Annotated in this window: 77 protein-coding genes and 23 pseudogenes (2 of these 100 cut by a window edge); 56 read left to right on the top strand and 44 right to left on the bottom strand. The window is 70.3% G+C overall.

Translation table 11 applies throughout. The features are described from left to right. A pseudogene (locus ACKTSN_RS03930) lies at nt 1-9 on the top strand (TerC/Alx family metal homeostasis membrane protein); it begins 961 nt to the left of the window's first position. A 7-nt stretch (nt 10-16) separates the two neighbouring features. Here the strand turns inward: ACKTSN_RS03930 and ACKTSN_RS03925 are convergent. Together ACKTSN_RS03925 and ACKTSN_RS03920 are read right to left on the bottom strand one after the other, a co-directional pair. Then, nucleotides 17-1024: an FkbM family methyltransferase gene (locus ACKTSN_RS03925; RefSeq protein ID WP_409467786.1), complete on the bottom strand. Its 1008-nt coding sequence runs from the start codon at nt 1022-1024 to the stop codon at nt 17-19. 175 nt (nt 1025-1199) lie between these two features. Next, the gene (locus ACKTSN_RS03920; RefSeq protein ID WP_409467785.1) at nt 1200-1763 is read right to left on the bottom strand and encodes an NAD(P)H-dependent oxidoreductase; all 564 of its coding nucleotides are present in this window, start codon (nt 1761-1763) and stop codon (nt 1200-1202) included. Nucleotides 1764-1876: 113 nt separating this feature from the next. Here ACKTSN_RS03920 and ACKTSN_RS03915 point away from each other — a divergent pair, with 113 nt between their 5' ends. The 3 genes from ACKTSN_RS03915 to ACKTSN_RS03905 all read left to right on the top strand — a co-directional run bounded on the left by ACKTSN_RS03915 (nt 1877) and on the right by ACKTSN_RS03905 (nt 5392). Continuing rightward, a complete protein-coding gene (locus tag ACKTSN_RS03915; RefSeq protein ID WP_409467784.1) occupies nt 1877-2539 on the top strand; it encodes a TetR/AcrR family transcriptional regulator in 663 nt (220 codons plus the stop codon). A 137-nt stretch (nt 2540-2676) separates the two neighbouring features. Then, on the top strand, nt 2677-3711 hold the full coding sequence (locus ACKTSN_RS03910) for a LacI family DNA-binding transcriptional regulator (protein WP_409467783.1): 1035 nt from the start codon (nt 2677-2679) through the stop codon (nt 3709-3711). A gap of 244 nt (nt 3712-3955) precedes the next feature. Next, nucleotides 3956-5392, top strand: coding sequence for a benzaldehyde dehydrogenase (locus tag ACKTSN_RS03905; protein ID WP_409467782.1), 1437 nt, complete (start codon nt 3956-3958; stop codon nt 5390-5392). Nucleotides 5393-5417: 25 nt separating this feature from the next. Here ACKTSN_RS03905 and trxA read toward each other — a convergent pair whose 3' ends face one another. Next, the gene (gene trxA / locus ACKTSN_RS03900) at nt 5418-5801 is read right to left on the bottom strand and encodes a thioredoxin (protein WP_409467781.1); all 384 of its coding nucleotides are present in this window, start codon (nt 5799-5801) and stop codon (nt 5418-5420) included. A 143-nt stretch (nt 5802-5944) separates the two neighbouring features. On the opposite strand from trxA, the gene ACKTSN_RS03895 reads away from it, so the two are divergent. After that, nucleotides 5945-7378, top strand: a complete 1434-nt coding sequence (locus ACKTSN_RS03895) for a dihydrolipoyl dehydrogenase family protein (protein WP_409467780.1) — start codon at nt 5945-5947, stop codon at nt 7376-7378. Between the two features lie 39 nt (nt 7379-7417). Here the strand turns inward: ACKTSN_RS03895 and ACKTSN_RS03890 are convergent, their stop codons facing one another. Next, complete coding sequence (locus ACKTSN_RS03890) at nt 7418-8065, bottom strand: peptide deformylase (RefSeq protein WP_409467779.1); 648 nt, start codon at nt 8063-8065, stop codon at nt 7418-7420. 132 nt (nt 8066-8197) lie between these two features. Here ACKTSN_RS03890 and ACKTSN_RS03885 point away from each other — a divergent pair, with 132 nt between their 5' ends. Beyond that, the gene (locus ACKTSN_RS03885; RefSeq protein ID WP_409467778.1) at nt 8198-9616 is read left to right on the top strand and encodes a PepSY-associated TM helix domain-containing protein; all 1419 of its coding nucleotides are present in this window, start codon (nt 8198-8200) and stop codon (nt 9614-9616) included. 89 nt (nt 9617-9705) lie between these two features. On the opposite strand, the gene ACKTSN_RS03880 is transcribed toward ACKTSN_RS03885, so the two are convergent. Further along, nucleotides 9706-10146, bottom strand: coding sequence for a MarR family winged helix-turn-helix transcriptional regulator (locus ACKTSN_RS03880; RefSeq protein ID WP_409467777.1), 441 nt, complete (start codon nt 10144-10146; stop codon nt 9706-9708). Then, nucleotides 10143-10637 carry a MarR family winged helix-turn-helix transcriptional regulator gene (locus ACKTSN_RS03875; protein WP_409467776.1) on the bottom strand — a complete coding sequence of 165 codons (495 nt, stop codon included), beginning with the start codon at nt 10635-10637 and terminating at the stop codon, nt 10143-10145. The genes ACKTSN_RS03880 and ACKTSN_RS03875 overlap by 4 nt, the downstream gene beginning before the upstream one ends. Before the next feature lie 132 nt (nt 10638-10769). Between ACKTSN_RS03875 and ACKTSN_RS03870 the strand changes: the two genes are divergently transcribed. After that, nucleotides 10770-11735 (top strand): pirin family protein, encoded by a 966-nt coding sequence (locus ACKTSN_RS03870; RefSeq protein WP_409467775.1) that lies wholly within the window; start codon nt 10770-10772, stop codon nt 11733-11735. Nucleotides 11736-12235: 500 nt separating this feature from the next. Further along, nucleotides 12236-12493 (top strand): annotated as a pseudogene (locus ACKTSN_RS03865) (putative PEP-binding protein); the annotation flags it as partial. Between the two features lie 141 nt (nt 12494-12634). Here ACKTSN_RS03865 and ACKTSN_RS03860 read toward each other — a convergent pair. Together ACKTSN_RS03860 and ACKTSN_RS03855 are read right to left on the bottom strand one after the other, a co-directional pair. After that, nucleotides 12635-12979: pseudogene (locus ACKTSN_RS03860) on the bottom strand (aldo/keto reductase); the annotation flags it as partial. A 248-nt stretch (nt 12980-13227) separates the two neighbouring features. Next, on the bottom strand, nt 13228-13458 hold the full coding sequence (locus ACKTSN_RS03855; RefSeq protein ID WP_409467774.1) for a hypothetical protein: 231 nt from the start codon (nt 13456-13458) through the stop codon (nt 13228-13230). A 290-nt stretch (nt 13459-13748) separates the two neighbouring features. On the opposite strand from ACKTSN_RS03855, the gene ACKTSN_RS03850 reads away from it, so the two are divergent. Beyond that, the gene (locus ACKTSN_RS03850; RefSeq protein ID WP_409467773.1) at nt 13749-13964 is read left to right on the top strand and encodes a hypothetical protein; all 216 of its coding nucleotides are present in this window, start codon (nt 13749-13751) and stop codon (nt 13962-13964) included. Between the two features lie 244 nt (nt 13965-14208). On the opposite strand, the pseudogene ACKTSN_RS03845 reads toward ACKTSN_RS03850, so the two are convergent. From ACKTSN_RS03845 to ACKTSN_RS03825, 5 genes and pseudogenes are all read right to left on the bottom strand, one after another. Then, nucleotides 14209-14631, bottom strand: a pseudogene (locus ACKTSN_RS03845) (MFS transporter); the annotation flags it as partial. A 725-nt stretch (nt 14632-15356) separates the two neighbouring features. Continuing rightward, nucleotides 15357-16364 (bottom strand): IS110 family transposase, encoded by a 1008-nt coding sequence (locus ACKTSN_RS03840; RefSeq protein ID WP_409467772.1) that lies wholly within the window; start codon nt 16362-16364, stop codon nt 15357-15359. Nucleotides 16365-16490: 126 nt separating this feature from the next. Beyond that, nucleotides 16491-17975 carry an RICIN domain-containing protein gene (locus ACKTSN_RS03835; protein WP_409474729.1) on the bottom strand — a complete coding sequence of 495 codons (1485 nt, stop codon included), beginning with the start codon at nt 17973-17975 and terminating at the stop codon, nt 16491-16493. 165 nt (nt 17976-18140) lie between these two features. Continuing rightward, nucleotides 18141-19133 (bottom strand): annotated as a pseudogene (locus ACKTSN_RS03830) (alpha-L-fucosidase); the annotation flags it as partial. 209 nt (nt 19134-19342) lie between these two features. After that, a complete protein-coding gene (locus ACKTSN_RS03825) occupies nt 19343-21112 on the bottom strand; it encodes a TIM-barrel domain-containing protein (protein ID WP_409467770.1) in 1770 nt (589 codons plus the stop codon). A 122-nt stretch (nt 21113-21234) separates the two neighbouring features. Here ACKTSN_RS03825 and ACKTSN_RS03820 point away from each other — a divergent pair, with 122 nt between their 5' ends. Further along, nucleotides 21235-21408 carry a hypothetical protein gene (locus tag ACKTSN_RS03820; RefSeq protein ID WP_409467769.1) on the top strand — a complete coding sequence of 58 codons (174 nt, stop codon included), beginning with the start codon at nt 21235-21237 and terminating at the stop codon, nt 21406-21408. 209 nt (nt 21409-21617) lie between these two features. On the opposite strand, the gene ACKTSN_RS03815 is transcribed toward ACKTSN_RS03820, so the two are convergent. From ACKTSN_RS03815 to ACKTSN_RS03795, 5 genes and pseudogenes are all read right to left on the bottom strand, one after another. Beyond that, the gene (locus ACKTSN_RS03815) at nt 21618-23387 is read right to left on the bottom strand and encodes a cellulase family glycosylhydrolase (protein WP_409467768.1); all 1770 of its coding nucleotides are present in this window, start codon (nt 23385-23387) and stop codon (nt 21618-21620) included. Nucleotides 23388-23460: 73 nt separating this feature from the next. After that, complete coding sequence (locus tag ACKTSN_RS03810; RefSeq protein ID WP_409467767.1) at nt 23461-24975, bottom strand: glycoside hydrolase family 43 protein; 1515 nt, start codon at nt 24973-24975, stop codon at nt 23461-23463. Nucleotides 24976-25016: 41 nt separating this feature from the next. After that, nucleotides 25017-27152 (bottom strand): alpha-galactosidase, encoded by a 2136-nt coding sequence (locus ACKTSN_RS03805; RefSeq protein ID WP_409467766.1) that lies wholly within the window; start codon nt 27150-27152, stop codon nt 25017-25019. Nucleotides 27153-27699: 547 nt separating this feature from the next. After that, nucleotides 27700-28805: pseudogene (locus ACKTSN_RS03800) on the bottom strand (ricin-type beta-trefoil lectin domain protein). 485 nt (nt 28806-29290) lie between these two features. Next, a pseudogene (locus ACKTSN_RS03795) lies at nt 29291-29654 on the bottom strand (IS110 family transposase); the annotation flags it as partial. 502 nt (nt 29655-30156) lie between these two features. Here ACKTSN_RS03795 and ACKTSN_RS03790 point away from each other — a divergent pair. From ACKTSN_RS03790 to ACKTSN_RS03755, 8 genes and pseudogenes are all read left to right on the top strand, one after another. Continuing rightward, nucleotides 30157-31680 carry an ABC transporter substrate-binding protein gene (locus ACKTSN_RS03790; protein ID WP_409467765.1) on the top strand — a complete coding sequence of 508 codons (1524 nt, stop codon included), beginning with the start codon at nt 30157-30159 and terminating at the stop codon, nt 31678-31680. Nucleotides 31681-31686: 6 nt separating this feature from the next. Further along, nucleotides 31687-33477 (top strand): ABC transporter permease subunit, encoded by a 1791-nt coding sequence (locus tag ACKTSN_RS03785; RefSeq protein ID WP_409467764.1) that lies wholly within the window; start codon nt 31687-31689, stop codon nt 33475-33477. A gap of 334 nt (nt 33478-33811) precedes the next feature. After that, nucleotides 33812-34858 (top strand): LacI family DNA-binding transcriptional regulator, encoded by a 1047-nt coding sequence (locus tag ACKTSN_RS03780; protein ID WP_409467763.1) that lies wholly within the window; start codon nt 33812-33814, stop codon nt 34856-34858. A gap of 127 nt (nt 34859-34985) precedes the next feature. Beyond that, nucleotides 34986-36233 carry a sugar ABC transporter substrate-binding protein gene (locus tag ACKTSN_RS03775; RefSeq protein ID WP_409467762.1) on the top strand — a complete coding sequence of 416 codons (1248 nt, stop codon included), beginning with the start codon at nt 34986-34988 and terminating at the stop codon, nt 36231-36233. 31 nt (nt 36234-36264) lie between these two features. Continuing rightward, nucleotides 36265-37191, top strand: a pseudogene (locus tag ACKTSN_RS03770) (carbohydrate ABC transporter permease); the annotation flags it as partial. After that, nucleotides 37168-37593, top strand: a pseudogene (locus ACKTSN_RS03765) (carbohydrate ABC transporter permease); the annotation flags it as partial. The pseudogenes ACKTSN_RS03770 and ACKTSN_RS03765, both read left to right, overlap by 24 nt. A 51-nt stretch (nt 37594-37644) precedes the next feature. Then, nucleotides 37645-39408, top strand: coding sequence for an amylo-alpha-1,6-glucosidase (locus tag ACKTSN_RS03760; RefSeq protein WP_409467761.1), 1764 nt, complete (start codon nt 37645-37647; stop codon nt 39406-39408). Nucleotides 39409-39465: 57 nt separating this feature from the next. Next, nucleotides 39466-41346, top strand: a complete 1881-nt coding sequence (locus ACKTSN_RS03755; RefSeq protein ID WP_409467760.1) for an RICIN domain-containing protein — start codon at nt 39466-39468, stop codon at nt 41344-41346. 67 nt (nt 41347-41413) lie between these two features. Here the strand turns inward: ACKTSN_RS03755 and ACKTSN_RS03750 are convergent. Further along, nucleotides 41414-42143 (bottom strand): annotated as a pseudogene (locus tag ACKTSN_RS03750) (FadR/GntR family transcriptional regulator). A 400-nt stretch (nt 42144-42543) separates the two neighbouring features. Next, nucleotides 42544-44685 (bottom strand): beta-galactosidase, encoded by a 2142-nt coding sequence (locus ACKTSN_RS03745; protein WP_409467759.1) that lies wholly within the window; start codon nt 44683-44685, stop codon nt 42544-42546. Between the two features lie 394 nt (nt 44686-45079). Here ACKTSN_RS03745 and ACKTSN_RS03740 point away from each other — a divergent pair, with 394 nt between their 5' ends. Continuing rightward, the gene (locus ACKTSN_RS03740) at nt 45080-47935 is read left to right on the top strand and encodes a glycoside hydrolase family 3 protein (protein ID WP_409467758.1); all 2856 of its coding nucleotides are present in this window, start codon (nt 45080-45082) and stop codon (nt 47933-47935) included. 243 nt (nt 47936-48178) lie between these two features. Further along, nucleotides 48179-50833: pseudogene (locus ACKTSN_RS03735) on the top strand (RICIN domain-containing protein). Nucleotides 50834-51160: 327 nt separating this feature from the next. Here ACKTSN_RS03735 and ACKTSN_RS03730 read toward each other — a convergent pair. Beyond that, nucleotides 51161-52051, bottom strand: a pseudogene (locus ACKTSN_RS03730) (IS701 family transposase); the annotation flags it as partial. A 1093-nt stretch (nt 52052-53144) separates the two neighbouring features. Here ACKTSN_RS03730 and ACKTSN_RS03725 point away from each other — a divergent pair. Both ACKTSN_RS03725 and ACKTSN_RS03720 read left to right on the top strand, forming a co-directional pair. Continuing rightward, on the top strand, nt 53145-55478 hold the full coding sequence (locus ACKTSN_RS03725; protein WP_409467757.1) for a xyloglucanase: 2334 nt from the start codon (nt 53145-53147) through the stop codon (nt 55476-55478). A 507-nt stretch (nt 55479-55985) separates the two neighbouring features. Continuing rightward, nucleotides 55986-56490: pseudogene (locus ACKTSN_RS03720) on the top strand (universal stress protein). Nucleotides 56491-56560: 70 nt separating this feature from the next. Here ACKTSN_RS03720 and ACKTSN_RS03715 read toward each other — a convergent pair. Continuing rightward, nucleotides 56561-58093 carry a non-reducing end alpha-L-arabinofuranosidase family hydrolase gene (locus ACKTSN_RS03715; protein WP_409467756.1) on the bottom strand — a complete coding sequence of 511 codons (1533 nt, stop codon included), beginning with the start codon at nt 58091-58093 and terminating at the stop codon, nt 56561-56563. Nucleotides 58094-58382: 289 nt separating this feature from the next. Here ACKTSN_RS03715 and ACKTSN_RS03710 point away from each other — a divergent pair, with 289 nt between their 5' ends. Then, on the top strand, nt 58383-58946 hold the full coding sequence (locus ACKTSN_RS03710; RefSeq protein ID WP_409474728.1) for a substrate-binding domain-containing protein: 564 nt from the start codon (nt 58383-58385) through the stop codon (nt 58944-58946). Nucleotides 58947-58963: 17 nt separating this feature from the next. Here ACKTSN_RS03710 and ACKTSN_RS03705 read toward each other — a convergent pair whose 3' ends face one another. Both ACKTSN_RS03705 and ACKTSN_RS03700 read right to left on the bottom strand, forming a co-directional pair. Further along, complete coding sequence (locus ACKTSN_RS03705; protein ID WP_409467755.1) at nt 58964-60250, bottom strand: cellulose binding domain-containing protein; 1287 nt, start codon at nt 60248-60250, stop codon at nt 58964-58966. 28 nt (nt 60251-60278) lie between these two features. Further along, nucleotides 60279-61925, bottom strand: a complete 1647-nt coding sequence (locus ACKTSN_RS03700) for a glycoside hydrolase family 27 protein (protein ID WP_409467754.1) — start codon at nt 61923-61925, stop codon at nt 60279-60281. 302 nt (nt 61926-62227) lie between these two features. Between ACKTSN_RS03700 and ACKTSN_RS03695 the strand changes: the two genes are divergently transcribed. Further along, nucleotides 62228-63838: a glycoside hydrolase family 43 protein gene (locus ACKTSN_RS03695; RefSeq protein WP_409467753.1), complete on the top strand. Its 1611-nt coding sequence runs from the start codon at nt 62228-62230 to the stop codon at nt 63836-63838. 52 nt (nt 63839-63890) lie between these two features. Continuing rightward, a pseudogene (locus tag ACKTSN_RS03690) lies at nt 63891-64311 on the top strand (endo-1,4-beta-xylanase); the annotation flags it as partial. Nucleotides 64312-64329: 18 nt separating this feature from the next. Here ACKTSN_RS03690 and ACKTSN_RS03685 read toward each other — a convergent pair. Beyond that, nucleotides 64330-65343 carry a LacI family DNA-binding transcriptional regulator gene (locus tag ACKTSN_RS03685; protein ID WP_409467752.1) on the bottom strand — a complete coding sequence of 338 codons (1014 nt, stop codon included), beginning with the start codon at nt 65341-65343 and terminating at the stop codon, nt 64330-64332. Nucleotides 65344-65555: 212 nt separating this feature from the next. On the opposite strand from ACKTSN_RS03685, the gene ACKTSN_RS03680 reads away from it, so the two are divergent. The 4 genes and pseudogenes from ACKTSN_RS03680 to ACKTSN_RS03665 form a co-directional block, all read left to right on the top strand. After that, nucleotides 65556-66521: a glycoside hydrolase family 6 protein gene (locus tag ACKTSN_RS03680; protein WP_409467751.1), complete on the top strand. Its 966-nt coding sequence runs from the start codon at nt 65556-65558 to the stop codon at nt 66519-66521. 219 nt (nt 66522-66740) lie between these two features. Further along, entirely contained in the window at nt 66741-67568 is an 828-nt protein-coding gene (locus ACKTSN_RS03675) for a glycoside hydrolase family 6 protein (protein ID WP_409467750.1), read from the top strand. Then, nucleotides 67529-67714 carry a glycoside hydrolase family 6 protein gene (locus ACKTSN_RS03670; RefSeq protein WP_409467749.1) on the top strand — a complete coding sequence of 62 codons (186 nt, stop codon included), beginning with the start codon at nt 67529-67531 and terminating at the stop codon, nt 67712-67714. The genes ACKTSN_RS03675 and ACKTSN_RS03670 overlap by 40 nt, the downstream gene beginning before the upstream one ends. 169 nt (nt 67715-67883) lie before the next feature. Then, nucleotides 67884-68036: pseudogene (locus ACKTSN_RS03665) on the top strand (glycoside hydrolase family 6 protein); the annotation flags it as partial. A gap of 4 nt (nt 68037-68040) precedes the next feature. Here the strand turns inward: ACKTSN_RS03665 and ACKTSN_RS03660 are convergent. Further along, nucleotides 68041-68316 carry a hypothetical protein gene (locus ACKTSN_RS03660; protein ID WP_409467748.1) on the bottom strand — a complete coding sequence of 92 codons (276 nt, stop codon included), beginning with the start codon at nt 68314-68316 and terminating at the stop codon, nt 68041-68043. Beyond that, entirely contained in the window at nt 68313-69131 is an 819-nt protein-coding gene (locus ACKTSN_RS03655) for a phytanoyl-CoA dioxygenase family protein (protein ID WP_409467747.1), read from the bottom strand. The genes ACKTSN_RS03660 and ACKTSN_RS03655 overlap by 4 nt, the downstream gene beginning before the upstream one ends. A gap of 73 nt (nt 69132-69204) precedes the next feature. Here ACKTSN_RS03655 and ACKTSN_RS03650 point away from each other — a divergent pair, with 73 nt between their 5' ends. The 4 genes and pseudogenes from ACKTSN_RS03650 to ACKTSN_RS03635 all read left to right on the top strand — a co-directional run bounded on the left by ACKTSN_RS03650 (nt 69205) and on the right by ACKTSN_RS03635 (nt 71469). Further along, a complete protein-coding gene (locus tag ACKTSN_RS03650; RefSeq protein ID WP_409467746.1) occupies nt 69205-69984 on the top strand; it encodes an AraC family transcriptional regulator in 780 nt (259 codons plus the stop codon). A 224-nt stretch (nt 69985-70208) separates the two neighbouring features. Beyond that, nucleotides 70209-70565, top strand: a pseudogene (locus ACKTSN_RS03645) (glycoside hydrolase family 36 N-terminal domain-containing protein); the annotation flags it as partial. Beyond that, nucleotides 70562-70927, top strand: a pseudogene (locus ACKTSN_RS03640) (alpha-galactosidase); the annotation flags it as partial. The pseudogenes ACKTSN_RS03645 and ACKTSN_RS03640, both read left to right, overlap by 4 nt. A gap of 116 nt (nt 70928-71043) precedes the next feature. Beyond that, nucleotides 71044-71469: a hypothetical protein gene (locus ACKTSN_RS03635; protein ID WP_409467745.1), complete on the top strand. Its 426-nt coding sequence runs from the start codon at nt 71044-71046 to the stop codon at nt 71467-71469. A gap of 188 nt (nt 71470-71657) precedes the next feature. Here ACKTSN_RS03635 and ACKTSN_RS03630 read toward each other — a convergent pair whose 3' ends face one another. Continuing rightward, nucleotides 71658-73082 (bottom strand): endo-1,4-beta-xylanase, encoded by a 1425-nt coding sequence (locus tag ACKTSN_RS03630; RefSeq protein WP_409467744.1) that lies wholly within the window; start codon nt 73080-73082, stop codon nt 71658-71660. Between the two features lie 672 nt (nt 73083-73754). Here ACKTSN_RS03630 and ACKTSN_RS03625 point away from each other — a divergent pair. The 8 genes and pseudogenes from ACKTSN_RS03625 to ACKTSN_RS03590 form a co-directional block, all read left to right on the top strand. Next, complete coding sequence (locus tag ACKTSN_RS03625) at nt 73755-74816, top strand: LacI family DNA-binding transcriptional regulator (RefSeq protein WP_409467743.1); 1062 nt, start codon at nt 73755-73757, stop codon at nt 74814-74816. Between the two features lie 125 nt (nt 74817-74941). Further along, a complete protein-coding gene (locus ACKTSN_RS03620; RefSeq protein WP_409467742.1) occupies nt 74942-76276 on the top strand; it encodes an extracellular solute-binding protein in 1335 nt (444 codons plus the stop codon). 5 nt (nt 76277-76281) lie between these two features. Beyond that, nucleotides 76282-77271, top strand: a complete 990-nt coding sequence (locus ACKTSN_RS03615; protein WP_409467741.1) for a carbohydrate ABC transporter permease — start codon at nt 76282-76284, stop codon at nt 77269-77271. After that, nucleotides 77268-78104 (top strand): carbohydrate ABC transporter permease, encoded by an 837-nt coding sequence (locus ACKTSN_RS03610; protein ID WP_409467740.1) that lies wholly within the window; start codon nt 77268-77270, stop codon nt 78102-78104. The genes ACKTSN_RS03615 and ACKTSN_RS03610 overlap by 4 nt, the downstream gene beginning before the upstream one ends. 47 nt (nt 78105-78151) lie before the next feature. Then, complete coding sequence (locus tag ACKTSN_RS03605; protein ID WP_409467739.1) at nt 78152-80374, top strand: glycoside hydrolase family 3 N-terminal domain-containing protein; 2223 nt, start codon at nt 78152-78154, stop codon at nt 80372-80374. A gap of 64 nt (nt 80375-80438) precedes the next feature. Continuing rightward, nucleotides 80439-81518: an endo-1,4-beta-xylanase gene (locus ACKTSN_RS03600; RefSeq protein ID WP_409467738.1), complete on the top strand. Its 1080-nt coding sequence runs from the start codon at nt 80439-80441 to the stop codon at nt 81516-81518. 85 nt (nt 81519-81603) lie between these two features. Next, a pseudogene (locus tag ACKTSN_RS03595) lies at nt 81604-82110 on the top strand (IS256 family transposase); the annotation flags it as partial. Beyond that, nucleotides 82106-83257: pseudogene (locus ACKTSN_RS03590) on the top strand (cellulose binding domain-containing protein); the annotation flags it as partial. The pseudogenes ACKTSN_RS03595 and ACKTSN_RS03590, both read left to right, overlap by 5 nt. 48 nt (nt 83258-83305) lie before the next feature. Here ACKTSN_RS03590 and ACKTSN_RS03585 read toward each other — a convergent pair. Both ACKTSN_RS03585 and ACKTSN_RS03580 read right to left on the bottom strand, forming a co-directional pair. Then, a complete protein-coding gene (locus ACKTSN_RS03585) occupies nt 83306-83530 on the bottom strand; it encodes a hypothetical protein (RefSeq protein ID WP_409467737.1) in 225 nt (74 codons plus the stop codon). A gap of 110 nt (nt 83531-83640) precedes the next feature. Further along, nucleotides 83641-84336, bottom strand: a pseudogene (locus ACKTSN_RS03580) (MMPL family transporter); the annotation flags it as partial. 1 nt (nt 84337) lies between these two features. Between ACKTSN_RS03580 and ACKTSN_RS03575 the strand changes: the two are divergent. The 3 genes and pseudogenes from ACKTSN_RS03575 to ACKTSN_RS03565 all read left to right on the top strand — a co-directional run. Beyond that, a pseudogene (locus tag ACKTSN_RS03575) lies at nt 84338-84502 on the top strand (LuxR C-terminal-related transcriptional regulator); the annotation flags it as partial. A 240-nt stretch (nt 84503-84742) separates the two neighbouring features. Beyond that, a pseudogene (locus tag ACKTSN_RS03570) lies at nt 84743-84904 on the top strand (pirin family protein); the annotation flags it as partial. A 426-nt stretch (nt 84905-85330) separates the two neighbouring features. After that, on the top strand, nt 85331-85687 hold the full coding sequence (locus ACKTSN_RS03565; RefSeq protein ID WP_385515751.1) for a PRC-barrel domain-containing protein: 357 nt from the start codon (nt 85331-85333) through the stop codon (nt 85685-85687). Between the two features lie 61 nt (nt 85688-85748). On the opposite strand, the gene ACKTSN_RS03560 is transcribed toward ACKTSN_RS03565, so the two are convergent. Further along, nucleotides 85749-86450 (bottom strand): TetR/AcrR family transcriptional regulator, encoded by a 702-nt coding sequence (locus ACKTSN_RS03560; protein WP_409467736.1) that lies wholly within the window; start codon nt 86448-86450, stop codon nt 85749-85751. A 110-nt stretch (nt 86451-86560) separates the two neighbouring features. Here ACKTSN_RS03560 and ACKTSN_RS03555 point away from each other — a divergent pair, with 110 nt between their 5' ends. Further along, on the top strand, nt 86561-87769 hold the full coding sequence (locus tag ACKTSN_RS03555; protein ID WP_409467735.1) for an FAD-dependent monooxygenase: 1209 nt from the start codon (nt 86561-86563) through the stop codon (nt 87767-87769). A 15-nt stretch (nt 87770-87784) separates the two neighbouring features. Here ACKTSN_RS03555 and ACKTSN_RS03550 read toward each other — a convergent pair whose 3' ends face one another. The 4 genes from ACKTSN_RS03550 to ACKTSN_RS03535 form a co-directional block, all read right to left on the bottom strand. Next, complete coding sequence (locus tag ACKTSN_RS03550; RefSeq protein WP_409467734.1) at nt 87785-89995, bottom strand: xanthine dehydrogenase family protein molybdopterin-binding subunit; 2211 nt, start codon at nt 89993-89995, stop codon at nt 87785-87787. Next, nucleotides 89992-90981, bottom strand: coding sequence for an FAD binding domain-containing protein (locus ACKTSN_RS03545; protein ID WP_409467733.1), 990 nt, complete (start codon nt 90979-90981; stop codon nt 89992-89994). Before ACKTSN_RS03545 ends, ACKTSN_RS03550 begins: the two co-directional genes overlap by 4 nt. A gap of 3 nt (nt 90982-90984) precedes the next feature. Continuing rightward, nucleotides 90985-91494, bottom strand: a complete 510-nt coding sequence (locus tag ACKTSN_RS03540) for a (2Fe-2S)-binding protein (RefSeq protein WP_409474727.1) — start codon at nt 91492-91494, stop codon at nt 90985-90987. Nucleotides 91495-91756: 262 nt separating this feature from the next. Further along, nucleotides 91757-92572, bottom strand: coding sequence for an SAM-dependent methyltransferase (locus tag ACKTSN_RS03535; protein WP_409467732.1), 816 nt, complete (start codon nt 92570-92572; stop codon nt 91757-91759). A 193-nt stretch (nt 92573-92765) separates the two neighbouring features. On the opposite strand from ACKTSN_RS03535, the gene ACKTSN_RS03530 reads away from it, so the two are divergent. From ACKTSN_RS03530 to ACKTSN_RS03515, 4 genes are all read left to right on the top strand, one after another. After that, nucleotides 92766-93452, top strand: a complete 687-nt coding sequence (locus ACKTSN_RS03530) for a helix-turn-helix transcriptional regulator (protein WP_409467731.1) — start codon at nt 92766-92768, stop codon at nt 93450-93452. Continuing rightward, nucleotides 93449-94426 (top strand): pyridoxal-phosphate dependent enzyme, encoded by a 978-nt coding sequence (locus ACKTSN_RS03525; protein ID WP_409467730.1) that lies wholly within the window; start codon nt 93449-93451, stop codon nt 94424-94426. Before ACKTSN_RS03530 ends, ACKTSN_RS03525 begins: the two co-directional genes overlap by 4 nt. A gap of 140 nt (nt 94427-94566) precedes the next feature. Then, nucleotides 94567-94932 (top strand): cupin domain-containing protein, encoded by a 366-nt coding sequence (locus ACKTSN_RS03520; RefSeq protein ID WP_409467729.1) that lies wholly within the window; start codon nt 94567-94569, stop codon nt 94930-94932. Nucleotides 94933-95088: 156 nt separating this feature from the next. Next, a complete protein-coding gene (locus ACKTSN_RS03515) occupies nt 95089-95790 on the top strand; it encodes an SDR family oxidoreductase (protein ID WP_409467728.1) in 702 nt (233 codons plus the stop codon). On the opposite strand, the gene ACKTSN_RS03510 is transcribed toward ACKTSN_RS03515, so the two are convergent. Next, nucleotides 95791-97152, bottom strand: a complete 1362-nt coding sequence (locus tag ACKTSN_RS03510) for a VWA domain-containing protein (protein ID WP_409467727.1) — start codon at nt 97150-97152, stop codon at nt 95791-95793. Continuing rightward, on the bottom strand, nt 97149-98006 hold the full coding sequence (locus tag ACKTSN_RS03505) for an AAA family ATPase (protein WP_409474726.1): 858 nt from the start codon (nt 98004-98006) through the stop codon (nt 97149-97151). The genes ACKTSN_RS03510 and ACKTSN_RS03505 overlap by 4 nt, the downstream gene beginning before the upstream one ends. 130 nt (nt 98007-98136) lie before the next feature. Between ACKTSN_RS03505 and ACKTSN_RS03500 the strand changes: the two are divergent. The 4 genes and pseudogenes from ACKTSN_RS03500 (at nt 98137) to ACKTSN_RS03485 (ending at nt 101166) form a co-directional block, all read left to right on the top strand. Next, nucleotides 98137-98715: pseudogene (locus ACKTSN_RS03500) on the top strand (TetR/AcrR family transcriptional regulator). Nucleotides 98716-98882: 167 nt separating this feature from the next. Then, on the top strand, nt 98883-99560 hold the full coding sequence (locus tag ACKTSN_RS03495) for an ABC transporter permease (RefSeq protein WP_409467726.1): 678 nt from the start codon (nt 98883-98885) through the stop codon (nt 99558-99560). Further along, nucleotides 99557-100228, top strand: coding sequence for an ABC transporter permease (locus tag ACKTSN_RS03490; protein ID WP_409467725.1), 672 nt, complete (start codon nt 99557-99559; stop codon nt 100226-100228). The genes ACKTSN_RS03495 and ACKTSN_RS03490 overlap by 4 nt, the downstream gene beginning before the upstream one ends. After that, a complete protein-coding gene (locus ACKTSN_RS03485; protein WP_409467724.1) occupies nt 100225-101166 on the top strand; it encodes an ABC transporter substrate-binding protein in 942 nt (313 codons plus the stop codon). The genes ACKTSN_RS03490 and ACKTSN_RS03485 overlap by 4 nt, the downstream gene beginning before the upstream one ends. Before the next feature lie 19 nt (nt 101167-101185). Here the strand turns inward: ACKTSN_RS03485 and ACKTSN_RS03480 are convergent, their stop codons facing one another. Beyond that, entirely contained in the window at nt 101186-102340 is a 1155-nt protein-coding gene (locus ACKTSN_RS03480; RefSeq protein ID WP_409467723.1) for an ATP-binding cassette domain-containing protein, read from the bottom strand. 246 nt (nt 102341-102586) lie between these two features. Here ACKTSN_RS03480 and ACKTSN_RS03475 point away from each other — a divergent pair, with 246 nt between their 5' ends. Continuing rightward, the gene (locus tag ACKTSN_RS03475; RefSeq protein ID WP_409467722.1) at nt 102587-105712 is read left to right on the top strand and encodes a family 78 glycoside hydrolase catalytic domain; all 3126 of its coding nucleotides are present in this window, start codon (nt 102587-102589) and stop codon (nt 105710-105712) included. On the opposite strand, the gene ACKTSN_RS03470 is transcribed toward ACKTSN_RS03475, so the two are convergent. The 6 genes from ACKTSN_RS03470 to rhaI form a co-directional block, all read right to left on the bottom strand. Beyond that, on the bottom strand, nt 105685-106353 hold the full coding sequence (locus ACKTSN_RS03470) for a LutC/YkgG family protein (RefSeq protein WP_409467721.1): 669 nt from the start codon (nt 106351-106353) through the stop codon (nt 105685-105687). The two genes, ACKTSN_RS03475 and ACKTSN_RS03470, sit on opposite strands and share 28 nt — an antisense overlap. Then, a complete protein-coding gene (locus ACKTSN_RS03465; protein ID WP_409467720.1) occupies nt 106350-107837 on the bottom strand; it encodes a LutB/LldF family L-lactate oxidation iron-sulfur protein in 1488 nt (495 codons plus the stop codon). Before ACKTSN_RS03465 ends, ACKTSN_RS03470 begins: the two co-directional genes overlap by 4 nt. Beyond that, complete coding sequence (locus ACKTSN_RS03460; protein WP_409467719.1) at nt 107834-108589, bottom strand: (Fe-S)-binding protein; 756 nt, start codon at nt 108587-108589, stop codon at nt 107834-107836. Before ACKTSN_RS03460 ends, ACKTSN_RS03465 begins: the two co-directional genes overlap by 4 nt. A gap of 71 nt (nt 108590-108660) precedes the next feature. Then, nucleotides 108661-110097, bottom strand: a complete 1437-nt coding sequence (locus tag ACKTSN_RS03455; RefSeq protein WP_409474725.1) for a rhamnulokinase — start codon at nt 110095-110097, stop codon at nt 108661-108663. 8 nt (nt 110098-110105) lie between these two features. Next, nucleotides 110106-112145 (bottom strand): bifunctional aldolase/short-chain dehydrogenase, encoded by a 2040-nt coding sequence (locus ACKTSN_RS03450; protein ID WP_409467718.1) that lies wholly within the window; start codon nt 112143-112145, stop codon nt 110106-110108. A 139-nt stretch (nt 112146-112284) separates the two neighbouring features. After that, on the bottom strand, nt 112285-113445 hold the full coding sequence (gene rhaI / locus ACKTSN_RS03445; protein ID WP_409467717.1) for an L-rhamnose isomerase: 1161 nt from the start codon (nt 113443-113445) through the stop codon (nt 112285-112287). A 274-nt stretch (nt 113446-113719) separates the two neighbouring features. Between rhaI and ACKTSN_RS03440 the strand changes: the two genes are divergently transcribed. Both ACKTSN_RS03440 and ACKTSN_RS03435 read left to right on the top strand, forming a co-directional pair. Next, nucleotides 113720-115237: a sugar ABC transporter ATP-binding protein gene (locus ACKTSN_RS03440; protein WP_409467716.1), complete on the top strand. Its 1518-nt coding sequence runs from the start codon at nt 113720-113722 to the stop codon at nt 115235-115237. After that, a protein-coding gene (locus tag ACKTSN_RS03435) for an ABC transporter permease (protein WP_409467715.1) crosses the window boundary here: on the top strand, nt 115234-115343 show its 5' end (the start). Its footprint extends 931 nt past the window's final position; only the first 110 of its 1041 coding nucleotides appear in the window; it begins with the start codon at nt 115234-115236; its stop codon lies beyond the right edge, outside the window. The genes ACKTSN_RS03440 and ACKTSN_RS03435 overlap by 4 nt, the downstream gene beginning before the upstream one ends.

Raw genomic sequence — 115343 nt, 5'->3', positions numbered from 1 at the left:
GGCGCCTAGAGCGGGGTCAGTCGGTGGCGGGGGCCGCCTTCGCGCGCATCATCACACAGTCGAACTCGACCACCCGCCCCGTGGCCGCCTCGCGGGTCACCGGGTACATGCCGGTGATCTCGAAGCCCTCGGCCTCGTACGCGGCGACCGCCTCGCTCATCGGTGGGCTGCCCTCGTACAGCCGCAGCACCGCGACCTCCGACTGCAGGCCCACGAAGTCGGCGATGCGGGCGCCGGCGCCGGCGAAGACCTCCAGGTCATATCCCTGGGTGTCCATCTTCAGATAGGGGCGCGGCTCCTCGATGCCGGCGAGGGCCTGCTCCATCACGCCGTCCAGCCGCCGGATCTCGATCTCTTCCGTACGGGTCGTGGCGAACCGGCGGTAGCGGTCGCGGCCGTAATCGCTGGGCGGGAGCAGCGAGTTCATGGTCTTCCAGCCGGTATGGATGGACGTGACGGTGTCCTCGCGGCCGAGACCGCAGTGGTGGACCTGCCAGTCGGGGTCGTTCCGGGCGGCCTTGCTGAGCCGGGCGAAGGCGTCCGCGGTGGGCTCGAAGGAGACGATGCGCCCGGTGTAGCCGAGCCGGCGCAGACGCCGGGCGTACTGCCCGGTGTTGGCGCCGACGTCGAAGACGCAGTTCACGCCGTACAGTTCGAGCATCGCGGCCACGTGCTGGGCGCACAGGTACTCGGCCGCCGCCAGCTGGATCCTGCGCTCGTCCGCGTCGGCCCGCCGGTCGAGAAGGAGTCGCGCGCCGGTGTCGCCGAGGGGGACGCCGGTCCATTCCGGGGCGGGACCGGCTGCCGTACGGGCCTTGCCGCCCAGCACGAGCCAGGTGTCCTTGCCGGCGTCCGACACCGAGTACCGGCCGTCGTCCCTGACCAGCAGATCCGCCCCCGGGCCGAGCGGGATCCGGGCCCGCCGTCCGCGCCGGGAGACCACCGCGGTCCCCGGCCCGAGGTCGGTCACCTGCACTCCCAGCCGGGGCATCAACCTGAGCAGTCGTCGGTAAAGGGTCTGCATCCGCCCACCCTGGCAGAGATGTTGTCAGGGCGTCGTACGGTTGAACGTTTTTCGTCTTCCTGGAGGCCGGCGAGTGTCCCGTGCCGCGTCGCCGGGCCTCATCGGACGGCCTGGGCGCGCGGCCGGCCGACGGGGTGGGACGGCGAGGGGGCCGGTTTCCGGCCCCCTCGGCGGGTCAGGCCGCGGCCTGCTCGCTGCCGTGGCCGTGCAGCCGGGCGACGACCTCGGTGAGCTGGGCGGCGACCTCGGTGTCGTCGGCCGGGTGGGTCTCGGCGAAGCGGGTCACGGAACCGGGGATGGAGAGCTTGATGTCCTCCAGCACCTTGCCGCCGGCGATTCCCACGGCCTTGCGGGTCTCGTCGTGCGCCCAGACACCGCCGTACTGGCCGAAGGCGGTGCCGACCACGGCGACCGGCTTGTCGATGATCGCGGCGGCGCCGTACGGGCGGGACAGCCAGTCGATGGCGTTCTTCAGGACGGCCGGGATGGTGCCGTTGTACTCGGGAGTGAAGAACAGCAGCGCATCGGCGGTGGCCGCGGCCTCGCGCAGGCGGGCGGCGGGCGCCGGGACGCTGCCCTCGATGTCGATGTCCTCGTTGTAGAAGGGGATGTCGGCCAGGCCCTCGAAGAGCTGGACGTCGGCGCCCTCGGGAGCGACCTTGACGGCCGCCTCGGCGAGCTGGCGGTTGTGCGAACCGGCGCGGAGGCTGCCGACGAGCGCGAGGATGCGTACGGACATGGGGAACTCCAGAGGTGAATCGCGACTGAGATATCCGGACCGAGGTCCGGTTCTGTTGTAACACTCTAACCGGACCGTGGTCCAGTTTCTTCCCGGTGCTTTACTCTGTCTTCATGTCCGCCTCCCTGCCGCCCATCCCGGAGCAACAGGAACCCATCGACGCACCCGAGTTGCTCGAACTCGGCACGCCCGGAGAGGAGCCGTGTCTGCGTGCCGACGCCGCGCGCAACCGCGCACGGCTGCTGGAGGCAGCCGGCCGGCTGGTCGCCGAGCACGGCGCGTCCGCGGTGACGATGGAGGCGGTGGCCGCAGCCGCGGCCGTGGGCAAGGGGACGGTCTTCCGTCGCTTCGGGGACCGTGTCGGCCTGCTCACGGCACTGCTCGACCACTCCGAGAAGCAGTTCCAGGCCGCCTTCCTCAGCGGACCCCCGCCTCTGGGGCCCGGGGCGTCGCCGGTCGAGCGGCTGCGCGCGTTCGGCTGCGCCGCGCTGCGCCGGGCGGTGGAGCAGCTGGAGCTGCAGCTCGCGGCCGAACGCGGCCCCGACCGCCGCTTCACCCCACCGGCCCGGCGTCTGCTGCACGGGCACGTCGTCCTGCTGCTGCGGCAGGCGGTCCCGGACGCGGACTGCGAACTGCTCGCGCAGACGCTCATGGGGTATCTCGATCCCGCGGCGATCCATCACCTGACGAAGCAGTGCGGGATGCCCCTGGAGCGACTCGAGGCCGGATGGATCGATCTGGTCGCCCGGGTGACGCGGACCGAACCGCCCGGCTGAGGTTCAGGGCCGGTCCGGCGGATCATGCCGCAGACGCGGAGGCCGGCACGCCGTCTGCGGCTACAAGTTCGTTCAATGAGGGACGACGTCCCCCCGCCCGTGGCCCCGGCTGCCGCCTCTGCCAAGATGCGTACGCAATGGTGCAGATACCGAACACTCCCGCGTCCGCGCTGCCCGCCCAGCGCTCCGTGCCCACGAGCGCCGACGTGGCCCGGCTGGCCGGCGTCTCGCGCGCGACTGTCTCCTATGTCCTGAACAACACCAGCGCCGTGCGGATCAGCGAGCCCACGCGTCGTCGCGTGCACGCGGCCGCGAAGGAACTCGGATACGTACCGCACGCGGCGGCCCGCAGTCTGCGCGCCGGGCACAGCCGGATGGTCCTCATGCCGTCCCCGACCATCCCCGTCGGCCCGCTGTACAGCCAGTTCATCAACGAACTCCAATGGGCCCTCAGCCGACTCGACTACACGGTCGTCCAGCACGGCACTCTGGGCCTGCACGGTGACGAAGCGGCCCGCGCCTGGGCCGAGCTACGGCCGGTCGCCGTCCTGGTACCCGGCTCGAGCCCCGGTCCACAGGGCGTGGCGGTGCTCAAGCGCTCCGGCGCTCGCGCCGTGGTGACCCTCGGCCCCGAGGCCGTCGAGGGTGCACACGCCCTGCTCATGGACCACGCGACCGTCGGCCAGGTCGCCGCCGCCCATCTGTACGCAGGCGGCCGGCGCCGTATCGGCGTCGTCGTCCCCGAGGAGCCCGGCCTCGAGATCTACTCAAGGCCCCGCCTCGACGGAGCACGCCGGGCCCTGCACGGCACGGACGCCGTCCTGACCGAGCTGCCCCTCGCCCACGAGGAGGAGGCCGCCGCCCGCCTCGCCGCGCGCTGGCACACCCTGGGCCTCGACGCGGTCTTCGCCTACAACGACGAATACGCGATGCTGCTGATGCGCGCCCTGCAGGACGAGGGCGTGCGCATCCCCGAGGACACGGCGGTGATCGGGGCCGACGACCTGATGCTCGGCCGGCTGCTGCGGCCCCGGCTGAGCACGGTCCACATCGAGCTGCCGTCCGGCCGGGAACTCGCCGAGCTGGTCGACCGCGCGGTACGCAACCCGGGCGCCGAGCCGGAGCGGCACGAGGTACTGGGGGCCGCGGTGGTGCACCGCGACTCCAGCTGACGGGCGCGCGGCCAGGCGTCACCCGCACAGGTTGACTAGTGCCGCGGCAGGCAACGTTTGCCCGTCAAGGAGCGGCGTCCGGTGCGTGCTCTCGGCGTGCCGGCCGGAAGTCCTCGTACTGGACGTACTTGGGCTTTCGGCCGGTGCGGCGAGAGGGCGTGCCGGGCGTCGCGACGGGGCGAACGTTGCCTGCCGCGGCACTAGCATGCCGACGGGGGCGCCGGTGACCGAACGGAGAGCCGTCATGCCGTTGCTCGACCCCGGGACCTGGCAGTCCCGCACCCTGTCGGGACCCGAGTACGCCGTCATCGAGCCGGCCACCGGCGACCCGCTCGGCACCCTAGCTCTCGCGACCGAGCAGGACGTCTCAGCCGCCGCCGAGGCCGCCCGCGACGCCCAGCGGGAGTGGGGGCGCCTCCCGCACCTCGTGCGCGCCAGAGCGCTCCGCCAGGCCGGTGATCTGCTCACCGAGCACGCCGACGAACTGCGCGAGTGGATCGTCCGCGAGTCCGGCTCCGTCCCCGGCAAGGCCGACTTCGAACTCCACGTCGCCGCCCAGGAGTGCTACGAGGCCGCCGCGCTCGCCTCCCGGCCGACCGGTCAGGTCCTGCCCAGCGAGGCGCCCCGACTGTCGTACACACGGCGGGTCCCGGTGGGCGTCGTGGGCGTGATCGCCCCGTTCAACGCGCCGCTGATCCTGGCCATCCGCTCCGTCGCACCGGCCCTCGCGCTCGGCAACGCCGTCGTCCTGAAACCGGACCCGCGCACCGCCGTGTGCGGCGGAGTCGCCCTCGCCGCGGTCCTCGCCGAGGCGGGTCTGCCCGAGGGGCTGCTGCATGTGCTGCCGGGTGGCCCGGACACGGGACGGGCCCTGGTCGCCGATCCGCGGGTGCCGGTCATCTCCTTCACCGGCTCGACCGAGGCGGGCCGGGCGGTCGGCGAGGCCGCCGGACGCCACCTCAAGCGGGCCCACCTGGAACTGGGCGGCAACTCCGCCCTCATCGTGCTCGACGACGCCGACCTCGACACGGTGATCCCCACGGCCGCGTGGGGCTCGTTCTTCCACCAGGGTCAGATCTGCATGACGACCGGCCGCCACCTGGTGCACGAGTCGCTGTACGAGGAGTACGTCGAGCGCCTCGCCGCCAAGGCGGACTCACTCGCGGTCGGCGATCCGCTCCGCGAGCAGGTGCACCTCGGCCCGGTCATCGACGCCACCCAGCTGGCCAAGGTGCACGGCCTGGTCGAGTCGAGCACCACGGACGGAGCCCGGCTGGCCGCGGGCGGCACGTACGAGCGCCTCTTCTACCGGCCGACCGTCCTCGCCGGCGTCCACGACGACACCCCCGCCTACACGGAGGAGGTGTTCGGCCCGGTCGCGCCCGTGCGGTCCTTCAGGACCGCCGAGGAGGCGGCCGCCCTCGCCGGGCGCAGCCCGTACGGCCTCTGTCTCGGGATCGTCACCCGCGACGCGGCCCGCGGCCTCGAACTGGCCGAGCGGATCCCGACCGGCATCGTCCACATCAACGACCAGACCGTGAACGACGAGGCCGTGGCGCCCTTCGGCGGGGTTGCCGCGTCCGGCACCGGCGCCCGCTTCGGCGGCGAGGCCAACCTGGAGGCCTTCACCGACGTGCGCTGGACGACGGTGCGCGGTGACGTACCGGAGTACCCGTTCTAGGCACGGCCGACGGGATGTGTGTGCCCTACTGGTCGCCGCCCTGCTGGGCCTGCTGCTCGGCCACGGCCTTGCGGACCTCGTCCATGTCGAGCTTGCGGGCCTGCCCGATGACGTCGGTCAGGGCCGCCTCGGGAAGCGCACCCGGCTGCGCGAAGACCGCGACCCGGTCCCGGACGATCATCAGCGTCGGAATGGACTGGATACCGAACGCTGCGGCAAGTTCCGGCTGCGCCTCGGTGTCCACCTTGCCGAAGACCAGGTCGGGATTGTCCTGTGCCGCCTTCTCGTAGACCGGGGCGAACTGCCAGCACGGCCCGCACCAGGACGCCCAGAAATCGATCAGGACGAACTCGTTGTCCGTGACCGTCTGGTCGAAGTTCTCCTTGGTGAGCTCCACGGTGTGGCTCATGGCGTGAATCCCTCTTCCTGGGGTGGGGGCAAAGCCGTCGGCACAACACGGCCGGACCGTGACGTATTCCGTACGCCCGGCGGGCACGTATCGGCGTGCGTACCCATGTGGCCTCACGCCACACCACCCACCAGACTGACCCCATGACGGAAACGGAATCCATCGCTTATGACGTCGTGGTGCTCGGTGCCGGGCCCGTGGGGGAGAACGTCGCCGACCGCACCCGCGCGGCCGGGCTGTCCACCGCGGTCGTGGAGGGCGAACTCGTCGGCGGCGAATGCTCGTACTGGGCCTGCATGCCCAGCAAGGCGCTGCTGCGCCCGGTCCTCGCCCGCGCCGACGCCCGCCGCCTCCCGGGCCTGCGACAGGCGGTGCAGGGCCCCCTCGACGCGCCCGCGGTGCTCGCCCGCCGGGACTACTTCACCTCCCACTGGAAGGACGACGGTCAGGTCGGGTGGCTCGACGGCATCGGGGCCGACCTCTACCGGGGGCACGGACGGCTCGCCGGGCCGCGCACGGTCGTGGTGACCGGCACCGACGGGGTGCGGCACACCCTCACCGCCCGGCACGCCGTCGCCGTCTGCACCGGCAGCCGCGCCCAGCTGCCCGGGCTGCCGGGCCTCGCGGACGTCGGACCGTGGACCAGCCGGGAGGCGACGAGCTCCCAGGTCGTCCCCGGCCGGCTGATCGTCGTGGGCGGAGGTGTCGTCGCCACCGAGATGGCCACCGCCTGGCAGGCCCTCGGCTCCCAGGTGACCGTCCTCGTCCGCGGCAAGGGCCTGCTGTCCCGCATGGAGCCGTTCGCCGGCGAGCTCGTCGCCGAGGCGCTCACCGAGGCGGGCGCCGACGTCCGCACCGGCACCTCCGTCACGTCGGTGACCCGCGAGAACGGCACCGTCGTCGCCGTCACCGACAGCGGCGACCGCCTCGAGGCCGACGAGATTCTCTTCGCCACCGGCCGCGCCCCGCGCACCGACGACATCGGTCTCGACACCGTCGGCCTGGAACCCGGCTCCTGGCTGCCGGTCGACGACAGCCTCCGGGTGACCGGCACGGACTGGCTGTACGCGGTCGGCGACGTCAACCACCGGGCCCTCCTCACCCACCAGGGCAAGTACCAGGCCCGCATAGCGGGCGCAGCCATCGCCGCCCGCGCCTCCGGCGGGTCCGTCCTGGAATCCGAACCCTGGGGCGCGCACACCGCCACCGCCGACCACGGCGCCGTCCCGCAGGTCGTGTTCACCGACCCGGAGGCCGCGTCCGTCGGACTCTCGCTGGCGGAGGCGGAACAGGCCGGCCACCGCGTCCGCGCCGTCGACGTCGAGTTCTCCTCGGTCGCCGGAGCGGGCCTGTACGCCGACGGCTACCGCGGCCGCGCCCGGATGGTGGTCGACCTGGAGCGCGAGATCCTCCGCGGTGTCACCTTCGTCGGCCCCGGCGTCGGCGAACTCATCCACTCGGCGAGCATCGCGGTCGCCGGAGAGGTACCGGTGAGCAGGCTCTGGCATGCGGTGCCGTCGTATCCGACGGTCAGCGAGGTGTGGCTGCGGCTGCTGGAGGGATACCGGGACAGCTGACGTGCTGCGGTGGCGGGAGCGTGCGACGAACTCCCGGGCTCAGTCCGGGAGTTCGAAGCCCAGCTCCCGCGCCGCCTCGTCCGGTGTCGGCCGCGCCCAGCGCTCCGCCACCGCCGTGTTCGACGACAGCGAGCGCAGCTCGGCCCGGTCGAGGTACAGCACGCCGTCCAGATGATCCGTCTCGTGCTGCACGATCCGCGCGGGCCAGCCCTCGAACAGCTCGTCCACCGCGCGGCCTTGCTCGTCCGCGCCCGTCAGCCGCACCTGAGCGTGCCGGGCCACCACCGCCTGCCAGCCCGGCACGCTCAGACAGCCCTCGAAGAACGCGGCACGCCCGGCGCCGACGGGCTCGTACGACGGATTCACCAGCACCCGGAACGGCTGCGGCACCCGCCCTCGCGCCAGCCGCACCTCCTCCGGCACCGGCGCAGGATCCTCGATCACCGCGATCCGCAGGGGCACGCCCACCTGCGGCGCCGCGAGGCCGACACCCGGAGCGGCGTGCATCGTACGGCGCAGGGCCTCGACGAACCGGGCCAGCAGCGCGGGCTCCAGCTGGCCGTCGAACGGCGCGGCGCCGCGCCGCAGTACGGGATCGCCGACCACCACGATGGGCAACGGGCCGTCCACGGCGAGGAGTTGCTCGACCTGCTCGGCGAGCGGCAGGCGATCACGGGGGGCAGCCATGCATGCAGCATGCCATGACACCCCGTCATGTGACACAGACCACTTGGTCCTTCGGGAACTCGACGGCTCCGCAGCCCGACTCATGCACCACCTGGCTGAAAATCGTCCCCACTCCCCGGAGAACACCCACCGATGACCATCACCTCCTCGACCGACACGGACGAGGCCCCGCAGTCGGCCGAGTCGGCGCCGTCCCCCGGCAGATGGGCGCCTCTGCGCCCGCTGATCCTGCGACTGCACTTCTACGCCGGTCTGCTCGTCGCGCCGTTCCTCCTCGTCGCGGCCACCACCGGCTTCCTGTACGCCGGTTCCTTCCAGGCCGAGAAGATCCTGTACGCCGACGAGATGACCGTCCCCGATGTCGGCGACACCAAGCTTCCGATATCCGAGCAGGTGGCGGCCGCGCGCGAGGCCCACCCCGAGGGCACGGTCTCGGCTGTGCGGCCCTCCCCGGAGGCCGACGCGACCACGCGCGTCCTGCTGTCCGGCGTGCCGGGCGTCCACGCGGACCACACACTCGCCGTGTCCGTCGACCCGTACACCGCCGAGGTGCGCGGGTCCCTGGAGCAGTACGGCTCCACGGGGGCGCTGCCGCTGCGCACCTGGATCGACGAGTTCCACCGCGACCTCCACCTGGGCGACACCGGCCGCCTGTACAGCGAGCTCGCCGCGAGCTGGCTGTGGGTGATCGCGGCCGGTGGCCTGGTGCTGTGGTTCTCCCGCCGTCGCGCCCTGCGCAAGCTGCGCGGCACCAGCGGGCGGCGCCGCACGCTGGGCCTGCACGGCACCGTCGGCGTCTGGGCCGCCACCGGGTTCTTCTTCCTGTCGGCGACCGGCCTGACCTGGTCGCAGTACGCCGGAGCGAACATCGACGAACTGCGCACCTCCCTCGGCCACGCCACCCCGTCGGTCTCGGCGACGTCGGGCGGCGACCACGGGGGCCATGGCGCGGCGGCGGGCTCCGGGGGGACCGCCGAGCACGGTGTCGGCCTCGACAAGGTGCTGGCCGCCGCCCGGGCCGAGGGCCTGGGCGACCCGGTGGAGATCGTCCCGCCCGCCGACGCGAGCTCGGCGTACGTGGTCAAGCAGGTGCAGCGCAGCTGGCCCGAGAAGCAGGACTCGGTCGCGATCGACCCGGCCACCGGTGAGGTCACCGACGTGCTGCGGTTCGCCGACTACCCGGTACTCGCGAAGCTGACCCGCTGGGGCATCGACCTGCACACCGGCGTGCTGTTCGGACTCGTCAACCAGATCGCCCTGATGCTCCTGGCGCTGTCCCTGATCCTGCTGATCGTGCTGGGCTACCGCATGTGGTGGCAGCGCGGCCGCGGTTCCGCCTTCGGCCGGCCCGTTCCGCGGGGTGCCTGGGCCCAGGTGCCGCCGCAGATCCTCGTCCCGCTGCTGGCCGTGGTCGCCGTCGTCGGCTACTTCGTTCCGCTGCTCGGTATCCCGCTGGCCGCGTTCCTCGTCGTGGACGTGATCCTCGGCGAGATCGCGCACCGGCGGGGGCGGCGGACGTACGGCAGCCGCAGCGGGACCGCTGCCCGGTAGGCCCGCGCCGGGACGGACGGCGGGCCCGGCTTCCGGGGGGATGCCGGGCCCGCATCGATGTCCGCCGGAACAGTTGCTTTGCAGGCTGCCTACGCCGTCATGGCGGCCAGCTCCGCGTCTGCCCGCTCCGTGACCAGGGCCAGCACCCGGCCGGCCACCGCCAGGTCCTCCGCCGGGATCCCGGCGTAGATCCGGGCGGAGATCTCCCCGGTCTCGGCGGCGGACGTTTCGTACACCTTCTGTCCGGCGTCCGTGATCCGCAGCTGGTTCGCCGCCGGTTCGAGCAGCCCCTTGTCGATGAGTGCGTCGACGACGCCGTGCACGTCGGCCGGATCGGCCTTCAGTGCCCCGACGACCTCGGCGACCAGGGTGTCGCGCTCGACCGGGCCCTCGGCGACAGCGACCAGCCGGAGGGTCACCGACTGCTGGAAGGTGGCGCCGTAGCGGGCGAGCACGGTCTCGAGGACGGCGCGACCGGCGTAGTGGGCCAGGCCTATGACCCGGCCGTTGACGGTGGGTGTGGTGGTCATGACTGCTCCTGCTGGTGCTCGTCGTGGTCGATGAACGGATCAAGCGGTGCGTCGAGCAAGGTGGCGAGATCGCGCGTGAACTCCCGGGCGCGCGGGCTGTCGAGACCGCCGAGCGGTTCCAGAAGCTGTCCCAACAGTCGGTGTACGACGGTGATGGCCCGGCGTGTGACGTCCCGGCCCTGGTCGGTGAGCGCCAACTGGACGGCCCGCGGGTCCTGCGGATCGCGGGTGCGCTCCAGCAGACCGGCGCTCTCCAGGGCGCGAGCGAGCTTCGACACGTAGAGCGGTTCGAGCCCGGTGTGGTCGGCGAGGCGTCGCTGGCTGGGCCGCAGTCCGGAGCGCTGCATGCCGTACAGCGATGCGACCAACGAGTACTGCGCATGGGTCAGCCCGAGCGGCGCGACCGCGCGGTCGACCGCCACGCGCCACTTCATGGACAGCCGCCAGACCAGGAAACCGGGCGTCGGGCCGCCCTCGGGTGCCTCACTCATGACAGATACAGTACATGGCTACTATATCCATGGCTACTATTTTCTCGCGTTGAGGTGAAGCCACCGGCGCCGCCCGGCGGACGGCGCCGTAACCGACTGACGAGAGGTCCCCGGCGGGACTAGGTTGTCGCCATGAGCAATCTTGATCGCGAGGCGGTTCCCGCCGTGTGCGGCGGCCGTGGATTCGTGGTGGCCGAGCCCGTACGCGAACTCCTCAGCCCCCGCCGCGTCAAGCTCGGGGAGTCCAGCGAAGTCCGCCGACTGCTGCCCAACCTGGGCCGCCGCATGGTCGGCGCCTGGTGCTTCGTCGACCACTACGGCCCCGACGACATCGCGGACGAGCCCGGCATGCAGGTGCCGCCCCATCCGCACATGGGACTGCAGACGGTGAGCTGGCTGCACGAGGGTGAGGTGCTGCACCGCGACTCCACCGGCAGCCTCCAGACGATCCGCCCGCGCGAACTGGGACTCATGACCTCCGGCCGGGCGATCAGCCACTCCGAGGAGAGCCCCAGGTCGCACGCCCGCTTCCTGCACGGCGCCCAGCTCTGGGTCTCGCTGCCGGACGGTCACCGCCACACCGACCCCCGCTTCGAGCGCCACGCCGACCTGCCGGTCGTCACAGCACCGGGCTTGCAGGCCACGCTCATCCTCGGCGACCTTGACGGCGCCACCTCGCCCGGCACGACGTACACCCCGATTGTCGGCGCCGACCTCGCCCTGGCCCGCGGCACGGACGTACGCCTGCCGCTGGAGCCGGACTTCGAGTACGCCGTCCTGTCCATGTCCGGCGAGGCCCACGTGGACGGGGTGCCGGTGCTGCCGGGCTCGATGCTCTACCTCGGCTGCGGACGCAGCGAACTGCCTCTGCGCGCCGAGTCGGACGCGGGGCTGATGCTCCTGGGCGGTGAGCCGTTCGAGGAGGAGCTCATCATGTTCTGGAACTGGATCGGGCGGTCTCAGGAAGAGATCGTACAGGCGCGCCAGGACTGGATGGAAGGGACACGGTTCGGGGAGGTGAAGGGGTACGACGGCGCTCCGCTGCCTGCCCCGGAACTGCCGGTGACGCCGCTGAAACCGCGCGGACGGGTGCGTTGACCTGCGGGAATGCCTGATTTCTCTTGGTTGATGGGCGAGAGGCGGACGAATGCTGCCTCTCGCTCGTTGGTCGCTCACGGACGCTGGGCGAGTGGGCCATGGGCCAGTGTTACGGCAGTGGGCGATTCCACGGTGTGGCCGTCTGTGGGCTGGTGTGGCAGAGCTTTTGCTGACCTAATGCCGACTTTGCTGACGCCTTGTCAGGTGTGGTCGAGGCGCTCTTTGCGCAGCCCAGTGGTGCATGGCGGTCTTTGTGGATTCGGTGGCGGCCAGACCAATGCTGACCTCAAGGGCAGATGGGCCGCGCGTCGGTGGGGGAGTTGGTGGTCTATCCGGAGCCTTGTGGGGAACTGACAAGGCGCGAGCGGCCGTGGTGGCTATAGCTGGACCGGTGCGTCCAGGGAGCGGAACCCGCACTCACCAGTCGCGGCCGTCCGGAGGGAGTTCGTCCGCTGCCCGCTGGATAGGGGCCAGGGCGGACAGGGCGCGCCGGAAGGGCCGCGCACAAGCCCGTGGGCATGTGCGGCGAGTCGGCAGCGGATCCGCTCATGGCGCTGGTCCTGACCGGCATGGGCGTCACCAGCCTCTCGATGTCCGCTCCGGCACTGCCCGCGGTACGCCACGCACTGCGACGCCACAGCCTCGCGCGCTGCGATTCGATCGCCGAAGCGGTGCTCTGCACTCCAAGCGCCGAGGAGGCCCGAAAGGCCGCCAGGGCCCTGGCCGACACGGAGGGGGTGGCCCAGCTGGGTCTCTGACATTCCGTGTGCAGGATGCGGTCGTGAGGCTGGGCGGTTCACAGTCTCACCGTGACCACGAGCAGACGCCGGCGGCGCCTGTGGCCAGGCCGGGCTGTGCCTGCGACCTGGCGAACGGGTGCCTACTCGGGCGGTGTGGTGTCAGGTGTCGAAGCGGCGGTTGCCCAGCCAGCTGACGGACTCGGGGTCACGGTGGTCGAAGATGCTGCTGGCGCCGGTGTCCAGCGTGGCGATGCGGTTCATCTCGTCCTCGGTGAGCTGGAAGTCGAAGACGTCGATGTTCTCGGCCATGCGCTCGGGGCGGACGGACTTCGGGATGACCACGATGCCGCGCTGGATGAGCCAGCGCAGGACCACCTGGGCGACGGTCTTGCCATGGGCGGTGGCGATCTCGCTCAGCACCGGGTTGGTGAACAGATCGTCCCGGCCCTGGGCGAGAGGGCCTCAGGATTCGATCTGGACGCCGCGCTTGCGCATGAGGTCCTGGTATTACAGCCGGAGATCTTGAGGGTCGGTGATCGGTGGGATCGGTCGGTGCTGTGCCCAGGTGTGGAGTCGGGGCGGGAGGGGGTCGCCGCGGCGTCGGTAGTGGCTGACCAGCGCGCGGGTCTGGTGGAGACGGCGCCACAACTCGCAGGTCAGGATGGTGTCGACGGGATGGTGGGGGTTGAGCCGGGTGGCGGCCAGGCAGTGCCGGATGGTGTGGACCGAGGGCCGCGGCAGCGGTCCGGGGATCAGCCAGCGGCCTCGCTCTCGTCGGGGTTCGCGCGGTCGCCCGCGAGCTGGCCGTCCTGTGGTGGTGTCCTTGTGCTACAGGTGGGCCAGATCCCACCGCAGCTCGCCGAAGCGGAGACGTCCTCGGCGTGGATACCCGGCCGGAGCCGGTGCGACGGCACTACCGGGACGTCGGGCCCCGGGGCGACGAGGGAGACGTCGGCTCGGACCGCGGCGTCGATCGTGCTCATGGGTCGAGTCTCCTTTCCAGCAGACGGTCGATGAGATCGCGTTCCTTCCTGGTGAGTTGCGCCAGCAGCGCCGGGTGCTGACCCGGATCGGGGTGCTGGTCGAGCAGGTCGTCCACCCGCCGGTGGGTGGGCCTCCCAGTCCGCCATCCACACGGCGGCCGGCACCGCCGGCCGCAGGGCGTGAAGGGACTGGAACAGGTAGACGATCCGCGGCAGATGGCGCGCGGTCGCCAGCGCATTGGGGGACGCGAAGCACAGCAGGAACGACACCCGGCACCGCTGAGCGGGCTGTGCTCGACATCCTCGCACGCGCCCACCGCCGTATCCAGGTCCCCGGCGGCCACCTGCCGGACGGCGTCCAGTGGCAGACCGGCCTGCTCAGCGATGTCCTGCGCGTCCGTCCGCCCGAGCCGCCGGCAGCGATCACACGCATCTGCACGGTGGCGCGGGCGTGCCGCACCGCATCCTCCAGCCAGGCCGCCACGGCGTCCCGGTCCTGGCCGTGATGCTGGCTTCGCCGACCGAGACCTCTGGCGTCGAGTCGGTCTGACACCCTGAGGAATTCCGCGACCGTGAGACTGACCGACTGGGTCACCGACTTGAGACAGAGTAAGAGCCGCCGGTCAGCACGGACGACCTGTGCCCCGAGCCGCGAGAACCTACACGGCTGTTGTAGGGTCTCAGATTTCGTGGCCCCCTCACCGTAGACACTGAGAGTCCGGCCCGCTCCCATAACCGTGGCTCCGGACTTCACGAGCGTTCGGGGGGACGCGTGCGCCGGCGGACTGTGGTCGACGTGAATGCGCCCGTCGCGGCCGCTGTTATGGCCAGGAGCAGGTAGCCCCAGGTGTAGTCCTTGACGGCCCCGTAGACGGCGCCCATGACGAGTGGGGGGAAGAAGCCGCCCAGTCCTCCGGCGGCGCCGACGATGCCGGTGACCGTGCCGACCCGGTCCGCGGGTACGAGCCGGGCGACGAGGGCGAAGACGGCGCCCGAGCCGGCGCCGAGGGCCGTGGCCATGCCGAGGAAGGCGGCAGTTCCCAGAGGGATCAACGGGGGTTCGACGGCGGCGAGGACGGCGAGTGCGGCGACGGCCGCGTACGCCCAGATGAGTACCGGGGCCGGGTCGATGCGGTCGGAGAGCCATCCGCCCACTGGTCGCGCCGCGACGGCGTCTTGCTCGGCTGGGCATGTTCGCCGGTACGGGGCTCCGGCGCGCACGGTGCGACTTGACTCGACTCGGCCCAGTCCTGACCGCGGGGGTGCGCCAAGCCCCTGGGCGGACCGGCGGCGATCGGGGCGCAGGCGCCCCTGACCGCGAGGTGAGTGGTTCCGGTACCGGTACGACGGTCCCCAGAACGGCAACACCGTCAAGATCATTAAGTGCACCGGCACCGACGTCCTGGCGACGAAAGAAGATCCTCCGTGGGGGAGAACACCACCCATGAGGGCCGGGCCTGTCAAGGGGGCGTAGACGGCCCCCGCCTGCGGCTTTTCGGTGGGATGCCGGGGCGTTTTTCCTTGCGGACCTTCCTCGCGGTCTTTGTGGGGGGCCGCCGCGTGGGAGGGGTCCAGTTGGAGCGCCCGGAGCCCCGCGAGGGACGAGCGGGGCGAGGACGAACGAGCTGGACGCCGACGAGCGGCGGCCGAGAATGGAGGCCGAGGAAGCGTCACGGATGTTGGCAGAAACGGTCGTTGTCATCCCCGGTACCGGCTGGTCGGCGGAGTGGTCTCACACACACCCATTCGGCGTCCGGCCGCAGGCCGGCGCCATGACCATGGTGCGGGGATCCGGGTTGCTCAGTCAGGTCATCGAGCGCGGCCACAGGGCCGTCTCATGGTGTTTGCGAGCTCGCCCGGGGTTTGCGACCGCCTGTGGCGGTTGTCGTGTGCTGCTGTCATCGCGCCCCCCGGTGGTCCTGCCGGGCCGGGACGGCGCGCAGCAGGTGGTAGGCGTGGGTGAGCAGTTTTCGGGCGATCGCGGTGGTGGCGATCTTCTTGCCGCGGCGGCGGGCCAGGCGCTGGTAGGCGGGGGCGAACTGCGGGGACCGCTTGGCGCTCTGTGCGGCCTCGCACAGGATCCATCGCAGCCAGTTGGAGCCCTGCTTGGAGATGTGTCCGTGCCGCACGGTCAGGTCCGAGGCGCGGACGGTGGGGGTCAGTCCGGCCCAGGCGGCGAGCTTGCGGGCGGAGGGGAAGCGGGTGACGTCACCGATCTCGGTGACCATGACCTGCGCGGTGAGTACGCCCACCCCCGGCAGCCGGGTGAGCGCTTTGATGCGGGGGTCGCCCCGTGCGGTGGCGAGCAGCTGCCGGTCCACCGTGTCGATCGGCTCCTTGAGGGCGTCCATCAGGACCAGGAGGTCGTCGACCACGCGGCGCGAGGCGTCGGGCAGATCAAGGCTGTCGAGCCAGATGCGGCCCGGAGCGGTGAAACAGCTGCCGGGACGGTCGCAGCCGTAGTCCGCCAGGACGGCGTGGACCCGGTTGCGCAGCAGGGTGCGCAACCGCACCAGCTGGCAGCGGTGCCGCACCAACGCGCGCTGCTGCCGCACATCCAGCGGGGCGATCCACGCCTCCGGCAGCAGATCGGCGCGCAGCAGCTGGGCCAGGGTGGCCGCGTCGACCTTGTCGTTCTTCAGCCGCGCGGAGGCGATCGCCTTGCAGCGCAGCGGGTGGACCAGATGCGGCTCGAAGCCGTAGTCCTCCAGCAGCTGAACCAGCCAGCCCCAGCCGTAGGCGGCCTCGAAGGCGACCGGGGCGCCGATCGGCAGATCCCCGATCACCGACAGGACCGGTTCGACCCCGTTGGGCACGTTGCGGTTGGCCCGCACCGCACCGTCGTCCTCGACCACCGCGATCTGTGACCGCTTGCGGTGCACGTCGATACCGACGTAGACAGACATCGAGGGCCTCCTTCCTGAGCCCGTACATACCCGGACGATAGGTATCGCCGGGCTGAGCAGGGAAGGGGGCCCGGCCCTCATAGGGTCAGGTCAGCGGCGTGAGGTGCTCCTGGGCAGTCGGTGTCGTCACCAGCCCATCGGCAGGCCCGCGATGAACGACGTCAGCCGGTCGGCGATGAGCTGGTCGTCGTGCGCCGAGTAGTGCCAGTGGCAGCCCTGGAAGTCCAGCCCGGAGTCGTCGAGGAACCAGTAGCGGACCCGGCTGTCGCCGGTGTCGTTGCGGGCCTTGACCACCTGCTGGACATGGGCGGCGTACGGACCGGCGCCGACTGCCACGATGGTGGTCGTGGCCCCGTAGCGTGTCCGCAGCTTCTGGAGGAAGTCGCCGTAGGCGGTGCGGTAGGCGGCCGCGAGGCTGTCGGGCGTCCACGGCTCGCCAGGATTGACGGCGGTCGAGAAGTCGTTGGTGCCGAGGTTGACCACCACGAGCTGAGGGCGCCAGGTGCCCGGGTTCTGCCAGACGTCGCCGGACACGTTCAGCAGGGCGCGGTCGTAGTAGGTACGGTACGTGACGTCCGGCGAGCCTCCGTTGTAGTTGCGTACCATGCCGAGGCCCGAGTAGCCGTTGATCTGGTAGTCGGCGTTCAGTCGCCGGGCGGTGAGGGCGCCGTAGCTCAGGTCGGTGTTGGTGGTCCGCCTGACCTGCTCCCAGGTGCAGTCGCGGGAGGTCGAGAGGTTGCCGTAGCCCACGGTGAGGGAGTCTCCGATGAACTCGATCTGGCGGTCGCGGGCCCTCGGTTTGCTCAGTACGGCTCCGCCTGACGCGGCCACGAAGCCTCCGAACGTGCTGGTGTCCCCCGGGCTGTCGTTGCGCTTGACGAGCCGGACGGTGTGCTCACGGTTCTGCAGGCCGTTGATCCAGTGCGTGGTGTCGCCGGGCGTGACGAGTGTGGCGACGGTGGTTTCGTCGATCTGGACGTCGTAGTCGGCGGCCGAGTCGTTGAGCACGATGCCCACGCCGGTGCCGCTGACGCGGCCCTCGAAGTACACGCCCGGCCAGCTGTACTGCACGGTGTTGCCGGCGTCCTTGACCTGCCCCGCGGTGTGCACCTGTGCCAGTACTACCGTCGCACGGACCAGTTGCCACTGCTGGTTGGCTCCGCCCCAGTCGGTGAACTGCACGACTTTGGCGCCGTCCGCGCTGGAGGCGTTCTGGACCTCCAGCGCCTTGCCGCTGTTGCGGTTGATCAGCCGGACGTGGCCGTCCGGTGCATCGGCCAGCCGGAACTGCTGGTTGGTGCCGTTCGCATCGCCCCACTGCACGATGTCCGCATGGTCGGCGGTGGAGTGGTTCATGACGTCCAGCACCTTGCCCGAGTGCTGCGCCTTGAGCCGGTAGTAGCCGCCGCCGGAGTCGACGAACTGGAAGCGCTGGTTGGCGCCGTCGTGGCGGGTCCACTGCGTAAGGCCCGCCCCGTCGGCGGTGCTCGCACCGGACACGTCGAGCGCCTTGCCGCTGCCCCGGTTGACCAGCACGTACCAGCCGTTGGGATCCACGATGGCCGCCTGCGCCGTCCCGGCAGCACTGATCCCGGTCAGCAGCGCCGCCATCAGGGCGGTCACCGCGGCGAGCACCGCCGGTCGCCTTCCGTGCCTCCACCACGATCCTCTGAATGTCAGATACATGCCATCCCTTCGCATTCGTGTCCTTTCCAGTGAGCGTGGCCGACCCGTCCTCCGTACGCCCGAGGCAACGCGGCCTCAGCCGACAGGGGAATCGCCGATGCAGTCGACGTCCGTGAAGGCGCCGGCGTCGGCGAGTGGCCGCAGGCCCGGGATCGCGCCGGAGAAGGCGAGCTTCAGGACGTAGGCGCCCGCGCTGTAGGGAGCCGAGGAGGGCAGAGTGACGGTGAGGCCGGAGGAGTTCAGGGTCGGTGTGGGCAGGTCGATGTAGGTGCCGACCGTGTTGCCGAGGAGCTTCACCGAGGTCAGCGACGAAAGGTTGATCCGGTCCGAGCTGAGGGTCTTGATCGTCAGGGAGCTGCCGGGCCAGCCCAGGACGGTGGCGTACAGGGCATCGTTGGCCTTGTTGCGGGTGAAGCGGATGTCCTGCGCGGTGCCGGCATGCGGAGTGGTGAACGAGCCGCCGCCCATCTTCGTCGGGCCCTCGCCGTACGCCGTCCAGGCACGGGTCGCGTACACCGACTCGCCGAAGCGCTTCAGATGGTCTCCGATGCCGAGCAGGATGTCCTTCTGCGCCTGGGGGATGGTGCCGTCGGCCATCGGCGCGATGTTCAGCAGCACGTTGCCGTTCTTGCTGACCCGGTCGATGAACGAGTGCAGCATCTGCTCGATGGTGTAGTAGCCGATGCCCTGGGTGTAGCACCAGCTGCTGCTGGAGATGCTGTCGTCGGTCAGCCAGTACGGGGTGGTGAGGCCGGCCGGGCCGCCGCGCTCGTAGTCGAAGACCTCGCCCTTCCCGTTCATGCCGTCCTTGTAGGTGGCGACGACCTCACGGCCCCAGGTGCCCGCCTGGTTGTAGAAGTACGCCAGGAAGTTCAGCCGTTGGGTTTCGTCGACAGCGTCCAGATTGAAGTCCTGCCACAGGATGTCGGGCTGGGCGCGGTCGATGACCTCCTTCGTGGGGACGCTGAAGGCTCCCCAGTGGAAGTAGATCCCGAACTTCGCGTCCTGGAACCACTCCGGCGCCGGCGGGTGCTGGTCGACGGAGTTCCAGTCAGGCGTGTACGTGCTGGGCGCCGCTTCGGCGATACCGGAGCGAGACATGGACACATCCCTGATGTGGACGAGGACAGGGGGAATGCAGGGCCACGTATGAAGGTCGGTCATGTCGGCCTGGAGTGTCAACCAGCGTGCAGGGATGAAAGCGAATGCTGCAGCGGGCTATTTGCGTGGTTTACATCTCTCTGGCGTGTATTGCGACCGCGTAAACATGGCATGTCTTGCAAGTGCCGGCGTCAGCCGAGCACAGCCGCGATGTCAGCCCCCTCGCGGACGAAGACGGGGATGCGCTCGAGCGGGGCGTCCGCTTCGAGGGTCGTACCTCCCTCCGCCACGCGTCCGGTGACCGGGTCGAGCCAGCGCGCTCCGGACGGCAGGTACACCCGGCGGGTCCGCGCGCCCGCCTCGTACACGGGCGCCACCAGCACATCGGGGCCGAGCAGGAACTGGTCGTCCACGTCCCAGGCGTGCTCGTCGTCGGGGAAGTCGAAGAACAGCGGGCGCATCACCGGGGCGCCGGTGCGGTGGGCGGCCTCGGACAGCCGCGTCAGGTACGGGCGCAGGCGCTCGCGCAGCACCAGGTGGTCGCGGAGGATGCCGTACGCCTCTTCGCCGTAGGACCAGACCTCGTTCGGCCCGCCGGTCATGTCCGTGGAGAACGTGGGGTGGTTGGGCTTACGGTCCCCGTGCAGCCGCATGACGGGGCTGAAGGTGCCGTACTGGAACCACCGGATCAGCAGCTCACGGTAGGCGGGGTTGTCCGGGTCGCCGCCGACGAAGCCGCCGATGTCGGTGTTCCACCAGGGAATGCCGCTCATCGCGACGCTCAGCCCGGCCCTGATCTGGCGTGCGAGGGAGTCGAAGGTGGTGGGGATGTCGCCGGACCACAACAGGGCCCCGTACCTCTGGCTGCCCGCCCACGCGGACCGGACCAGCGACAACGGCCGGTCCTCACCCGCCGCGCGCAGCCCATCGGCCACCGCGCGGGTGTGCAGCACGGGGTAGAGGTTCGCGGCCTCGGCTGCCGGCCCGGCCGCGTAGACGGCGCGGGCCGCGAGGTCGGGCGGCAGGTCCGGTTCGCAGGCGTCCAGCCAGAAGCAGGCCACGCCCAGCGAACGGTAGTTGTCGTTGAGCCGCTGCCACAGCGCGGCGCGTGCGCCGGGGTGGGTGGCGTCGTAGTACGCCATCGGGCGAATCAGCGCATCCCCGCTGTACCGGGACGGCCACGGGAAGGTGAGCAGGCCGCCGTGCGCGTCCCGCACGAGGTGCCCGGCCGAGCGCAGTCGGTCGTGCGTGTCACTGTCGGCTTCGACGGTCGGCCACACGGAGACGGCGAGCTTCACCCCGAGGTCTGTCAGCTCCTTGACCATGGCGGCGGGGTCGGGCCACTCGCTCTCCTCGAAACGCCAGTCGCCCATCCTCGGCCAGTGGAAGAAGTCGCAGACGATGACGGACAGCGGCAGTCCGCGCTCCTTGTACTGCCGTGCCACCGCGAGGAGTTCGTCCTGCGTGCGGTAGCGCAGTTTCGACTGCCAGAAACCGGACGCCCACTCGGGAAGGAGGGGTGGGCGTCCCGTGGCCCCGGTGTACGCGTCGATGATCTGGGCCGGGGAGTCGCCGGCCGTGATCCAGTAGTCGACGCGGCCGCCGGCGTCGGCGGTCCACCGGGTGGTGTCGGCGCCCAGTTCGACGCGGCCGGTGGCGGGGTTGTTCCACAGCAGTCCGTAGCCGCGTGAGGAGGTGTCGGTGGGGGACGGTCGTGCTGACGTGGTGGTCGCGGCACTCGTCGGGTTGGGGGAGCCGGTCGGGCTCGGGGTGGGGGAGCCGGTCGGTCTCGCCGTCGCGGTCGGGGTGCCTGTCTCGCCGGCGGCGGTGGCTCTCACTTGGGTGGTGGCTGGGGGTGTGGCCGCGGCAGTCCCTGGATCGGCGTTGCGATCGGGGGGCGACGCCATGACCAGGTAGGCGAGAACGCCCGCGGCGATCAGCGCCGATGTGGCGCCCAGCATGAGCCTGCGTCTGCTTCTATGTCTGCGCTGCCGGGCGGCCTGCCTCGGTAGTGGTCATTTCCTGTCCGTTCGCAAGATCGAGCCGATGGGGCACCCCTGAGTGACCGCAGGAAGCGCAAAGGTTGCCGACGATTTCTCAGCTGGGCATCGGCCAGCGCGAGACGCTGCGCAAGCGGGGCGATGAAGCGGAGATCGCCGAATTGAAGCAGGCCAACGAGATCCTGCAGGCTGCGGCGAGCTTCTGTGGCCGGCCGAGCTCGACCGGCCACACCTGCGCTCGTAGCGCCAACGCCTGATGCGCGACATCGGCATCGCCGGCGCGGTACGCGGCAGGAAGGTCATCACCACGCGCGTGGCGGCCTGGGCGGGTGTCGTCTTGCCTATGCCGCTTCGTCGTGGACACCTTCTCCCGCCGTATCGTCGGCTGGTCCGCGTCGATGGGGGCCGAAGACGCCGGTGCCCTGGTTGACCGGGACGTGGGCAACCAGGGCGAGGGGCCGGTCGGTCAGGATGCCTTGACAGTCGTACCGGTGACTGAGTCTCCGGACTTCTTGACGTGGTACATGAGCTTTTCGCCGCTGTAGAAGTGGAAGGTCAGTGTGACCAGTTCGCCGTCGCGCAGCGCGTCCAGGAACTCGGTGGTCAGGATGATCGTGTCGTTCGGGTAGTCCGGCTTGAAGGACTTGTTGAACTCCTGGTACGGGGTCCAGTCCGTCTGGCCGGCGTTGCTGCCGTCGCCGTACCTGGCCTCCATGGTGGCCAGCACGTCACCGCGGTACTGCGTGGGGATGGTGAACGCGTCGGTCTTGCCCGTGGCGTCGGACAGCACCGGGGCGTCGTGGGTGACCACCTCGATCCTCCAGGGCAGCCCGCGGGAGAACCGGGCCTCAAGCGTGGCGTTCACCCCGTACTCGCGGTCGCCCGTCAGCCGGGTCAGCGCGCCGGCCGTGAGGACGAGCCGCGTCTTGTCGAAGAGGGTGTAGTCGCGTCCCTCGACGAGCTTGGTGTTGCCGTGCCACAGGCCCCGGAACTTGGTCCCATTCAAGTTCAGGGTGAGGCCCTTGGCCGTGATCGGTTCCGACTTCGGCACGAAGACCTTGTCGAAGGAGGCCGTTCCCGAACGGGTGGTCCAGCTGGACTTGATCCACGCGATCAGGGCGGGGTCGGTCCACTTCAGGGTCTCCCGGTTCAGGTAGGCCCACGTTCCGGGGTCCCACAGCGCGGTGGTGACACCAACGAGGCGCGCCGCGTGTCCGAAGTGCTCGTAGTACTTCAGCGCCTCGCCCCGCTCGACACGGGAGGGATGGTTGTGGTCGGGCCAGCCGAGCAGGCCGTACTCACCGAGGTAGACGGGGATGCCCCGGGCGATGAAGGTGTCGCGCATGCGGGCGAAGGCGTCGTTGAGGTCGTTCTGGGCGACATCGTCGTAGTGGGTGCCGCCCGCGATGTTGATGCTGAACGGATACCAGCTGTAGTAGTGCACGGTGGCGATCAGATGGGGGTCGTTCAGCGACTTGATCGTGGTGTACAGGTCGTCCATGAATTTCTGGCCGGGCGTGCATCCGTCCGTGGGCAGCATCAGCAGGCGGTCGGTGTTCCCCCCGCCCGAGGAGCGGACGATCTTGTGGAAGGAGGTGTTCAGCTCGTGCAGGAGCTTGGCCTTCTGCTCGGCCGTGGCGTTCTCGAACTGCGGCTCGTTGACGCTCTCGAAGATCAGGGTGCGCGGCTCGTCGCGGAATGTCTGGGAGATCTGGGTCCAGGTCGAGTTGAAGCGGGCCAGCACTCCGTCGTGGTCGGCGGGCATCTTCTTGATCCACTGCCACGAGTCGTGGTGGACGTTCAGCACGACGTACAGGCCCTCGTCGAGCGCCCAGTCGACGACCTCCTTGACGCGGCTCATGAACGCGGCGTCGACCGTGTAGGGGGCGGTGGCCGACTGGTGGTCGGTCCAGGTCACCGGGATCCGGACGCTGCGGAAGCCTTCCGCGCGGATGGTGGTGAACAGGTCCTTGGTGACCTTCGGGTTGCCCCAGTTCGTCTCGTCGGGAATGGCGTCGAGGGTGTTGCCCAGGTTCCAGCTGGGCTGCATCGCCGCGACGGCGTCCATGGCACGGGCCGGAACCCGGACCGTCGACCTCGTGGGTGCCGCCTTGTCGTCCGGTGCGGCCGATGCCGTACCGCCCGCCAGTCCGACCATGACGGCGAGCGCCATCAGGATGCCGGTCAGTCGTCCTGGGCCGCGGCCGCGGTGACGTCTGAAGAGCGAGGTGCGCATGTGGTGTCCCTCTCTCGATCGGTCGTACGGGTCGGTGCGATCGGTGGTCCGGAAGCGGGGCAGGAGCGCCCGCTCAGGGTGCGAGCGGTTCGTAGTCGAACCAGTCGAAGTGGACGGTGCCTTCGGCTGCGTACATGCCGATGACCCGGCCGGTGAAGCCGCCGGCCACCTCGGTCGACAGGTAGCGGCCGTCGAGCGTCGCCAGAGCGGTGAAGGTGCCGTCCGGCTCCTCGACGCCGAGGGAGACGACGTCGGGGCCGGTGCGCGCGTCGTGCGGAGCCGGCGGTTCGGTGACCCTGACGCAGAGGACCACGACCGGGTCGGTGGACAGCGGCTGCGAGGCCACGACGGTGCTCAGCGAGCCGACACGGGCGATCACCCTGACCTCCCTGGCGGATGCCTCGATCTCGTAGTGATGCTGCTCGTCGAGGCGGACGGCGAGGCCGCCGCGTCCCGCTGCCGCGTCGACCAGGGTGCGGGCCTGGCACGACAGATGCTGCTGTCGGCGGCCGGCGAACACGACGTCCGGCTCGTCCAGGGAGCCGCCGCGAGCCCGCAGCGTCAGCCAGCCGGGGCGCTCCTTCGTGCTGTAGTGCTCGGCGGGGCGGTCACGGAGGGAGATCCAGGACGGCCGCAGCTCGTGGACGTCGAAGTCGTCCCGTCGCTCCTCGGCGGGGCCGGGCAGGAGCGGCCAGCCGGGCGCGGGCGCCTCCAGCGACACCTCGCCGACGACCGGCCACCCGTCCACCCAGGTCACGGGCGCCAGGAACGTCTCGCGGCCCAGCACGTGCCAGCCCGGGGTGCCACCGCCCGGTCGTACGCCGAGCAGCACCATCCACCACGAGCCGTCGGGAGCCTGCACGAGATCGGCGTGGCCGGTGTTCTGGACGGGGTGGTCGGTGCCGCGGTGGGTCAGGATCGGGTTGGTCGGGCACGGCTCGAACGGGCCGGTGGGCGCAGGTCCGCGGGCGATCGACACGCCGTGGCCGCGCTCGGTGCCGCCCTCGGCGATGAGCAGGTACCAGTAGTCGCCGATCCGGTACAGGTGCGGCGCCTCCGGGGCCTTGGCGCCGGGTCCGCCGGACCAGAGCCTGTGCGGTGTTCCGTACGTCTGCCCGGTGGAGGGGTCGAAACGGACCTGCAAGATCCCGGCGACCGTGCACCAGCAGGTGCCGTCCTCGTCCCAGACCAGGTCGGGGTCGATGCCGGGGACCTCCGGCGCCCAGACGGGATCCGACCACGGTCCGGCCGGGTCGGTCGCCGTGACGATCAGGTTGCCGCCGCCCTTGCTGCAGTTGGTGACGATCAGCCAGAAGCGGCCGTCGTGGTGCCGCAGGGTGGGGGCGTAGATCCCGCCGGAGGACCACGCGTCCGACAGACGCAGCTGCTCAGGCCGGTCCAGGGCGTTGCCAATCTGCGTCCAGTGCACCAGGTCACGGCTGTGGAAGAGGGGAACCCCGGGGAAGTACTCGAAGCTGGAGCAGGCCAGGTAGTAGTCGCCGCCGACGCGGCAGACGCTGGGGTCCGGGTGGAGGCCGGGGATCACGGGGTTGGCCAAGCGTCCGTCCGGCTGGTGCAGAGGAGGCACCCGATAGTTCCTCTCATCGGTTCGTGATGCGGGTGTGGGGTTCAGGGAGCGTCGGGGGCCGTGGGAGTGATGCGCAGGAGGACGGCGGACGGCGCGGTGGGCAGGGTCAGGCTCAGTTCGGCCGTGTCGGGCATCCAGGCGGAAACGGCCCGGCTGACCGAGGGGTAGAGCACGTCGACACGGGCGGCGGTGGCCCGAAGGTGGGGCAGGTGAAGCGTCGCCGTGGCGTCGGTTCCGGGGCGGCGCCAGGCCGTGAGGTAGGTGGTGGCGGGAGTGCGCAGGGCCAGCGCGACCCAGGGGTCGTCCCAGGCGGGAAGGCCCAGCGGCCAGGACGGCACCGCTTGCGGCAGGTCGGCGCGGATGCCCTTGTACGCCGCTACCGCCTCGTGGACCAGAGCGCGGGCCTCCGGCCCTAGTTCGGGAATGCGGCCGGAGAGATGGATCCGGCCGAGGAGCGCGTTGGCCATGGTGAAGGCCACCTCGTCGAGGGAGTCCTCCGGCTGGGGGTACGCCCAGACAGCGCCCTGTTCAGGGGTGACGGCGGTGGGTGCGGAGGCCGCGATGGGCGCGTACAGCTGGAGGTTCTGCTGGTCGCTGGTGGACTGCAGCTGCATCCGGGACAGCAGGGCGTCGTCCCAGCGCATGCCGCCGGAGGCGCAGTTCTCCACCACCAGATGCGGATAGCGGTCCAGGATGCCGTCGAGCCAGTCGAGATGCGCCCGGTTGTGGCCGAGCAGTCCAGCGCCTGGGGTCTCGCCGGGGTGGGCGCTGGTGCCGGAGCCGGGGTCGATGTTGTGGTCGAGCTTGAGGTAGCCGACGCCCCACTCGCCGACCAGGCGGTCCACGACCTGGTCCAGGTGGGCGCGGGCGGCCGGGTGGCGCAGGTCCAGGTGGTGCCGGCCGTTCTCCGTGACGCGGACGCCGTCGCGGCGGAAGAACGCCTCGTCGGGAAGGGACTTGGCCATGGGGCTGCGGACGCCGACCACCTCCGGCTCCAGCCAAAGCCCGGGCACCATGCCGCGCTCCCGGATCCGGTCCAGCACCTCGTGGAGCCCGCGTTCCCCGGGGAAGCGGGAGGCAGAGGCCTCCCAGGCGCCGACGCTGTCCCACCAGCCGTCGTTCTCGCCGTCGTACCAGCCGGCGTCGATGACGAAGTACTCCGCGCCCGCGTCGGCCGCCGCGTCGATGTGCGGCAGCAGCTTCTCGGTCGTGGGGTCGCCCATCAGGCAGTTCATGTAGTCGTTGAAGATGACGGGCAGGCCCTGGTGGTCGGTGTGCGGCCGGCGCTGGGCGCGGCGGTAGCGGGTCAGCGCGGCGAATGCGGCGTCGGGGCCGCCGTCGTCGCTGAAGGCGAGCGCGGCGGGTACGGTGCGGAAGGCGGCGCCGGGTTCAAGGGAGTGCCGCCAGCTGTGGTGGGTGTCGGTGGGTCCGAACAGTGCCGCGTAGGCCGCCCTGTCGTGCTCCTCGCATTCCCAGCGCCAGCCCCCGCCGTTGTGCTCGATCTGCCACACCCACGTACGGCCGGTACGCCGGTCCGTCAGGCCGCCCATGGGGAGGTGTCCGCAGCTGGACCAGGTGCGCTGTCCGTTCAGGGCGAGGCCGGCTTTGCCGTGCCCGTTGCTCACGCGTCCGCTGTGGACCGGTGTGGTCCGGCGCATCGGCTGTCGTTGCCAGCGGCATTCGGTGAGCCAGTCGTTCTCCGCCCACAGCAGGTCCGTGGCGTCGATGGCCGCCGGGTCCTGCGGGGTGAGGCAGCCCACCACGAGCGAGCTGATCGACTCCAGATGCAGCGTGCTCTGCCCTTCGTTGCGCAGGGTCACCTCGCTGCGGAGCACGGGGATGCCGTCCGGTGATCGGTAGGTCACCTCCGCGGCCAGCCCGGTTTCGGGATCGTGGAGATGCACGGTCAGGGTGTGCCAGTCGCCGTCGCGGGTCACGTGGTGGCTCCGGTGGCGCAGACGCCCGCCGAGATCGGTGCCCACGAGTCGGTTGCCCGACCAGCCACGACCGTGACCCGCGGCCGTCACCTCCACCAGGGGCAGGGACGCACCGGGGATGCGCTGCGCCTCGCCGGGCAGCCCGAGGTGCGTCAGGCGCGGGCTGCCCTCGTCATCGAGGACCATCTCGAGCTGGAGGGTCTCGTGCCCCCAGTGGAAGTTCCCTTGTTCCTTGGTCATGGCGGACCTTTCGAGGAGGTCAGTGCCCGCGCAGAACCGCGTAGCCACCGGGCGGGACTTCGGCATCGGTGCCGTGGGTCGACGGCCGCCCCATGCGCGGCGGCGGCTGCTACAGCAGCTGTCGAAGCGCTTCGCTTGACGGCAAAGCTAACGGACAAGTTTCCTGAGAAACAAGGGTCTTCACACCAAGTTACTTTCCCTTGCTGGGTCGATTGACCGGCGCACTGAGAGGGAATGTTCGTCGAAGCGCTTCGACGCTCAGGGGCTTCAGAGCCAGCTCCACATTCAGCTTCCGACTGGTGCCGTGGGCTCGGCGCCCTCCCGTGGCAGGGCCAGGTGGATCAGCTGCGCGGTGGCGGCTTGGAGCACGCCGGGCGGCACGACGTCCGTCGTACGACCACACGCCGACTTTCACACGCACAGAGTGTCGCCGTCGGCGACCGGACCACTGACCCCGGCCACGCCGGGCGCCGCGCCCGGCGGCGCCCGGCACCGATGTTCTCCCGGGGGCCCGAGCCCGGAAGGGCTCAGGTCCCGGGAGTGGGGTTCATCCGGCGGTGAGGGTGGTCCACTTCTGGTTGGCGCCGCCGTGGCAGTCCCACAGGTGGAGCTGTGTGCCGTCGGCCGTGGAGGAGCCCGGGACGTCGAGGCAGCGGCCGGAGGCGGGGTTGCGGTAGCCGCCGTTGTAGGGCTGCCAGACCTGGTTGGCGCCGCCGTGGCAGGACCAGAGCTGCACCTTGGTGCCGTTGGCCGTGGCCCAGCCGGCGGCGTCGAGGCACTTGCCCGTGGAGCGCAGGGTGCCGTCGGTGTAGGCGGACCAGAGCTGGTTGACGCTGCCGCTGCAGCTCCACGTCTGGACGGCGGTCCCGTCGGCGGTGCCCGCGCCGTTGACGTCCAGGCACTTGCCGGCGATGCCGGACCGCACACTCGCGGCGGCGGGCGCGGGGTTCTTCAGCCACCCGGCGCTGTCCGCGGACTGGATGCCGCGGTGGAAGGCGTCGGCCATCTTCTGGTAGCCCGCGTCGTTGGGATGCAGGGGGTCGGCCAGGGCGGCCGTGGTCAGGCTGCTCATGTCCACGAACGCGACGTGCTTGCCCGCGGCCTGCGCGTCGCCGACGATTCGGGGGATGGCCTGGTTGTACGCGCCCCGGAACCGCTCCTCCGAGGCGCTGGTGGACACGACCAGGGAGGCCACGAGGACGGTTGCGTCGGGGGCGGCGGCGGTGACCTGGTCGACCAGCGACCTCAGCCGGGCGATGGCGGTGTCGGCCTCGGAGGCCCCTTGGAGGTCGTTGGTTCCGATATGCAGCGTCACGACGTTGGGCCGGTAGCGGGTCAGAGAGGCGTCGGCGAGTGCGGCGATCTGGTCGATGCGGTATCCGGAGTGGCCCTCGTCGTCGGGGTCGGACATCGAGCCGCTCCGCCCGTGCCTACGAAGTCCAGCGGATATCCGTCTGCGGCAAGCTTGTTCCACAACGGCCCCCGGTAGCCGTTGCCCGTACTGCTTCCCACCCCCCAGGTGATCGAGTCGCCCAACGGCATGACTCGTAAAGGTGTGGTGGAGGCGGCGGCGGCAGGCGTCACACCTGCCGCCGTCACCCCGAGCGCGGCAGCGACAAGCGTGACCAGGGGAAGAATCCATGACCTTCTCATGCAGGCGTCCTCTTCGGTGAGTGAGTGCTGAATCGACGGGGCTGATCGCCGTTCGTGTCAGCAACTCGGCCGCCCTGCCTTCCCATCGGTGTCGGGCGGTCGACTGACGTAACTGTCAGAACGGCGTGATGGGGAGCCTCTTGCGCTCGGAGCGTTGCCTGGCGGGTTCGGCCCTGACTTTCGGCTCCTCGAGCGCCCTCGTACAGATATCACGCAGATCCCCGCCGGGACATCCCATGGATGCGAGAATTTTGGGATCGGTGGCACGCGGTTGAGGTCTGCGTCGTTCGTCCTACCGCCGCTGCTCCCATGGCCTGTTCGCCGCTCTACCCCTTCCGGCGCCGACCCACTGACATCCCATGTCTGTTGCTGGTGTTCGCATCACGCCCGGCCCAGGATCGGGCTCCCCGTCGTGCTGGATCAGCACACTGAACCCGCCGTACAGCACCGCGAGCAGTTCCCGCGTTCGGGGGTGTCTCTATGTCGCTGATGCGGTGGCGGGCGAGGCGGAGGAGGGCCTGGGTGTGGGTTTTGCCTCGGGCTCGGCAGCGGTCGTAGTAGCTGCGGGATGTGGGATCGTGCAGGGCGGCGAACGCGGAGAGGAACGTCGCGCGTTTGAGCTGCCGGTTCCCGCCTCTGGGGGCGTACTGCGGCGGTCCTGACGCTGATGCCGGGCATCGACGTCAGGACCTTGGCAAGAGGGTGAGCCTCCAGCAGGGCCTCGATCTGGGCTTCAAGGGCCCGGCGTTGTTCGTGGACAGCGGCCAGCGACCTGGCCAGGGACGGCACGCTCACATCCAGGGTGCCGGTGCCAGGGACCATGACCGTCTGTTCGTCGAGGGCGTCGAAGTATCACGGCCACGGGCTGACCCCGGCCGGCACCGAGCCTGGCCCCGCAAAGCGGGTGGGCTGGATGAGGCGGGTCCGGTCAGCCGCCGCTGCCGCATGTGGGGCACGGTCATCTCCAGCATGGTGATGTCTTCCGGGCCGAAGGTCGGTCCGCCGTCGGTGCGCGTGAGGAGCATGGCCACACGGCCCCAGCGTTCGCCCTGGTACTCGACGGGCGTCGTGAGCCAGCCCTCCGGGCCGCAGATCGCCGTATGGTCGCCGGGCCCGGTGGCTCTGGAGCGCTCTTCTTCATCGATGAACGCCCTCCGCCGCCGCACCCCGGACGGTTCGCAGATCAGCAGAGGGTGCCGCATGGCATTACGAGTCGATCTCATTGGTTGAGAATTGATCTATCGAGATAGATCAAGTAAGGCTTACCTTATATGCTGGCCCGGCCCCCTTCGCCCCCATCTGGCGTGCAAGAAGGGATCAGACCATCCTCTCTCGCATCACAGGACCCCCCATGCGCACGACCTCCCGCGGTCTCTTCTTGACGCTTGCCCTCACCCCGCTGCTGGCCGGATGCTTCGTGTCCGGCGAACAGGGCTCCGGTTCGGACGCGGAAGGCGGGTCGGCCGGGCGGCTGAGGGTCGCTCTCGCAGTGCCGCCGGTACAAGCGCTGTCGCCCTACAGCAACGACGCCACCGTGCTGAGCAAGCTTTCCGTGGCCGAGGGGCTCACCGCTCTGGACAAGAACGGCGCCGCCGCGCCCTCGCTGGCGAAGTCCTGGACCCAGACCGGCCCCACCACCTGGACCTTCGAGCTGCGCAAGGCCACCTTCCAGGACGGCACGCCCTTCACCGCGGAGTCCGTGGTCAACGCGCTCGCCCACGCGGATGCCGCCGAGACCAAGCCCCGCGTCCTTAGCGACGTCACCCTCACCGCGAAGGCCGAGGACGCCGACACGGTCACGATCAGCACCAAGGCCGCCGACCCGGTGCTCCCGCTGCGGCTGGCCAGCCCGGCGCTGGCCATCCTCTCGGGCAAGGCGTACGGCAAGGACGGCACGGTCAGCCCGGTCGGCACCGGGACGGGCCCGTTCGAGATCACGAAGCTGACCGGCAAGTCCAAGGCCGCACTCGACCGTTACGACGGCTACTGGGGCGGCAAGGCCAAGGCGTCCGGCATCGACGTCACTTGGATAGCCGACGGCACCGCCCGCGCCAACGCCCTCCGCGGCGGTGACGTCGACATCGCCGAGTGGATCCCCACCGCACAGGCGAAGCTGCTGGACGACAAGACCCGTCACGAAGTGCCGTCCGTACGGACCGACAGCCTCGTCCTCAACACCGGCAGCGGCCTCTTCACCGACCCGGCGCTGCGCGCGGCCGCCCGGGAGGCCGTCAACGGCTCGGTGCTCGTCGACTCGGTCTTCGGTGGCTACGCCGACCCCGCGCAGGGCCTGTTCGGGCCCGCCGTGTCCTGGGCGGCCGGCAAGCGCGTCGAGGTCACCGGCCGCGCCGAGGCCGCGACCACCGCGCAGGTGAAGGCCCGAACGAAGGGCAAGACCCTGCGCCTGGCCACCTACACCAACCGCGCCGAGCTCCCCGAGGCCGCCACCGTCCTCCAGCAGCAGCTGGAGAAGGCCGGGTTCACGGTGAAGCAGGACGTGCGCGAGTACACGCAGATGGAGGCCGACCTCCTCGCGGGCAAGTACGACGGGCTCGTCTTCTCCCGGGTGACGCTCCTCGACACCGGCGACGCGGTCGCGTACCTGGCGAGCGACTTCACGAGCGACGGCGTGTACAACATCGCCGGTCTCAAGGACTCCAAGGTGGACCGGGCCGTCAAGTCCGCGGCCGAGGAGGGCGACATGCCGAAGCGACAGCAGAAGATCATGGAGGCCGAGGCGGAGATCCTGCGCACCGACGCCGTCGTGCCGCTGGTCCACGAGAAGGTCGTCCAGGGCATCGCCACCGATGTCGACGGCGTGCTCCTCGATCCTCGCGAGCGCTCCCTGATCGACGTCGACACACGCCTGAAGTAGCAGCCGATGAGCTTCCTGTCGGTCCGTACCGAGGCCCGCCCGTCCCGGTGGCGCGCGGGCCTCGGCCGCCTCACCGCCGGGGCCGCGCTGCTGACGGCCGTGGCCCTGCTGCCCTGGCTGTCCGGCAACGACCCCGCGTTGACCGTCCTGCGGGCCCGTTCCGCCGACCAGGACCCGAGTCCGGCGCGACTGGCCGCCGTCAGGGAGCAACTGGGTCTGGACGAGGGGCCGTTCGCGCATCTCGCGCACTGGCTGGGCGGGCTGCCGCGTGGCGAGGCGGGCACCTCCTGGGTGTCCGGTGAGGCGGTGCTGCCCCAGGTGACGGGCGCCTTCGCGGTCTCCCTCACGCTGATGCTCGGGGCGCTCGTGGTCACGATCGCGGTCGCCGCGCTGGTCAGTGCCCACACTCTGTATCTCGGCTCCCGGCGACGGCTGCACCGGGGGAGCGGAGCCATCCTGGTCGCCGTCCTCGCCGCGCTGCCCAAGTTCCTGCTCGCCTCGCTCCTCGCCACCGTGTGCGGGGTGTGGCTGGGCTGGTTCCCGTCCAGTGGGTGGGAGGGGCCGGCGTCGATGGTGCTGCCCGCGCTCGCCCTCGGTGTCCCGTCCGGAGCGATGATCGGCGGGCTGCTGGACCAGTCGCTGCCCGCCGCCTTCAACGAGCCCTGGGCCCGGACCTGGCAGGCCTACGGGTTCGCGCCCGGCCACGTCGCCCGGCACGCGCTGCGCCGCACCCTGGCCGGTGTGCTTCCGCAGCTCCTGCCGACCGTCGTGGGCCTGGTCGGTGGCGCTGTAGCGGTGGAGAAGATCTTCAACATTCCGGGACTCGGCCGCCTCGCCCTGGACTCCGTCATCGCCCAGGATCTCCCGCCCCTGCAGACCGCGACACTCGCCCTCATCCTGCTCGGCGTCGTCGCCGGCCTCCTCATCCAGGCGCTGCGCCGCGCACTGCTCGGCCCGGCCCTGCGGGACGGGGCCCTGCCCGCCCTGCACGCACCCGCCCTCTCCCGCGGGCGCCTCACCCGCTGGGCCGCCGCGGCGTGTGGCCTCGCCCTGCTCACCCTGGTCACCGCCGGACTGCTCCGCGATCCCCTCCACGTCGACACGGCGGCCCGACTGCTCCCGCCCTCAGCCGCACACCCGTTGGGCACGGACGCGCTCGGCCGTGATCTGCTGGCCCGGTTGGGCCACGGGGCGCTGCGCACGGTGGGCGTGGCGCTCGTGGTGACCGCGGTGTGCACGCTCACCGGGCTGGTGCTCGGCATGGCGGCGCAGGTCGGCGCGGGGCTCACGGAAGTGGTGTCGACGATGCCGGCGGTCCTCGCCGGACTGCTGACCACCGCGGTGACCGGCCCGTCCGCCTGGGGTGCCGCGCTCGCGGTCTGCCTGGTCGGATGGACCCCCTACGCCGCCCAGGCCGCGGCCTTGCTGGAACAGGAGCGGGCCAGCGGCCACATGCTCGCGTCCGTCTCCTTCGGCGCGGACCCGGGCTATCTCCTCCGGTACCACCTGCTGCCCGCCGTACTGCCGTCCGTACTGCGCAACGCCCTCCTGCGCCTGCCCACCACCGTCCTCGTGCTGGCCTCTCTGGGCTTCCTCGGTCTGGGTGAGCAGCCACCCACGGCGGAATGGGGCCGTCTTCTGTCGGAGAACCAGCCGTACGTGGAACTGGCGCCCTGGACCGTACTCGGCCCGGCCTGCGCACTCGTCCTGCTCTCCGTTCTCGCCGTCTCCGGCACGGACGCCGTGGCTGCGCGCCGGCCGGCGTCCGCCCTGACTTCTGGTGCGAGAGGTGCATAAAGGAGAGCGGGATCAGAGCCGGGCGAACTGAACCCGAGTCGGTTGCACGCCCCCCCAGCTGCGGCCGGAACAGTCCGACACAGGCGGCGGCCGCAGGCGGGCGCTCCTTGACGAACGTCACTGGAGAGACGCGCACCTCGCACGGCTCGCATCATCGAATCGGAGAAGTTTCGCCGCAGGCGTTGACAGCCCTCTGAGTCGTTCCTGTCTTCGCCTCATCGAACCGGTTCGACGACCGGTGTCGTGACTTTCACCGAAGTACCCAGGTCCAGTGCCCACGCGACCGGACGTCCCGTTTCACGGGACATCGAACCGGTTCGAGCAAGGAGTCGCCGTGAACATCGGTGAGATCGCCCGGCGAGTCGGTGTCTCGCGCTCCACCGTCTCGTACGCGCTGAGCGGCAAGCGCCCGGTGTCGGACGACACGCGCCGGAAGATCCAGCAGGTCATCGACGAGCTGGGCTACCGCCCGAACGCCAGCGCCCGCGCCCTGGCCAACGGTCGGACCAGCACGATCGGCCTGGTGTTTCCGCCGGCCGGGAACCACTACACGGGCATGCAGCTGGACTTCATCGGCAGTGTGGTGGAGGCCGCCGCGGTCTACGACTACGACGTACTGCTCTCCCCGAGCGGCGTGGACAGCGACCGCTCTTTCCAGCGGCTGCTGGGGGAGCGGCGGGTCGACGGCGCGATCCTGATGGAGATCAGACTGGAGGACGACCGGGTCGACCACCTGGCCGCCCTGGACTTCCCCTCCGTCGCCATCGGCCGTACCGCCCATCCGGAAGGCGGCTGGTGGGTCGGCCTGGACCACACCGCACTCGCGGCGGCGTGCGTCCACCATCTCGCGGACCTCGGCCACAGCCGGATCGCCCTCGTCAACCGGCCCGAGCAGTTGCTGCGGGCCGGGTACGAGTCCGCCCACCGCGGGCTGGAGGGCTTCACCAAGGCCGCGGCCGAGCGCGGGCTGACGGTGCGGACGTACTGCTGCGGGGACGATGCCGCGTCCGGTCAGGCATGTCTGGAACAGATCCTGCACGACGATCCGGCCACCACAGCCCTTGTCACGCTGAACGAGGCCGCGCTCGGTGGCCTCTACCGGGGGCTCGCCGAGGCGGGCCGCCATGTGCCGCGCGACTTCTCCGTGACGGGAGTCGTGGCGAGCCGGTGGGCGGAGACGGTGACCCCGCAGCTCACCGCGGCCGACGTACCGGCGGAGGAGATGGGCCGACGCGCCGTCGACCTGCTGGTGGAGCGGCTCGGCCATCCCGGCGCGCCGCCCCGGCACCATCTCCTGGCGCCGCCGATCTCTCTGCGGGCGAGTACAGGGCCCGCGCATGCCACGCCCACCGCGGGCGACAGGCCCGCCACCACCCTCTGACCCCGTCCACGCACACCGCCCCACACCCCGCGCCGCCCGAACTGCTCAGCGGCGCCGTTCTCCGCGCCCGCCTCCCCTCCCCACCCCGTGCCCTCGGCACCCGCATGTCCAGAACAAGGGAACCTCAATGAACCGCTTCGCCAGACACCGCCGTCTGACCGCCGCAGCCCTGACCGTCCTGACCGTGGCCGCCGGTGCCACCGCCTGCTCCTCCGGCTCGGGCACCGCCGACACCAAGGGCGCGGACAGCGGCACGTACACCATCTGGGACCCGTACCCGCAGTTCGACAAGACCTCGGCCTGGGCGAAGCTGCTGGACGACTGCGGCACCAAGGCCGGCGTGAAGATCAAGCGGACCGCCTTCGACACCAGCGACCTGGCGAACAAGGCATTGCTGGCGGCACAGCAGGACAACTCCGCCGACGTCCTCATCGTCGACAACCCGGTGGTGTCGACCCTGGCCGAGGCGGGCGTGCTCACCACCACCGACGACAACAAGCTCGACACCTCGAAGGTCGACCCCAACCTGCTCGCGGCCGGCCAGTCGGGCGGCAAGACCTATGGCACCCCGATCGGCGCCAACACCCTCGCCCTCTACTACAACAAGAAGGTCCTGAAGGACGCCGGGGTGGACGTCTCCTCGGTCAAGGACTGGAAGTCGCTGACGGCGGCCCTCGCGAAGGTCGAGAAGGCCGGCAAGAAGGGCATCACCTTCTCGGCGATCGGCACGGAGGAAGGCAGCTTCCAGTTCCTGCCCTGGTTCTGGGGTTCGGGCGCGAAGCTGACCGAACTCGACTCGCCCGAGGGCGCCTCGGCGCTGAAGCTCTGGACCGACTGGCTGAAGGAGGGGTACGCCCCCAACTCGGTCCTCAACAACACCCAGACGACCAGCTGGCAGGAGTTCGCCAGCGGCGACTACGCCTTCGCCGAGAACGGCACATGGCAGCTCGCAGGCGTCAAGAAGCTCGGCTTCGACTACGGCGTCCTGCCCATCCCCGGCGCGTCGGGCGGGAACGCCGCGGCCCCGACGGGTGGTGAGTTCGTCACCGTCCCGGTCCAGGGCGACACGGGCCGCTACGCCACTTCCCAGAAGCTGGTGTCCTGCCTGACCAGCAGCGAGAACCTGTACGACACCGACGCCACCCTGTCGTACGTGGCGCCGACCAGCGAGGTCCAGGACAAGCAGGTGGCGGCGAACGCCGAGCTGAAGCCCTGGGTCGACGCGGTCAAGGCCGCCAAGGGGCGCACCAGTGACGACCTCGGCACCAAGTACCCGAAGATCTCCGAGCAGTTGTGGAAGGCCGTCCAGTCCGCCCTCAGCGGCTCCAAGTCGCCCGAGGACGCGCTCACCGCGGCACAGGACGCCGTCAAGTAAACCGTCAGGCAACCGCGACCCAGGGCTTTCGATGAAGCGCACGACACAACTGCCGGACCGCCGGCCGGTGCGTGACCGGAACGGGGCGGCGGCCATAGCCGCCCCGCCCCCGGCCCCCACCGCCCCACGGCGCCGTCGCCCCACCTCCCAGCAGTGGGCCGCCTGGGCCTTCCTCGCCCCGGTCACCCTCTACTTGGTCCTCTTCTACGCCTATCCGCTCTACCGCAACCTCGACCTGAGCCTGCGCAACTACACCGTCCGCTCCTTCGTCCAGGGCGACGCTCCGTTCACCGGCCTCGCGAACTACCGGACGGTCTTCGACGCCCCGGCCTTCGGCCCGGCCCTGACCCACACGGTGGTGTTCACCGCCGTGTGCCTGTTCTTCCAGTACGCCATCGGCCTGGCCCTCGCGGTCTTCTTCAACCAGCACTTCAAGCTCTCCGCGACCCTGCGGGCACTGTTTCTGGTGCCGTGGCTGCTGCCGCTGATCGTGTCGGCCTCCACCTGGTCGTGGATGCTGAACAGCGACTCCGGTGTCGTCAACGCGGCTCTGCACGCCGTCGGCATCGGTCCGGTGAACTGGCTGACCTCCCCGGACTGGTCGCTGACCTCGGTGATCATCGCGAACGTCTGGATCGGCGTTCCGTTCAACCTGGTCGTGCTCTACAGCGGCCTGCAGTCCATCCCGCACAGCCTCTACGAAGCGGCCGCCCTCGACGGCGCGAACGCCTGGCGGCGCTTCTGGAGCATCACCTTCCCGCTGCTGCGCCCGGTCTCCGCGATCACCCTGCTGCTGGGGCTGGTCTACACGCTCAAGGTCTTCGACATCATCTGGATCATGACCAAGGGCGGCCCGGCGGACTCGTCCACCACCTTCGCCACCTGGTCCTACCAGCTCGGCTTCGGCAACCTGCTGCCCGCCTTCGGCCCCGGCGCGGCCGTCCCCGGCCTGATCGTCGCCGACTCCACCCTGGCCGTCCCCTTCGCGGTACTGATCTTCACCGCGTTCATGTCCGGCATCCCCGGCGAACTGCTTCAGGCCGCGCAGATGGACGGAGCCGGGCCGCTGCGTACCTTCCGGTCCGTGGTGCTGCCGATGAGCCGCAACTCGGTCGTCACCGTGTCGCTGTTCGCGTTCCTGTGGTCGTGGTCCGACTTCGTCTTCGCCAGCACCCTGGCGGGTGGCGGCGCCCACGAGCCGATCACTCTCGGCATCTACCACTACATCGGCAACAACAACCAGGAGTGGAACGCCATCATGGCCACCGCCGTCGTGGCCTCGCTGCCCGCCACGGTGATCCTCGTCCTCGCCCAGCGCTATGTAGCCGCCGGCGTGACGGCCGGAGCCGTCAAGGACTGACCACCACACGACCCCCGTCGGTCACCCTGCTGAAGAAACGAGTCACACCACATGACCGCCGCCCGATCCGGCCCGGCCTTCTCCCTCCACGACATCCCGTTCAGCACGCACGGATCCTGGTTCGGCATCTCTCCCGTGCTCTCGGAGAAGACCCGGGCCGAGGACCTCCACCTCGTCTCGCACCAGAACGGCATGCACGCGGTCCTGCGGTTCACGCCCCTCGACGCGACGACGGGCGAGCGTGCGAGAACCCGCGTCGAGGCGACTCCGGGCCTGCTCAGCTGGACCGGTGAGCAAGGGCGTATAGCCCTCGCCTACGCCGCACCGGACATCGTCCGGCTGCGCGGCGAAGGACTCGGCCTGCGCATCGACGCGGCGGCGGACACCCTGACCCCCTTCACGGGCACCTACTTCTACCGCGACCCGGTGGACGGGGCGTACGTGTTCACCTCGTACGAGACCGGGCGCCGTTACCGGGTCACCGTGCTGTCGGGTTCCGTCGCCGAGGTGTCCGGCAGTCAGGCCCTCGGTACCGGCGAACGAGGCGTCACCGTCACCGCGGACCCCGGCGGAGTCTGGGAAGCGGCGATCGAGGAACTGGACAGCGCACGTCTGCCCTACACGTCCTCGGAGACGTTCGACGCCGTCGTGGCTACCGCGGAGCAGGCCTTCGCCGGGTTCGTCGACGCGGTGGCCCCCTGGCGCTCGTCCGCCACGCCGGCCGCCGAACTCGCCGCGTATGTCATGTGGTCGGCGACGGTGCGTCCGGCGGGGCTGGTCACCCGGCCCGCGGTGCTGATGTCCAAGCACTGGATGGACAAGGTCTGGAGCTGGGACCACTGCTTCAACGCCCTCGCCCTGGCGCCCGGTGCCCCGGCCCTGGCCTGGGACCAGTTCCGCCTGCCCTTCGACCACCAGGACGAGACCGGCGCCCTGCCCGACTCGGTGACCCACTCCGAGGTCCTCTACAACTTCGTCAAACCGCCCATCCACGGCTGGACTCTGTCCCACCTGCGCAGACGGCTTCCCGAGCCCCTCAGCCGGACCGAACTGGCCGAGATCTACCGCAGGTTGGCACGGTGGACGGACTTCTGGCTCACCGCCCGCCGCGCGCCCGGCGCCGCCCTGCCCCACTACCAGCACGGCAACGACAGCGGCTGGGACAACGCCACGACCTTCGACCCCGAGCGCGTGGTCGCCACCGCCGACCTGGCGGCCTTCCTCGTACTCCAGCTGCGCGAACTCGCCCGACTGGCCACCGAACTGGGCCTTCCCGACGAGGCCCGGCGCTGGACCCGTACCGCCGACGCGACCCAAGCCGCGATGCTCGACGAGCTGTGGACGGGAGAGCGGTTCGTGGCCCGCGGCGTCGACACCGCCGCGACCTGGGACAGCTCCAGCCTGCTGGACCTGATGCCGATGGCACTGGGCGAGCACCTGCCCGAGAACATCGGCAAGGCCCTGGCCGCCCGGATCGAGACCCACCTGACCTCGTACGGCCTGGCCACCGAACTGCCCACCTCACCCCACTACCTCTCCGACGGTTACTGGCGCGGCCCGATCTGGGCCCCCGCCACCGTCCTCATCGAGGACGGCCTGCGCCGCGCCGGCCACCACCGCCTCGCGGACGAGATCAGCGCCCGCTTCCGCGCCCTGTGCGAAACCCACGGCTTCGCCGAGAACTTCGACGCCCTCACCGGCACGGGTCTGCGCGACCGCGCCTACACCTGGACCGCCAGCAGCTACCTCCTCCTCGCCGAAGCCCACACACTCCGGCACACCGCACCCGCACCGGCCGTGCACACCGGCGGCTGAGAGACCCCCTGGGCGCCCCGCCCCGCCCAGTCAGCACCCACCCCCTCGGGAGAACACATGAACACGTATCGCGCTCTTCCTCCGCCCAGAGGCACTGCGGCGCCCGGCTCCGCAGGAGGCCGCCGCCTGCGCAGGACCACCGCGCTTGCCGCGCTGTTCGCATCGGTTGCGGCCGTCGCCCTTCCCGGCACATCGGCGCAGGCCGCCGACACGACCGTGGCCGTGGACTTCGCCACCGCCGGGGGCGCCCCCACGTACCGGGCCTCGGGCACGATCTACGGGATGTCCGAGAACGGCTCGCTGCCCCAGGAGCACTTCTACAAGGACATCAAGTGGCAGTTCATGCGGGCCGGCGGCGCCCAGCTCGACAACCCCGGCGGCTGGGTCGCCGGCAAGTACGACCGCCGCTGGAACTCCACCCTCGCCCAGTACAAGCGCACCAAGGCGCTCGGCGGCACCTTCGCCATCCTGCCGCACGACCTGTGGGGCGCGGACGGGACCACCGATCCCACGTACCCCGGTGACAACGGCGACTGGACCCTCTTCGACTCCTTCTACGACCGCCTCCTCGCCGACGCGAAGGCGGCCGGCATGACCGACATCCAGTGGGACATCTGGAACGAACCCGACTGGCATCCCTTCTGGGACCGGCCGCAGGCCCAGTACCTGGAGATGTGGAAGCGTGCCTACCAGAGGATCCGCGCGGTCTTCCCGAACGCGGTCGTCGTCGGCCCCAGCACCGCCGGCAAGCCCGGGTCGGGCGGCTCGTCCTGGTGGAACACGTATCTGGACTACGTCAAGGCCAACAACGTCGAGCCGGACATCTACAGCTGGCACAACCTCCCCGGTGACCCTGTCGAGGACGCGAACGCGGTAAAGGCGAAGCTGGCGGCGCGGTCGATGACGACGAGCCGTCCGTTCCAGGTCAACGAGTACGCCTCCCCCACCGAGCAGAACCCGGGCCGCGGCGGCTGGTACATCTCCCGCCTCGAGCGGGCCGGGGCCGACGGCCTGCGCGCCAACTGGGCGTCTGCGAACAACCTGCACGACTTCCAGGCCAAACTGCTCACCAGGAACAGCTCCGGCCAGTACCTGCCGCTCGGCGAGTGGTTCATGTACCGCTACTACGGCTCGCAGACCGGCAACGTCGTCAACTTCATCCCCGGCACCAACACCGACGGCCTCGCCACCAAGGACAACACCGCCAGGAACGCCAAGATCCTGATCGGCAGCAACGGCAACACCGGCAACGTCACTGTCAACCTCACCGGCCTCAACACCACCTCCATCGTGGAGAACGGCCGCGTCCGCGCCGTCGTCCAGCGCATCCCGTACAACAGCGGCGCCGCCGTGACCGGCCCGACGACCATTTCCGACACCACCCTGACGGTCGCCGACAACGCCGCTTCGGTGACCGTCCCCTACACCGACGCCCAGGACGGCTACACCATCACCCTGCTCCCGCCGTCCAACACCACCGTCTCCACGGTCGCCGTCAGCGAGAACAGCGGGCAGTGCCTGGACGACACCGACCTCAGCCAAGCCGACGGCACGCAGTACCAGCAGTACTACTGTGAGGGCGGCTACCAGCAGATGTTCGACTTCAAGCCGGTCGCCGGACGCCCCAACACCTACACGGTGGTCAACCAGCACAGCGGCAAGTGCCTGGACGTCTCCGGCGCCTCCACCGCCGACGGCGCCGCCGTCATCCAGTGGACCTGCAGCGGTACCACCAACCAGATGTTCACCCTCAGCCCCGTCAGCGCGCTCGGCAACAGCCAGGACTACCAGCTCGTCGCCGTCCACAGCGGCAAGTGCGTCGACGTCTCCGGCGTCTCCACCCAGCCGCGAGCCCCGATCCACCAGTGGACCTGCGACTCCGGCAGCACCCTCAGCACCAAGAAGAACCAGATCTGGCGCCTCCAGGGCATGCGCTGACCCGTCCCTCGAGCACGGGGGCTCCCAGCAGGGCAGGGAGCCTCCGCCTGCGCAGAGCCCAGCCCTATCAGTGTGCACCGGTTGCCGAAGGAGCACCCTGCCGCAGGTCGGTGTTCCTCAGATGCTCTCGCAGCCACTGCTCGGTGTTGTTCACGTGCATCAGCGCGGCGGCCTGGCTCAGGACAGCGTCACGGGCGGACAGGGCATCGTAGATCGCCTCGTGTTCCGCGAGGGTCCTCCCCGCGGCCTGGTCGTCGACGAGGCCGCGCCAGATGCGGGCGCGCAGGGTACGGCCCGAAATGCCTTCCAGCAGGGTGAGCAGTGTTTCGTTGCCCGTGGCCGAGACCACGGCGCGGTGGAACGCCGCGTCGTGCGCGTTGAGCCGTTCGACGTCGTCGCGCGCCGCTCGCATGGCGTCCAGGTGCTGCTTCACCTCTGCCAGCTGTGCGTCGGAGATCCGGGTGGCGGCCGAGTGCGGTGGCGACCGGTTCGAGGAGCCGTCGCACCTCCATCAGGTCCAGAATCGCCGCCGAGTCGCTCTGCAACAGCTCCACCGCGCCGCCGAGGCCTTCGAGCAGCAGGCTCGGCTGGAGGCTGGTCACGTAGGTGCCGTCGCCCCTTCGCACTTCGAGAACGCGGGCGACGGCGAGTGCTTTGACCGCCTCGCGGGCCAGGTTGCGGGACAGGCCCAGCTGGACCGCCAGCTCCGGCTCCGGTGGCAACTTCGAGCCCGGTGCCAGCGCCCCGGTCCGGATCAGCTCACGGATCTGCTCGATCGCCTTGTCCGTCAGAGACAACGCCCACCCCTTCCGTCTCCCGGAGTGTTCTCCGCGCTGTTCGGCGTGGGTACGTCCGGCCTGATCAAATCCTGCGTCCGAAGGTCGTCCCAGATGCGTTCCGGCAGGTGCCCCAGAGTGGCACTGATGATAATGGGGTGGCTGAAAGGGAAGGCGATCGCGGCCGCGGGCAGGTTCGTGCCGTGACGTCGGCTGGATCTCGCCATGGCCCCCGGCGTCGGGCGGTCGCGGGAGCCTGGCCGACTGGTTCGTGCCGACGCCGATCGCGCCGGTCACTCCTGGGTCGCGTAGGTCCCCGAGGGTGGGCAGGGCCTCGTTGGTGGCTTGCTGTCAGTGGCAGGCCCGGGACCCGCTCTGGAGTCGCCGGCATGCGAGAACCCCCGGGCCGCAGTGGCCGATGTCACCGGTCCCTCGGGGGAGACCCCGGCGCGGCGGCGAGGACGCGGACGTCCCAGGCGCCGAGCCGCACGGGCGTACCGGCCGGGACCACGCCGCCGTCCAGGGCGTCGGTCAGGTCCACCGGGGCCTGGGCGGTGACCGGCTGCCAGCTCCAGTTGTGGACGACGTGGACGCGGCGGCCGTCGGGGGCGGTGCCGGTGGCGACGGTGACCGAGTCCGGCAGGCCCTGCCAGCCGCTGCACGGCGAGGGCACGAGCCAGGCGGCGAGCGCGCGGGCCAGCTCGCGGCCGGGCACGGTGCCGACACAGGTGACGCGGCCCGCGCCATGGCGGCGGGTGGTGACGGCGGGCCAGCGCCCGAAGTGCGGGTGATCGTACTTGGCCAGGACGTCGGCGTCCTCAACGGCCAGGCCCTCCACCCAGCGGGTGGCCACCGCGTCGCCCGGGAGCTGGAGCGGGCTGTCCGGCGTGATGCGCAGCGGCAGGTCGGCGTGGAGGTTGCTGAACTCGTCGTACCGGACGCCCGCGGCCTGAACCAGCCGCGCCGGGGTCACCTCATGGCGCGCCCGCGCCTCGTGGTCGCCGTAACCGGTCCGGGGGCCCAGGACCAGGTGTCCGCCGGCCTCCGCGTAGGCGCCGAGCCAGTCGAGCATCCCGTCGTCCACCACGTACAGCGCGGGGGCGATGAGTACGGGGTGCAGCTCGGCCGCCGACTGCGGTGTGAATCCCGGGCGTTCGCCGCGCGGGTCGTGCAACTGGCGGGCGTGCAGGATCCGTACCTGGCGCCCCGCCTCGAACGCGCCCCGGTAGAACGGGTCGAAGATGCCCTCGTACGCACCCGCGTCCGGGCCGCCGTCGGGACCGGCGAGCGGTGGGTGCCTGCGCATCAGCCACTTGCTCGGCGCCGAGTACACCATCGCGATGTCGGCGTCTGGGACGATTCCGGCGACCAGGTCTCCGGCTCGCTCGAACTCGGCTCCCAGTCGGGCGAGTTCACCGTAGACACGTCCCGGTCGTCCGCTGTGCGGGAGGATTCCGCCCCAGTACGTCTCGGCGCCGAAGTGCAGTGTGTGCCAGTGCCAGTACTCGATCATGCGGGCCCCGCGCGCGACCAGCGCCCACGCGGCCTGCCGCCACTGACCGTCGAAGGCCGGTCGATTGTCCGAAGTGCCGCCGATGGCCTGGGCGTTGGTCTCCGTGATCAGGAACGGCTCCTGGCGCGAGGAGTAGATCCGGTCGGCACTCTGATGCAGCGCCCACGCCCCGTACGCCATCCACTGCTGCGGCAGCTTCTCGCGCGGCGGCTCGGGCATCGTGAGGCTGTCCTGCATGTCGTAGTACGGGTTGCCCGCGGTGATGTCGAGGCTGTCGGTGAGCTCGTCGTCCTCCAGGCCGGGGGAGCCGTAGGCGAGGCAGGTGGTGACGAACTGGCCGGGCCGCGCGTACTCGCGCACGATGCCGGCCTGCCAGGCGATGAACTCGGTGGTCTGGCGTGCCTGGAACGCCTGCCAGGCCAGGTCGTACTGGGGCTGCGCGTTGCCCTCCGGGGTCCACAGGTCGGCCCAGGTGGACAGCCGGTGCGACCAGTACACCAGCCCCCACTCGCGGTTGAGGGTCTCGACGTCGCCGTATCGCTGCCGCAGGTCGTCGACGAAGCGCTGGAAGACACCGTGGTTGTGTGGCAGTCGCGGGCCGGGCTCGTTGTCGACCTGGAAGCCGATGACCGCGGGGTGGGCGGCGTAGCGGTCCAGGATCGCGCGGATCACCCGTTCCGCGTGGAAACGGAAGGCCGGGTGGGTGAAGTCGACCTCCTGCCGGGCGCCCCACCCGGCAGGCTTGCCGGCGGCGTCCTCGGCGGCGATCTCCGGGTACTGCCGGGCCAGCCACGGCGGCACCGCGTAGGTGGGAGTGCCGAGCACGAGCGAGATGCCGCGCTCGTGGGCGCCGTCGAGGACGGGTTGCAGCCAGTCGAGTTCGAAGCGGCCGTTCTCCGGCTCCCAGGTGGACCACACCGACTCGCCGACGCGGATGACGGTGAACTTCGCCTCCGCCATGAGATCGAGGTCGGTCTTGAGCCGCTCGTACGGCTGGTACTCGTGGTAGTAGGCGGCGCCGAACAGGACGCGCGCGGGCAGAGGAGTCATGCGAAGTCCTCGAGGAGACGGCCGGGTCGGGGAGGAGGTGGGTGGCCCTCGCACGTCCGGTGCGGCGCGTCGTCGGGCAGGCCGACGGTGCTCGTCGAGACGCCGCGCGCCGGGCCACGTCCGCGATGGTCACCATGGTGGTGTCTCGGCGTTCTCCCTGTCGGCTGGTTGGGCAACTCATGACTCTGGCCCTTCGCTCCGAGACGGTTCCGAGACGGCGAGTGTCGAAGCGCTTCACCTAGGAGGCAAGGTTATGACAGATTTCCAGCGAAACAAGTGCTCCCAGTAAAAGAAACATTTCTCTACCACGGGCATTGACACCCGATCAGTGGCGATGCCAGCGTCGAAGCGCTTCAACGACTGTGTCTCTCCCGCTCGTCGAGGAGTTCCTCCCGTGGGTTTTGCATTCCCGTCCGAAGCCGACCGGCTGCCGTTCCGTGATCCCGCGCTCCCGTTGGACAAGCGCGTCGACGACCTGCTGCAACGGCTCACGCTCGACGAGCGGATCGCGCTGCTGCACCAGTACGCGCCGTCCGTCGAGCGCCTGGGCGTCGCCTCCTTCCGTACCGGCACAGAGGCACTGCACGGCGTGTCCTGGCTCGGCGAGGCCACCGTCTTCCCGCAAGCGGTGGGGCTCGGCGCCACCTGGGACGAGGACCTCGTGCACGAGGTCGCCACGGCCGTGTCGGTGGAGATGCGCGCCTTCCACCGGCACCGCCCGACGGCGACCGGCTCCGGCACCAACAGCCTTCAGGCGTGGGCCCCAGTGGTGAACCTGCTGCGCGATCCGCGCTGGGGCCGCAACGAGGAAGGTTACTCCGAGGACCCGCTGCACACCGGGCGGCTGGCGACGGCCTACTGCCGGGGCCTGGCCGGGGACCACCCCGACTATCTGCGCGCCGCTCCGGTGCTCAAGCACTTCCTCGCCTACAACAACGAGGACGACCGCTGTGTCACCTCCTCCGGCCTCCGGCCCCGCGTGCTGCAGGAGTACGACCTGGCGGCGTTCCGCCCGGCCGTCGCCGACGGCTCGGCCACCGGTGCGATGGCGGCGTACAACCTCGTCAACGGCCGTCCCTGCCACGTCAGCCCGCTCATCGAGACGGAACTGCGGCGCTGGGCGCAGCCGACCGGCCACGAGCTGTTCGTGGTCAGCGACGCCGAGGCACCCTCCAACCTGGTCGACCCCGAGCACTACTTCGACGACCACGCCGCGGGCCACGCCGCCGCCCTGAAGGCCGGGATCGACAGCTTCACCGACCAGAACGAGGACAGCACGACCGTGACCGGCCGGCTGCGCGAGGCGCTGGACCGCGGCCTGATCGACGAGGACGACATCAACCGCGCAGCCCGCCGCCACCTGCAACTGCGCTTCCGGCTGGGGGAATTCGACCCCGACCTCGACCCGTACGCGAGCATCGGTGCCGAGGTGATCGACAGCCCCGAGCACCGCGCCCTCGCGCGGCGCGCCGCGACCGAGTCGGTGGTGCTGCTCAAGAACGAGGGACTGCTGCCCCTGGCCACGCGCGACGCACCCCGCGTCGCGGTCATCGGCCCCCTCGCCGACATGCTCTGCGAGGACTGGTACAGCGGCACACTCCCTTACGGTGTCACCGTCGCGGCCGGGTTGCGCGCAGCCCTGGCGGAGCACGGCGGCGAGGTGGTGTGCGTCGAGGGCGTCGACCGTATCGGACTGCGCTCGCGCACCAACGGCCGTCTGCTGTGCGGGACTTCCTTCGACGTGGCCGACTGGGGTCGCGGTGCGCTCACCCTCCGGGACGCCGACACCGGCCGCTACCTCAGCCTCAAGGACGACGGCTCACTCGCGGCGGACCAGGAACGGATCAAGAGCTGGTTCGTGCACGAAGCCTTCTTCCTGGAGTCCCTCCCCGGTGGCGATCCGGACACCGTGCTGCTGCGCAACCGCCACACCGGCCGCTACGCCGCCGTCGACCCCGCCGATGGCCGGGTGACGATGACGGCCGAAAGCCCCGAAACCGCCGAGCACTGGCGACGCGAGCTGGTGCGCGACGGCTTGGCCGAGGCCCGTGCCGCCGCCGAACAGGCCGACACCGCGATCGTCGTCCTCGGCAACCACCCGCTGATCAACGGCCGCGAGACCGAGGACCGCGCGGACACCGCCCTGCCCCAGGCGCAGGAGGCGCTGCTTCGCACGGTTTTCGCGGTCCGCCCGCAGACGGCGCTGGTGGTGATGAGCAGCTACCCGTACGCCGTCGACTGGGCCGATGAGCACCTGCCCGCCGTGGTGTGGACCTCCCACGGCGGGCAGGAGACAGGCCACGCGCTGGCAGATGTGCTGCTCGGCGAGGCCGAGCCCGCCGGCCGTCTGCCGCAGACCTGGTACCGGGGCGACGACCCGCTGCCGAACCCGCTGGACTACGACATCATCAAGGTCGGCTGGACCTACCAGTACCATCGGGCTGCACCGCTCTACCCCTTCGGCCACGGGCTGTCCTACACCGACTTCGCCCACCGCGACCTGCGGCTGTCCGACTCGTCGATCGCCCAGGACGGCGAGGTCGAGGTCACGGTGACGGTGGCCAACACCGGCGCACGGGCCGGCAGCGAACTGGTCCAGCTCTACGTCCGTGCCCTGGACGCCCGTTACGAGGCACCCCGGCAGCGCCTCGCCGACTTCCGCAAGATCCGCCTGGAGCCGGGCGAGAGCCGGGAGCTGACCTTCCGGCTGCCGGCCGAACGGCTCGCCCACTGGGACGTCGTCACCGGCGCCTTCACCGTCGACCCCGGCGACTACGAGATCACCATCGCTCGCTCCGCCGAGCACCCGGTCCTCACCGCGCCGCTCACCGTGACCGGGCCGGCCCCCGCGCCCCGCACGGTCCTGGACCGGCGCACCCTGGCCGTCGACTTCGACGATCACACGGACATCGAGATCGTCGACGCCACCCGTACCAGCGGTGACGCCGTCACCACGGCCGACCCGGCCCGGCCCGCGACGCTGCTCTTCCGCAGCGTCGATCTCACCGGCGCCGTGCGGGTGGAGGCCGAGACCGCCCGCGAGGACGCGGAGGCCGGTGAGGCCCGGCTGGAACTGCGGGCCGGCGAGCGGCTGCTGGCCGAGACCGGCGTACCCGTCACCGGCGACCGCCACATCTGGACGACCATCGCGGCCGAGCTCGCCGCCCCGCTCGACGGCGTCCACGACCTCACCCTGACGCTGCATGGCGGTTTCCGGCTGGCCGCCTTCAGCCTCGTCACGTCCGACTGAGACCGCACCAGCACGCGTACCCGCGGGTCACCTCCCAGTATCTGCTGTGCACCGTCGAGGCCGACGACGTGCGCTGGTGGCCGCCTGGCTGCTGCGCTCGCGTGACGCGGCCGGAGGTGGCCTGAAAGATTTTCTGGCTCGCGGCAACCCTTTGCGAAGGCTGTGACCACAAGGAAGCGGATCCGCGCCTCCGGTGTCCGGATCCACTCTCTCGTGAACAGTTCGCAAGGAGAACTACCCCCCATGAGCAACCCCACGAACCGCGGGCGCCGCGGGCGTCATCGCCGTCGCTGGACCGCCACCGGTGTGCTGGTCGGCGTGCCCGCCATCGTCGTGCCGTACTTCCTGTACATGCAGGAGGACTCGCAGGCCGCGACGGTCGACGGCGATGCCTACTACCAGCTGGTTTCCGTGCGCAGCGGCAAGGTGCTGGACGTCAACGGCTTCTCCACCGCCGACGGCACCCGTATCCAGCAGTGGACCGACCAGGACACCGCCAACCAGCAGTGGAAGCTGAAGCCCACCGGGGACGGCTACTACCAGCTCGTGAACCGCAACAGCGGCAAAGTGCTGGGCATAGCGGGCGATTCGACCGTCCAGGCCGCCGCCGCGGAGCAGCAGACCGACAGCTCCTCCACCTCCCAGGAGTGGCGGATCGACGAGGTGAGCGGTTCCGGCGCCGTCACCCTCACCTCCCGCAGGAGCGGCCAGGTCCTGGACGTCTCCGGGGGCTCCACGGCTGACGGCGCGGCAGTCGTCCAGTATCCGAGCACGGGCAGCACCAACCAGCAGTGGAAGCTGGTGAAGACGGCCGAGGCCCCGGCGGCCGGGACCGGCGAGGCGCAGACCACGGCCGCGGCCGGACCGTACCGGTGGAAGAACGCCCGGGTGGTGGGCGGCGGTTACGTCACCGGGCTGGTGTTCAACCCGCGGGAGAAGGGCCTGCTGTACGCGCGCACCGACATGGGCGGCGCCTACCGCTGGGACACGGGGGCCGAGCAGTGGATCCCGCTGACCGACTGGGTCGGCGAGAAGGACTGGAACCTGCTGGGCATCGACTCGGTGGCCACCGACCCCGTCGACCCGCGCCGGCTCTACCTCGGGGCGGGCACCTACACCAACGAGTAGGCGGGCAACGGCGCGATCCTGCGCTCCACCGACCGGGGCCGCACCTTCAAGCGCACCAATCTGCCCTTCAAGCTGGGCGCCAACGAGGACGGCCGCGGGGCGGGCGAGCGGCTGGTGGTCGACCCCGCGAACAACAGGAACCTGCTGCTGGGTACCCGCAAGAACGGCCTGTGGCGCAGCACCGACCACGGTGTGACATGGAGCCAGGTCTCCTCGTTCCCCGTCAAGGACGGGGCGAGCAGCGGCGGGGGCATCTCCTTCGTGACGTACGGCCCGGCCGGAAGCAAGACGATCTACGTCGGCGTCGGCGACAAGTCCACCTCCCTGTACCGCTCCACCGACGGCGGCAGCACCTGGCATGCCGTCTCCGGGCAGCCCACCGGCCAGCTGCCGCAGCACGGAGTGCTCTCCGGTGACGGCTCGCTGTACCTGACGTACACCGACAACCTCGGACCCAACGGCGTGACGGCGGGCTCGGTGTGGAAGTACACGCCGGGCAGCGGGACGTGGAAGAACATCTCCCCGTCCCAGGGCAATTACGGCTTCTCCGGGCTGGCCGTCGACCCGCGGAAGCCGTCAACGGTGATGGTCACCACCCTCGGCCGCTGGTGGCCTGAGGATGAGATCTACCGGAGCACCGACGGCGGCGCGACCTGGAAGGCACTGGCCGACAAGTCGGTGCGGAACACCTCCGCCGCTCCTTACGTCGGTACCGGCACCGGACACTGGATGACCGCCCTGGCCATCGATCCCTTCAACTCCGGGCACGTGCTGTACGGCACCGGCAACGGCATCTGGCGCAGCAAGGACGCCACCGCCACCGACAGCGGCGGCACCAGCCACTGGACCGCGGGGGCCCGCGGCCTTGAGGAGACCGCGCTGATGGACGCGATCGCCCCGCCCGGCGGCGCCACCGTCATCACCTCAATGGGCGACCAAGGCGGCTTCCGCCACGGCTCCCTGACCAAGGTGCCCGCCGGGCGACTGAAGAACCCGATGATGACCAACAGCACCGACATCGACTTCGCCCAGTCCAACCCCTCGATGATGGTCCGCGTCGGCCGTGGCGGCGCGCAGGACGGCGCCTACTCCACCGACGGCGGCAGCAGCTGGAGCGGCTTCAAGACAGAGCCGGTGGCCGGTGCCGAGGACGGCCATGTCGCGCTCGCGGCGGACGGCTCCACCATCGTCTGGACCGAGGCCGGCCAGGTCCCGTACCGCTCGACCGACAAGGGGACGAGCTGGTCGCGGGTCGGCGGTCTGGGCACCGACGCCGTGGTGGTCGCCGACCGTTCCTCGGCCAAGACCTTCTACTCGCTGTCCGGCGGCACGCTCTACGCCAGCACCGACTGCGGCGCGACGTTCACCGCCCGCGCCACCAACCTGCCCGCCGACGGCCGGCTCAAGGCCGTCCCCGGCATCGCCGGGGACCTGTGGATCGCCGGCGGCGGCAAGGGGCTGCTGCACTCCACCGACGGCGGCCGCACGTTCACCACGCTCAGCACGGTGAAGTCCGCCTCCGCCCTCGGCTTCGGCAAGGCCGCGCCGGGCGCCTCCTACCAGGCCCTGTACCTGATCGGCACCGTCAAGGACGTCACCGGAGTCCTCCGCTCCACCAACAAGGGCGCCACCTGGCTCCGCGTCAACGACGACGCCCACCAGTGGGGGAGCATCGGCGGCGTGGGCGTCATCACCGGCGACCCCGACACCTTCGGCCGCGTCTACGTCGGCACCAATGGACGCGGCCTCCAGTACGGCGACCCGTCCTGATCCTGACGCCGGAGCGGGGCCGCGGGCACGTCGGCCTGTGGCCCCGCCTGGCTGGGGGACCTCACGAAGGCGTGGGCCGCGTCACTTCGCCGGCCGGCCGTTCGACACGGACCGCTCCCACCCACCACCGCGTGCGCGAGGGCATGCGCGCAAGCCGGATTGTCTCGCGCGATCGAAGCACCGCTGTCCTCCTGGTGACGGCTCAGTGCCGCAGTTTCCGTCCCACTAGTACTGCACGGTGCTTGCGGTGACTGATGGCCAGGTCAGGGGCTGTGTCCGCGTCGTTTGTAGTGGCTGGTGCGGGCCGGCGGTTGGTGAGGCGGGTGATCAGCCGTCGTATCTCGGCGAGGCTGAGGTGGATGAGCTGGGAGGATCCGTTTCTGCTTTGCTGGCATCCAGCTGCCGGGCTCGCAGGACGGTCAGGCAGGCGTGGGCGGCCATGGCGAGGGTCATGTGGCGGTGCCATCCGGGATAGCGGCGGACTTGGTAGTCGTCCAGGCCGCATTTCTGCTTGACGCTTTGGAAGCATTCCTCGATGGCCCATCGGCTGTCCGCGATGCGGATCAGGTCATCAAGCGTGGTCTGGGCGTGGCAGTAAGCAATGTAGTAGGAGATCTCCTGCGGGCCGGCAACGCTGCGGCGGGCGATCACCCAGTGGCGGCGGTCGGGCCGGTGCCAGGGCTGCACCTCGACCCGGGCCCAGTCGTAGATCCGCAGGCCGTGAGCCCCGCTGCCGCAGGAACGACACTTCCATTTCTGCCGGACAAGACCGCTGAACAAGTCGTGGACGGGATGGTCGATCGCCCAGCGGGTGACCACGGTGTCGTGGCGGGTGGTGGCCATGACGTGGAAGACGCCCGCCCGCTCCAGCTCCGACCGCCAGCCCTTGCTGAACCCGTAGGCGGCATCCGCGGTCACCCACCGAAACGGGATCTTGTCCACGATGGCGCGGCGGACCATCGCCTTGGCCATGGCCACCTTGGTCTCGAAGGCGACCTCGTCGTCAATGCCGGCCCGGCGGCACCTTTCGCGGTCGTCGGTCCAGGAGGTGGGCAGATGCAGACGCCGGTCGATCAGCGTCCGCCGGCGGTCGGTGGCATAGGCGAGGAAGACGCCGATCCGGCAGTTCTCCGTCCGCCCGGCGGTGCCGGAGTACTGCCGCTGCACCCCGGCCGACCGTGTCCCCTTCGTCAAGAAGCCCGTGTCGTCCACGACCATCGAGCGCACCATGTCGTCGCTCTTCGGCTACCGCGGACTCAGCCCGCGCTACGAGTGTCATCCCCGCAACCACCACAAGCGTGCCCCTCAGGTTACGCATCGAGTTGAAGCGCTTCGACATTCATCACGCCTGTCGCGAATCAGTCATGGATCGCGCGGCTGCCGCAACCCTTGTTCGCCGGCGTCGGCACTCACTTCCGAGATTCCGCTGAAGCCCAGCTCACCCGGGGTGAAGCTGCGTCGAGGGGCGGAGTTCAGTCACCCTCGACCGCAACTATTGCTGAAAAGATGCCCGTACGACCCATTGTCTTCCTTGAAAACGCATCGTTAGTGTCGCACAGCATCGAAGCGCATCGACACGGTCTATCTCCAGCCCTCCCCACCTCGCGCCACCGAACGACTCAGGGCCGGCCCGCCCCGCCGGTCGGATCCACGAACACGAAGGGCCGCACCGAGATATGAGCATCGAGACCAGCCGCCGAGCCGTCCTGCGAACGGCCGGGGGAGTAGCAGGCGCCGCCTCGTCCCCGCCACTGCCGGCAGCCTGCGGCGCCGGCAAAGGTGACGCCGGCAGCAAGGATGCCTTGGCCGTTGCGCTGGTGAAGACGACCACGACCGGTGGGCGGCCGCGTTCTGTGCTGTTGTCCGGCTCGATCAGTAACCAGGTCTTCACCGCCCCGAACGAGCGGGCGCGGCCCGCGCCGAAGGCGGTTCGGCGGCGTCGATGTGCCCTTGGTGGCCCTCACCTCGGTGACGCCCTCGCGCTCTCCGGCGGCGACACGTCGCACCCGGCAGACGAGCGGGACGGCGCCGAGTGCCACAGCCCGGTGACGCCCACGAGGGCCGCAGCCGGCTTTTCCTCCCGACCGCTGGGACACCGGCCGGCGCCTACCCGTCACCGGCCACGACCCGCTCACGGACGAACCGGTCGGTCGGCGCGGGGTGATGCGCGGGGTGACATCACCCACCCGTGGCGCGGGCGGTGCTGCGCCCACGGCTGACACCGTCCGATCCTCTCCGGCCCCCAGAGCCGCTGGAACCGCTGCACCTGCACACGACCAGTGCAGGCCCACACCAGAAAGGCAGGCCCCACATGCCCCCTACGCCGAACCTCTCCCGGCGAGGACTGCTGGCCGCCGGCACGGCCGCGGCCGCGCTTCCGGTGCTCGCCCCCTCCGCCCACGCGACCGGAAAGGCAAGACGTACGCCGTACAGCTTCCGCAACGCGGAGATAGTCGGCGGCGGCTTCGTCACCGGCATCGTCTTCAACCAGCGCGAACCCGGACTGGTGTACGCCCGTACCGACATCGGCGGCGCCTACCGCCTCGACACGGCGTCCCGGCGGTGGATTCCCCTCAACGACTGGATCGGCTGGGACGAGTACGGACACACCGGCATCATCAGCATCGCCACCGACGAGGTCGACCCCGACCGCGTCTATCTGGCGGCGGGCACCTACACCCTTCCCGACTGGGATCCGAACATGGCGGCGATCCTGCGCTCGACCGACCGCGGCCGCACCTGGAAGAGCACCTCCCTGCCGTTCCGGCTGGGCGGCAACATGCCCGGCCGGGGCATCGGCGAACGGCTGGTGATCGACCCCAACCGCAACAGGATCCTCTACCTGGGAGTGCGCGGGGGGCACGGGCTGTGGCGTAGCACCGACTACGGCAAGACCTTCGCGAAGGTGACCAGCTTCCCCAACGCGGGCAACTTCGTCCCCGACCCCACCGACCCCAACGGCTACAACGGCGACAACCTGGGCGTGCTGCAAGTCGTCTTCGACAAGCGCACCGGCAGAGCGGGGAAGGCCACCCGGACCCTCTACGTCACCGTCGCCGACAAGGACAACATCCTGTACCGATCCACCGACGCGGGAGCGACCTGGGAACGCGTCCCCGGCCAGCCCACCGGCTACATCCCGCACCACGCGGTCTTCGACCACGTCGGCGGCTACCTGTACCTGGCGACCAGCAACACCGCCGGCCCCTACGACGGCTCCAAGGGCGATGTGTGGAAGCTGGACACCGCCACCGACACCTGGACCCGCATCAGCCCGGTCCCGTCCACCAGCGACGACGACACCTACGGCTACAGCGGCCTGACCATCGACCGGCAGAACCCGGATACCCTGATGGTGTCCACCCAGGTCAGCTGGTACCCCGACTGCATCCTCTTCCGCTCCACCGACGGCGGTGCGAGCTGGACCCGGGCGTGGGACTGGGCCACCTATCCCGAACGCACGCTGCGCTACGACATGGACATCTCCGCCGCTCCCTGGCTGACCTGGAACGCCTCGCCGTCGCTGCCCGAGATGGCCCCCAAGCTGGGCTGGATGATGGAGTCCGTCCAGATCGACCCCTTCGACTCCGACCACTTCATGTACGGAACCGGAGCGACGATCTACGGCGCCAACAACCTGACGGACTGGGACAGCGGCGGCACGGTGCACCTGTCCGTGCGGGCCCACGGCCTCGAGGAGACCGCGGTCCTCTGCTTGATCAGCCCGCCCGCCGGTCGCGCGCACCTCTTCTCCGGCGTGGGCGATGTCGGCGGCTTCCGGCACACGGATTTCCACAAGGCGCCGAAGATGTACGACAGCCCGACCTTCGGCATCACCCCTGCCCTGGACTACGCGGAGCTGGCGCCCCACACCATCGTGCGAGTCGGCAACCCCACCAGCGGCTGGACGCAGCACTTCGCCATCTCCACCGACAGCGGCGACACCTGGACGCCGTCGGGCAGTGAGCCGTCCGGCGTCACCGGGCCCGGAGTCGAGGACCAGGCCGTCGCCATCAGCGCCGACGGCAAGCGGATCGTCTGGTCACCGGCCGGTGCGCCGGTCAGCTGGTCCGACGACCACGGAGCGACCTGGACGGCTTCGAAGGGGCTGCCGACCGGGGTTCCGGTGCGCTCCGACCGGGTGAACCCGGCGAAGTTCTACGCCTACGCCTCCGGCGTCTTCTACGCCAGCACGGACGGCGGCAAGAGCTTCAAGGCCACGGCGGCTACCGGTCTGCCCACCGCGGGGAACGTACGGTTCAAGGCGGTACCGGGCCACGAGGGCGACATCTGGCTGGCCGGCGGCACCAACAAGCCTGCCACCCCCACGCCGTACGGGATGTGGCGGTCGACCGATTCCGGGAGATCCTTCACCAGATTCCAGGCGGTGGACGAGGGCGACGCCGTCGGGTTCGGCAAGGCAGCACCGGGCGCCACGTACCCCGCCGTCTACACCAGTTCCAAGATCGGCGGCGTGCGCGGCATCTTCCGGTCCGACGACGCGGGCCGGACCTGGATCCGCATCAACGACGACCGGCACCAGTACGCCTGGACGGGCGGCACCATCACCGGAGACCCCCGGGTCTACGGCCGCGTCTACTTCGGGACCAACGGACGGGGAGTCATCTACGGCGACCAGAAGTGAGGCCGACTCGCTGTGATCTCCGGTCAGGCCGACCAGCGGCAGTGACCGCGGAGGCTCCACCCCGAGGACCGGGGTGGAGCCTCCGGCTTGAAGGGCGACGATGACGCCCTCGCAGTCGCCGGTGCGCGGCTGTACCAGCGGCGCGGTCAGCGGCGACAGCCCGACGCCGAGGTGCTCCCGGGCGCCGGGGCGCAGGCCCCCGCCGCCGTGGAGTCGCCGCGGTTGCCGATGTTCGCCCTGGTGACCGTGGGGTGCACGCTGGCCGGGTTCGTGCTGACCTCGGCGGTCGGTATCGACCCGGCGTGGGCGGCCCTGGCGGGCGCACTGGCCCTCGCCGTCCGGGCCCTGTTCCAGCAGCGCACCAACCCTCGGGCCCTGCTGGTGGCCGCCTCCGTGCCCTTCCTCGGCTTCGTGCCGGCCCTGGGGATCGTGGTCCGGGCGGTCGTGGACAACGGTCTCGACGAGGCGCTGGGGCATCTGATCCCGGACGGCACAGGGCCGCCGGAGCTGCTCGTTCTCGCCGCGCCGGCCGCCGTACTCGCGGTCGAGGGCACCTGGCCGGCCTGCGTGGACGCCGCCCGCGCCCACGCCCCGGCGGACACCGACGTCGTCCTGCTGCACGTCACCCCGGCCGACGTCCCCGGCGCGGCCCACGGTGCCTTCGCCGGTCTTCTCGGCCGCGGCCACCCCGAGCGCGACCCCGGCACGCGGCTGGAACAACTCGCTGCCGCGTCCGCGCAGGAGTTGCTGCAGGCCGCCGCCGACCGGCTGGGGCGCCCCTGTACGCGCACCGAGCGCACCGGTCGCGTGGAGCGCGAGGTCGTCGCCGCGGCCGCGGGGCTGCGACCTGCTGATCCTGGCCCGCGACGGCGACCGCACCCACCTCGGCCCGCACAGCCTCGGCCCGGCCAGCCGCTTCGTCGTCGACCACGCCCCCTGCCCGGTGCTGCTGGTCTGGCCGGAGTCGCCGCCGGGGCTGCCCACCATGCCGTCCCCGCCGCCGCATCCCTGACGGGTGACGGCACCCCGCCGGCGTGGCTCCTCCGGCGGGGTGCGTCGCTGCCCGGTGACGAACCAAGCGCTCAGCAGGTGGAGTTGGTCTGGGTGAGCAGGCCCATCCGCCAGGGCAGGCGGAGGTAGTCGCCGCCCGCGCCGGGGTCCATGCCCTGGTACACGTACTGCAGTCGGCACGGGTTGATGGTCAGGGTCTGGTCGTTGCTCGCGCGGACCAGTTCGCCGTGGCTGATGTCCTGGGTCCAGGCGCCGCCGGGGAAGGTGACGTTGTTGCGGCCGGCGAAGGGTTCGTTCTCCGTGGCGGCGAGAGGGGTCCAGCTGCCGGTGAGGCTGGTGGAGGTGTAGGAGCGGAAGTAGCGCCGGCCGGTGGAGCCGATGGCCTCCTGGATGAGCAGGTACTGGTTGCTGCCGGCCACCTTGTAGACGTTGGTCGCCTCGAAGAGGTTGAACTTGGTGTCCGACAGCACTATTTGCGTGTTGCCGAAGCCGTTGGGGAAGTTCGCGAGGCTGGTTTGAGCGCGGTAGATGTGGCCGTTGTCGTCGCTGAAGAACAGGTGGCAGTTGGCCGTGTCGCAGATGACCCAGAAGTCGATCCAGGTGCCGTCGCCCTTGTTCTGGGTGACGATCGGCGGCTCCTGGGAGATGAAGGTGCGCGGCGCGGACCAGGAGCGCGGGTCGGCGGGGTTGGTGCTGGTGGAGTAGGTGGGCGGGCCGGTCTGGTAGACCATGTACCAGAGGTTCTGCGGCGCGAAGTAGAACACCTGCGGGGCGGCCCGGTAGCCGGGGCCGATGGCCGAGGCGGTGTCGAGGTAGGTGTGCGGTGCGGAGGCGGCCTGGGACCAGTCGGCGAAGTTGAACTGCACCAGGCCCCAGCCGGCGGGGCTGGCGGTGGTCGCGTAGGTCAGCCACTGGTTGTTGTGCCGCACGATGGAGAAGTCCTTGATCGCCAGCGCCTGGGGGTGCTGGGCGTCGGGCTTCGGGCCGGCCAGGACACCGCTGGAGGACCAGCGGAACGTCGACGGCAGCGAGCCGCTGCCCCCACCGCTTGCGACGCGGACCAGTTGCCACTGCTGGTTGGCCCCGCCCCAGTCGGCGTACTGCACGACCTTGCCGCCGTCCGCGGTGGACGCGCCCTGCACCTCGACGGCCTTCCCGCTGTTGCGGTTGATCAGCCGGACGTGGCCGTCCGGGGAGTCGGCGAGCCGGAACTGCTGGTTGGTGCCGTTCAGATCGCTCCACTGCACGATATCCGCCCCGTCGGCGGTGGAGTAGTTGTAGACGTCCAGCACCTTGCCGGAGTGCTGCGCCTTCAGCCGGTAGTAGCCGCCGCCCGAGTCGACGAACTGGAACCGCTGGTTCGCGCTGTCGGTACGGGTCCACTGCTGGACGGCCGCGCCGTTGCCGGTGTCCGCACCCGACACGTCGAGCGCCTTGCCGCTGCCGCGGTTGACCAGCACGTACCAGGCGTTCGGATCCACCGTGGCCGCCTGCGCCGGCCCGGCCGCGCCGAGCGTGGACAGGAGCGCCGCCAGCAGGGCGGTCACCGCGGTGAACACCGCCGTTCGCCTGCTGCGCCTCCACGGCGGAGCTGTGTATGCCATGCGCATGCCAATCATCTGTCGACTCTCCCTTACTGTGTGCGGCTCCCGCCGGGGCGCCTGCCGGCCCGCCGTCTTCGAGCGATGCGGATTGGTAGCGCTTCCAGCGACGAAATATCGAACATAGGTCGGCATGTCGGAGATCTGAGCGCACAGTACTGACGCGTCCGGTGGGCGTCAACGGAACGGTGCGAGAATGACGGCGGCAGCGACCGAGGGGATGAGGAACGGCGACCGCGCCGGAGTACGGTTATCGCAAGCCTCCCAAGAGCCGCAGCAATCTGTGGAGTTGGTGTTCCTCGAGCTGGAGCACCCGTGGTCGGTGGAGATCATCCGCGGCGTCGAGCGTGTGGCGCGCCGGAACCGCGTCGGGGGCGGACCGGCGCATCGCCATGATCAGCAGGCCGGACCACGGCTTCTGCAGCGGCCCGGCTGCCGGGTTACTCGTCCGCTCTCGCCGACGCTGGCCTCCCGGCGCAACGGCCTGGTGGTGAGGACCCAGCTCACACGCGAGCACGGGTACACGGCCGCACGGGAGGTGCTGTCCCGCCCCGATCGCCCCAGCGCCGTGTTCACCGCCTACGACATGCAAGCGGTCGGCGTCTACCAGGCCGCGCGCGAGCTCGGTCTGCGCATCCCGCACAACCTCAGCGTGGTCGGCTTCGACGACGTACCGGCCGTGGCCCGGATGGATCCGCTCCTGACCACCGCCCATCAGCCGCCAGCCGAGATGGCCACGGCCGCCACCGAACTCGCCCCGGCGCTTGGCCGGGGCGAGGCGGTGCCACAGATCGGGCTGGAGATCGCGACGACCCTCACCGTCCGGGACAGCACGGCTCCGCCGGAGGGGGAGTGAGACGGCCGAAGAAGTGCTCAGGACGCCGTACAGGCAGTGCCGTTGAGGGTGTAGGTGTTCGGCGGGGTGGTGTTGCCGGTGTGGGCTGCCTGGAAGCCGATGTCGACGGAGGCGTCGGGGACGATGGTGGCGTTGTGGGCGACGTTCCTGGCGGTCACCCGGCCGGAGGCGGGAGAGTAGTCCGCGTTCCAGCCGGAGGTGATGGTCTGGCCGTCGGGCAGGGTGAAGACGAGGGACCAGCCGGCGATCGCCGTGGTGCCGGTGTTGGTGATGGTGATGCTCGCGGTGAGGCCGGTGTTCCAGGCGCCGACGGTGGTGGTGACCCGGCAGGTCGCGGTCCCCGGTGGCGGGTCGGAGGTCTGGAACTGTGTGAAGAACTTCCATACCTCCGCCGGCAGCCAGGTCCTGGAGCCGCTGTCACCGGGGGCCCCGTCCTGGGGAGCGGCGATGTGTCCTTCGTCGAACGCGGCCCAGACGACCGGATGCCCGGCCGAGCAGCCGGAGTAGGTGGTGATCCGGTGGGTCAGGCTGCCCGGTGCCGGCTCCGGCGGGTTCTGGGGGGTGCAGCCGTTGTTCCTGACGAACCTGTCCCGCATCGCCCGTCCGCCGGAGATGCCGAGGACGTTGTCCCTGAGGCCGTGCACTCCGAGGTAGGCGATGGGCTGGGTGCCGCCGCTGCATCCGCTGAGCTGCCCGCCGCTCTGCACCGCGACCGCGCGGAAGACCGTCGCGCGGGAACACGCCAGGGCGTACGACATCGCGGCGCCGTAGCTGAAGCCGAGGGCGAAGCGCTGTGTGGTGTCGACGCACAGGTCCGCCTCGATGCGCCTGAGCATGTCGTCGACGAAGGTGACGTCTTCGCCGCCGGCGTTGGCCCAGCCGTTGTTGAGGCCCTGGGGTGCGACGAAGACGGTGCTGTTGTTCGCCAGTCGCTGCAGCCCGTAGTAGGCCCAGGTGCCCGTCTCCACGGTGCGGCCGGTGGCGACGTCGGTCGAGGTGCCGCCCAGCCAGTGGAACCCGAAGACCAGCCGGTAGGGCCGGCTGCGGTCGTAGCCGTCGGGGATGCGCAGGATGAAGGTGCGGTTCTTGCCGTTGGTCTGGATCGTGTGCGTGCCGCTCGTCAGGGTGGGGGTTTTGCCGCAGCCGGAGCTCGGGGCGGCGGTGCTGACGGATGCGGCGGCCGGGCGGGGGGCCGTGAGCGGGGCGTTCCCGCCCTGGCCGTGGCCCAGTGCCGTGCCTGCCATGCTCAGGACGATCAGCGCCGCGACCACGGCGGGCCATAACAGGGTTCGTGTCCTCGTCATGAGACTCCCCTTCTTGGGGCGTGGTTGTTCACGCGCGGGACCACTTCTGGTTGGCCTGGCCGTTGCAGGTCCACAGCACCAGCGGGGTCCCGTTGGCGGTGCCGGCCCCGTTGGCGTCGAGGCACAGCCCGGCGTGGACGTTGCGGATCGAGCCGTCGGCGCCGACGGTCCACTTCTGGTTGTTCTGGCCGTTGCAGGGCCAGGTGATCACCCGGGTGCCGTTGGTGGTGCCCTGGTTGTAGGCGTCCAGGCACTTGTCGCCGTAGACGCGGATCTCGCCGCCCGCCCAGGTGGTCCACAGCTGGTTGGCGGCCGTGTGGCAGTCCCACAGCAGCACCGTGGCCCCGGCGGCGGTGGAGGCGTTGTCCACGTCCGCGCAGCGGCCGGAGGCGTTGCCCCGCAGACGTGAGGTGGTGGCGGTCAGCGGGCTGCCCCCGGTCACCCGGAACACGGCCACGCCGTGCGGGGGGACGCTCGCCGAGATCTGCCCGGCCGTGCTCGACGTACCGCCGGTCCACAGGTCGGTGAGGGTGAACGGCCCGCCGGACAGGCCGACTTGTCCGGCCGTCGTGGTGACCGTCGCGGTGCCCTCGCCGCGGTTGAACAGGCCCACCGCGACCGAACCGTCCGACAGGGGCTTGGCGAACACCTCGGTGGCGCCGTCGTCGCGCACCCTGCGCCCGCCCGCGCCCAGCGGATCCTGGTTCACCGCCAGCAGGCGCGGGTTGCGCAGGATCGCGCTCACGTCGGCGGACATGGTGCGGATGTCGTTGCCGGCCATGAGCGGGGCGCCCATCAGCGCCCAGAGGGCGAAGTGGGAGCGGGACTCGGTCAGTGACAGTCCGGGACGGCCGACGACCAGCATGTCGGGGTCGTTCCAGTGTCCGGGACCCGACTGTGCCGCCAGTGGCGCGGTGACGTCCAGGACGTTGCCGACGCCCATCGGGTAGCTGTTGGTGTTGCCGTTCTGCCAGATGTCGAGCAGGTCCTCGGTCGTCCGCCACAGGTCGGCGACCTCGCCCCAGTTGTACGTGGCGCCGGTGGGGGCGTGGAAGCTGTTGGGGTTGATGCTGTAGACGATCGGCCGCCCGGTGGCGCGCAGCGCGTCGCGCATCAGTGTGAACCGGGCGACCTGCTCGTCACGAGTGCCACTGGAGGAGCACCAGTCGTACTTGAGGTAGTCCACGCCCCATGAGGCGAACGTGGCGGCGTCCTGGGCCTCGTGGCCCTTGCTGCCGGTGGAGCCGGGGTAGGTGCCCACGCCCTGGGCACACGTGCGCTCGTTGGGCGCCTGGTAGATGCCGAACTTCAGGCCCTTGCTGTGGATGTAGTCCCCGAGCGCCTTCATTCCGCTCGGGAACTTCGTCGGGTTGGCCCGCAGGTTGCCCTGTGCGTCACGCTGCGGGTCGAACCAGCAGTCGTCGACCACCACGTACCGGTATCCGGCGTCCCGCATCCCCGAGGACACCATCGCGTCGGCGGCCTGGCGGACCTGTGCCTCGGTGATCCCGCACCCGAAGCTGTTCCAACTGTTCCATCCCAGCGGCGGGGTGAGCGCCGGGCTGCCCGGAGCGGCCGATGCGGGGGAATGGGCGGAGGCCGTGACGGACGCGGTGACCGTCAGGGCGGCGGCTGCGAGGAGGCGGAGGAGTCGTCCACTTGAACGTCTGAGCACCAAGGGCTCCTTCGAGGGGGTTCGAAATTTCGAGTGCCGTTCGGAAGCTTGCGATGTCAGGGATGTTAGAGATGCACCCTGGTGTGTCAACAGCCTGTAACGCGACAACTCCAGCTATCTGCAAGGCATTTCGGGAAGCCGACTCTTCGAATGTTTCGAAGTTCTGGCGAATTGTGCGAGGAGTATTGACGGCCTTCCTCGGTCCCCTATCATCCGGGTTGCTCGACTTGTCGATCCACGTCCGAGATATCGAATGGCGTGAGCCGCCCCCAGTGGACGAAGCGCGAGGAGGACGCCCCGACATGGAGATGTCATGGCCTCATCAATCTGTCTCTCGTCGCCGCGCGCTGGCCGCCGCCACCGGCCTGGCCGCGGGCGCCCTCCTCCCCACGGCCAAGGCCTCCGCCGAGGCGGCGGCTTTCACCAACCCGGTGACCTGGCAGGACTTCGCCGACATCGACGTCATCCGCGTCGGCGACACCTACTACGCTTCTGCCTCGTCGATGCACTACTCGCCGGGCGCGCCCGTTCTGCGGTCGTACGACCTGGTGAACTGGGAGATCGCCGGTCACTCGGTGCCCCTGCTCGACTTCGGCGCCAAGTACGACCTGAACGGTGCGCGTGGCTATGTCAGAGGGATCTGGGCGTCGTCGCTGGCCTACCGGCCGAGCAACAGGACCTTCTACTGGCTCGGGCAGATCGACTTCGCGCGTACCTACATCTACACCGCCGGCGCCGTCGAGGGGCCATGGAGCAGGCTGACGACGATCAGCACGCCCTACTACGACGCCGGGCTGCTCGTCGACACCGACGACTTCCTGTACGTGGCGTACGGCAACACCACCATCAGTGTGGCCCAGCTCTCACCCGACGGCCGCAACCAGGTCCGTACGCAGGAGGTGTTCAGGACACCGTCGAGCGTCGGCACCCTCGAGGGCGCCCGCTTCTACAAGATCAACGGGCAGTACTACATCTTCCTGACCCGCCCCGCGAACGGCCAGTACATCCTGAAGTCGTCGAGCGGCCCCTTCGGGCCGTACACGATGCGGCAGGTCCTCCTCGACCTGCGCGGACCGATCCCCGGCGGCGGCGTCCCTCACCAGGGCGGGCTGGTGCGGACGCAGAGCGGTGCCTGGTACTACATGGCCTTCGTCGACGCGTACCCCGGCGGTCGGATGCCCGCTCTCGCTCCGGTCACCTGGACCTGGGACGGCTGGCCCGTGGTGCAACTCGTCGACGGCGCATGGGGCACCTCGTACCCCAGCCCAGCCGTACCCCCTCCGCCCCGCCCGGTCACCCCCATGACCGGCGTCGACACCTTCGACGGCACGACCCTCAAGCCGAGGTGGGAGTGGAACCACAACCCGGACAACACCAAGTGGTCGGTCGGCAACGGCCTGACCCTGCGGGCCGCGACCGTCACCCACGACCTCTACTGGGCCCGCAACACCCTCACGCACCGCATCCAGGGCCCCACCTCCACCGCCACCGTCCAGCTCGACCACTCCACTATGCGGGACGGCGACCGGGCCGGACTCGCGCTGCTGCGGGACTCGTCCGCCTGGATCGGTGTCAAACGCGACGGCGGCGTGACGCGGGTGGTGATGGTCACCGGGCTGACCATGGACACCAACTGGAACACCGCCTCCACCGGCTACGAGGTCGCTAGCGCGCCCGTCTCCGGCAGCCGTGTCTGGCTGCGCGCCAACGCGGACATCCGCCCCGGCGCACCACGCCCCGGCACCTTCTCCTACAGCACCGACGGCACCACCTTCACCCGCCTCGGACCCACCTTCTCCATGGGCAACGACTGGCGGTTCTTCATGGGCTACCGATTCGCCCTCTTCAACCACGCCACCCAGGCACTCGGCGGCGCGGTCCGCTTCACGCGGTTCGAGCTGTCCACGCCCTGAACCAGTCCGGCGAACGGCACCCTCCCATCCCCCCACCCCTGCGAGGAGAACCATGAACCTGCTGAAACGGCTCGGCATGCGCCGGGCCTCCGTCTTAGGTGCTGGCCGCGATCGTCCTGGTGAGCCCGGGGACGGCGACCGGCTCACCCGACGCCGCCGTCCAGGCCTCCACCCTGGGGCCCCAAGCCGCCCAGTCCGGACGGTACTTCGGGACCGCCGTGGCTGCCGGACGGCTCGGCGACGGCACGTACACCACCGTCCTGAACCGAGAGTTCAACTCGGTCACGCCCGAGAACGAGATGAAGTGGGACACCACCGAGCCGTCCCGCGGCTCGTTCAACTTCGGTTCCGCCGACCAGATCGTCAACCGCGCGCAGGCCCGCGGTCAGCGCGTACGCGGCCACACCCTGGTCTGGCACTCCCAACTGCCCGGCTGGGCCGGCTCCACCAGGGACGGGTACACCCTGCGCGGCCGGGCCCCGCCACAGCCGTCAGGCACTGGAGCGGACGACCAGGCGGGTCGGCAGGATCAGCGGAGTGGGGTCCTGCCCGTTGACGAGCGCTACCAGCATGCGTGCCATCTCCCGACCCAGAGCCTTTATGGGCTGATGGACGGTGGTGAGCGGCGGATCGGCGATCTGGGCGACGGTCAGGTCGTCGAAGCCGACCACGGAGACGTCGGCGGGCACCTGTCGCCCGGCCTTCCGCAGTGTGCGCAGCGCTCCGGCGGCCATGTTGTCGTTGGCGGCGAACACCCCGTCCACATCAGGGTGGTTCGCCAGCAGCGCGGTCATGGCGGCGGCTCCGCTGGGCTCGGTGAAGTCCCCCTCCTGCGGCGGGAACGGCTCGAGGCCGGCGGCCAGCATGGCGTCCCGGTAGCCGCGGTACCGGGCGCGCCCGGCCTCGGTGTCCAGCCGCCCGCAGATCGCGGCTACACGAGTCAGGCCGCGTGAGACCAGGTGCTCGGTCGCCTCGCGCGCTCCGCCGACGTTGTCGACATCGACGTACCACCGGGGAGTCGAACCGACCGGGCGTCCGCCGAACACGACGGGCATCTGCGCCTCCTCGGCCATCTGCGTCAGCGGGTCGTTCTCGCGCAGCGCCATCAGCATGACGCCGTCGGCACCCCTGGACCGAAGGAGTTCCGCCACCCGCTTGCGGCCCCGGTCGGAAGCGGCCAGGCACAGCATCAGATGCAGGTCGGCCTCCTCCAGCGCGGCCGACGCCCCCACGATGATCTGAGCGAAGAACGGATCGGCGAAGATTGACGGATCCTCGCCCGAGACGACCAGGGCGGCCGCTCCCGTCTGCCGCGTGGCCAGAGCGCGGGCGGTCGGATTGGGGACGTAACCGAGTTGCCGGACGGCCCGTTCGACGGCCTCACGTTTGGCGCGGCTGACGTGCGGGGCGTTGTTGAGGGCGCGGGAGGCCACGGAGCGGGAGACACCGGCGCGTTCGGCCACCTCGTCGAGCGTCGGCTGCCGACGCGGCGCATCTTCTGCCATGGACCGGGAGTCTTTCACAGATGGGGAGCCCTCAGCGCCGGTTGATTGGGATCGCTTCCAGTTCCTGGCGCTTCGGAGTCTTGTCTTCCTTCCTTGAGCTCAAGCGTGCGCCAACTATTGACAGTTAAACCAGCCCGCCCCACGATTGGGACCGCTTCCAGTGGGAGCGCTCCCAACGGCCGAAATCCCCTGCCGGAAACCGAGGTCCTGTGATGAGCCGCAGACTCCGCACCCTGGCGGCAGCGCTCTTCGCCCTGCCGCTGGCACTCGCCGCCGCACCGTCCGCACACGCGGCTGACCCCACCACCATGACGAGTGGGTTCTATGTGGATCCCAACTCCACCGCCAAGAGGTGGGTGGCCGCCAACCCGGGCGACGGCCGGGCCCCGGCGATCAACGCCGCCATCGCCAACACCCCGATGGCCCGCTGGTTCGGCTCCTGGAGCGGCACCATCGGCACCGCAACGGGGGCATACGTGGGAGCGGCGGACCACGCCGACAAGCTGCCCCTCCTCGTCGCCTACAACATCTACAACCGCGACTACTGCGGCGGGCACTCCGCGGGCGGAGCCGCCTCGCCGTCCGCCTACGCCAGCTGGATCGCCCAGTTCGCCGGCGGCATCGCAGGCCGCCCGGCCATCGTCATCCTCGAGCCGGATTCCCTGGCGGACTACGGCTGCATGACTCAGGCTCAGATCGACGAGCGCGAGGCCATGCTCACCGGCGCCCTCGCCGAGTTCAGCCGCCAGGCCCCCAACACCTGGGTCTACATGGACGCCGGCAACCCGGGCTGGGTCAGTGCGGCGACCATGGCCCGGCGCCTCCACGAAGCCGGCCTCCGCCAGGCGCACGGCTTCTCACTCAACGTCTCCAACTACTTCACGACCGCCGAGAACACCGCGTTCGGCAACGCCGTCAACAGTGAGCTAAGCGCCCGCTACGGCTACACCAAGCCGTTCGTCGTGGACACCAGCCGCAACGGCAACGGCTCCAACGGCCAGTGGTGCAACCCCGCGGGCCGCCGCATCGGCACACCCACCCGGACGGGCGGAGGCGCCGAGATGCTGCTGTGGATCAAGACCCCGGGCGAGTCCGACGGCAACTGCGGCGTCGGAACCGGCTCCACGGCCGGACAGTTCCTCCCCGAGGTCGCCTACAAGATGATCTACGGCTACTGATCCAGGACTCCCGCCGCCCGCACAGGCGACCAGCAGTCCGCCGGGCGGCGGGCATCTCCCTCCACCACCTCATCGACCAGGAAGCAGCCATGGAACCACGCAGCCCGCAGCGCCGCGCGGCCGCCGCCGTCGCGGCCCTCACCGCCCGCGCCGCTCTCACCGCGACGCGGGCGCAGGCCACCCCACGCAGGACGTGATCACCCCGCCACGAAGTTCTACGTGGACCCGCACACCAAGGCCGCGAAGCAGGCCCTCGTGGACTTCGGGAACGGCGACATCGGGAACGCCGTGAACATGGCCAAGCTCGCGAGCCGGCCGCAGGCCGAGTGGTTCACCGAGGGCACGCCCGAAGAGGTGCGCGGCAAGGTCAGCAAGCTCGTCCATCGGGCCCGGGCCGTGGGCCGGACGCCCGTCCTGGTCGCCTACAACGTCCCGGGCCGGGACTGCACGCAGTACTCCAGCGGCGGAGCCGCGTCCTCCGCCGCCTACCGGCAGTGGATCGACGCCTTCGCCTCCAGTATCGGCACCAGCAAGGCGGTGGTCGTCGTGGAACCCGACGGCACGGCCCTGCTTCCCAAGGACTGCGGCCCCACCGTGGACCCGACCGGCGAACTCACCGCCGCTCGGATCGCCGACCTCGCCTACGCCGTCAAGACCCTGAACGCCAAGCCGCGTACCGCGGTCTACCTGGACGTGGGCAACGTCCAGTGGCGGCCCGTCGGTGAGATGGCCCAGCGGCTGCTGGACGCCGGGATCCGCCACAGCGACGGCTTCGCCCTGAACGTGTCCAACACCCACTCCACCGACCACAACGCCAGGTACGGCACCTGGATCGCCAAGTGCATGTGGTTCGCCACCGAGGGACCCGAGGAGGCCGCGGCCACGCCGAGCGGTGTGCCGGCCAGTACTACTCGGCGGCCGCCCCCAACGACGGCGCCCCCGGCAACGCCGTCTACTCCACCGATCCCGCCACCTGGCGGTGGACCGACGCCTGGTTCGACCAGAACGTGGGCACCCCGCCGGCCGACGAGCTCAAGCACTTCGTGATCGACGCCAGCCGCAACGGTCTGGGCGCCTGGACACCAAAGCCGGACAAACACACCGGGGACCCGGAGATCTGGTGCAACGCGCCCGGCCGCGGTCTCGGCCCGCGCCCCACGGCCGACACCGGCGTGCTCCTCGTCGACGCCTAGTTAGGCCCTGTCGTTTGGATCAGCCCGGCTGCGAGGTGGGGTGCGTCTTGGCCGACCCGAGCGATGGGGGTCCCTGCTCGAGCGAAGCCGAGAGCTTGGGGGAGAGTGACGACAACGCGGCAGATGCGCGTGCCAGCCCGCGCGACGCCGGGATGATTCAAACGAGAGGGCCTACCTGTGGATCAAGATCCCCGGTGAGTCCGACGGCAGCTGCACGCGCAACACCGGCGGCACCATCGACCCGCCCGCCGGCACCTGGTGGCCCGACCAGGCCCACACCCTGGCCCGCAACGCGGCACCGCGCCTGACGTTCAACCGCTGAGCGGTCAAGGCCGCGAGCTCTCCTCCAGCTTCTCGAAGAAGAACTCGTGCTTGAGGAAGGAGACGTCGTACTCGTGACCGGACTCGGGCGGCAGCAGTTGGGAGGCCTGGAAGAGGCGCCACCCGTCCTGCAGCGCGGCAAGCCCTGTGGGGTACGGCGGCTCGTCACTGTCACCGGCCGTCGGACGGGTCCCGCCGGTCCCGTCGTACTGGGACCAGCCCACGACATGGGAGTCGAGCGCCGACGTCGAGAGATAGAGGACGAGAACCTGCTGCCTCATGCGTGACTCCTCAGGGCGGGCCGGTTGCTGACGCGCGTGACCCAGTAGTCGATGTCGAACGAGTCGTCGCCGGTCAGGGCCCGCCACAGCAGGACCCGGTTGAAGATCTCCAGTCGTGCGGTCGCCTGCTCGTACCAGGGGAAGTACGTGTTCAGCTCCGCGGTCACGGCCGGGTCCTTGAGGTCGGAGGTGTCCCAGAGGCGCACCTGCGGCACGGTCGGGTTGAGGCGGAGTTTGTACATGTAGCGGCGGCGCGCGGTGTCGTTGCGGCGGCCGCCGTGCCAGATGCCGTGGTGGACGAGGACGACCGTGCCCGCCGGGCAGGTCAGACGCGTCTGTCCTCTGAGGTTCTGGACGCGGCCGATGTCCGTTTCGTTGATCCTGCGCAGATGGCTGCCGGGCACAGTGAGCGTGCCGCCCATGTCGGCGGTCACCTCGTGCGGGTAGTACATGAGCTGGATGTCAAAGGCGTCCGGCCGTACGTCGATGATCGCGTCTCCGTGGAGGGGCTGTGCCTGTCCCTCGTGCGGCTCGCGCACATGCACGGCATGGTGGTCGACGGTCGGGTCAGGCCCGACCAGGCTCTCCACGGCGCCGGCGACGACGGGAAGGGCGAGCAGCTCATGGACGAAGGTGTCCTGCGCGAAAGCCATGCCCAGCGGAGTGCCGTAGGACACCTCCGGCAGGCCCTCCGCCAAGGCCGTGACGGCCCGTTGATTGATCTCCTGCGGCACCACCCCGTCCAGGCGCAGAAATCCCTGTGCGACGAAGCGTGCCACCTGAACTGATGTCAGGAGCTGTTTGCTGGTTGACATACTACGAACGTAGAGGCAGCCTCCGGCGCGGTCGTGGGCTGGAATCGTCCACTGCTGGTAATTTTCCGACCTCGTGAAGATCACAACGCTACGGCTCGACGAGCCGCCCACAGTGGTCGCTGCCGGGATCGGCGTACACGGCCTGTCCACCGCACACGACGTCTTCCGGCTGCCCGACCTGTGGCAGCTGCACCTCTACCACTACGAGGGTGCTCTGTCACTCGGGCAGTCGGTGCACCCCATACGCCCCGGGCACGTCAGCCTCGTGCCGCCCGACACGGAGGTGCACTTCCACTATCGGGGCAGGTCGGAGCACTTCTACGTGCACCTGCGGCAGCACGACGGCGGAACCGCGCGCATGGTCCCGGTGATGCAGGACGCCGGTACCGAGAGCGCACGACTGGCCGATCTCCTTCGGAACGCCGTCACGGCCATGCCGACCTCGCCCGCGCGAGCCGTCGCCGAGGTATGGGCCGCTCTGTGGCGCATCGCCGAGTTGCCCAGGAGTGATGGCGCCGGACGCCACCACCCCTTCGTCGCCGCCGCACAGGCCTACATCGAGGAACACCTGGCGAGCCCGGTCTCCGTACCGGACATCGCCCGCGCGGTCGGCATCTCCCACACCCACCTGACACGTGTCTTCCACGCCGAGACCGGCCGCACGGTCGTGGCGTACATCCGGCACCGGCGCCTCCAACGCGCCCGCCACCTCCTGCTGTCCTCCACGCTGTCCATCACCGCCGTCGCCGCGGCTGTCGGCATCGCCGATCTCCAGGCCTTCAACAAGGCCTGCCGCCGCGAACTGGGCGCGAGCCCGCGGGACATACGGGCGATCGGGCACGAGCCGACGTAGCGAGTGAGGACGTCGTGCCCGTCACCGTGCCCTCACGGGTGAGCGTGTTGCCGTTCCCGGTGCAGTACGCGACGGTCATCGTGGCTCCCTCCCACGGCGGCTTGGGGACCCTTGCTTCTGGCGCGATGCGACCGGTCCGGCTCAGCGTGCTGCCGCAGTAGTCCGCCGGCTGGCTCGTCACCGCCGGGCTCACCGGGCACTGCGACGGGCAGGACTTCTCGACGGCCTTCACCGTGCGGTCCGTACGGCCCGAAACCGGCGAGGGCCCGGTCGCGCACCGCCTGACGGTGGACACCGTCGACGACCACGCGCACCTCGCCCTGGTGCTGATCGAGATGACGCGGTCGGCCCTGGTCCGGCAGGGCGCCACCCTGACCAACGAGGGCGGCCACGAGGGCGGCCGCCCCTACACCCTGGACGGGCTGCTGCTGACCCTGCCCGTGCCCGGCCAGGCCACCGAGCTGCTCGACCTCACCGGCTGGCACCTGCGCGAACGCGCCCCGCAGCGGCACGAGTTCACCATCGGCACGCACCTGCGGGAGAACTGGCGCGGCCGCACCGGTGGTTCGAGCCGGAGATGATCAACTCCGACTCCGACTCCGACTCCGACTCCGACCTCGCCCGCGCCCACCCGGAGTGGATCACGGCCACGGGCGGACGCACCCCGTCGGCCGCCCGCCACCAGCAGGTCCTCGACCTCGGCCACCCCAAGGCCTACGCGTACCTGCTGGAACGCCTGGACGCGTTCGTCGGCGAGTACCGCATCGCGTACATCAAGTGGAACCACAACCGCGATCTGGTCGAGGCAGGACACGGCCCGCTCGGCACGCCCGGCGTCCATGCCCAGACCCTCGCCGTGTACCGGCTCATCGACGAGCTGCGCGCACGCCACCCCCGCCTGGAGATCGAATCCTGCTCCTCCGGAGGCGGCCACCTGGGCATCCTGGAACGCACCGACCGGGTGTGGACCAGCGACTGCGTCGACGTCCTGGAACGCCAAAATCCAGCGCTCGACCGGGCTCCTGCTGCCGCCCGAGACTGCTCGGCTCACATGTCGCCGTGCCCGTCGCCCATACCACCGGCTGGGCGCACACCCTCGACTTCCGCGCGGCAACGGCCCTGTTCGGCCACTCCGGCATCGAGTGGGACCTCACCCTCGCCTCCACCGAGGGCCGCGCCCGGCTCGCGGAGTGGGTCACAGCGTACAAGCGGCTGCGGCCCCTGCTGCACTCCGGCACGGTCGTCCACGGCGACCACCCGGACCCCGCCCTGTGGCTGCACGGCGTCGTCATGACCGACCGGTCCCACGCGGTCTACGCCCTCGTCCAGACGGCCACCAGCGTGCAGTCCCCGCCCGGCCGCGTCCGCCTTCAACAGCGACAGGGTGGAACTCGCCGGACACCTCCTGGAGACCGTCGGCGTGCAGGCGCCCGCGCTGTACCCGGAGCGGCGGTCCTCGTGGAGGCACGGCGCTTCGACGCCTGAACCGCTCCCGGCACTGGCGTGGTTGTGTCATGGCAGGGTTACGCAGCCGGTTTCGCCGGCATCGCGCGGTGGTGACCAGCAGGCTGGGAGTACGGAGCACTCCAGCCGGTACCAGTGATGGCGATGTTGCGGGTCCCGGCAGAGCGGCCCGGCGTGGTGGTGCCGCGCCGGGCTGATGGTGCCGTGCGTCAGGACGCGGTGCAGGAACCCATCACAGGCGCCGCGCTGTTGCCGTTCTTCATGACGGTGAAGCCGAAGCTCGTGGACGCCCCGGCGGCGAGGCTGCCGTTGCCGCTCGGGCGCATCGTCATGACGTTGCCGGAGCTGTCCCAGGTGGGCGTGCCGTTCCAGGTCGCGGAGATCTTCTGCGGCGGGGTGACCGTGACGGTCGTCGTCCAGCTCGTGATCGCCGAACTGCCCGCGGTGACGGTCACCCTGCCGTTGAAGCGGTCACTCCACTCCTCCTGCTTGCTGTACGTCACGGAACAGGACGCGGTGCCCCCTCCGCCGCCCGATCCGGATCCGCCGAGCGCGGTCAGTACGGCCGTGTAAGCGGGCTTCTTGTTGTAGTTGCCGTCGAACAGCAGGGGCGTGCCGGAGGCGCGCCAGGAGTACTTGTCGGTGACGCCCCAGACCGTGATGCCGGTGCAGCGGGTGACGGCGAGGCAGGCCTTGACGACGTTGCCGTAGCTGTTCGCCTGGGCGGTGCCGGAGCCCTCGATGTCCAGTTCGGTGATCTGGACCTCGACGCCGAGGTCGGCGAAGCGCTGGAGGTTGGCCTGGTAGTCGGCGGGGACCGGGGAGGCGCTGTTGAAGTGGGACTGGAAGCCCACGCAGTCGATGGGCACGCCGCGGGCCTTGAAGTCGCGGACCATGTTGTAGACGGCATTGCTCTTCGCGTTGACGCCGTCGGTGTTGTAGTCGTTGTAGCAGAGCTTGGCGGCGGGGTCGGCGGCGCGGGCGGTGCGGAACGCCTCCTCGATGAAGCCGTTGCCGAGCTTGTCCTGGAAGGGTGAGCTGCGGCGGGCTCCGCTGGTGCCGTCCTGGAAGGCCTCGTTCACGACGTCCCAGGAGTGGATCTTGCCCTTGTAGTGGCCCATGACCTGGTTGATGTGGTTGTTCATCGCCGTTCTGAGGTCGGTGGCGCCCAGGCTGCCGACCCAGCTGGGCAGCTGGGAGTGCCAGACAAGGGTGTGGCCGCGGACCTTCATGCCCCGGCTCTGGGCGTGGCTGACGATCCGGTCCGCGTTGGCGAAGTTGAACGAGCCGCGGCTGGGCTTTACGGCGTCCCACTTCATCTCGTTCTCCGGCGTGACCGAGTTGAACTCGGTGTTGAGCGTCGAGACGTACGGCGCTTCGCCCAGGTGGTTCGCCGCGACGGCGGTGCCGAAGTAGCGGCCCTTCTCGGCGGCTGCCGCGCCCAGCGTGCTCGCTGCCTCGGCGGTTCCGGACGCGACGGTGACGCCGGCTGCGGCGAGCAGGCCCGCGAGACCGAGGACCAGGGTGGTGCGTGCGGTTCGTCGGGGGGCCTTGCGGATGGACGTGCGGGTGGCCGTCTGATGCTCCCTCTTCCGAAAGTTTCGGTCACATTTCCGAATGGCGTCGCAGACCATACGGGTGACCTGAGTCACCGTCAACGGTTCGCGCGGCACTCGTCACAGTTGGCTCTTGGCTCAAGACAGGCAGCCGCTCGCGCACGCATCATCCCCCCTGGCAAAAGTTTCGAGGCGTCAGAAGTACCGGTGGGGCAGGCGATCGTCGCCGCAGTGGTGGACGCCGCGGCCTCCGCCTCCGCGCCAGGGGCGGCGTACGCAGCACCTCACAGCTCACCCGAGCGGATGTGGCATGCCTTGCCCCGCCGGACATCGCCCGCTCCCGCGCCTGCTGTTGAGGAGCCGACCGACGGTGGTCGAGCGCTGGGAACCCTGGGAGCCGACCGGTCCGACCCGACTGTTCTTCGTCGTCTGTAGAAGGCCGTCCGCGACCAGGTCCCAGCGGACATCGACCGTACCCTGCGGTTCATGGAGCGGTGGGCACGGCCGTGAGTTGCAGGCCTTGCTCAACCGACGTCCGCCGGGGAAGTGTGAGCGGGACAGCCGCCATGGAAGCGGCGTACCCATAGTGGTCAGCGGCACCTTGAACGCTCCGCGACGTCACGGAGTGCATGGGGATGTTCGAGCGGTCGGACGGAAGCGCGGGGGCGACCGGCGGGCGGCCGACGGCATGTCCTACGGTTTCCGGAAGGTGCCCGGAGTTTTTCCGGGCGTACAGCCAGGGAGGTGGGGATGGTGGCCGGGGAAGGCGCTCAGCGCAAGACAGGCACGCGGAGCCCGGAGGGGGCGCCGAAGGTGACGATCAGCGAGATCGCGCGGAAGGCCGGGGTGTCCGTGCCGACCGTCTCACGGGTCGTCAACGGGCGCTCGGACGTTTCGCCCGCCACCCGTGCCCGGGTCGAGGACCTGCTGCACCGGCACGGCTACCGTCGCCGCCCGGCCGCGTCCGGCACCCGGGCGGTCCTGCTCGACCTCGTCTTCAACGATCTGGACAGCCCCTGGGCCGTCGAGATCATCCGGGGCGTCGAGGAGGTCGCGCACGAGGCCGGTGTGGGCACGGTTCTCTCCGCCATCCACGACCGGGCGGGGTCCGCGCGGCAGTGGATGACCAATCTGCGGGCCCGCCCTTCCGACGGCGTGATCCTCGTGACCTCGGTGCTCGAACCGGGGATCCACGACGAACTGTGCCGACTGGGTGTGCCGTTGGTGGTGATCGACCCGGCCGGTTCGCCGGCCACCGAGTCGCCGACCGTGGGCGCCACCAACTGGACGGGCGGGATGGCCGCGACCGAGCATCTGCTCCAGCTCGGACACCGCAGGATCGGGTTCATCGAGGGACCGCCCAGGCTGCTGTGCTCGCGCGCCCGGCTCGACGGCTACCGCGCGGCGCTCGACGTGGCCGGAGTGGCGGTCGACAACGCCCTGACCGTGCCCGGTGACTTCTACCACGAGTCCGGATTCACCGGCGCGGGACAGCTCTTGGACCTCGACGAACCGCCGACCGCGATCTTCGCGGCGAGCGACCAGATGGCGCTCGGAGCGATCGAGGCGCTGCGGCGGCGCGGGCTTCGGGTGCCGGAGGACATGAGCATCGTCGGCTTCGACGACCTGCCTGAGGTGCGCTGGTGCGCGCCTCCGCTGACGACCGTTCGCCAACCCCTCTCCGACATGGGCAAGTTGGCCGCCAGGATGCTCCTCGACCTCGCGCGTGGCGTCGAGCCGGCCTCGCCGCGAGTGGAGCTGGCGACCGAGCTGGTGGTCCGCGCGAGCACCGCACCGCCACGCCGCGCATAACGGAAGATACCGCTCCGGGTGTGTCGACGGCCTTTTTTGTCAAGGCCGTTGACACCCCCCTTACATGCCCGTAACTTCCATGGCCATCTCCTCATAGTTATCGGAAATTTTCCGGAAGGTGTGCCATGTCAGCCTCCGCTCGAGCCGTCACTTCCGTATTCGGCGCCTCGTCCTCCTCCTTGTCCCGCCGCCGGTTCCTGGGGACCGTCTCGGCGGCGGGCCTGGGGGCGGCCGGCCTGTCCGCCTGTTCGGACTCGGGGTCCTCCAGCACCGACAGCCAGGGCCGGACCATCGTGGAATGGTGGAACATCCAGACCACGGAGCCGTCGAAGAGTGTCTGGCCCGAGCGGGCGAAGGCGTTCGAGGCCGCGCACCCCGATGTGCGCATCAAGCTCGTGACGATGGAGAACGATGCCTACAAGTCGAAGATGACGGCGCTGACCAGTTCCGGAAAGCTGCCGGACATCTACCACACGTGGGGCGGCGGCGTTCTCAAGCAGCAGATCGACGCAGGCCTGGTGGAGGACCTCACGTCCTCCACCAGCTCCGTGACCGACACGCTCGTGCCGGCGTCGGTCAAGGCGTACCAATTCGACGGGAAGACGTACGCCATGCCCTTCGACATCGGCGCCGTCGGGTTCTGGTACAACAAGGCCCTGTTCGCCGAGGCCGGGATCCAGGCACCGCCCGCCACCTGGGCCGACTACCTCGACACGGTCAAGAAGCTGAAGAGCGCCGGAATCACCCCCATCGCCCTCGCGGGCAAGGAGAAGTGGCCCGGCATGTACTACTGGGCGTACCTGGCCATGCGGATCGCCGGGATCGACGGCATGCGGGCGGCCGCCGACGCCAAGGACTTCACCGGCGACGACTTCGTCAAGGCGGGCGAGCACCTCAAGGAACTCGTCGCGCTCCAGCCGTTCCAGAAGGGCTTCCTCGGCGCCGCGTACTCCACGCCCACCGGCGAGGCGGCCGCGATGGGCAACGGCAAGGCGGCGATGGAGCTGATGGGCCAGTGGGCGCCCGTCGTCCAGGCCGACGCGGGCAAGGGCATCGGCAAGGACCTCGGGTTCTTCTCGTTCCCCGCCGTCGCCGGAGGCAAGGGCGCGCAGACCGACGTGTTCGGCGGAGGCGGCGGCTACGCGGTGCGCAAGGGCGCGCCCAAGGCCGCCGTGGACTTCCTGAAGTTCTTCATGTCGGCCGAGTCCGACCGCATTCTTGTGTCGAAGGGCTCGATGATGCCCGTCGTCGAGGACGCCACGAGCGCCCTGACCGATCCCAACCTCAAGCTCGTCTCCGACGCCCTCGGCGAGGCGACCGGCTTCCAGCTCTACCTCGACCAGGCGTACCCGCCCGCCGTCGGACAGGAGATCAACGACTCGGTGGCCGCCCTGATCGCCGGATCCAAGTCGCCCGAGCAGGTGGCCCGTTCGGTCACCCAGGTCGCGAAGAGCCAGTGACCGCCATGGCTTCCACGTACGTGAAGGACCCCGCGGCCGCCCCCGTTGCACCGAAGCAGCCGGACACCGGAGCGGGCCGGTCGCGGGCCCGTCGGATCGTCGACTGGCTGACCGCCTTCAGCTTCACCCTGCCCGCCCTGGTGCTGTTCGGCGTGCTCGTGCTCGCCCCGATCCTGTACGCCCTGTACGTCAGCCTGTTCAACTGGGGCGGCTTCGGCTCCCCTTCGGACTATGTCGGCCTCGACAACTACAGCCGGCTCCTGCGTGATCCGGTCTTCCTGGGCGACCTGTGGCGCGGGCTGCTGCTCGTGCTGTTCTCGGTGTGCGTGCAGCTGCCGTTCGCGCTCGGCATGGCCGTGCTGCTCAACCAGAAGCTGCGCGGCCGGGCCCTGTACCGGACCTTGTTCTTCGCCCCGTACGTCCTGTCCGAGGTCATCACCGGCGTCCTGTTCTCGATGATCTTCGCGCCGGAGGACGGGCTCGCCGACAACGTGCTCGGCGCGGTCGGCCTCGACGGCCTCGGCGGACTGTGGTTCGCCGACCAGGACCACGTACTGCCGACCCTGTTCCTCGTCATGACGTGGAAGTACTTCGGCTTCCACATGATGCTGTACCTGGCCGGACTGCAGGGCATTCCCGCCGAACTGCACGAGGCGGCCCGCATCGACGGCGCGGGCCCCTGGCAGCGCTTCCGCCACATCACCCTGCCGCTGCTCGGACCGACGATCCGCATCAGCGTCTTCCTCTCCGTGATCGGCGCCATCCAGCTCTTCGACCTGGTGTGGGTGGTCACACAGGGCGGCCCCGACCACCACTCCGAGACCATGGCCGTGACCATGTTCCAGTACGGCTTCAAGCGCTTCGAGATCGGCTACGCCAGCGCGATCAGCATCGGCATGTTCCTCATCAGCCTCGTCTTCGCCCTCGTCTACCAGCGCTCCGTGCTGCGTCGTGACACCGAAGGAGCCCTCACCACCATGCGAGCCTCCCGATGAGCGCGGGCACGCGCAGAAGGCTGCGCTCCGCACCGCTGTACGTGATCGTGTGGCTGGTCGGCGTCGTCATGGTCACGCCGCTGCTGTACGCGTTCGTGTCCGGGTTCAAGTCCACCGATCAGCTCTCCCGCAACACCTTCGGCCTGCCCTCGCCGTGGGTGACGTCCAACTACACCGATATGCTCGCCTCCGGCTCGTTCTGGCGCATGCTGGGTTCGTCCACGCTGATCGCGGTCGGCACGGCCGTACTGACCGTGGGCACCGCGGCCCTCGCCGCCTTCGCGCTGGCCCGATTCGCCTTTCGCGGCCGGGAGTTGCTCTTCACCCTGTTCACCGCGGGGCTGATGTTCCCGTTCGCCGTGGCGATCCTGCCGCTGTTCGTCCTGTTGCGCACCTTCGGGCTGCTCGACAACCCATGGGGCGTGATCCTGCCGCAGGCGGCGTTCGGCCTGCCCATGACCATCGTCATCCTGCGCGGCTTCTTCCGGGAGATCCCCGGAGAGCTCGAGGAGGCGGCCACCCTCGACGGCTGCTCGGCGTTCGGCTTCTTCTGGCGGATCCTGCTGCCCATGGCGCGGCCCGCCCTCGGCACCGTGTCGATCCTCGCCATCGTCGGAAGCTGGAACAACTTCCTTCTTCCGCTGCTGGTGTTCAGTGAACAGACCTGGTGGACGATCCCCATCGGCGTCCAGCAGTTCCAGGGCCAGTACGCCACCGACATCGCCCGCGTCTTCGCCTATCTCGTCCTCGCCATGGTGCCGGCCCTCGCCTTCTACGCCGTCGCCGAACGGCAGTTGATCGGCGGCATCACGATGGGCGCCACCAAGGGCTGAGTCCCGCGCAGGCCACCCCCTTACCAGCACCACACCTGAGGAGTTCCATGGTCGAGCCATGGCAGGACACCACCTTGCCCGCCCACGTCCGGGCGGCGGACCTGCTCGCCCGGATGACCACCGAGGAGAAGACCGCCCAGCTGTCCAGCGTCTGGATCGGCGCCGACACCGAAGGGGCCGACGTCGCACCCGGTCAGCACACCTACGCGGCCCGCAGCGCCGCCCTCGACGCGCTCCTTCCCTACGGCCTGGGCCAGCTCACCCGCCCCTTCGGCACCGTTCCCGTCGACCCCGCCGAGGGCGCCGCCCGCCTTGCCGAACTGCAACGCCTGATCCGCGCCGGCAACCGGTTCGCGCTGCCCGCGATCGCCCACGACGAGTGCCTGACCGGGTTCACCGCCTGGCAGGCCACCGTCTTCCCCACGCCGCTCGCCTGGGGCGCTACCTTCGACCCCGAGCTGATCACCGAGATGGCCCGGGCGATCGGTACGTCGATGCGCGCGGTCGGCGTTCACCAGGGCCTCGCGCCGGTCCTGGACGTCGTACGGGATCCGCGGTGGGGCCGCACCGAGGAGTGCATCGGCGAGGACCCGTACCTCGTCGGCACCATCGGCACCGCCTACGTGCGAGGCCTCGAGACCGCCGGGATCGTCGCCACGCTCAAGCACTTCGCCGGGTACTCGGCCTCGCGCGCCGCCCGCAACCACGCGCCCGCCTCGCTCGGCCCGCGCGAACTCGCCGACGTGATCCTGCCGCCGTTCGAGATGGCGTTGCGCGACGGCGGCGCCCGGTCCGTGATGCCCGCCTACAACGACATCGACGGCCTTCCCGCCCACGCCCACACCCAGCTGCTCACCGGGCTCCTGCGCGAGCAGTGGGGGTTCACCGGCACCGTGGTCTCGGACTACTACGGCGTCTCGCTCTTGGAGGAAGCGCACCGGGTCGCCGACGGAGAGCAGCAGGCCGCACGGCTCGCCATTGCGGCCGGGGTCGACGTGGAACTGCCGGCGGCCCGCTGCTTCAGCCCCGCGGACCCGCTCCCCGAAGATCTGCTCGACAGGGCCGCGCTGCGCGTCCTCACCCAGAAGTGCGAACTGGGGCTGCTCGACCCCGACTGGGAGCCCGTCACTGGCGGAGAGCCCGTCGACCTCAACCCCCCGCACATGCGGGACCTGGCACAGAAGGTCGCCGAGGAGTCGGTCGTCCTGCTCGCCAACGACTCCGGCGTGTTGCCGCTGCGCGACGGCCTGCGCATCGCGCTGCTCGGTCCGCTCGCCGACGAGCAGGCCGCGATGCTGGGCTGCTACACGTTTCCCCGGCACGTGGGCGTGCACCATCCCGAACTGCCGACCGGGATCGAGGTCCCGACACTGGGCGAGGCGCTGCGTGCCGAGCTGCCGGGCGCCGTGTTCGTCGACGAGCCGGCGGCGGCCGAAGTCTGCCTGGCCGTGGTCGGGGACCGGTCGGGTCTGTTCGGGCGCGGCTCGTCGGGCGAGGGATGCGACGCAGAGGACCTCCAACTGCCATACGGCCAGGCGGAGTTGCTGGACGATGCGCTGGCCTCCGGCGTGCCGGTCGTCATCATCGTCCTCAGCGGAAGGCCCTACGCGCTCGGTCGCTGGGCCGACCGGGCCGCCGCCGTGGTCCAGGCGTTCTTCCCCGGGCAGGAAGGCGGCGGCGCCGTCGCGGGCGTCCTGTCCGGGCGAGTCGAGCCGTCCGGACGGCTGCCGCTCGGCGTGCCGCGCACCCCCGGCGGCCAGCCCGCGCCCTACCTCGCCCCACCGCTCGGCCGGCACGGCTTCCCCAGCACCGTGGACCCGACGCCCCTCTACCCCTTCGGGCACGGCCTGTCCTACACGACGTTCACCTGGGACACCCCCCAGTGCGACGCCCCCGAACTGCCCACCGACGGCGAGACCACGCTGCGTCTCACCGTCCGCAACACCGGCGAGCGGCCCGGCACCGAGGTCGTCCAGCTCTACCTCCACGACCCCGTCGGCACCGTCGCCCGCCCCGAGGTCCGGCTCGTCGGCTACGTCCGCGTCACGCTCGACGCCGGCGCGTCCGCCGAGGTCCACGCCACGTTCCCGGCCGACCTCGCCGCGTACACCGGCGCCGACGGCCGCCGCGTCGTCGAACCAGGCGCCCTCGAACTGCGCGTCGCCGCATCCAGCGAACACGTCCACCACACCGTGCCGCTCACCCTGACCGGCCCCGTACGCGAGGTCGGGCACGAGCGGCGGATGCGCTGCGAGCTTCGTGTGAAGTGACCCCACAGACCAGCTCCGCGCACAGCAACTGCACCGTCTCATTCCACAGTTGAGGAGATGCACCATGCGCACACCCGCACGCCGTGTCCGCGTCGGATCCGCCGCGCTCGCCGCGTCCGCGGCCCTGCTGCTCGGCCTCGCCGCGGCGCCCACCGCCCAGGCCGGCACCGACGGCGCGAAGGCGACGAAGACGCTGCACGAACTGGCCCGTGAGTCAGGTCGCTACTTCGGCGCCGCTGTCGACAACCCGGAGCTCGCCGACACCGAGTTCGCCGACCTGCTCGGCACCGAGTTCGGCCAGACGACCCCTGGCAACGGCATGAAGTGGTACGCCACCGAACCCCAGCGCGGGGTCTTCGACTTCACCGCGGGCGACGAGATCGTGAACTACGCCCGCGCGAACGGCCTGAAGGTCCGCGGGCACACCCTGCTGTGGCACTCCCAGCTCCCGGACTGGCTCACCTCCGGCACCTGGGCCGCCGACGAACTGCGCTCCATCCTGAAGAACCACATCACGAAGGTGGTGAAGCACTACAGGGGCAAGGTCTTCGCGTGGGACGTCGCCAACGAGATCATGAACGAGGACGGCACCTACCGCGAGAACATCTTCTACAAGACCCTCGGCCCCGGCTACATCGCCGACGCCCTGCGCTGGGCCCGCGCCGCCGACCCCAAGGTCAAGCTGTACCTCAACGACTACAACGTCGAGGCCCTCGGCCCGAAGTCGGATGCGTACTACACCTTGATCAAGCAGCTCAAGAAGGAGCGGGTCCCGATCGACGGGTTCGGACTGCAGGGCCATCTCGCCCTCCAGTACGGTTTCCCCGGCGGCCTGAAGGAGAACCTGCAGCGCTTCGCCGACCTCGGCGTCGACGTCGCCATCACCGAACTCGACATCCGCATGATCCTGCCCTCCGATGAGACCAAGCTGGCCGAACAGGCCGACTGGTACGGGCAGGTGACCGACGCCTGCCTGGCCGTACGGCGCTGTGTGGGCATCACCCTGTGGGGCTACACGGATCGGCACTCGTGGATCCCCGCGGTCTTCCCCGGTGAGGGAGCGGCCCTGCCCTGGGACGAGAACCTGAGGCACAAGCCCGCCTACGACGCGATCCGCAACGCGCTCACGGCGGCCGGGCCGTAGGCGTCAGGGCTGCTTCGCCCGGCCCGCCCGAACGTCACACGGGCCCGCGCCGAGTTCGCGGCGGCATGTCTGTCGGACGCCGGTGGTCTTCATCGACGCCATCCACGTGAAGATCCGCGACGGCGCGGTCGCCAACCGGCCCGTCTACGTGGCCCTGGCCGTCACGACCGAGGATCGGCGCGAGATCCTGGGCCTGTGGGCCGGCGACGGCGGTGAGGGTGCCAAGCACTGGCCGCACATCCTCACCGAGATCAAGAACCGCGGTGTCAACGACGTGCTGATGCTCGTCTGCGACGGGCTCAAGGGCCCGCCCGAGGCGGTGGAGACGGTCTGGCCCCGCACCATCGTGCAGACCTGTGTGGTCCACCTGTTGCGGAACTCCTTCCGCTATGCCGCCCGCCAGGACTGGGACAAGATCGCCAGACTGCTCAAGCCTGTCTACACCGCTCCGACCGAGGAGGCCGCCCTGGACCGGTTCGCGGAGTTCGCCGATGCCTGGGGCCGGAAGTATCCGGCGATCGTGAAACTGTGGGAGAACGCGTGGGAGGAGTTCACTCCGTTCCTGCGGTTCGACACCGAGATCCGCCGCATCCGTCAGCACCGCCGCCCCGAGCTCCGGCTGCGGCAAAACCCCCACCCTGACGAGCGGCACGCACACGATCCAGACCAACGGCAAGAACCGCACCTTCATCCTGCGCATCCCCGACGGCTACGACCGCAGCCGGCCCTACCGGCTGGTCTTCGGGTTCCACTGGCTGGGCGGCACCTCGACCGACGTCGCCACCGGCCGCACCGTGGAGACGGGCACCTGGGCCTACTACGGGCTGCAGCGACTGGCGAACAACAGCACCGTCTTCGTCGCACCCCAGGGCCTCAACAACGGCTGGGCCAACGCCGGCGGCGAAGACGTCACCTTCGTCGACGACATGCTCAGGCGCATCGAGGCGGACCTGTGCGTCGACACCACACAGCGCTTCGCCCTCGGCTTCAGCTACGGCGCCGCGATGTCGTACGCCCTGGCGTGTTCCCGCGCGACGGTCTTCCGCGCGGTCGCGGTGCAGAGCGGCGGGCAGCTCAGCGGATGCAGCGGCGGCACCCAGCCCATCGCCTACCTCGGAGTGCACGGCCTCAGGGACAACGTCCTCGGCATCTCCGGCGGACGGGCGATGCGGGACAGGTTCGTCAGGAACAACGGCTGCACCCCCCAGAACCCGCCGGAGCCGGCACCGGGCAGCCTGACCCACCGGATCACCACCTACTCCGGCTGCTCGGCCGGGCATCCGGTCGTCTGGGCCGCGTTCGACGAAGGACACATCGCCGCTCCCCAGGACGGGGCCCCCGGTGACAGCGGCTCCAGGACCTGGCTGCCGGCGGAGGTATGGAAGTTCTTCACACAGTTCCAGACCTCCGACCCGCCACCGGGGACCGCGACCTGCCGGGTCACCACCACCGTCGGCGCCTGGAACACCGGCCTCACCGCGAGCATCACCATCACCAACACCGGCACCACGGCGATCGCCGGCTGGTCCCTCGTCTTCACCCTGCCCGACGGCCAGACCATCACCTCCGGCTGGAACGCGGACTACTCTCCCGCCTCCGGCCGGGTGACCGCCAGGAACGTCGCCCACAACGCCACCATCGTCCCCGACGCCTCCGTCGACATCGGCTTCCAGGCAGCCCACACCGGCAACACCACCCCGCCGAACACCTACACCCTCAACGGCACTGCCTGCGGCTGAGCGCGGTGACCGAGGCGGGACGTGGAGGCGAGCCACCCCGGCCGGGCCTCATCGGACGTACTTCGGCGAGATCGCGGCGAACATGATCGCCCCGAGGCTGACCGCCGACGTAAAGCCCGCATCAGCGTCCTGCGTTCCACCGAGCATCAGCAGTCGCACGACGGTGGCGGTCTTGGACTGACCGTATGCGAGCCACGGGTCGTAGGGACGGCAGGCGGAGTTGACATAGTCCCAGACGATGGGTGAGGGCTGCGACGACGGGGCCGGGCCCATGCCCGACCCCCGCTCCACTGGGCAAAGCGCCGACAGATGGTGGGCCATGCGGTGTGGGAAACCGGCGGCAGTCCCCGGCACGCACGGAGCTGCGCCTCAGCCCTCAGCCCTCAGACCGAGGAGCCGTGATCGGGGCGTTCGATGGACACCGCGGGTAGCCACCAGGCCCACTTGCCGAGCATCTGCATGACGGCGGGGACGATGAGGCAGCGGATGACCACCGCGTCGAGCAGGATCGCGACGGCGAGGCCGAGTCCGAACTGCTGGAGCATGCGGTCGGAGCTGAGCACGAAGGCGGCGAAGACCACGATCATGATGGCGGCGGCCGCGGTGATCACCTTGCCGGTGGAGGCCAGTCCTTCACGAACGGAGTGTGAGTGGTCCTTGGTGCGTGTCCATTCTTCGTGGATGCGCGAGATGAGGAAAACCTCGTAGTCCATGGACAGGCCGAAGACGATCGCGAAGATCAGTGCGGGGATGAACGCTTCGACCGGTCCTGGCTGTGCTCCGAACCAGCCGTGCTGGAAGACCAGGGTGATCACGCCGAGTGCGGCGGAGATGGACAGCAGGTTCAGGACGGCCGCCTTGACGGGGATCCAGATGGAGCGGAAGACCAGCAGCAGGAGGAGTGAGGAGACGCCGACGACGACGGCGACGAACAGGGGCAGGCGGTTGGCGAGTGTTTCGGAGACGTCCTGCGATGCCGCGGTGCCGCCGCCGACCAGGATGTCCGCGCCGGTGTCGTGTTCCAGGGGCGGGGCCACGTCGTCGCGCAGGTGGTGCACGAGGTCGACGGTGCCTTCGTCCGGATGCACCAACGACGAGATCGCGGCGCGCCTGGTGGTCTCTCCCTTGACAGCAAAGACCCACGTCAGCCGCATCATGGCAAAACTCGGAGCACGGGACAGATCTCAAGTCGTCGTCCTCGCCTACGAGTACGGAATGGTCAGTCCCGGCTGGCTGGCAGATTAGCCACCCGTACAACAGTTCTCCCACCGATCGGCAACTCGTGGAAGGCGAGTTCGGCCACAACGTGTGGCGGACGACCTGCCACCACGTCACCGATCTCGCGAACATGCAGGTCAGCAACGCGAGACGGGCCGGCAATGTGGCATGTATCGGTCTGACTGTCGAGCGCTCTGATGCTGACTTTTGCTGACTTTGAGGAATCTGCACGGCTCTGACCTGGCACAACGTCGACCGATGCAGGGGTTCTGGAACTGGATCGGACGGCCGCAGGAGGAGATCGCACAGGCCCGCGAGGACTGGATGACCGGTACCCGGTTCGGGGAGGTCAAGGGGTACGACGGGGCTCCGCTGCCGGTCCCGGAGCTGCCGCCGACACCTCTGAAGCCACGGGGAAGGGTCCGCTGACCTGCGGCTGGGCTTGCTCCAGACCCGTTGCGTCGTGTTCCGGCACGGTGCCGCGCCCGCACTCGCCGAGGTGGCCCTGCCGGACCCAGGTTCAGCCCGCCGGGGAACGTCGCCGATGATGCTTCCCAGCCTCTGCCATATCCCTGGCCCGTACCGGCCAGGGATCACATCTCCCGGTACCGCTTCGTCTCGGCCGGGAGCCGGCGCAGCGTGTCAGCGGTGACCTGCTGTCCCGGGCCGGGGTCGGTCGTTCCGGATCGGCGGGCCGGCCCTCGGGCCCGGTCACTCGCAGCGCGGTTGCCGCGTGGCAGCCGACGGCGCACCGGGGCAGGCTGGAGAGCGCAGGGTGACCGTCCAGGGCTCGTAAGCCGCTCTTGCTGCCGTGGGCGGCCACTGCGACCACGGTCTGTCCAGGGAGCGGAGCGCATGATTCAGCCAGCCGACATCCGTGAATGGTGCGACCACGACGTCGTCGACCCGAAGGGACGCAAGATCGGCGCGTTGGAAGCGGTCTACGTGGACACCACCACCGACGAACCGGCCATGGCCACTGTCCGGACGGGGCTGCCCACTCGCCAGCGCCTTGTGTTCGTCCCGCTCGACGAGGCGATCGTCGGCCCGGACTACCTCAAGGTCGCGTACACCAAGGGGCAGGTACGGAAAGCTCCGTCCATCGGCACGGACGGCGTACTGCCCGCCGAGGACGAACCAGCGATCTTCCACCACTACGGCATGACCTACCGCCCCGGTACCAAGGGCGAGCGGCAACTCGCACGCCGCTGAACCGGCCGCCACACCCGAGGAGGCACTCGCCCGATGGTGCGGTGACCGGCGGTGGCCGGTGTCAGCTTCGGGTGGTGGCCGGGCGCTGCCGGGGTCTGAGCCGGGCTGTGGTCGGTCGGTCGGGCGCGGCGGCGGCGACCAGTTGGTCGATGCCGTCTTCCAGCGCGTCGACCACCTCGGGGACCGCCGCCTCGACGGCACCCTGGTCGACGTCCTCGCGGTCGTAGCTGGAGGACACGAGGCGCTCCACGGCGTCCAGGAGCAGGTCTCGCCCATCGGGATCTGCGAAACCCCTCACGAGTGCACCACCCAGGACTGCCTCGATCCCCATGACGATCTCGTCATCGGCCACCTCGCGGACCAGATGGTGGGCGCGCATGACGGCCAGAACCCGGTACAGCGCCCGGGTCGGCGGCTCAAAGCGGCCAGGCGACCCAATGGGCTGGTCGGCCAGCAGCGGGGCCATGTCCGGGTTGTCCAGGCCGGCCGCGATCTCACGCCGGATGACGGTGCCCAGACGCAGGAGGGACGGATCGTTGCGGAGGTCGTCCGCGAGCACGGCGAAATGCCCGGCGAGCTCGAGCTGGAGAACGGCATCCCGCAGGCGTGCCTTGGACGGCCAGTAGAGGAAGACCGTCCCCTTGCCGACGCCGGCGCGAGCCGCGATGTCGTCGACCGTCGTGCGCTCCGCGCCGGTCTCACGGAACTGTGCCCTGGCCGCAGCCAGGATCGCTTCCGCTCGGTCCTGTGCCGGACGTGCCACGCCGTCTCTCCTCTCGCCTGCCTGCATGGTAGCTGCCTTGGCAGGTTTTTGACTGTTAGCGTTTTAGCAGTCAATAATGGTGACCTCGGCATCCACAGGAGAGGACCGACATGAACAAGCCGCGCGCCCTCGTCGTGGGCATGGGCATCGGAGGCCTGGCCACGGCACTGCGCCTGCACGACATCGGCTGGGACACCCTGCTCGTCGAACGCGCCCCCGAACGCCGTGCCTCCGGATACTTCATCGGGCTCTTCGGCACCGGCCGCGCCGCCGCGCAGCGGCTGGGTGTGCTCGACGCCATCGGCAACCGGTACGACGTCACGAGCACGACCTACGACATCGACCGGGAAGGCCGCCGTCGCCGGCCGGGCCTGGGCTACGGCGACCTGCCCGGTTCCCCCAGCCTGGTCCTCCGGGGCGACGTCGAGGCCGCCCTCTACGACGCCGTCGAGCCCCTGGCCGAGATGCGCTTCGCCACGACGCCGCTGGCCATCGACGAGGGTCCCGAGGGCGTGGACGTCACGCTGCGTATGACAGCGGGCGCCACCGTCGACACCACCGAGCGGTTCGATCTCGTCGTGGGGGCCGACGGCCTGCGCTCCACGGTGCGCCGCCTGGCCTTCGGTCCGGAGACCGACTACCTCCAGCCCCTCCACCACATCATCGGCGCCACGGTCCTCAAGAGCCCCGTACCCGGGTACCGGCCCACCGACGGCCTCGTCCTCGCCGAGCCGGGCCGCTCCGCCTGGGTCTTCCCGTTCGCCGACCACCAGCCGACCGTGCTGTTCAACTACCGCACCGACGACGAGGACGCCGAGTTCCGGCGCCCGCCCATCGAGTCACTGCGCCGCGCCTTCGGCCCCGAACCGACCGGAGCCGTGCTGGAGAACCTCCTCCAGCAGTTCGAGGAGGCCGATGACTTCCTCTTCGACTCCACGCACCAGGTACGGATGCCCACCTGGCACACCGACCGCGTCGTCCTGCTCGGCGACTCGGCCTGGTGCCTGACCCTCTACTCGGGCATGGGTGCGTCCACCGCCCTGGCCGGCGCCGACCTGCTCGGCACCAGCCTGCAGCGCAACCCCGGCAACCCCGCCCGGGCACTGCGCGAGTGGGAGCAGAAGCTGCGGCCCTTCATGGCCACCCACCAGAAGATCGGCCGCAAGGACCTGGTGATGTTCGTTCCCCAGACACCCCGGGACAAGGCGACCCGTACGCTCACGCAGAACCTGCTGGGCAATCCGGTCGGCAAGCGGGCGATGAAGGCCCTCACCGCCAGGAAGTTCCAGGACAAGTTGATCGACATCGCCGCGGCCTGACCGGCCCGTCAGACCTCAGAGCATGAGCTGGTCGATGGTGATCGGGAGGGAGCGGATGCGGCGGCCGGTGGCGTGGAAGACGGCGTTGCCGATGGCCGCGGCCAGGCCGACCAGGCCGATTTCGCCGACTCCCTTGGTGCCGACGGCGGTTGCCCGGTCGGGTCCGCCGATGAAGAGTACCTCCATGTCGGGAACGTCGGCGCTGACCGGCATGAGGTAGTCCCCGAAGGTGGCGTTGGCGATGCGGCCGGTGCCCTGGTCGGTGGCCGTCTCCTCGAACATCGCCTGGCTGATGCCGCCCACCGTGCCGCCGATGATCTGGCTGGTGGCGGTCTTCTCGTTGAGGATGCGCCCGCCGTCGATCGCGGAGACGACCCGTGCCACCCGCAGCAGGCCCAGTTCGGGGTCGAGGCGCACCTCGACGAACTTGGCTCCGAAGGCGCCGGAGAGCGCCATGCCCAGCTCCTCGGCCTGCGGGGGGGTGCTCCGGCCGTCGGCGCTGAGCTCCTCGAGGCCGTGACGGGTCAGGATCTCCGTGTAGGTCTCACCCTGTGCGGGATTGCCGATGCGGTGGATGCGCCCGTCGGTGACGGTCACGTCGTCGGGCGCGGCGCCGTGCAGCGGGGATTCGGCGTCGTCGCGCACGACGTCGAGGAACTCCCGCACCAGGCGCCGGCAGGCGGCGTGGACGGCGTTGCCGAGGGCGCCGGTGAGGCCGGAGCCGCCGGCCTGGGGCGCGTAGGGCATGTCGGAGTCGCCGAGGTCGAACCGCACCCGGGCGACGTCGAGGCCGAGGAGCTCGGCCGCCAGCTGGGTCATCACCGTGTAGGTGCCGGTTCCGATGTCGGTGGCGGCGCTGCGCACGTATGCCGAGCCGTCGTGGCGCACCGAGGCCCGGGCCTGGCACGGCACCTGGTAGAACGGGTAGGAGACGCCGGCCAGGCCGTAGCCGACGAGCCAGCGGCCGTCGCGCATGGAGCCGGGTTCCGGGGTGCGCCGCGACCAGCCGAACCGCTCGGCGCCCTCGAGATAGCACTCCCGCAGCGCCTTGCTCGACCAGGGCAGGCCGAGGACCGGGTTCTCCTCGGCGTAGTTGCGCAGGCGGATCTCGAGGGGATCCATGCCGACGGCGTGGGCGACTTCGTCGATGGCGGACTCCAGAGCGAAGCTGCCCTGCCCCTCGGCCGGCGCGCGCATCGAGCCCGGGCAGGGGATGTTCAGCCGGGCCTGCCGGTCGCGGGTCAGCACGTTCGGGCAGGCGTAGGAGACGGCCGAACCGAAGGAGACCGGTTCGTAGTCGTCGTCCTCCATCGCCACCGACGAGATGCCGTGGTGCTCGATGGCCACGAGGTCCCCGCCCCGGGTGGCGCCGATCTTGATCTGCTGGACGCTGTTGGGCCGGTGCCCCACGGAGGTGAACATCTCCGGCCGGGACAGCACCAGCTTGACCGGGCGCCCGACCTCGCGGGCGGCCAGCACGGTGAGGATGACGTGGGACCACACCCGCAGCCCGGCCCCGAAGCCGCCGCCGACGAAGGGGGCGAGGACGCGGACGCCGCTCTCGGGGACCTTGAAAATCGTGGCCAGCGAGGCACGCACGTTGTGCGGCCACTGCGTGGAGTCGTGCACGGTGAGCGCGTCCCCGTGCCAGTACGCGACGGTGGACATCAGACCGAGCGGGTTGTTGGTGTTGTCGGGGGTGGTGTAGGTCTCCTCGACGACGACGTCCGCCCGGGCGAATCCGGCGGTGACGTCACCGCGCTCGGTGTCCAGCCCCCAGGGGTTCTCGACGATCTCGGCGCGGGGATCGTTCACGTCGAGCAGGGCCTCGGCCGGCTCGTACTCGACGCGTACCAGCCGTGCGGCGTGCCGGGCCTGCTCGGCGCTCTCGGCCACCACGATGCCGATGTGCTGCCCGTAGTGCAGGACGCGGTCGTCCTGCAGCGGAGCCGGAGGCGATCCGCCCAGCAGGGTCATCGGGCCGCGTTCCAGCTTCGGCGCGTTCAGGTGCGTGATGACGGCCAGCACACCCGGCGCCGCAAGGGCCCTGGTCACATCGATGCCGCGGATGCGCCCCGCGGCGATGGTGCTGCCCACCAGGGCGGCGTGCGCCATAGCGGGGAAGGAGAAATCGTTGGGGTAATGAGCCGATCCGGTCACCTTCAGCGGGGCGTCCACGCGGTCCAGGCCCGCCCCGACGACCGTGCCGGTTTCGAGAGTCGTCATGATGCTGCTCCTGCAACCGTCTCGAGCGTGCGCACGAGGGTGCGCTTGGCCAACTCCACCTTGAACGCGGTGCCGGGCAGCGGCCGGGCACCCTCCAGGGCCGCCTCCGCCGCGGTGCGGAAGACGTCGGCGCCCGCCCGGGCCCCCCGCAGGACGCCCTCCGCGTCCCAGCATCGCCAGGGGACGGTGCCGACCCCGCCCAGCGCCACGCGCGCCTCCTGAACGACACCGTCCTCGATCACCAGGGCCACGCCGGCCGAGACCAGCGCGAACTCGTAGGAGACACGGTCACGGACCTTCAGGTAGTGCGACCGTGCGGTCTCGGGGAGCAGGGGGATCTCGAGCGCAGTGATCAGCTCGCCGTGCTGCAGCACGTTCTCGATGTGAGGGGTGTCGCCCGGCGGGAGATAGAACTGGGTCAGGGGGATCGACCGTGTTCCGTTCGCCCCCCGGACGTGGACGACGGCGTCCAGCGCCACCAGCGGAACCGCGACGTCCGAGGCGTGCAGGGCGATGCAGTGGTCGCTGGTGCCGAGGATGGCGTGCATCCGCTGGATGCCCGTGATGGCGGCACACCCGGAGCCCGGGTTGCGCTTGTTGCAGGCGGCGACGGTGGGATCCCTGAAGTACCGGCACCGGGCTCGCTGCAGCAGGTTGCCGCCGATGGTGGCCATGTTGCGCAGCTGGGTCGAGGCGCCGAGCAGCAGAGCCTCCCGCACGAACGGCAGCCGCTCCCCGACGACGGGATCGGCGGCCAGCTCCTCCATCGTCGTGAGCGCCCCGACCCGGATCGCCGAGTCGGTGTGCGTGATGCCGCCGAGGGGGAGGCGGGTGATGTCGATGAGCCGCTCCGGTCCGAGGACCCCGTCCTTCATCAGGTCCAGCTGCGTCGTGCCGCCGGCCAGGAACGACGCGCGCGGATCGGCGCTGACCACGGCGACAGCCTGCTCGGCGTCGGTGGCCCGGACGTAGTCGAAGGGACGCATGGATCAACCCCCCGCCGCAACGTCGCGGATCGCTGCGCGAATGTTCGGATAGGCGCCACAGCGGCAGAGGTTGCCGCTCATGAACTCACGGATGTCCTCCTCCGAGTTCGCCCGTCCCTCGGCGATGAGCGAGACCGCCGACATGATCTGCCCCGGCGTGCAGTAGCCGCACTGGAACGCGTCATGCCGGGCGAACGCCGCCTGCACGGCATGCAGCTCCCCGCCGACCGACAGCGATTCCACCGTGGTGATCTCACGCCCCTCGTACTGCGCGGCCAGCGCCAGACACGACACCACACGCTTGCCGTCCACCAACACCGTGCAGGCCCCGCACGCACCCTGGTCACACCCCTTCTTGGCCCCGGTCAGGCCCAGGTGGTCACGCAGCGCGTCGAGCAGCGTGACCCGCGCATCGAGCCGGAGCCGGTGGAGTGTGCCGTTCACGTTCAGGGTGACGTCGACCTGGGGCACTTCCGGCGGTGACTGGCCGGTCGGGGGTGCCTCGGTATCCATATGCTTCATGGCGCCTCAATTCTGGGTGAGTGCGCGTCACACTTCGCCGGCGACTCGGTGGCCGACAAGCAGCAGCCTGGACAACCCGAGAGGGTCCGGCAAGTCGATCAGCTCGGTCAGGTCGAGTCTGCGCACCTCGGTGTTTCCGTCGACGGCGCGTGCCACCGCCTGCGCTCTGACACGACCTGACCGACGGGACGCCGACGGGGCGCGGCACCCGAACATGGCTGAATCCGGATCCTGACGCGGCGAGGCCGGGCCCCTACGGTCGGCGTCCCACCCCGCAGTACGCGTCGACGGGCTGGGCCGGGGCCGAGGAGTCCGGGCGCCACTCGGGAACCCGGACGACGCCGGGCTCCACCAGTTCGAGCCCGTCGAAGTAGCCCGCGATCTCCTCGACGCTGCGCACGTAGTACGGCACTGCGCCGCTCGCGTTGTACGCCTCCGACGCGGCGATCATGCCTTCGCTGGTGGACGTGCTGTCGCTGATGACCAGGTGACTTCCCGACGGGAGTCCCGCCATGAGCCGGCGCACCAGGTCGCGCGCCTGGTCGTAGTCGGCGACATGGCCCAGCGTGTTGAGGATCATCAGGGCGATCGGCCGGGAGAAGTCGAGTGTGCCCTCGGCAGCCTTGAGGACGGCCTCGGGATCGTACAGGTCGGCGTCCAGATAGGCCGTCCTGCCTTCGGGTGTGCTCGTGAGCAGGGCGTGGGCGTGTGTCAGCACGATGGGGTCGTTGTCGACGTACACGATGCGGGAGTCCGGGGCGACGCGCTGTGCCACCTCGTGCGTGTTGTCAGCGGTCGGAAGCCCGGTGCCTATGTCCAGGAACTGCCGGACGCCCTGCTCTCCGGCCAGGTAGCGGACGGCCCGCCCCAGGAAGTGCCGGCTCGTGACCGCCACGTCGACGAGGCCGGGGAAGATCTCCTTGATGTGGTCCCCGATCTCACGGTCGACCTCGTAGTTGTCCTTGCCGCCGACGAAGTAGTTCCAGAAGCGGGCCGAATGCGGCTTGGACGTGTCGATCCGGGTACGCGTCTGCGCGGCAGCGATGATCTCGGGGTTGGAGTCCGACACGGCAGAGCCTCCTGCAGTTTGGTGGCGGTGATCAGATCACCAACGTAGGCGAACTCGCCGCTCAGGCTGCGGGGTTGGAGGGCTTGCCTCGCGCGAGCCACGGCGTTTTCCGGCCATTGCCGTTGCCCTCCTCCCGAACCCTCGGTTTAGACTGTGAGTCCAGCGTTGGATTTTCAGTCCAAGGGAGTGTGGTGTGGTCGAACACAACCCGGACGCCGAGCGGGACGCGATCATCGGCGCCCTCGTCCCGGTGGTTCATGGCATCGCGGCGACCTTCGGGCCCGTGTGCGAGGTCGTGCTGCACGACTACCGGCAGCCGGAGAAGTCGGTGGTCGCGGTCGCCGGTTCGGTCACCGGGCGGGCAGTGGGCGGGGCGATGAGCGAGATCGGCATGCGGGTGCTCGCCCGCGGCGACGAGGCGCGCGACGAACTGAACTACGTCACGCGGACCGGTACCGGGCAGCTGCTCAAGTCGTCCACGATGGTGCTGCGTGACTCCGCGGGAGCGGTGTTCGGAGCCCTGTGCGTCAACCTGGACGTCGGCGCGGTCCGGCAGGCCCACGCGCTGCTCGGCGCCCTCGCCGGCATCGGCGGCGAGGCGGGACCGGCGCCGGTCACCACCTTCGGCAACGACATCGACTCGGTCGTCGACGCCATCCTCGACGCCCACCAGCTCCGCCAGCACCAGACGTGGGCCGGCCTCGACCGCACCGAGCGCCTCGAGTTCTTCCGCAGCCTGGACGAGCACGGCGTGTTCGCGGTGCGCCGCGCGGTCGAGCAGGTCGCCGCCCGCCTCGGCATCTCCCGTGCCTCCGCCTACAGCTACCTCTCCCAGGCCAGAGCTGCCACCGACCCGACGTCCAAGGGGGACAACCAGTGACGACCACCACTCCGCCCGTCACGATCGACGACGTCCGGGACGCCGCCGCCCGGCTCAAGGGCGTCGCCCACCGCACGCCGGTGCTGCGCTCCCGGACCCTGGACGCCCTCGTCGGCGCCGAGGTCTTCCTCAAGTGCGAGAACTTCCAGCGCGTGGGCGCCTTCAAGTTCCGCGGCGCCTACAACACCGCCTCCCGGCTCACGCCCGAACAGCTGGCCCGCGGCATCGCCGCCTACTCGTCCGGCAACCACGCCCAGGCCGTCGCCCTCGCCGCCCGTGAACTGGGCACCACCGCGGTGATCGTCATGCCCGAGGACGCCCCGCCGTCCAAGCGGGACGCCACCCTCGGCTACGGCGCCGAGATCGTCACGTACGACCGCTACACCGGCGACCGGGCCGCCATCGCCGAAGCGCTGGCCGCCGAGCGGGGCCTCACTGTCATCCCGCCGTACGAGCATCCCCACGTGATCGCCGGGCAGGGCACTGCGGCACTCGAACTGCTCGAAGAAGTGGGGGAGTTGGACGCGCTGATCACGCCGGTCGGCGGCGGCGGGCTGATCGCCGGGAGCTCCACGGTGGCCAAGGGAATGCATCCCGGCATCCGTGTGATCGGCATCGAGCCGGAGGCCGGCGACGACACCAAGCGGTCCCTCGAGGCAGGCCACCGGATCGCCGTTCCGGTGCCGCGCACCATCGCCGACGGGCAGGCGCTGCACACGCCCGGTGAGCTGACCTTCTCCGTGAACCGGCGGCTCGTCGACGGGATCGAGCTGGTCAGTGACGACGAGATCCGGGGCGCGATGCGCTTCGCCTTCGAGCGGCTGAAGATCGTCGTCGAGCCGAGCGGCGCCACCCCGTTGGCCGCCCTGCTGTCCGGCCGGGTGGACAGGCTCCCGCGTCGGATCGGCGTGATCGTCTCCGGCGGCAACGTCGACGCCGACCGCTTCGCGCGGCTCTGCGCGGGAGGCGAGTGAGGGAGGTGGCGGGCAGGGGTCGTACGGGCGGACGATGAAGGGGAGGGGCTCGGCCCCGCCGGTTCCGCTCACGACCCACGGGAGCGGGAGGCGGAGACCGGCCCCGGCCGCAACAGGCGCGGCCGGAAAGGAGGACCCTCATGTTCGAGGTGAAGACGCTCGACAAGCCGGACGAGCGGCGCGACTTCCCGCGCGGTCACCTGGAGGCCGTCCACCTCACGGGACTCGACTTCGCGGTGGCCACCTTCGAGCCGGGCTGGCGCTGGTCGGAGTCCATCGCCCCCATCGCGGGGACCGACTCCTGCCAGATCCACCACAACGGCTACATCATTCAGGGCCGTCTGCGGATCCGCATGGACGACGGCGCCGAGGGCGAGGTCGGCCCCGGCGACGTCTTCGTCTGCGGGCCCGGACACGACGCCTGGGTCGTGGGAGACGAGCAGGTCGTGGCGTACGACTTCGCGGGAGCCATGGCAACGGAGTACGCGAAGTCCTCGGAGAGCTAGTCGAACCCAACAAGGGATGAACCGCGCAGGCCCGTCACGCACAGGCCTGCGCTTCACACGGTGCGGTGCCGCGCTTGCGCGATGGAAACCGATTGGTTTACCGTCGGAGGTAAACCGATCGGTTTTCTCGTTGATCCGGAAGGTCAGGAAACTCCCATGACAACCCTCCAAGGCTCCGTCGCCCTCGTCACCGGAGGCAGCCGCGGCATCGGCAAGGCGCTGGTGGCAGCGCTGTACGAGCGCGGCGCCAAGAAGGTGTACGCCACCGCACGCGACCCCCGCACGGTCACGCACCCCGACGCCGTGCCGCTCGCTCTGGAGGTGAGCGACCCGGCCTCGGTGGCGGCCGCCGCGGCACAGGCACAGGACGTCACGATCCTGATCAACAACGCGGGTGCCTCGGTGAACGCGAACTTCCTCGACTCGCCCGTGGAGGACGTCCGCCGCGAGTTCGAGACCAACTTCTACGGGCCGCTCCTCGTCACCCGTGCCTTCGTCCCGGTCCTGGAACGCAACGGCGGCGGCCACATTCTCAACGTCCACTCGGTGCTGTCCTGGATCGGGCTCGCCGGCTCCTACAGCGCCTCCAAGGCCGCCTTCTGGTCGCAGACCAACTCCCTGCGCCTCGACCTCACACCGCGCGGCATCGACGTCACCGGTCTGCACGTCGGATACGTCGACACGGACATGGCCGCCGCTGTCGACGCGCCGAAGTCCACACCCGAGAGCGTGGCCGCCCAGGCCCTCGACGGCATCGAGTCCGGCGCGTTCGAAGTCCTGGCCGACGACATCTCACGCCAGGTCAAGGCAGGGCTGTCGGCCGACCTTGCGGCGCTGTACCCTCAGCTGGCCGCCTGATCAGACCGGCAGCAGACGGGCGATCAGCGTGCTGAGCTGCCGCGCATTGCGGCACTCGTGCATCTCGACCAGGTCGGCGTAGGCCGGGGCGGCGGAGTCGCCGGTGCCCCACTGGGGGCGCGGCTCGGGGTTCAACCAGTACACGCGGCGGGCCCGTTCGGCGATCTGCCGTACGGCTGCCAGGTTCGGGTCGCTCATGTTCGTACGGGCGTCCCCGAGCACGAACACGGTCGTCCGCGGGCCCACCGCGTCGCCGTACCGTTCCGCGAACTCGCCCAGCGCGACGCCGTAGTCGCTGCTGCCGTGCCAGCCCGTGAGCCTCGCCTCGGACCGGATACGGGCGCCCAGTCCCTCCGAGTCGGCGGCGCCGTGCACCAACAGCCCCGTCACCTCGTCGATCCGGTTGACGAACGCGAACACCCGCAGCTTGCTGAACTGGTCGTGCAGCGCCTGCACCAGCAGCATCGTGAAGTCCGAGAAACCGGACACCGAGCCCGACACATCGCACAGCAGCACCAGTTCGGGCCGGACCGGACGGCGCCGGCGCAGCACCGGCCGCATCGGCACCCCACCCGTCGACAACGATCCGCGCAGGGTCCGCCGCAGGTCGATGCTGCCCCGCGCGGCACGGCGCCGACGGGCGGCCAGGCGGGTGGCGAGCTTGCGGGCCAGCGGCGAAACGGTCCGACGCAGCTCGGCCAGCCGGTCCCTCCCGGCGTACAGGAAGTCGACCCGGTCGGCGGTGGGCGCAACCGCCCGCCGGGCGATCTCCTCCCGGCCACGCCGCTCGGCGACCCGGCGCCGCGCCTCCGCGGCCACCTGCCCGCGGAAGACCTCGATGCGCCGCCGGATCTCGTCCTCCAGCAGCCGGTCGGTGAAGCCCGCATCGCCCGGCCGCGCCCGCACACTGTCGCGGACCCGTGCGAGCAGCGTCTGCGGGCGGATCCGGTCCAGCGTCTGGTACGACGACCAGCCGTCGGACGCCGGTGAATTCCCGTATCCGCCGAAGCCGTCGACGGCCTCGGCCGCAAGCCGGCCCAGCAGCGCGGAGTCGCCCGCGGCGAGGGCTGCCGCAATCCGGTCGCGCAGTTCGTCCCGGTCCGCCGTACCAGCGTGGGGCGCGCCGACGCCGCGCGGGAAGTACAGGTCGAAGACCGGGTCGAACACCTGCCGTTGGCCCGTGGTGTGCAGCAGCGTCGCCGCCAGCCCCTCGCGCAGCAGCTCACGGTCCGCGAGCCCCAGGGCCTCCACCGCCCGGGCCGCGTCCACGGTCTCGCCGGTGCCGACCCGGACGCCGTGCGCGCGGAGCGCGGCGACGAACCCCGTCAGCCGGGACGCGACATCCGGCGGCTCGGTTGTCATACGGCGTCCAGGTCCAGCTTGGCCCCCGCCTTGAGGACATCGTCCTGATGCTTGAGGAGGACGCCCAGGGTGTCCCGTACGACGCTCTCGTCGAGCCTGTCGGCGCCGAGCGCGAGCAGGGTGCGCGCCCAGTCGACGGTCTCGGCGACCGACGGCACCTTCCGCAGGTCCATCGCGCGCAGGGCGCCGACCACCCGGACCACGGAATCGGTCAGCGCCGCGTCGATCCCGGGGACCTTCAGCCGGACGATCCGCCGTTCCAGCTCCTCCTCGGGGAAGCCGATGTGGAGGAACAGGCAGCGGCGGCGCAGCGCTTCGGACAGCTCACGGGTCGCGTTGGAGGTGAGGACGACGAAGGGGCGGTGAGTCGCGGTGATCGTACCCAGCTCCGGGACGGTGACCTGGAAGTCGCTGAGCACCTCCAGGAGCAGGCCCTCCACCTCGACGTCCGCCTTGTCGGTCTCGTCGATCAGCAGCACCTTGAGGTCGTCGCCCCGGATGGCGGTCAACAGCGGGCGGGCGAGCAGGAACTCCTCGCTGAAGATGTCCGTGCGGGTCTCGTCCCAGGTCTCGTCGCGGCCGGCGGTGATGCGCAGGAGCTGCTTGGCGTGGTTCCACTCGTACAGCGCCCGTGACTCGTCGACACCCTCGTAGCACTGGAGCCGCACGAGTTGGGCCCCGGCCACCTGCGCGACGGCCTTGGCGAGTTCCGTCTTGCCGACGCCCGCCGGACCCTCCACGAGCAGCGGCTTGCCGAGTCGGTCGGCGAGGAACACGGTCGTGGCGATCGCGGGTGAGGCCAGATAGCCGGTCTCGGCGAGGCGTGCGGAGACATCGTCGACGGACGTGAACAACCGGGCCTCCGGCGGTGCGGTGAATCGGAACCAGCACCTATCTAAGCGCTTGTTCACCCACGCTGTCACGAGGGTTCCATGGATACACCGATCGGTTTCCCCTGGTGCTGCGACGCGGTAGCCTCGCCGTATGGCCACGACAGACAAGGCGTCCCCCCGGGAGCGGTTGCTCGACGCCACTGCGGAGCTCTTCTACCGCGACGGCGTCTCCATCGGCGTGGAGGCACTGTGTCGGACCGCCGGTGTCTCCAAGCGGTCCATGTACCAGCTGTTCGCCAGCAAGGACGAGGTGCTGGCCGCGAACCTGTAGCGGCGGTTTCCGTCGTACGAGGCCCGGCTCGCGCCCGGACCCGACGACGCGGGCACGCCGCGCGAGCGGATCCTGCAGGTGTTCGCACAGCTGGAGCGGGTCTCCGGGGAGCCCGACTACCGCGGCTGCCCCTATCTGTATCTGTCCGCGCTGGTCGAGCTCAAGGAGCCCGAGCATCCCGCGCACGCGGTCGCGCGCGACGCCAAGGACTGGCTGAAGGCGGTCTTCCGTGCCCAGGCCGAGCTGGGCGGAGCGCGCGATCCGGAGCTGCTGGCCCGCCAGTTGATGCTGGTCTTCGACGGGGCGAGCGCCCGCGCCGGCGCCCGCGTGGAGACGCTGGACGACGGGCTCGCCACGGTCACGGTGACCGCGCTCCTCGACGCGGCGGGCTTGGAGTAGAAAGGGACCGGCCGCCGCAGCGCCTCCCGTGGTCCGCCGCCTCCGCTCACGCGGCCACCGTCACCGCCCCGACCGCCGGTGCCGCGCGTTGCGGGGTGTACTCGGCGACACCCCGTACGGGTCACCACAACGAGCCGACCCGACGGCCCGCCCGATGCAATGGACGGGTGACCGCGCCCCCGGACGACTGCCTCGCGCGCAACGAGTGGATCTGTGGCGACTATCTGAGCAGCCGCCGCGAGATCCTCCTCGACGCAGTGGTCCAGCATGTGCAGCTGACGTCGGTCTCGGTCCTCATCGGCCTGGTCATCGCCCTGCCGCTGGCGGTGCTGGGGCGACGGTGGGGCTGGGCGGCCGGGCCGGTCCTCGCCGTGACCACGATCCTGTACACGATCCCGTCCCTGGCCATGTTCTCGCTGCTGCTGCCGCTGTACGGGCTGTCCTCGACGCTCGTGGTGGCCGGGCTGGTGCTGTACTCGCTGACCCTGCTCGTGCGCAACATCCTCGCCGGTCTGCGGGCGGTCCCCGAGGACACCCGGCAGGCGGCCCGCGGGATGGGCTACGGCCCCGTCCGGCTGCTGCTCACCGTGGAACTGCCGCTCGCCCTGCCCGCCGCGATGGCCGGACTGCGGATCGCGGCCGTCTCCGCGGTCTCGCTCGTGACGGTGGGCGCGATCGTGGGCTTCGGCGGACTCGGAAATCTGATCTACTCCGGAATGAACACGTACTTCAAGGCGCAGGTGCTGACGGCGTCGGTGCTGTGCGTGGTGATCGCCGTCGTCGCGGACCTGCTCCTGCTGGGCGTGCAGCGTCTGATCACGCCGTGGACGAGGGCCCGTCCATGAGTACGCTCGCCGACACATGGGAGTGGCTCACCGACCCCGCGCACTGGTCGGGCGCCGAGGGTGTCTGGCACCGGCTGCTGCAGCACCTCGTCCTCACCGTCGTCTGCCTGGTCGTCAGCTGCCTGATCGCCCTGCCCGTCGCCCTCGTCCTCGGCCACCTCGGCAAGGGCGGCGCGCTCGCCGTCAACATCTCCAACGTCGGCCGCGCGGTCCCCACCTTCGCGGTCCTGGTGCTCCTGCTGCTGACCCCCATCGGCAAGTGGGGCGAGGGGCCGACAGTCGTCGCCCTGGTGCTGTTCGCCGTACCGCCGCTGCTCACCAACGCGTACGTCGGGATGCGGGAGGTCGACCGCAGCACCGTGCAGGCGGCACGGGGCATGGGGATGACGGGCCGCCAGGTGATGTTTCACGTGGAACTGCCCCTTTCGCTCCCGATGATCCTGAACGGTGTGCGGATTGCCGCCGTCCAACTCGTCGCCACGGCCACGATCGCCGCGCTGGCGGGCGGGGGAGGGCTGGGCCGGATCATCACCGCCGGATTCAACCTGGCCAGTACGCCGCAGGTGGTGGCCGGTGCCGTGCTCGTCGCCGTGTTCGCGCTGATCGTCGAGGGCGTCTTCGAGATCGCCGAGCGGCTGGCACCGGCGTGGGCGAGGGGTTCGGGATGAGATGCCGTACCACCCTGGTGGCCGTTCTGCTTCTGCTCCCGACCGCCTGCGCCACCGGCCCCTCCCTGGAGAACCAGGGCGAGGTGACCGCACCGCCCGGCGACAGTCGGCATCTGACCGTCGGCTCCGCCGGATTCACCGAGAGCGACCTGCTCGCCCAGATGTACGCCCTGCTGCTGAACCAGGCCGGCTACCAGACCTCGCTCCTCACCGTCGCCAACCGTGAACTGTACGAACCGGCCCTCGAATCCGGTCAGATCGACGTGGTCCCGGAGTACGCCGCCACCTTCGCCGACTGGCTCAACGCCAAGGCCAACGGACCCGACGCGCCGCCGGTCGGCTCACCTGACCTCGACGCCACCATGACGGCACTGCGCCGCCTCGCCACGCCCCGCGGTCTGACCGTCCTCGACCCCGGCCGGGCCGTCGACCAGAACGCCTTCGCGGTGAGCGCCTCGTACGCCCGACGGCACGACCTCAAGACGCTCAGCGACCTCGGCGCCTCCGGCCTCCCGGTACGGCTCGCCGCAGGTGACGAGTGCGTCCAACGCCCTTACTGTGCCCCGGGGTTGAAGAAGACGTACGGCATCGACATCACCGCCGTCGATCCCAAGGGCGTCGGCACCACCCAGGCCAAACGGGCGGTGCAGAGCGGCCAGGACCAGATGGTGCTGACCACCACGACCGACGCCACCCTCGACGAGTTCGGCCTGGTCCTCCTCGCCGACGACAAGCACCTCCAGAACGCCGACTATGTCGTCCCCGTCGTCAACCGTGCCCACGCGGGCGGCCCCGGTCCCACCAAGGCCCTCGACAGGCTCAACGACGTCCTCACCACCGCCGATCTGGCGTCCATGAACCAACAGGTCGACAGCTGGCGCCGGCTGGCGACGGACGTGGCCCGGACGTATCTGGAGGACAAGGGGCTGCTCAAGTAGGCGGGCCGGCGCCGGTCGGTCAGGCGTCGGCCACCGAGTCGAACGTCACCTGACCCCGCGACACGCCCAACGCGTCCGCGTCCACCGAGCGTCGCAGTGCCTCGTGCAGCTTGGTCGGGGTCAGCACGCCGAGGAAGCGGGCGCCGTCCAATACCGCGACCCAGCCGGCGTCGTGCTGGAGCATCACGCCGAAGGCCTGCTTGAGTGGTGCGCCGACGGGCACCCAGGCGTTCATCCGGTGCGCGAGGTCGCCGACGGTACCGCCCGCCCCGAGCTCGTCGATCCCGGCCCAGCCGTGCAGGTCGCCGTGCGTGTCCAGGACCACCGCCCAGCGCGCGCCCTGCGAGCGCAGCCGGTCGGCGGCCTGCCCGGCCGGCTCGTACAGCCGGGCGATCGGCGGCTGTTCCAGGTCGCCGGGCTCGATCGCGGTCACCGACAGCCGCTTCAGCCCCCGGTCGGCGCCGACGAACTCCGCGACGTACGGTGACGCCGGCGTGCCCAGCACCGCTCCGGGCGTGTCGAACTGCTCGATGCGCCCCTGCCCGTACACGGCGATCCGGTCGCCGAGCCGCACCGCCTCCTCGATGTCGTGCGTGACCAGCAGCACCGTCTTGCGTACCGCTGCCTGCATCCGCAGAAACTCGTCCTGCAGCTGCTCCCGCACGACCGGGTCGACCGCGCCGAACGGCTCGTCCATCAGCAGCACCGGCGGATCGGCGGCCAACGCCCGTGCCACACCGACCCGCTGGCGCTGACCGCCCGACAACTGGTGCGGATAGCGCGCGCCGTACGTGTGGGGATCCAGCCCCACCAGATCGAGGAGCTCGGCGGCGCGAGCCCGTGCCCTGGCCCGCTTCCAGCCGAGCAGTGAGGGCACGGTCGCCGTGTTGTCGAGGATCGTGCGGTGCGGGAACAGGCCCACCTGCTGGATGACGTAGCCGATCCGCCGCCGCAGCAGTACCGGGTCGACGGTGACGATGTCCTCGCCACCGACGAGGATCCGGCCCGAGGTCGGTTCGATGAGCCGGTTGACCATCATCATGGTCGTCGTCTTGCCGCACCCGGACGGGCCCACGAGCGTGACGAGCTCGCCCTCGGACACCTCGAAGGACAGTCCGTCCACGGCCGTCGTACCGTCCGGATACCGCTTGGTGACCTGCTCGAACCGGATCATGACCTCACGCTAACGGCGCTGCCCGGCACCCGCTCACCGACGGCGTCCCACTGGCTGGTGAACGGTCCATTCCGATTTTGAACTGTTTCAATCTGGCTCCTGACCGGGGCGGGGTGCTGAGGCGTTCTGTTTGATTCTGGTGGCAACTCCCGCTGCTTAGGGCGTAGACAGTGGCCACAGTCGCCACTACCTTCAACCGCCGATCGACTGAATCGATACAACTCCGACCGGCCGAAGGGACACGGCATGAACGACGGAGTAGGCGGCACCCCCCGCGACGGAGTGCGGCGCAGAACGGTCCTCACCACAGCACTGGGTGCCGTCCCCGCGGCGATCGCCGGTGGCGTCGCAGGCGGGGGCGCGGCATCGGCCGCCCCCGCCTCGGACCGCACCTCGGTCACGGGGCTGACGGTCGAGCACCGGACGAACCCGCTCGGCACCGACGCCGACGCCCCGAGGTTCGGCTGGCGCACGGCCTCCGCAGCCCGCGGCCGGCGCCAGTCGGCGTACCGCATCCTTGTCGCGACCTCGGCCGAACGCCTGCGGCGCGGCCGCGCGGACGTCTGGGACAGCGGCCGCGTCACCTCGGCCGACTCGGTCGCCGTGCGCTACGCGGGCCCCGCCCTGCAGGCCTCCACCCGCTACCACTGGACGGTGACGGTCTGGGACGAGACCGGCCGCGCCGTCCCCGCCGCCCCGACCGCCCACTTCGAGACCGGCCTGCTCAGCACCGACGGCATCGCAGGCTGGAACGGCGCCCGGTGGATCAGTATGGCGGGCAAGCAACCCAACAGCCCCGGCGCCCCGCTGCTGCGCCGGCAGACCCGGCTGACAGGGCATCATGTGCGCGACGCCCGGCTCTACATCTCCGCCCTCGGTGTGTACGACGCCTACGTCAACGGCCACCGGGTCGCCGTGCCGCAGGACGACGGCACCACCCACGAACTGCTGACGCCGGGCTGGACCAACTACGACAGCACCGTCAACTACTTCACCTACGACGTCACTGACCTGGTCGCGGGGGAGCGGCACCAAGGGCACGTCACCCTCGCGGCCGTCCTCGGCAACGGCTGGTACAACGGCCGTGTCTCCGACAACAGCACCTGCTGTTCCGCCGACGGCAACCGCCTGGCCCTCAAGGCCAAGCTCCTCGTCCGGTACGCCGACGGATCCGAGCAGACGATCGTCACCGCACCCGGCGACGGCTGGAAGGCCACGGACACCGGCCCCTACCGCGCCGACGACATCTACGACGGCCAGACCTACGACGCCCGCAGGGAACTCCCGGGCTGGACGGCGAACGGCTTCGACGCGTCCGACTGGGCAGGCGTGAGCGAGCACGGCTTCACTGCCAGGTTTCCCGACGCGAAGCTGGTCGCCTATCCCGGCGAGAGCGCCCGCCTGATGCCCGAGTGGGACCGCAGGCCGCGCTCCATCACCGTGTACACCGGCGTGTCCGGCCAGGACGGCAGCCCCAACGGCAAGGGCCGCATCGTCGTCGACCCCGCCCGCACGGTCACCGACCCGGCCGCTGCGGCCACCGCCGCCGTGACCCTGCACCCCGGCGACACCGCCGTGATCGACCTCGGCCAGAACATGGTCGGCGTACCCCGCTACACCCTGCGCGGCCCGGCGGGCACCCAAGTCGCCTTCAAACCCGGTGAGATGCTCAACGACGACAGCGCCGGCGCGGACGGCCCCGTCGGCTCGGTCTACCGGGCCAACCTCCGCACCGCCAAGGCCACCAGCACGTACATCCTCAAGGGCGACCCCGACGGCGAGACCCACCAGGACTCGCTGACCTTCTACGGCTTCCGCTACGTCTCCGTCACCGCGACCGGCACCGTCACCCTGACCGAGTTCACCGGCAGGGTCGCCACCTCCGCCCTCCGGGACATCGGCACGATCACCACCGACGACGCCGACGTCAACCAGCTGATCAGCAACGTCCGTTGGGGCCAGCGCGGCAACTACCTGTGGGTGCCCACCGACTGCCCGCAGCGCGACGAACGCTGCGGCTGGACCGGCGACACCCAGCTCTTCTCCCACACCGGCCTCTACAACGCCGACGCGGTGAACTTCCTCAGCCACTTCCAGGACACCTTGATCGACTCACAGCGGACCTATGGCGCGGACGGCGCCCAGTTCACCTGGATCGCCCCCGGCGCTCGCTACAACCAGCCGATTCCGGCGAGCGGTTGGGCGGACTGCGGGGTGGTCGTTCCGTGGACGATCTGGCAGATGTCCGGCGACACCACCGTGATCGACCGCAGCTGGGCCGCGATGAAGAAGTACATGGACTGGATCCGGCAGCGCACCGGTGACACCTACGCCGGACAGGGCGCGATCTTCGGCGACTGGCTGGCCTTCCAGGACACCAGCACCCAGCTCATCAGCGACGTCTACTACGGCTACAGCGCCCGGCTCATGGCGGACATGGCCCGCGCCACCGGCCGCGACGCCGACTCCCGTACCTACGACGAGCTCGTCTCCCGCATCAAGCGGGCGTTCGTCGCCAAGTACCTCGTCACCGACGCCACCACGGGCGAGGTCACCGTCCGCTCCAGTCTGGGCGAGGCACCGCCGTGGATCGGAGGCAAGCCCGAGGACAACAGCCAGACAGCCCTGCTCTGGGTTCTCAAGCTCCGCCTCTACGACACCGAGGCCCAGCGCCGCCGACTCGTCGCCCTGCTCGCCGAGAACATCGGCAACGACGAGGCCTACAAGGAGGCCCACTCCGACAGCACGCGCGTGAAGTACGCGGAGAACACCCTCTCCGTCGGCTTCCTCGGCGTGAACGTCCTCGCCCCGGTGCTCACTGACGAGGGCCGCGTCGACCTGGCGTACAAGCTGCTGCACCAGGACGCCATGCCGTCCTGGCTGTACTCGGTGAGAAACGGCGCGACCACGATCTGGGAGCGCTGGAACTCGTACTCGAAGGAGGACGGCTTCGGCCCGGTCGACATGAACTCGTTCAACCACTACTCCTACGGCGCGATCATGGAGTGGATGTACGAGAGCATGGCCGGCATCGCCAAGGACCCGGCCCACCCCGGCTTCCGGCACTTCTTCCTCAGGCCTCACCTCGACGCGACCGGCAGGGTCACGCGGGTGGCCGGGTCGCATCTCTCGCCGTACGGCGAGATCGTCAGCGAGTGGAAGGCGGACGGCCGCAAGCTGACCTACCGGGCCGCGGTGCCCGCGAACACGACCGCGACCCTCCGCATCCCCACCACCGACCCGTCGACGGTCCGCGAAGGCCGGACACCCCTCTCCCGGGTCGAGGGCGTGGAGTACCTGGGCTTCACGGACGGCACCGCCTCCTACCGACTCCCGTCCGGCCGCTACGAGGTGACGTCCGCGCTCGCCTGACCGCCCACCAGCACCACCTCCAGGGTGCGCGGACCGTGCACCCCCTCGACCCGGTCCAGCTCGATGTCGCTGGTCGCCGACGGACCGGAGATCCACGTCAACGGACGGGCCGGGTCGAGGCGTTCGAGGGCCTGCGGGACGGAGGAGACGACCTGATCCGGGACCCGCACGACACAGATGTGGTGGTCGGGGACGAGGGTGATGCGGCGGCGGCCCTGGTCGGGGGAGCCGTCCAGGACGATCGTGCCGGTCTCGGCGACGGCCACCGCACACGCCGTGACCACGCTGTCGACCTGGTCCAGTTCGTGCGGGGTGCTCTCCGCCCGGTCCGGGATCCGCTCGGCGTCGCTCGCCGCGAGCCACTCCACCTCCAGGCCCGGCGGCACGAGCACCGTCTTCGAGCCTCGTGCGGCGAGCATCCCGGCGATCGTGGCGGGCAGATCGGCGGCGGTGCTGCGGTGCACGATCGCCCGATAGTCCACCAGGTTCTCGGCCAGCAGCTCGACCGTCTCCGCGACACTCCGCTCCCCGTGCTCCCGCAGATAGTCGCGGGGGACCGCCTGGTCGTATGGCGTGTCGTCCTGTCGTGCGGCTGCCAGTGCCCGTTGTACCCGGCCCAGGATCCGTTCCCTGCTGCTCACTTCGAGCCGTCCTTCCCGCCGTTCGTACGCTGCCACCAGTCCCGGAACGGCTCCTTGGGCACCGTCGGCAGATCACGGGTCCCGCTCCACGCCTTGCCCGGGCCCGGGAGCGACCGCGGATGCAGGCGGCGGGTGCGGGAGGCGAGCCGCTGGCCGGTGCGCAGGGCGCGCGGGTGGCTGAACGCCCAGCGCGCCGCCCGCATCGCCGCCCGCTCGGCGGCATGCCCCTTCGCGGGTTTCAGCACCACCTTGTTGCCTTGCGCGGTCACCTGGCCGCCCTCCACGACCCGCTCCCGCAGATGCACCAGCACCTCGGGGATGTCGATGGCCACCGGGCACACCTCGTAGCAGGCGCCGCACAGCGACGACGCGTACGGCAGTGAGGCGTCGATCTCGCTTGCCACGCCTCGGAGTTGAGGGCTGAGGATGGCGCCGATCGGGCCCGGATAGACCGAGCCGTACGCGTGTCCACCGGCCCGCTCGTACACCGGGCACACGTTGAGACACGCCGAGCAGCGGATGCACCGCAGGGCCTGGCGACCGACCTCGTCGGCGAGCGTGTCGGTGCGGCCGTTGTCGAGGAGGACCAGGTGGAAGGTGCGCGGGCCGTCAGCCGTCTCGGAGTCTGTCGTACCCGTCCACATCGACGTGTACGGGTTCATGCGCTCGGCGGTGGAGGAGCGGGGGAGTGTCTGCAGGAACACCTCCAGGTCCCGCCACGTGGGCACGATCTTCTCGATGCCGACGACCGAGATCAGCGTCTCGGGCAGGGTCAGGCACATTCGCCCGTTGCCCTCGGACTCCACGACCACCAGCGTGCCGGTCTCGGCGACCATGAAGTTGGCGCCGGAGATGCCGACCTTGGCCCGCAGGAACTTCTCGCGGAGGTGGAGGCGGGCCGCCTCGGCGAGTTCGGCGGGTGTGTCGGTCAGGCCTTCCGGAGCCGGGCGGCCCCACTCGCTCATCTCCTTGCGGAAGATGTCCCGGATCTCGCCCCGGTTGCGATGGATCGCCGGGACGAGGATGTGCGAGGGCCGGTCCTTGCCCAACTGCACGATCAGCTCGGCGAGATCGGTCTCGTAGGCGTGGATGCCCTCTTCGAGAAGGGCCTCGTTGAGCCCGATCTCCTGAGTGGCCATCGACTTGACCTTGACGACCTCCGACTCGCCGGTCGCCTTGACGAGGTCCGCCACGATCCGGTTGGCCTCGTCGGCGTCGGCGGCCCAGTGGACGGTACCGCCCGCCGCCGTCACCGACTCCTCCAACTGCACGAGGTAGCGGTCGAGGTGACGGAGCGTGTGGTCCTTGATCTGCTTCCCGGCCTCCCGCAGCGCCGCCCAGTCGGACACCTCCGCGACGGCCTTCGCGCGCTTGGCGCGGATGGTGTGCGTGGCGTGTCGCAGATTGCCCCGCAGGGTCTGGTCGTGCACGGCCTCGTGCGCGGCCTTCGGAAAGGCCGGCATCCCCACGAACGTTCCGCTCATACGGCCGGTTCCTCCTCCGTGCTCGCCAGGATCTCCGCGATGTGCACCGGCCGCATGCCGGTCCGCAGCCGGGCCATCGTGCCGCCGATGTGCATCAGACAGGAGTTGTCGGCCGCGCACAGCACCTCGGCCCCCGTCGATTCGGCGTTGCGCACCTTGTCGGCGCCCATTGCCGCCGAGACATCGAAGTTCTTCAACGCGAACGTGCCGCCGAACCCGCAGCACTCCTCCGCTCCGGGCAGCTCCACCAGCTCCAGCCCCTGCACGGCCTGGAGCAGCCGTCGCGGCCGGTCGCCGAGCCCCAGCCCGCGCAGCCCGTGGCAGGTCGGGTGATAGGTCACCTTGTGCGGGTAGTACGCTCCCACGTCCGTCACGCCGAGCACGTCCACCAGGAACTCCGTCAGCTCGTACGTCTTCGGCACCACGGGCGCCAGCGTGGCGGAGAGGGTGTCCCCTCGCCCCTCGGCCCGCGCCCGCTCGCCCATCCGCGGATACAGCTCCCGCACCATCGCCCCGCACGACCCGGACGGCGTGACGATCGCCTCGTACTCCCCGAAGACATCGGAGAAATGCCGGGCGAGCGGCTCGGCCTCATGCCGGTATCCGGTGTTGTAGTGCGCCTGTCCGCAACAGGTCTGCGCCATCGGGAAGTCGACCTCGACGCCCAGCCTGGTCAGCAGTTTCACCACGGCGCGCCCGGTGTCCGGATAGAGCGTGTCGTTGACACAGGTCAGGAACAGGGCGACACGCATCGCGGCTCCTTGTGATCGATCATCGGATGAGTGCAGGGTAGTGCGGGCGCACGGCCGGGGGGAGCCCCCGCTCACCGTCGGGTGAGCCGGGCCTCTGCCTCGCTCCAGCGTGCCGCGTCCCCCCGCGGCTCGTACCGCGTCAACGGCTGCGCACGGGTGAGCAGTCGCCGTCCGCCCGCGAGGTCGCCCACCAGCCCGTGGGTCCGGGCCTGGACCAGGACGTTTCCGAGGGCGGCGGCCTCGGTCGGGCCCGCCACCACTGGCAGCCCGCAGGCGTCGGCGGTCAGCTGGCACAGCAGGGCGTTGCGGGTGCCGCCCCCGACGACGTGCACTACGTCGACCGGGTGGTCGGCCAGCCGCTGGGCCTGCGCGATCGCCCGGCGGTGGGCGACGGCGAGCGAGTCGAGGATGCAGCGGGTGATCTCGGCGGGCGACTCGGGCACCGGCTGCCCCGACGCGCGGCACGCCTCGGCGATCCGCTCCGGCATCCGGCCCGGCGCGAGAAACGCCGCGTCGCCCGCGTCCACGACCGACCGCAGCGTCGGCACCTTGGACGCGTCGAGCAGCAGTTCGCCCAGGTCCGGGTCCCCCCAGGCCCGTACGCACTCCTGGAGCAGCCACAGACCCATGATGTTCCGCAGATAGCGGACCGTGCCGTCCAGCCCCAGCTCGTTGGTGAAGTTGGCGGCCCGGCTCTCCTCGCTCAGCACGGGGGCATCGAGCTCCAGCCCGGCCAGCGACCAGGTGCCGGTACAGATGTACGCGAACCGTTCACGCCCGGCCGGCACGGCGGCCACGGCGGACGCGGTGTCGTGCGACCCGACGGTCGTCACCGGCACCGGACCGGCGAGCCCGGTCTCCTCCAGTACCTCGGCCCGCAGCACACCTGCCGGATCACCGGGTTGCCGCAACGGCGCGAACAGCCCCAGGTCGATACCGAGCCGCGCGGCGATGTCGTACGACCAGTCGCGCGTGCGGGGATCGATCAGCTGGGTGGTGGAGGCGTTGGTGAGCTCGGTGCCCTGCTCGCCGGTGAGCCAGTACGTCAGCAGGTCGGGGATGAGCAACAGCCGTTGGGCCTGAGCCAGTTGGGCCGAGTCCCGCGCCGCCGTCAGCTGGTACAGCGTGTTGAAGGGGGCGTACTGCAACCCGGTCGCCGCGTACAGCTCCTCCGCCGGGACGGTCGCCCACACCTTTTCCGCGACCCCCTCGGTACGGGAGTCCCGGTAGTGCACGGGGCTGCCGAGCAGTGCCCCGTCGGCGTCCAGCAGTCCGTAGTCCACGGCCCAGCTGTCGATGCCGACGGAGTCGACCTGCCCGGCCGCCCGCAGCCCGTCCAGCACCCCGGCATACAGGGCGATCACGTCCCAGCGCAGCCCTTCCGGTACCCGGACGGGCCGGTTGGGGAAGCGGTGCGCCTCGGTCAGCTCCAGGCTGTCGGGGCCGACGCGGCCGACCATGACACGCCCGCTGGAGGCGCCCAGGTCGACCGCGGCGTACGACTTCACGGCCGCGCTCACCGCAGGAAGGCGGCCGCGACGCCGGCGTCGACCGGGATGTGCAGTCCGGTGGTGTGGGTGAGGTCCCCACCGGTCAGCGCGAAGACGGCGTTCGCGACATGGTCCGGGAGCACCTCGCGCTTGAGGATGGTCCGCTGGGCGTAGAACTCGCCGAGCTTCTCCTCTTCCACGCCGTACACGGCGGCCCGCTGGGCCCCCCAGCCACCGGCGAAGATCCCGGATCCGCGCACCACACCGTCCGGGTTGACGCCGTTGACGCGGATGCCGTGCTCGCCGAGTTCGGCGGCCAGCAGCCGCACCTGGTGGGCCTGGTCGGCCTTGGTGGCGGAGTAGGCGATGTTGTTCGGCCCGGCGAAGACGGCGTTCTTGGAGGCGATGTACACGATGTCACCGCCCAGCCCTTGAGCGATCATCACCCGGGCGGCTTCCCTCGACACCAGGAAGGAACCGCGCGCCATGATGTCGTGCTGGAGGTCCCAGTCCTTGGCCGAGGTCTCCAGCAGCGGCTTGGAGATGGAGATCCCGGCGTTGTTGACGACCAGATCAACCCCACCGAAGGCCAGCACGGCAGCCTTGAAGGCGTCGGCGATCTGCTCCTCGGACGTGACGTCCACGGTCACGGCGACGGCCTTGTCGGGACCGCCGAGCTCTTCGGTGACGGCCTGGGCGTTCTCGGTGTTGAGGTCGGCGACGACGACACACGCACCCTCGGCGACGAGCCGATGCGCGATGGCCTTCCCGATCCCACTGCCCGCCCCGGTCACCAGCGCGACCCGCGTCGCGAGCGGCTTGGGCTTCGGCATCCGCTGGAGCTTGGCCTCTTCGAGGGCCCAGTACTCGATGCGGAACTTCTCCGACTCCTCGATGGGCGCGTACGTCGAGACGGCCTCGGCCCCACGCATCACATTGATGGCGTTGACGTAGAACTCGCCCGCGACCCGGGCCGTCTGCTTGTCCTTGCCGAAGGAGAACATGCCGACACCCGGGACCAGCACGATCGCCGGGTCGGCGCCGCGCATGGCGGGGGAGTCGGGCAGGGCGTGCCGCCGGTAGTAGGCGGCGTACTCCTCGCGGTACTCGGCGTGCAGGTCCTTGAGCCGGGCGATGGCCTCGTCGAGCGGAGCGGTGGGCGCCAGGTCGAGGACGAGCGGCCGCACCTTGGTCCGCAGGAAGTGGTCCGGGCACGAGGTGCCCAGGGCCGCGAGCCGCGGGTGCGCGGCGCTCGCGAGGAAGTCGAGGACGACCTCGGAGTCGGTGAAGTGACCGACCTGCGGACGGTCCTGGGAGGCGATGGCGCGGATCACCGGTGCCAGCGCCGCGGCCCGCTCCCGACGCTCGCCGGCGCCCAGCGCCGCGTAGCCCTCGATCACCGGCCCGAAGGGCTCCGGCTTCCCGCGCTCCGCGAGAAACGCCTCCGCCGTCCGGATGATGTGCAACGAGTTCCGCTCACACTGCTCGGAGGTGTCTCCCCAGGCGGTGATGCCATGCCCGCCGAGGATGCACCCGATGGCCTGCGGGTTGGCTTCCTTGACCGCGGCGATGTCGAGCCCCAGCTGGAAACCGGGTCGCCGCCACGGCACCCACACCACGGTGTCCCCGAAACACTCGGCGGTCAGCTTCTCCCCGTCGGCGGCACAGGCGAGCGCGATGCCGGAGTCGGGGTGGAGGTGATCGACGTGCGCGGCCTCGACGAGCCCATGCATGGCGGTGTCGATGGAGGGAGCGGCCCCGCCCTTGCCGTGCAGGCAGTAATCGAAGGCGGCGACCATCTCATCCTCACGCTCGACGCCCGGATAGACACCCTTGAGTGCGCGGAGCCGATCAATACGAAGAACAGCGAGCCCGGCTTCGGTAAGCGTGCCGAGGTCACCACCGGACCCCTTGACCCACATCAACTCGACGTCACCACCGGTGACGGGGTCGGTTTCGGTACCCTTCGCGGACGCGTTTCCGCCGGCGTAGTTGGTGTTGCGGGGATCAGCGCCCAGCCGATGAGAGCGGGCGAGGAGAGCCGCGGCTTCGCGGTGCGGTGCCATGAACCTTCAGTCCTTACTTGAAAGAGGGTGAGTGCATTCCCTAGGGGCGCGGGGCTGTATCAATTTGCGGCTCCGCCGCGTGGGCGCGACCAGCCACATACGACCCGCAGCCCGCAACGAGCAGAAACCCGGCAGACGCTTACGCCCCCCACCCGGCCTGCTGCCCACCAACCCGCTCGGCAACGATCCTCTCGGCCCACCCGGACCGGGCATACGCACCCATGGGATCGGGGTCCAGCCCCATCTCCTCCCGCACCTCACGCAGCAACGGCCGCACATCCGTGTTGTACGCATCCATCACCACGGCGTTCGCACCGAGCACGTCACCGGCGGCCTGCGCCGCAGCCAACGCCTCCCGATCGACGAGCAGCGCCTTCGCCGTGGCCTCCTGCACATTCATCACGGACCGGATGATCGCCGGAATCTTCGCCTCGATGTTGTGGCACTGGTCGAGCATGAACGCGACCTCGGGCGAGAACCCACCCCCCCGCACGACCTCGTACATGATCCGGAACAGCTGGAACGGATCCGCGGCCCCGACCATCAGGTCGTCGTCGGCGTAGAACCGCGAGTTGAAGTCGAACCCGCCGAGCTTCCCCTCCCTGAGGAGCGTCGCGACGATGAACTCGATGTTGGTACCCGGAGCGTGATGCCCGGTGTCGACAACGACCTGGGCCTTCTCACCGAGCTTCAGACAGTGCGCGTACGCCGTGCCCCAGTCCGGAACGTCGGTCGTGTAGAAGGCCGGCTCGAAGAACTTGTACTCCAGCAGCATCCGCTGCCCGTCACCCAGCCGCTCGTAGACCTCGCAGAGGCCCTCCGCCAGCCGGTCCTGCCGCGCCCGGATGTCGTCCTGCCCGGGATAGTTCGTCCCGTCCGCGAACCACAGCTTCAGGTCCCGCGACCCCGTCGCATCCATGATGTCGACGCACTCCAGCAGATGGTCGACGGCCTTGCGCCGCACCGCCGCATCCGGATGGCAGATGCTGCCCAGCTTGTAGTCGTCGTCCTGGAACGTGTTCGAGTTGATCGCGCCCAGCTTCACGCCGCGCTCCTCGGCGTACTTCGCCAGCGCCCCGTAGTCGTCGGCCTTGTCCCAAGGGATGTGCAGCGCAACGGTCGGCGCCACGCCGGTGAACGCGTGGACCTGTGCCGCGTCGTCCAACTTCTCCCGCGGGGTCCGGGGAACACCGGACTGCGCGAACACCTTGAACCGCGTCCCCGAATTCCCGTACGCCCACGACGGCGTTTCGACTGCCTGCGTCTTGAGTGCGGCCTTCACCGCGGCGAGCTCGGTCACTTGAGGGCTCCTGTGACGTCGGTCGGAAAAGTCATCTTGAACGGCTTCGCTGTGAAACGATTCAAGACGGGAACGTATGAGCCCCCTGGAGGGGTGTCAAGCCCTGGGGCCAAGGCTGTTTCTCGTGACTTGGCCGTGACCTTCGGCCATCGAAACTTTTTCGACACGAACCCATTGACGTGACATGCGCTACGTGCCTAACGTCCCGGCAACCAAGTTGAAACCTTTCACGACGTCGAGAGGGCCGTCCCGCCGACGTCGTCGAGGAGCCTCCATGACCCACCCGTCCACCACGGGTTCGGCCCCGGTTCTGGCGCTCAGGGACATCTCGAAGTCCTTCGGCGCGGTCCGCGCCCTGCGGGACGTCTCCCTGGAGCTGTTTCCCGGGGAGGTGCACGCCCTCGCCGGGGAGAACGGCGCGGGCAAGTCGACCCTGATCAAGACGCTCGCCGGAGTGCACCGGCCGGACGCCGGCCAGGTGCTGCTCGACGGTCAGCCGGTCGTCTTCCACGGTCCCGGCGACGCCCGCGATGCCGGCATCGCCGTGATCTACCAGGAGCCGACCCTCTTCCCCGACCTGTCGATCGCGGAGAACATCTTCATGGGCCGCCAGCCCCGGCGCGCCCTCGGCCGTATCGACCACAAGGCCACGCACGCCGCGACCCTGGCCCTGATGCAGCGCCTCGGCGTCGAACTCGACCCCGACCGCCCAGCGCGCGGCCTGTCCATCGCCGACCAGCAGATCGTCGAGATCGCCAAGGCGCTCTCCTTCGACGCCCGCGTCCTGATCATGGACGAGCCGACCGCCGCGCTCACCGGCAGCGAGGTGGCCCGCCTCTTCGGCGTGGTCCGTACCCTGCGCGAACAGGGCGCGGCGGTGCTCTTCATCTCGCACCGCCTCGAGGAGATCTTCCAGATCTGCCAGCGGGTCACGACCCTGCGCGACGGCGCCTGGATCGCCAGCGAGCCGCTCGACGGCATGACCGAGGACGACCTCGTGCGCCGTATGGTCGGCCGCGACCTCGACGAGCTCTACCCCAAGCAGGACGTGCAGCCGGGTGAGGTCGCCCTGAGCGTGCGCCGGCTGACCCGCGAGGGCGTCTTCACGGACGTCTCCTTCGATGTGCGGCGCGGTGAGATCGTCGGCCTCGCGGGGCTCGTCGGCGCGGGGCGTACGGAGGTCGCGCGGGCCGTGTTCGGCATCGACCGCTGGGACGCGGGCGAGGTGGAGGTGGCCGGGCGGAAGCTCACCAACGGAGCGCCCTCCACCGCCATGGCCTCCGGGCTCGCCCTGGTCCCCGAGGACCGCCGCGCCCAGGGCCTGGTGATGGACATGTCCATCGAGCGCAACATCGGCCTCACCGGTCTTCGTACGACTGTGAAGGCCGGACTCATGGACCGCGGCGCCGAACGCAGCCGCTCCCTCGACTGGGCCGTCAAGCTCCAGGTGAAGTACGCCCGGATCGCCGACACAGTCAACACCCTGTCCGGCGGCAACCAGCAAAAGGTCGTCCTCGCCAAGTGGCTCGCCACCGGCCCCAAGGTGCTGATCGTCGACGAGCCCACCCGCGGTATCGACGTCGGCACCAAGGCCGAGGTGCACCGGCTGCTGTCCCAGCTGGCCGCCGACGGTGTGGCGGTCCTGATGATCTCCTCCGACCTGCCCGAGATTCTCGGCATGGCCGACCGCGTGCTGGTGATGCACGAGGGCCGCCTGACCGCCGAGATCCCGCGCTCCGAAGCCACCGAGGAAACCGTGATGGCCGCAGCCACCGGGAGGGCCGCCGTATGACGGTGATCACCCCGAACAAAGCCCCCGTCGCCGAGGTGCCCAAGTCCAGCGGCACCCGCCTCGTCGACCGTGTCTTCAAGATGCGCGAACTCGCCATCCTGGTCGT

This window comes from Streptomyces flavusporus, assembly GCF_046267975.1.
Classification (GTDB): Bacteria; Actinomycetota; Actinomycetes; order Streptomycetales; family Streptomycetaceae; genus Streptomyces; species Streptomyces flavusporus.
Note: the sequence above shows the minus strand (reverse complement) of the source record. Positions and strands in the feature narration are given on the sequence as shown.

Coding starts and splice junctions, on each gene's coding strand:
- ACKTSN_RS03925 (WP_409467786.1), bottom strand. CDS start 1,024: ATGCAGACCCTTTACCGACGACTGCTCAGGTTGATGCCCCGGCTGGGA.
- ACKTSN_RS03920 (WP_409467785.1), bottom strand. CDS start 1,763: ATGTCCGTACGCATCCTCGCGCTCGTCGGCAGCCTCCGCGCCGGTTCG.
- ACKTSN_RS03915 (WP_409467784.1), top strand. CDS start 1,877: ATGTCCGCCTCCCTGCCGCCCATCCCGGAGCAACAGGAACCCATCGAC.
- ACKTSN_RS03910 (WP_409467783.1), top strand. CDS start 2,677: ATGGTGCAGATACCGAACACTCCCGCGTCCGCGCTGCCCGCCCAGCGC.
- ACKTSN_RS03905 (WP_409467782.1), top strand. CDS start 3,956: ATGCCGTTGCTCGACCCCGGGACCTGGCAGTCCCGCACCCTGTCGGGA.
- trxA (WP_409467781.1), bottom strand. CDS start 5,801: ATGAGCCACACCGTGGAGCTCACCAAGGAGAACTTCGACCAGACGGTC.
- ACKTSN_RS03895 (WP_409467780.1), top strand. CDS start 5,945: ATGACGGAAACGGAATCCATCGCTTATGACGTCGTGGTGCTCGGTGCC.
- ACKTSN_RS03890 (WP_409467779.1), bottom strand. CDS start 8,065: ATGGCTGCCCCCCGTGATCGCCTGCCGCTCGCCGAGCAGGTCGAGCAA.
- ACKTSN_RS03885 (WP_409467778.1), top strand. CDS start 8,198: ATGACCATCACCTCCTCGACCGACACGGACGAGGCCCCGCAGTCGGCC.
- ACKTSN_RS03880 (WP_409467777.1), bottom strand. CDS start 10,146: ATGACCACCACACCCACCGTCAACGGCCGGGTCATAGGCCTGGCCCAC.
- ACKTSN_RS03875 (WP_409467776.1), bottom strand. CDS start 10,637: ATGAGTGAGGCACCCGAGGGCGGCCCGACGCCCGGTTTCCTGGTCTGG.
- ACKTSN_RS03870 (WP_409467775.1), top strand. CDS start 10,770: ATGAGCAATCTTGATCGCGAGGCGGTTCCCGCCGTGTGCGGCGGCCGT.
- ACKTSN_RS03855 (WP_409467774.1), bottom strand. CDS start 13,458: ATGAGCACGATCGACGCCGCGGTCCGAGCCGACGTCTCCCTCGTCGCC.
- ACKTSN_RS03840 (WP_409467772.1), bottom strand. CDS start 16,364: ATGTCTGTCTACGTCGGTATCGACGTGCACCGCAAGCGGTCACAGATC.
- ACKTSN_RS03835 (WP_409474729.1), bottom strand. CDS start 17,975: ATGGCGGCGCTGCTGACCGGGATCAGTGCTGCCGGGACGGCGCAGGCG.
- ACKTSN_RS03825 (WP_409467770.1), bottom strand. CDS start 21,112: ATGCTGGGCGCCACATCGGCGCTGATCGCCGCGGGCGTTCTCGCCTAC.
- ACKTSN_RS03815 (WP_409467768.1), bottom strand. CDS start 23,387: ATGCGCACCTCGCTCTTCAGACGTCACCGCGGCCGCGGCCCAGGACGA.
- ACKTSN_RS03805 (WP_409467766.1), bottom strand. CDS start 27,152: ATGACCAAGGAACAAGGGAACTTCCACTGGGGGCACGAGACCCTCCAG.
- ACKTSN_RS03790 (WP_409467765.1), top strand. CDS start 30,157: ATGCGCACGACCTCCCGCGGTCTCTTCTTGACGCTTGCCCTCACCCCG.
- ACKTSN_RS03785 (WP_409467764.1), top strand. CDS start 31,687: ATGAGCTTCCTGTCGGTCCGTACCGAGGCCCGCCCGTCCCGGTGGCGC.
- ACKTSN_RS03775 (WP_409467762.1), top strand. CDS start 34,986: ATGAACCGCTTCGCCAGACACCGCCGTCTGACCGCCGCAGCCCTGACC.
- ACKTSN_RS03760 (WP_409467761.1), top strand. CDS start 37,645: ATGACCGCCGCCCGATCCGGCCCGGCCTTCTCCCTCCACGACATCCCG.
- ACKTSN_RS03755 (WP_409467760.1), top strand. CDS start 39,466: ATGAACACGTATCGCGCTCTTCCTCCGCCCAGAGGCACTGCGGCGCCC.
- ACKTSN_RS03745 (WP_409467759.1), bottom strand. CDS start 44,685: ATGACTCCTCTGCCCGCGCGCGTCCTGTTCGGCGCCGCCTACTACCAC.
- ACKTSN_RS03725 (WP_409467757.1), top strand. CDS start 53,145: ATGCCCCCTACGCCGAACCTCTCCCGGCGAGGACTGCTGGCCGCCGGC.
- ACKTSN_RS03715 (WP_409467756.1), bottom strand. CDS start 58,093: ATGGCATACACAGCTCCGCCGTGGAGGCGCAGCAGGCGAACGGCGGTG.
- ACKTSN_RS03705 (WP_409467755.1), bottom strand. CDS start 60,250: ATGACGAGGACACGAACCCTGTTATGGCCCGCCGTGGTCGCGGCGCTG.
- ACKTSN_RS03695 (WP_409467753.1), top strand. CDS start 62,228: ATGGAGATGTCATGGCCTCATCAATCTGTCTCTCGTCGCCGCGCGCTG.
- ACKTSN_RS03685 (WP_409467752.1), bottom strand. CDS start 65,343: ATGGCAGAAGATGCGCCGCGTCGGCAGCCGACGCTCGACGAGGTGGCC.
- ACKTSN_RS03680 (WP_409467751.1), top strand. CDS start 65,556: ATGAGCCGCAGACTCCGCACCCTGGCGGCAGCGCTCTTCGCCCTGCCG.
- ACKTSN_RS03660 (WP_409467748.1), bottom strand. CDS start 68,316: ATGAGGCAGCAGGTTCTCGTCCTCTATCTCTCGACGTCGGCGCTCGAC.
- ACKTSN_RS03655 (WP_409467747.1), bottom strand. CDS start 69,131: ATGTCAACCAGCAAACAGCTCCTGACATCAGTTCAGGTGGCACGCTTC.
- ACKTSN_RS03630 (WP_409467744.1), bottom strand. CDS start 73,082: ATGGTCTGCGACGCCATTCGGAAATGTGACCGAAACTTTCGGAAGAGG.
- ACKTSN_RS03625 (WP_409467743.1), top strand. CDS start 73,755: ATGGTGGCCGGGGAAGGCGCTCAGCGCAAGACAGGCACGCGGAGCCCG.
- ACKTSN_RS03620 (WP_409467742.1), top strand. CDS start 74,942: ATGTCAGCCTCCGCTCGAGCCGTCACTTCCGTATTCGGCGCCTCGTCC.
- ACKTSN_RS03615 (WP_409467741.1), top strand. CDS start 76,282: ATGGCTTCCACGTACGTGAAGGACCCCGCGGCCGCCCCCGTTGCACCG.
- ACKTSN_RS03610 (WP_409467740.1), top strand. CDS start 77,268: ATGAGCGCGGGCACGCGCAGAAGGCTGCGCTCCGCACCGCTGTACGTG.
- ACKTSN_RS03605 (WP_409467739.1), top strand. CDS start 78,152: ATGGTCGAGCCATGGCAGGACACCACCTTGCCCGCCCACGTCCGGGCG.
- ACKTSN_RS03600 (WP_409467738.1), top strand. CDS start 80,439: ATGCGCACACCCGCACGCCGTGTCCGCGTCGGATCCGCCGCGCTCGCC.
- ACKTSN_RS03585 (WP_409467737.1), bottom strand. CDS start 83,530: ATGGGCCCGGCCCCGTCGTCGCAGCCCTCACCCATCGTCTGGGACTAT.
- ACKTSN_RS03565 (WP_385515751.1), top strand. CDS start 85,331: ATGATTCAGCCAGCCGACATCCGTGAATGGTGCGACCACGACGTCGTC.
- ACKTSN_RS03555 (WP_409467735.1), top strand. CDS start 86,561: ATGAACAAGCCGCGCGCCCTCGTCGTGGGCATGGGCATCGGAGGCCTG.
- ACKTSN_RS03550 (WP_409467734.1), bottom strand. CDS start 89,995: ATGACGACTCTCGAAACCGGCACGGTCGTCGGGGCGGGCCTGGACCGC.
- ACKTSN_RS03545 (WP_409467733.1), bottom strand. CDS start 90,981: ATGCGTCCCTTCGACTACGTCCGGGCCACCGACGCCGAGCAGGCTGTC.
- ACKTSN_RS03540 (WP_409474727.1), bottom strand. CDS start 91,494: ATGGATACCGAGGCACCCCCGACCGGCCAGTCACCGCCGGAAGTGCCC.
- ACKTSN_RS03520 (WP_409467729.1), top strand. CDS start 94,567: ATGTTCGAGGTGAAGACGCTCGACAAGCCGGACGAGCGGCGCGACTTC.
- ACKTSN_RS03515 (WP_409467728.1), top strand. CDS start 95,089: ATGACAACCCTCCAAGGCTCCGTCGCCCTCGTCACCGGAGGCAGCCGC.
- ACKTSN_RS03510 (WP_409467727.1), bottom strand. CDS start 97,152: ATGACAACCGAGCCGCCGGATGTCGCGTCCCGGCTGACGGGGTTCGTC.
- ACKTSN_RS03490 (WP_409467725.1), top strand. CDS start 99,557: ATGAGTACGCTCGCCGACACATGGGAGTGGCTCACCGACCCCGCGCAC.
- ACKTSN_RS03485 (WP_409467724.1), top strand. CDS start 100,225: ATGAGATGCCGTACCACCCTGGTGGCCGTTCTGCTTCTGCTCCCGACC.
- ACKTSN_RS03480 (WP_409467723.1), bottom strand. CDS start 102,340: ATGATCCGGTTCGAGCAGGTCACCAAGCGGTATCCGGACGGTACGACG.
- ACKTSN_RS03475 (WP_409467722.1), top strand. CDS start 102,587: ATGAACGACGGAGTAGGCGGCACCCCCCGCGACGGAGTGCGGCGCAGA.
- ACKTSN_RS03465 (WP_409467720.1), bottom strand. CDS start 107,837: ATGAGCGGAACGTTCGTGGGGATGCCGGCCTTTCCGAAGGCCGCGCAC.
- ACKTSN_RS03460 (WP_409467719.1), bottom strand. CDS start 108,589: ATGCGTGTCGCCCTGTTCCTGACCTGTGTCAACGACACGCTCTATCCG.
- ACKTSN_RS03450 (WP_409467718.1), bottom strand. CDS start 112,145: ATGGCACCGCACCGCGAAGCCGCGGCTCTCCTCGCCCGCTCTCATCGG.
- ACKTSN_RS03440 (WP_409467716.1), top strand. CDS start 113,720: ATGACCCACCCGTCCACCACGGGTTCGGCCCCGGTTCTGGCGCTCAGG.